83 protein-coding genes, 1 tRNA gene and 1 other RNA gene (1 of these 85 only partly in view) are annotated in these 93,700 nt (G+C 70.2%); 59 read left to right on the forward strand and 26 right to left on the reverse strand.

Annotation, left to right across the window (positions count from 1 at the left end; translation table 11 throughout):
* On the forward strand, window positions 1–122 hold the 3' portion of the coding sequence (locus tag HCA58_RS13550; protein WP_169598178.1) for an amidase family protein. It extends 1,288 nt beyond the left edge of the window; the window shows 122 of its 1,410 coding nt (coding positions 1,289–1,410); its start codon lies beyond the left edge, outside the window; the stop codon is at window positions 120–122.
* 13 nt (window positions 123–135) lie between these two features.
* Window positions 136–1,356 (forward strand): threonine ammonia-lyase, encoded by a 1,221-nt coding sequence (gene ilvA / locus HCA58_RS13555; protein WP_169598179.1) that lies wholly within the window; start codon window positions 136–138, stop codon window positions 1,354–1,356.
* A 48-nt stretch (window positions 1,357–1,404) separates the two neighbouring features.
* Here the strand turns inward: ilvA and greA are convergent, their stop codons facing one another.
* Together greA and HCA58_RS13565 are read right to left on the reverse strand one after the other, a co-directional pair.
* Window positions 1,405–1,902 (reverse strand): transcription elongation factor GreA, encoded by a 498-nt coding sequence (gene greA / locus HCA58_RS13560; protein ID WP_164446063.1) that lies wholly within the window; start codon window positions 1,900–1,902, stop codon window positions 1,405–1,407.
* Between the two features lie 150 nt (window positions 1,903–2,052).
* Window positions 2,053–2,484 (reverse strand): DUF4307 domain-containing protein, encoded by a 432-nt coding sequence (locus HCA58_RS13565; protein WP_169598180.1) that lies wholly within the window; start codon window positions 2,482–2,484, stop codon window positions 2,053–2,055.
* Window positions 2,485–2,722: 238 nt separating this feature from the next.
* On the opposite strand from HCA58_RS13565, the gene mca reads away from it, so the two are divergent.
* The 3 genes from mca to HCA58_RS13580 all read left to right on the forward strand — a co-directional run bounded on the left by mca (window position 2,723) and on the right by HCA58_RS13580 (window position 6,638).
* Window positions 2,723–3,583, forward strand: a complete 861-nt coding sequence (mca, locus tag HCA58_RS13570) for a mycothiol conjugate amidase Mca (protein WP_205808522.1) — start codon at window positions 2,723–2,725, stop codon at window positions 3,581–3,583.
* 48 nt (window positions 3,584–3,631) lie between these two features.
* Complete coding sequence (locus HCA58_RS13575; protein ID WP_169598182.1) at window positions 3,632–3,928, forward strand: hypothetical protein; 297 nt, start codon at window positions 3,632–3,634, stop codon at window positions 3,926–3,928.
* Window positions 3,929–4,157: 229 nt separating this feature from the next.
* On the forward strand, window positions 4,158–6,638 hold the full coding sequence (locus HCA58_RS13580) for a bifunctional diguanylate cyclase/phosphodiesterase (protein ID WP_346775986.1): 2,481 nt from the start codon (window positions 4,158–4,160) through the stop codon (window positions 6,636–6,638).
* 110 nt (window positions 6,639–6,748) lie between these two features.
* Here the strand turns inward: HCA58_RS13580 and HCA58_RS13585 are convergent, their stop codons facing one another.
* Complete coding sequence (locus HCA58_RS13585) at window positions 6,749–7,780, reverse strand: phosphatidylinositol-specific phospholipase C domain-containing protein (RefSeq protein ID WP_169598184.1); 1,032 nt, start codon at window positions 7,778–7,780, stop codon at window positions 6,749–6,751.
* 141 nt (window positions 7,781–7,921) lie between these two features.
* Here HCA58_RS13585 and HCA58_RS13590 point away from each other — a divergent pair, with 141 nt between their 5' ends.
* From HCA58_RS13590 to purE, 3 genes are read left to right on the forward strand one after another with little or no spacing between them, the layout of a single operon-like run.
* Entirely contained in the window at window positions 7,922–9,961 is a 2,040-nt protein-coding gene (locus tag HCA58_RS13590) for a thioredoxin domain-containing protein (RefSeq protein ID WP_169598185.1), read from the forward strand.
* A 51-nt stretch (window positions 9,962–10,012) separates the two neighbouring features.
* Window positions 10,013–11,200: a 5-(carboxyamino)imidazole ribonucleotide synthase gene (locus HCA58_RS13595; protein ID WP_169598186.1), complete on the forward strand. Its 1,188-nt coding sequence runs from the start codon at window positions 10,013–10,015 to the stop codon at window positions 11,198–11,200.
* A 5-nt stretch (window positions 11,201–11,205) separates the two neighbouring features.
* Entirely contained in the window at window positions 11,206–11,706 is a 501-nt protein-coding gene (gene purE, locus HCA58_RS13600) for a 5-(carboxyamino)imidazole ribonucleotide mutase (protein ID WP_169598187.1), read from the forward strand.
* 27 nt (window positions 11,707–11,733) lie between these two features.
* Here purE and HCA58_RS13605 read toward each other — a convergent pair whose 3' ends face one another.
* Window positions 11,734–16,653: a permease gene (locus HCA58_RS13605; RefSeq protein ID WP_169598188.1), complete on the reverse strand. Its 4,920-nt coding sequence runs from the start codon at window positions 16,651–16,653 to the stop codon at window positions 11,734–11,736.
* A 110-nt stretch (window positions 16,654–16,763) separates the two neighbouring features.
* Window positions 16,764–18,191 (reverse strand): UDP-glucose/GDP-mannose dehydrogenase family protein, encoded by a 1,428-nt coding sequence (locus HCA58_RS13610; protein WP_169598189.1) that lies wholly within the window; start codon window positions 18,189–18,191, stop codon window positions 16,764–16,766.
* A gap of 247 nt (window positions 18,192–18,438) precedes the next feature.
* On the opposite strand from HCA58_RS13610, the gene HCA58_RS13615 reads away from it, so the two are divergent.
* Window positions 18,439–19,602 carry an acyl-CoA dehydrogenase family protein gene (locus tag HCA58_RS13615; protein ID WP_169598190.1) on the forward strand — a complete coding sequence of 388 codons (1,164 nt, stop codon included), beginning with the start codon at window positions 18,439–18,441 and terminating at the stop codon, window positions 19,600–19,602.
* A 70-nt stretch (window positions 19,603–19,672) separates the two neighbouring features.
* Here the strand turns inward: HCA58_RS13615 and HCA58_RS13620 are convergent, their stop codons facing one another.
* Window positions 19,673–20,326 (reverse strand): hypothetical protein, encoded by a 654-nt coding sequence (locus tag HCA58_RS13620; protein WP_169598191.1) that lies wholly within the window; start codon window positions 20,324–20,326, stop codon window positions 19,673–19,675.
* Window positions 20,327–20,349: 23 nt separating this feature from the next.
* Here HCA58_RS13620 and HCA58_RS13625 point away from each other — a divergent pair, with 23 nt between their 5' ends.
* Window positions 20,350–20,871 (forward strand): acyl-CoA thioesterase, encoded by a 522-nt coding sequence (locus tag HCA58_RS13625; RefSeq protein WP_169598192.1) that lies wholly within the window; start codon window positions 20,350–20,352, stop codon window positions 20,869–20,871.
* A gap of 179 nt (window positions 20,872–21,050) precedes the next feature.
* A complete protein-coding gene (locus HCA58_RS13630; RefSeq protein ID WP_169598193.1) occupies window positions 21,051–23,033 on the forward strand; it encodes an acetoacetate--CoA ligase in 1,983 nt (660 codons plus the stop codon).
* Window positions 23,034–23,177: 144 nt separating this feature from the next.
* Here HCA58_RS13630 and HCA58_RS13635 read toward each other — a convergent pair whose 3' ends face one another.
* Window positions 23,178–23,888: a TIGR03089 family protein gene (locus tag HCA58_RS13635; protein WP_169598194.1), complete on the reverse strand. Its 711-nt coding sequence runs from the start codon at window positions 23,886–23,888 to the stop codon at window positions 23,178–23,180.
* Between the two features lie 149 nt (window positions 23,889–24,037).
* Between HCA58_RS13635 and HCA58_RS13640 the strand changes: the two genes are divergently transcribed.
* Together HCA58_RS13640 and HCA58_RS13645 are read left to right on the forward strand one after the other, a co-directional pair.
* Window positions 24,038–25,183 carry a glycosyltransferase family 1 protein gene (locus HCA58_RS13640; RefSeq protein WP_169598195.1) on the forward strand — a complete coding sequence of 382 codons (1,146 nt, stop codon included), beginning with the start codon at window positions 24,038–24,040 and terminating at the stop codon, window positions 25,181–25,183.
* A 49-nt stretch (window positions 25,184–25,232) separates the two neighbouring features.
* The gene (locus tag HCA58_RS13645; protein ID WP_169598196.1) at window positions 25,233–26,324 is read left to right on the forward strand and encodes a mannose-1-phosphate guanylyltransferase; all 1,092 of its coding nucleotides are present in this window, start codon (window positions 25,233–25,235) and stop codon (window positions 26,322–26,324) included.
* Here HCA58_RS13645 and HCA58_RS13650 read toward each other — a convergent pair.
* The 3 genes from HCA58_RS13650 to cofD all read right to left on the reverse strand — a co-directional run bounded on the left by HCA58_RS13650 (window position 26,293) and on the right by cofD (window position 29,187).
* Window positions 26,293–26,907 carry an NUDIX domain-containing protein gene (locus HCA58_RS13650; RefSeq protein WP_169598197.1) on the reverse strand — a complete coding sequence of 205 codons (615 nt, stop codon included), beginning with the start codon at window positions 26,905–26,907 and terminating at the stop codon, window positions 26,293–26,295. The genes HCA58_RS13645 and HCA58_RS13650 overlap by 32 nt on opposite strands.
* A 247-nt stretch (window positions 26,908–27,154) precedes the next feature.
* Window positions 27,155–28,243, reverse strand: coding sequence for a coenzyme F420-0:L-glutamate ligase (locus HCA58_RS13655; RefSeq protein WP_169598198.1), 1,089 nt, complete (start codon window positions 28,241–28,243; stop codon window positions 27,155–27,157).
* The gene (gene cofD / locus HCA58_RS13660; RefSeq protein WP_169598199.1) at window positions 28,240–29,187 is read right to left on the reverse strand and encodes a 2-phospho-L-lactate transferase; all 948 of its coding nucleotides are present in this window, start codon (window positions 29,185–29,187) and stop codon (window positions 28,240–28,242) included. The genes HCA58_RS13655 and cofD overlap by 4 nt, the downstream gene beginning before the upstream one ends.
* Before the next feature lie 97 nt (window positions 29,188–29,284).
* On the opposite strand from cofD, the gene HCA58_RS13665 reads away from it, so the two are divergent.
* The 6 genes from HCA58_RS13665 (at window position 29,285) to HCA58_RS13690 (ending at window position 36,230) form a co-directional block, all read left to right on the forward strand.
* Window positions 29,285–30,400 (forward strand): hypothetical protein, encoded by a 1,116-nt coding sequence (locus HCA58_RS13665; protein ID WP_169598200.1) that lies wholly within the window; start codon window positions 29,285–29,287, stop codon window positions 30,398–30,400.
* 99 nt (window positions 30,401–30,499) lie between these two features.
* Window positions 30,500–33,079: a bifunctional FO biosynthesis protein CofGH gene (locus HCA58_RS13670; RefSeq protein WP_169598201.1), complete on the forward strand. Its 2,580-nt coding sequence runs from the start codon at window positions 30,500–30,502 to the stop codon at window positions 33,077–33,079.
* A 158-nt stretch (window positions 33,080–33,237) separates the two neighbouring features.
* Window positions 33,238–33,522, forward strand: coding sequence for a hypothetical protein (locus HCA58_RS13675; protein WP_169598202.1), 285 nt, complete (start codon window positions 33,238–33,240; stop codon window positions 33,520–33,522).
* Between the two features lie 217 nt (window positions 33,523–33,739).
* Window positions 33,740–35,134, forward strand: coding sequence for a DUF4331 domain-containing protein (locus HCA58_RS13680; protein WP_169598203.1), 1,395 nt, complete (start codon window positions 33,740–33,742; stop codon window positions 35,132–35,134).
* Window positions 35,135–35,149: 15 nt separating this feature from the next.
* The gene (locus tag HCA58_RS13685) at window positions 35,150–35,500 is read left to right on the forward strand and encodes a phospholipase (RefSeq protein ID WP_169598204.1); all 351 of its coding nucleotides are present in this window, start codon (window positions 35,150–35,152) and stop codon (window positions 35,498–35,500) included.
* 472 nt (window positions 35,501–35,972) lie between these two features.
* A complete protein-coding gene (locus HCA58_RS13690) occupies window positions 35,973–36,230 on the forward strand; it encodes a WhiB family transcriptional regulator (protein WP_013731688.1) in 258 nt (85 codons plus the stop codon).
* A 43-nt stretch (window positions 36,231–36,273) separates the two neighbouring features.
* On the opposite strand, the gene HCA58_RS13695 is transcribed toward HCA58_RS13690, so the two are convergent.
* A complete protein-coding gene (locus HCA58_RS13695) occupies window positions 36,274–36,723 on the reverse strand; it encodes a metallopeptidase family protein (protein WP_169598205.1) in 450 nt (149 codons plus the stop codon).
* Window positions 36,724–36,875: 152 nt separating this feature from the next.
* Here HCA58_RS13695 and HCA58_RS13700 point away from each other — a divergent pair, with 152 nt between their 5' ends.
* Window positions 36,876–37,253: a DUF3499 domain-containing protein gene (locus tag HCA58_RS13700; RefSeq protein WP_169598206.1), complete on the forward strand. Its 378-nt coding sequence runs from the start codon at window positions 36,876–36,878 to the stop codon at window positions 37,251–37,253.
* Window positions 37,254–37,341: 88 nt separating this feature from the next.
* Here HCA58_RS13700 and HCA58_RS13705 read toward each other — a convergent pair whose 3' ends face one another.
* On the reverse strand, window positions 37,342–38,688 hold the full coding sequence (locus tag HCA58_RS13705; RefSeq protein ID WP_169598207.1) for an aspartate aminotransferase family protein: 1,347 nt from the start codon (window positions 38,686–38,688) through the stop codon (window positions 37,342–37,344).
* Between the two features lie 308 nt (window positions 38,689–38,996).
* Window positions 38,997–39,509 (reverse strand): Lrp/AsnC family transcriptional regulator, encoded by a 513-nt coding sequence (locus tag HCA58_RS13710; protein ID WP_169598208.1) that lies wholly within the window; start codon window positions 39,507–39,509, stop codon window positions 38,997–38,999.
* A 202-nt stretch (window positions 39,510–39,711) separates the two neighbouring features.
* Between HCA58_RS13710 and HCA58_RS13715 the strand changes: the two genes are divergently transcribed.
* The 8 genes from HCA58_RS13715 to HCA58_RS13750 all read left to right on the forward strand — a co-directional run bounded on the left by HCA58_RS13715 (window position 39,712) and on the right by HCA58_RS13750 (window position 47,592).
* Entirely contained in the window at window positions 39,712–40,896 is a 1,185-nt protein-coding gene (locus tag HCA58_RS13715) for a spermidine/putrescine ABC transporter substrate-binding protein (RefSeq protein ID WP_169598209.1), read from the forward strand.
* A gap of 1 nt (window position 40,897) precedes the next feature.
* Complete coding sequence (locus HCA58_RS13720; protein WP_169598210.1) at window positions 40,898–42,049, forward strand: ABC transporter ATP-binding protein; 1,152 nt, start codon at window positions 40,898–40,900, stop codon at window positions 42,047–42,049.
* A 22-nt stretch (window positions 42,050–42,071) separates the two neighbouring features.
* Window positions 42,072–42,986 carry an ABC transporter permease gene (locus tag HCA58_RS13725; protein ID WP_169598211.1) on the forward strand — a complete coding sequence of 305 codons (915 nt, stop codon included), beginning with the start codon at window positions 42,072–42,074 and terminating at the stop codon, window positions 42,984–42,986.
* Window positions 42,983–43,822 (forward strand): ABC transporter permease, encoded by an 840-nt coding sequence (locus tag HCA58_RS13730; protein ID WP_346775979.1) that lies wholly within the window; start codon window positions 42,983–42,985, stop codon window positions 43,820–43,822. Before HCA58_RS13725 ends, HCA58_RS13730 begins: the two co-directional genes overlap by 4 nt.
* A complete protein-coding gene (locus HCA58_RS13735; RefSeq protein WP_169598212.1) occupies window positions 43,819–45,222 on the forward strand; it encodes an FAD-dependent oxidoreductase in 1,404 nt (467 codons plus the stop codon). The genes HCA58_RS13730 and HCA58_RS13735 overlap by 4 nt, the downstream gene beginning before the upstream one ends.
* Complete coding sequence (locus tag HCA58_RS13740) at window positions 45,222–46,481, forward strand: saccharopine dehydrogenase C-terminal domain-containing protein (RefSeq protein ID WP_169598256.1); 1,260 nt, start codon at window positions 45,222–45,224, stop codon at window positions 46,479–46,481. Before HCA58_RS13735 ends, HCA58_RS13740 begins: the two co-directional genes overlap by 1 nt.
* An 8-nt stretch (window positions 46,482–46,489) precedes the next feature.
* A complete protein-coding gene (locus tag HCA58_RS13745) occupies window positions 46,490–46,777 on the forward strand; it encodes a G5 domain-containing protein (RefSeq protein ID WP_346775980.1) in 288 nt (95 codons plus the stop codon).
* Window positions 46,778–46,896: 119 nt separating this feature from the next.
* Window positions 46,897–47,592 (forward strand): hypothetical protein, encoded by a 696-nt coding sequence (locus HCA58_RS13750; RefSeq protein WP_169598213.1) that lies wholly within the window; start codon window positions 46,897–46,899, stop codon window positions 47,590–47,592.
* 147 nt (window positions 47,593–47,739) lie between these two features.
* Here the strand turns inward: HCA58_RS13750 and HCA58_RS13755 are convergent, their stop codons facing one another.
* Window positions 47,740–49,176, reverse strand: coding sequence for a gamma-aminobutyraldehyde dehydrogenase (locus tag HCA58_RS13755; RefSeq protein WP_169598214.1), 1,437 nt, complete (start codon window positions 49,174–49,176; stop codon window positions 47,740–47,742).
* A gap of 139 nt (window positions 49,177–49,315) precedes the next feature.
* Here HCA58_RS13755 and HCA58_RS13760 point away from each other — a divergent pair, with 139 nt between their 5' ends.
* The 8 genes from HCA58_RS13760 (at window position 49,316) to ahcY (ending at window position 58,159) form a co-directional block, all read left to right on the forward strand.
* Entirely contained in the window at window positions 49,316–50,755 is a 1,440-nt protein-coding gene (locus HCA58_RS13760; protein WP_169598215.1) for an aldehyde dehydrogenase family protein, read from the forward strand.
* A gap of 37 nt (window positions 50,756–50,792) precedes the next feature.
* On the forward strand, window positions 50,793–52,133 hold the full coding sequence (locus HCA58_RS13765; RefSeq protein ID WP_346775981.1) for a hypothetical protein: 1,341 nt from the start codon (window positions 50,793–50,795) through the stop codon (window positions 52,131–52,133).
* Window positions 52,134–52,236: 103 nt separating this feature from the next.
* Window positions 52,237–53,616 (forward strand): phosphomannomutase/phosphoglucomutase, encoded by a 1,380-nt coding sequence (locus HCA58_RS13770; protein WP_169598216.1) that lies wholly within the window; start codon window positions 52,237–52,239, stop codon window positions 53,614–53,616.
* A gap of 61 nt (window positions 53,617–53,677) precedes the next feature.
* The gene (locus HCA58_RS13775; protein WP_169598217.1) at window positions 53,678–53,860 is read left to right on the forward strand and encodes a Trm112 family protein; all 183 of its coding nucleotides are present in this window, start codon (window positions 53,678–53,680) and stop codon (window positions 53,858–53,860) included.
* Window positions 53,857–55,053, forward strand: coding sequence for an SIS domain-containing protein (locus HCA58_RS13780; protein ID WP_169598218.1), 1,197 nt, complete (start codon window positions 53,857–53,859; stop codon window positions 55,051–55,053). The genes HCA58_RS13775 and HCA58_RS13780 overlap by 4 nt, the downstream gene beginning before the upstream one ends.
* Complete coding sequence (locus HCA58_RS13785) at window positions 55,050–55,208, forward strand: hypothetical protein (RefSeq protein WP_169598219.1); 159 nt, start codon at window positions 55,050–55,052, stop codon at window positions 55,206–55,208. Before HCA58_RS13780 ends, HCA58_RS13785 begins: the two co-directional genes overlap by 4 nt.
* 3 nt (window positions 55,209–55,211) lie before the next feature.
* A complete protein-coding gene (gene manA / locus HCA58_RS13790) occupies window positions 55,212–56,369 on the forward strand; it encodes a mannose-6-phosphate isomerase, class I (RefSeq protein WP_169598220.1) in 1,158 nt (385 codons plus the stop codon).
* A gap of 290 nt (window positions 56,370–56,659) precedes the next feature.
* A complete protein-coding gene (gene ahcY / locus HCA58_RS13795; RefSeq protein ID WP_169598221.1) occupies window positions 56,660–58,159 on the forward strand; it encodes an adenosylhomocysteinase in 1,500 nt (499 codons plus the stop codon).
* 64 nt (window positions 58,160–58,223) lie between these two features.
* Here ahcY and HCA58_RS13800 read toward each other — a convergent pair whose 3' ends face one another.
* Together HCA58_RS13800 and HCA58_RS13805 are read right to left on the reverse strand one after the other, a co-directional pair.
* Window positions 58,224–58,379, reverse strand: a complete 156-nt coding sequence (locus tag HCA58_RS13800; RefSeq protein ID WP_169598222.1) for a hypothetical protein — start codon at window positions 58,377–58,379, stop codon at window positions 58,224–58,226.
* Window positions 58,376–59,269 (reverse strand): RDD family protein, encoded by an 894-nt coding sequence (locus tag HCA58_RS13805; RefSeq protein ID WP_346775982.1) that lies wholly within the window; start codon window positions 59,267–59,269, stop codon window positions 58,376–58,378. The genes HCA58_RS13800 and HCA58_RS13805 overlap by 4 nt, the downstream gene beginning before the upstream one ends.
* Window positions 59,270–59,310: 41 nt before the next feature.
* On the opposite strand from HCA58_RS13805, the gene HCA58_RS13810 reads away from it, so the two are divergent.
* Window positions 59,311–60,276 carry a stage II sporulation protein M gene (locus tag HCA58_RS13810; protein ID WP_169598223.1) on the forward strand — a complete coding sequence of 322 codons (966 nt, stop codon included), beginning with the start codon at window positions 59,311–59,313 and terminating at the stop codon, window positions 60,274–60,276.
* On the opposite strand, the gene HCA58_RS13815 is transcribed toward HCA58_RS13810, so the two are convergent.
* Genes HCA58_RS13815 through HCA58_RS13835 form a run of 5 tightly spaced genes read right to left on the reverse strand, consistent with a single transcriptional unit; the run spans window position 60,213 to window position 65,353 of the window.
* Complete coding sequence (locus HCA58_RS13815) at window positions 60,213–61,553, reverse strand: DUF58 domain-containing protein (RefSeq protein WP_169598224.1); 1,341 nt, start codon at window positions 61,551–61,553, stop codon at window positions 60,213–60,215. The genes HCA58_RS13810 and HCA58_RS13815 overlap by 64 nt on opposite strands.
* Window positions 61,550–62,521: a MoxR family ATPase gene (locus HCA58_RS13820; RefSeq protein ID WP_169598260.1), complete on the reverse strand. Its 972-nt coding sequence runs from the start codon at window positions 62,519–62,521 to the stop codon at window positions 61,550–61,552. Before HCA58_RS13820 ends, HCA58_RS13815 begins: the two co-directional genes overlap by 4 nt.
* A gap of 11 nt (window positions 62,522–62,532) precedes the next feature.
* On the reverse strand, window positions 62,533–63,942 hold the full coding sequence (locus tag HCA58_RS13825) for a DUF4350 domain-containing protein (RefSeq protein ID WP_205808526.1): 1,410 nt from the start codon (window positions 63,940–63,942) through the stop codon (window positions 62,533–62,535).
* On the reverse strand, window positions 63,939–64,514 hold the full coding sequence (locus HCA58_RS13830) for a DUF4129 domain-containing protein (protein WP_169598225.1): 576 nt from the start codon (window positions 64,512–64,514) through the stop codon (window positions 63,939–63,941). Before HCA58_RS13830 ends, HCA58_RS13825 begins: the two co-directional genes overlap by 4 nt.
* The gene (locus HCA58_RS13835; RefSeq protein WP_169598226.1) at window positions 64,511–65,353 is read right to left on the reverse strand and encodes a hypothetical protein; all 843 of its coding nucleotides are present in this window, start codon (window positions 65,351–65,353) and stop codon (window positions 64,511–64,513) included. Before HCA58_RS13835 ends, HCA58_RS13830 begins: the two co-directional genes overlap by 4 nt.
* Before the next feature lie 206 nt (window positions 65,354–65,559).
* On the opposite strand from HCA58_RS13835, the gene mtrA reads away from it, so the two are divergent.
* The 5 genes from mtrA to raiA all read left to right on the forward strand — a co-directional run bounded on the left by mtrA (window position 65,560) and on the right by raiA (window position 71,433).
* Window positions 65,560–66,249: an MtrAB system response regulator MtrA gene (gene mtrA / locus HCA58_RS13840; RefSeq protein ID WP_169598227.1), complete on the forward strand. Its 690-nt coding sequence runs from the start codon at window positions 65,560–65,562 to the stop codon at window positions 66,247–66,249.
* A 76-nt stretch (window positions 66,250–66,325) separates the two neighbouring features.
* Window positions 66,326–68,032 (forward strand): MtrAB system histidine kinase MtrB, encoded by a 1,707-nt coding sequence (gene mtrB / locus HCA58_RS13845; protein WP_205808616.1) that lies wholly within the window; start codon window positions 66,326–66,328, stop codon window positions 68,030–68,032.
* A complete protein-coding gene (locus HCA58_RS13850; protein WP_169598228.1) occupies window positions 68,029–69,828 on the forward strand; it encodes an LpqB family beta-propeller domain-containing protein in 1,800 nt (599 codons plus the stop codon). The genes mtrB and HCA58_RS13850 overlap by 4 nt, the downstream gene beginning before the upstream one ends.
* 6 nt (window positions 69,829–69,834) lie before the next feature.
* Entirely contained in the window at window positions 69,835–70,536 is a 702-nt protein-coding gene (locus HCA58_RS13855; RefSeq protein WP_169598229.1) for a phosphoribosyltransferase family protein, read from the forward strand.
* A gap of 246 nt (window positions 70,537–70,782) precedes the next feature.
* Entirely contained in the window at window positions 70,783–71,433 is a 651-nt protein-coding gene (gene raiA / locus HCA58_RS13860; protein WP_169598230.1) for a ribosome-associated translation inhibitor RaiA, read from the forward strand.
* Between the two features lie 141 nt (window positions 71,434–71,574).
* Here the strand turns inward: raiA and HCA58_RS13865 are convergent, their stop codons facing one another.
* Complete coding sequence (locus HCA58_RS13865) at window positions 71,575–72,729, reverse strand: GNAT family N-acetyltransferase (RefSeq protein WP_169598231.1); 1,155 nt, start codon at window positions 72,727–72,729, stop codon at window positions 71,575–71,577.
* A 169-nt stretch (window positions 72,730–72,898) separates the two neighbouring features.
* On the opposite strand from HCA58_RS13865, the gene secA reads away from it, so the two are divergent.
* Window positions 72,899–75,820 carry a preprotein translocase subunit SecA gene (gene secA, locus HCA58_RS13870; RefSeq protein ID WP_169598232.1) on the forward strand — a complete coding sequence of 974 codons (2,922 nt, stop codon included), beginning with the start codon at window positions 72,899–72,901 and terminating at the stop codon, window positions 75,818–75,820.
* A 150-nt stretch (window positions 75,821–75,970) separates the two neighbouring features.
* On the opposite strand, the gene HCA58_RS13875 is transcribed toward secA, so the two are convergent.
* Complete coding sequence (locus tag HCA58_RS13875) at window positions 75,971–76,654, reverse strand: Rv3235 family protein (protein ID WP_169598233.1); 684 nt, start codon at window positions 76,652–76,654, stop codon at window positions 75,971–75,973.
* 109 nt (window positions 76,655–76,763) lie between these two features.
* The gene (locus tag HCA58_RS13880; protein WP_169598234.1) at window positions 76,764–76,991 is read right to left on the reverse strand and encodes a helix-turn-helix domain-containing protein; all 228 of its coding nucleotides are present in this window, start codon (window positions 76,989–76,991) and stop codon (window positions 76,764–76,766) included.
* A 210-nt stretch (window positions 76,992–77,201) separates the two neighbouring features.
* Here HCA58_RS13880 and HCA58_RS13885 point away from each other — a divergent pair, with 210 nt between their 5' ends.
* The gene (locus tag HCA58_RS13885; RefSeq protein ID WP_169598235.1) at window positions 77,202–77,720 is read left to right on the forward strand and encodes a hypothetical protein; all 519 of its coding nucleotides are present in this window, start codon (window positions 77,202–77,204) and stop codon (window positions 77,718–77,720) included.
* A gap of 33 nt (window positions 77,721–77,753) precedes the next feature.
* Here the strand turns inward: HCA58_RS13885 and HCA58_RS13890 are convergent, their stop codons facing one another.
* Window positions 77,754–78,713 (reverse strand): hypothetical protein, encoded by a 960-nt coding sequence (locus HCA58_RS13890; RefSeq protein WP_169598236.1) that lies wholly within the window; start codon window positions 78,711–78,713, stop codon window positions 77,754–77,756.
* A 287-nt stretch (window positions 78,714–79,000) separates the two neighbouring features.
* On the opposite strand from HCA58_RS13890, the gene pruA reads away from it, so the two are divergent.
* The 8 genes from pruA to HCA58_RS13930 all read left to right on the forward strand — a co-directional run bounded on the left by pruA (window position 79,001) and on the right by HCA58_RS13930 (window position 86,644).
* The gene (pruA, locus tag HCA58_RS13895) at window positions 79,001–80,629 is read left to right on the forward strand and encodes an L-glutamate gamma-semialdehyde dehydrogenase (protein ID WP_169598237.1); all 1,629 of its coding nucleotides are present in this window, start codon (window positions 79,001–79,003) and stop codon (window positions 80,627–80,629) included.
* A gap of 214 nt (window positions 80,630–80,843) precedes the next feature.
* Window positions 80,844–81,359, forward strand: a complete 516-nt coding sequence (locus HCA58_RS13900; RefSeq protein ID WP_169598238.1) for a PadR family transcriptional regulator — start codon at window positions 80,844–80,846, stop codon at window positions 81,357–81,359.
* Between the two features lie 196 nt (window positions 81,360–81,555).
* The gene (gene prfB / locus HCA58_RS13905; protein ID WP_169598239.1) at window positions 81,556–82,677 is read left to right on the forward strand and encodes a peptide chain release factor 2; all 1,122 of its coding nucleotides are present in this window, start codon (window positions 81,556–81,558) and stop codon (window positions 82,675–82,677) included.
* 118 nt (window positions 82,678–82,795) lie between these two features.
* Window positions 82,796–83,476: a cell division ATP-binding protein FtsE gene (gene ftsE / locus HCA58_RS13910; RefSeq protein ID WP_117229384.1), complete on the forward strand. Its 681-nt coding sequence runs from the start codon at window positions 82,796–82,798 to the stop codon at window positions 83,474–83,476.
* 68 nt (window positions 83,477–83,544) lie between these two features.
* A complete protein-coding gene (ftsX, locus tag HCA58_RS13915; protein ID WP_169598240.1) occupies window positions 83,545–84,420 on the forward strand; it encodes a permease-like cell division protein FtsX in 876 nt (291 codons plus the stop codon).
* 186 nt (window positions 84,421–84,606) lie between these two features.
* The gene (smpB, locus tag HCA58_RS13920) at window positions 84,607–85,086 is read left to right on the forward strand and encodes an SsrA-binding protein SmpB (RefSeq protein ID WP_169598241.1); all 480 of its coding nucleotides are present in this window, start codon (window positions 84,607–84,609) and stop codon (window positions 85,084–85,086) included.
* Window positions 85,087–85,191: 105 nt separating this feature from the next.
* Window positions 85,192–85,567: a transfer-messenger RNA gene (gene ssrA / locus HCA58_RS13925) on the forward strand.
* A gap of 126 nt (window positions 85,568–85,693) precedes the next feature.
* A complete protein-coding gene (locus tag HCA58_RS13930) occupies window positions 85,694–86,644 on the forward strand; it encodes a hypothetical protein (RefSeq protein ID WP_169598242.1) in 951 nt (316 codons plus the stop codon).
* A 67-nt stretch (window positions 86,645–86,711) separates the two neighbouring features.
* On the opposite strand, the gene mdlC is transcribed toward HCA58_RS13930, so the two are convergent.
* Window positions 86,712–88,307 carry a benzoylformate decarboxylase gene (gene mdlC, locus HCA58_RS13935; protein ID WP_169598243.1) on the reverse strand — a complete coding sequence of 532 codons (1,596 nt, stop codon included), beginning with the start codon at window positions 88,305–88,307 and terminating at the stop codon, window positions 86,712–86,714.
* A 281-nt stretch (window positions 88,308–88,588) separates the two neighbouring features.
* On the opposite strand from mdlC, the gene HCA58_RS13940 reads away from it, so the two are divergent.
* The 7 genes from HCA58_RS13940 to HCA58_RS13970 all read left to right on the forward strand — a co-directional run bounded on the left by HCA58_RS13940 (window position 88,589) and on the right by HCA58_RS13970 (window position 93,528).
* Window positions 88,589–89,179 (forward strand): YqgE/AlgH family protein, encoded by a 591-nt coding sequence (locus HCA58_RS13940; RefSeq protein ID WP_169598244.1) that lies wholly within the window; start codon window positions 88,589–88,591, stop codon window positions 89,177–89,179.
* Between the two features lie 89 nt (window positions 89,180–89,268).
* Window positions 89,269–89,341, forward strand: a tRNA-Ala gene (locus HCA58_RS13945).
* 188 nt (window positions 89,342–89,529) lie between these two features.
* Window positions 89,530–91,419 carry a hypothetical protein gene (locus HCA58_RS13950; RefSeq protein ID WP_169598245.1) on the forward strand — a complete coding sequence of 630 codons (1,890 nt, stop codon included), beginning with the start codon at window positions 89,530–89,532 and terminating at the stop codon, window positions 91,417–91,419.
* Window positions 91,420–91,929: 510 nt separating this feature from the next.
* Window positions 91,930–92,544 carry a CGNR zinc finger domain-containing protein gene (locus HCA58_RS13955; protein WP_169598246.1) on the forward strand — a complete coding sequence of 205 codons (615 nt, stop codon included), beginning with the start codon at window positions 91,930–91,932 and terminating at the stop codon, window positions 92,542–92,544.
* Window positions 92,541–92,939: a RidA family protein gene (locus HCA58_RS13960; protein WP_169598247.1), complete on the forward strand. Its 399-nt coding sequence runs from the start codon at window positions 92,541–92,543 to the stop codon at window positions 92,937–92,939. Before HCA58_RS13955 ends, HCA58_RS13960 begins: the two co-directional genes overlap by 4 nt.
* Entirely contained in the window at window positions 92,936–93,172 is a 237-nt protein-coding gene (locus tag HCA58_RS13965) for a YdeI/OmpD-associated family protein (RefSeq protein WP_169598248.1), read from the forward strand. The genes HCA58_RS13960 and HCA58_RS13965 overlap by 4 nt, the downstream gene beginning before the upstream one ends.
* A 95-nt stretch (window positions 93,173–93,267) precedes the next feature.
* On the forward strand, window positions 93,268–93,528 hold the full coding sequence (locus tag HCA58_RS13970; protein WP_169598249.1) for a hypothetical protein: 261 nt from the start codon (window positions 93,268–93,270) through the stop codon (window positions 93,526–93,528).
* Window positions 93,529–93,700: the final 172 nt, after the last annotated feature.

Consider the following 93,700-nt stretch of genomic DNA (forward strand, 5'->3'; position numbering starts at 1 on the left):
GACCACCCGGTTCGGAACTGCTGCTGCTCAGCGTCGCCGGTCAGTTCGAGATGGCCAGCCCATGGTCTCGGCACGCACCCGGATACCCACACATCGGAACGGGCTGGCCAGCCAATGCTTGACGATCCGGATCGTATGACGGAACTGGTCAGCCTGGACGAGGTGCGTGCCGCACGGGAACTGCTCGACGGGGTGGTCCGCACCACGCCGCTGGAGCCGTCCCGCCCGCTCAGCGCCGCGCTCGGCGGGCCGGTCTGGTTCAAGTGCGAGAACCTTCAGCGGGCCGGGTCGTACAAGGTGCGCGGCGCGTACGTGCGGATATCGCGGTTGTCGGCGCAGGAGCGTGCCCGTGGCGTGGTCGCGGCCAGCGCCGGCAACCATGCGCAGGGGGTGGCGCTCGCCGCTGGCCTCGTCGGCACCCACGCCACAGTCTTCATGCCGGTGAACGCGCCGCTGCCGAAAGTGGCGGCCACCAAGGGATACGGTGCCCAGGTCGAACTGGTCGGTGCCACGGTCGACGAGTCGCTTGTCGCGGCGCAGACCTTCGCGGAGCGCACCGGGGCGGTGCTGATCCATCCGTTCGACCACCGGGACGTGATCGCCGGGCAGGGCACGGTGGCACTGGAGATCTTGGAGCAGTGCCCGCAGGTCACGACGATCGTCACCGGTGTCGGTGGGGGAGGACTGATCTCCGGGCTTGCGGTTGTCGCCAAGGCGCTCCGGCCGGACGTTCGAGTGATCGGGGTGCAGGCGTCGAGCGCGGCGGCGTTCCCGCCGTCACTGGTCGCGGGCGAGCCGGTGCGACTGCCGGCCTTCGCCACCATCGCAGACGGAATCGCGGTCGGCCGGCCGGGCGACGTCACCTTCACCCACGTCCGCAAACTGGTCGACGACATGGTCACCGTCTCCGAGGAGGACATCTCCCGGGCGCTGCTCATGCTGCTCGAACGCGGCAAGCAGGTGGTGGAGCCGGCCGGTGCGGTGGGCGTGGCCGCTCTGCTGGCCGGCGCCGTCGAGGTCACCGCACCAGCGGTGGTGGTGCTCTCCGGCGGCAACATCGACCCGCTGCTGATGCTGCGCGTGATCGAGCACGGGCTGGCGGCGGCGGGGCGGTATCTGCGGGTGACGGTGCGTTGCTCGGACCGGCCCGGCCAACTGGCCTCGCTGTTGAGCGAGATCGCCGAGCACCGGGCGAACGTGGTGGACGTGGTGCACCAGCGGGCGAACCCGCACCTGTGTCTCGGTGAGGTCGAGGTGGCACTGTCGGTGGAGACCCGCGGTGTCGAACACTCCGACATGCTGATCAGTGCTCTACGGGCCAGCGGCTACCAGGTGACGATCGCACCAGAGGCGTGACGCTGGGCGTCACGCCTCTGGTGGAACAGCGGCCGGGCCGGGGCGACGTCAGCCGGAGAAGGGCTCGAAGCTGACCACTGTCACTTTGATGTCGGCGCCGCTGGGCGCGGTGTAGGTGCAGGCCTGGCCTGCCTTGCCGCCCAGGATCGCCTGGCCGAGGGCCGACTCGGGGCTGTAGACCGTCAGGTCCGTGGTCGAGGCGATCTCACGTGAGCCGAGCAGGAACGTCTCTGTGTCGTCGGCATCGTCGTCGAAGTAGATCGTCACGACCATCCCGGGCGCCACGGCGTCGACGGTCGGCGCCTCGCCGACCTGGGCCGTGCGGAGCAGCTCCTTCAGGTAGAGGATGCGCCCCTCGGCCTTGCCCTGCTCCTCGCGGGCAGCGTGGTAGCCGCCGTTCTCGCGCAGGTCGCCTTCCTCACGCCTGGCGTTGATCTCGGCGGCGATGACCGGCCGGTTGGCGATCAACTCGTCGAGCTCGCCCTTCAGGCGGTCGTACGCGTCCTGGGACAGCCAGGTGGCGGGCGCCTCGTTGCCATTGGACACAGGCGGTCCTCCTTGGTTGTGCGTGCTGGCTGACAGGTGAACCTCCAAGTTACCAGTGCCCCACGACAAGGAGTGTTAGCGATCACGCCGACGGTATCGGCGGACCGCCCGGCGCCGGGCGGTCCGCCACCGGACGGCGACGTCGTCGCCTCAGCCTGCGGGTCGGCAGCGGACGACCTCACCGATGAACGGTCGCGCTGTGGTCGCGAGGCGGTGCCGGACGATGACGTACGGCTGCCCGGCGGCGGACACCGGCACCTGCTCACGGGCTACCTCGGCGCCGGCGTGGTCCCGGGCTCGCAGCACGCACAGCGCCGAGCCGCCGTCCGGCAGGTTCACCCGGAAGTCGACCACCACCTGGTCGTCCGTGATGTCGCCGTAACTGATCACCTGGGCGTCGTACGCCGGATCGCCGTACTGCCGGTAGAGCCGGACGGAGACGACGGTGAGTGTCGCGACCGCGACGACGGCCAGCAGTGCGGCCAGCGCCGGCCGGCGGCGCTGGGGCGCGCGGCGGCGACCGTACCGTCCAGGGGGGAAGACCGGCGCACCCGGTCCAGGTGTGGCGTGCGTCTCGGTCACCGGCGGGTATCTCCCTGGCGTTGTTGTCATCGGTATCGGCAAGAATGGCAGAGTCCGCCATTCCTGTTCGACTCGGTCGCCAGATCTGGCTCAGCGTCGCGTACGGCTGGGGTCAAATATGACAGGCCGGCGCGGTCCGATGCCGCTGCGGGGAGGAATTCGGCAGGTCAAGGGGCCCGGGGTGGGTCCCGGTGGGCAGAGACGAGGAGCGCCGACCTTGGCAGAGCAACTTCGACTCATGGCCGTTCACGCGCACCCCGACGACGAGTCGAGCAAGGGCGCCGCGACGACGGCGAAGTACGTCGCCGAGGGGGTGGACGTACTGGTCGTGACGTGTACGGGCGGTGAGCGGGGCAGCGTGCTCAACCCCAAGCTCGACCGGCCCGACGTCTGGGCGAACATCGCCGAGATCCGCCGCGCCGAGATGGACGCGGCGCGGGCCATCCTCGGCATCGAGCAGGCGTGGCTGGGTTTCGTCGACTCCGGCCTGCCCGAGGGCGATCCGCTGCCGCCACTACCCGAGGGCTGTTTCGCTCTTCAGGACGTGGACGTGGCCGCCGGTCCACTGGTGCGGTTGATGCGTGAGTTCCGTCCGCACGTGGTCACCACCTACGACGAGGAGGGTGGCTACCCGCACCCTGACCACATCATGTGCCACAAGATCAGCGTGGCGGCCTTCGACGCCGCAGGCGACGCCGAGCGCTACCCGGACCTGGGTACGCCGTGGCAGCCGCTCAAGCTCTACTACGACATCGGCTTCTCCAAGGGGAAGATCCTGGCGTTGCACGAGGCCGTGCTCGCGACCGGCACCGAATCGCCGTACGCGGAGTGGGTGACCCGCTGGGAGGGCCGGCCCGACAAGGGGCCCCGGATCACGACCCGGGTCCAGTGTGCCGAGTACTTCCCGGTCCGCGACGACGCGCTGCGGGCGCACGCCACTCAGGTCGACCCGGACGGCTTCTGGTTCCAGGTTCCGATGGAGCTGCAGAAGCGTGCCTGGCCGACGGAGGATTTCGAGTTGGTCCGCTCGTCGGTCGACAGCCCCCTGCCGGAGTCGGACCTGTTCGCTGGGGTACGAGGCACGGCTCATGCCCGCTGAGCGGGCCACAGGCTACCCTGGTCGCACACCGCGACCCGGAGGAATCCCATGCTGACCGCTGTCCAGGTGCTCGCCCAGAACAACTTCGGGGACACCCGTACGGGTGGCCTGGCCGGGCCGATGGGCCTGTTCCTCATCCTCGTCCTGAGCGCCGCGACCGTGCTGCTGATCCGGAACATGAACGCCCGGCTACGCCGGCTGCCGGACCGGTTTCCCGGGCAGGGGCCGACGGCCTCGGATGTGGAGTCGATGGACCGCGCGGTCGGTGATCCGACAGGTGGGATCGTGACGGAGGATTCATCCGCAGATGCGCCCAACCGGCACCAGCAGCGCCGCGACGGCTGATCGGCGCATGATTCACGTCGAACCGGATGGTCGGCCCCTGTTGCGACCATCCGGTTTGGCTTAGCCTTCCGCCGGGGGGACCAGAAGTCCCCAAGCTGCGCGGGAGGGGGGCGCCGATGACCACCGCAGTCGAACGCGCCCGCCGTATGTCCAGGTTCAGCTCGGCGGGAGGGGGTCGGTGACCTCCGGCAGGGCCGGTCAACCGCTCGACCGGCCCGCAGGCCGTGCTGTGCCGACGGGGTTGCACCTGCTCACCGCTGCGGTGGTGGCCACCGCGCTGGTCGCCGCGGTGGTCGGGCTGAGCCTGCCTGCGGGGCTGCCGTCAGACGAATCCTTCGGTGGGCCTGCCCGCTTCGGCTTCGCCGTCGCCCTCTTCACCCTGTCCCAGTTGGCCCGGCTCCGTTTCCGCGCCGCAGCCGGCGTGGTGAACGTCACCTGGGCAGAGGCCGCCCTGGTCGTCTGCCTCTACCTGGTGCCACCCGGCTGGCTTCCCGGGGCCGCACTGCTCGGTGTCACGCTGGCCTGGTCGGTGCTCGCGGTGGTGGACGACGGCCGTCCCACCTGGGACATCATCCGGGTCGCGGGTGTGCACACCGCCGCCACCGCGTTGGCGGTCGCGGTCACCACCGCGCTGCGGCAACCCATGCTCGCCGACCCGACGCCGGCACCCGCGCTCGCGGTGGCTGCCGGTGCTCTCACCTACCTGCTCACCAGTGCCTGGCTGGGCGGGGTGATGCTCGCGCTGCGGTACGGCATGCCGATCGGACGTCCCCTGGTCGACGCCCTGCGTGGCAAACTACTGATGTTCGTCGGCAACGTGGTGGTCGGCCTACTGGCGGTGGCGCTGATCGAGATCGACGAACGTTGGCTGCTGGTGCTGCCCGCTCCACTGTGGCTGCTGCAGCAGACCTACCGACAACGGTTGCGTGAGGACGGCGATCGGCGTGCGTGGCGTTCGCTCGCCGAGGCTACGAACTCACTGAACCAGCTCGACGAGCGGGGCGTGGCCACGGCGGGAGCCACCGGGGCACTGGCCCTGTTCGAAGCGGAACTGGTCGACGTGGACGTTGCCCGCGGCGACGGACGGTGGCGCCGCTACCGGGGTGACCCGGGCGGCCAGGTGGTCGATCGGGAGATCGCACCGCCTGGCGACGACAGGCCCGGAGCAGGGGAACTGATTCGGGACCTGTCGGTCGCCGGAACCCGCGTGGGTCGCCTGCGGGTGCGGTTGCCCGGTGCGGGGCCAGCCACCAGCCGGGAACGCGACGCCCACGCGATGTTCGCCGACGCCCTCGCCGCGGCGCTGCACGGTGCCGCCACCCACCGGGAGCTGCGCCTGATCACTGCCCGATCCTCGTACGAGGCGGTGCACGACCCGCTGACCGGCCTGGCCAACCGGGCGGCGATGCTCGGCAAGGGCGACCAGGCGTTGCGGCAGCTCGCCCATGACCAGCCGGTTGCCCTGCTGCTGCTTGACATCGACCAGTTCAAGGAGGTAAACGACACCCTTGGGCACGCCGCCGGCGATCAGCTGTTGCGGTTGACCGCCAACCGGCTGGGTGCCCTGGTCCGCTCCGGCGACCTGCTGGCCCGGCTCGGCGGCGACGAGTTCGCCCTGCTGCTGAGTTCGGTCCCGGTGGTCGGAGACCGCGCCGCACCCATGGCGTACGCGCTGCGTCAGGCCCGGGACATCGCCGAGCGGCTGGCGGCACCCACCGAGGTGGCCGGGGTGCGGATGTCCGTCGAGGTCTCCGTCGGTGTGGTGGTGGCTCCAGCCGGCACCGCCGACCTGACCGAACTGCTACGCCGGGCCGACATCGCGATGTACCAGGCCAAGTCGGGTGGCGTGAGCGTGGCCGCGTACGACACCTCACGGGACGCGGCCAGCACCGATCAGCTGGCCCTGCTCGCCGAGCTGCGGGAGGCGTTGCAGGTGGACGACCAGTTGGTGCTCGTGTTGCAGCCGGCGGTGGATCTGGTGACCGGGGCACCGACCGGTGTGGAGGCGCTCATCCGTTGGCGGCATCCCCGGCGGGGCTGGTTGGGGCCCGCCGACTTCGTCCGGCCGGTGGAGAACAGCGAACAGCTCGGCGCGTTCACCCGATACGTCCTCGACAAGGCGCTCGCCGTTGCCGCCGGCTGGGCCCGGGAGGGCCTGGACGTTCCTATTTCGGTGAACCTTTCCGCACGTAGCCTACTGGATCCGAGGTTGCCGGTGGAGATCGCCGAGGCGCTGCGTCGGCATCAGGTGCCGGCGGACCGGCTGGTCCTCGAAATCACCGAGACGGTGGTGATGAGCGACTTGGCGGTCATCGATCAGGTGCTCACCACCTTGCGGTCGATGGGCGTGCAGTTGGCGGTGGACGATTTCGGCACCGGCTTCTCGTCACTTGCGTTCCTCACCCGGATAGCTGTGGACGAGCTGAAGGTCGACAGGTCCTTCGTACTTCAGATGGCGGACTCACCGCAGGCGGCGGCCATCGTGCGCAGCACCGTCGGGCTGGCCCACCAACTGGGGCTGCGGGTCGTGGCTGAGGGGGTGGAGACGGCCGCGCAGCGATCCGCGTTGGCCGAGCTGGGCTGCACCGCCGCCCAGGGCTACCACTTCTTCAAGCCGATGCCCGCCGACAAGATCGCTGCCGTCCTCGGCGCACTACGCGACAGCGCCCCCACGAACGTGCTCCCCCTCCGCGCCGACGGCGCCTCCTGACCCGCCCACCCTGCCCAGCCGATGATCAAGAAGTTCGCGCCGGCGGGAAGCGCTTCCCGCCGACGTGACCCGCTCGGTCGACACGGGCAGGCGCGGGGACGGCGTCGAGGTCAGGCGCGGGGGAGGACTTCGGGGATCACCTGGGGGACCGTGGCCCAGTCGGCGGATGCGATGCTGGCGTGGCGGGCGGCCAGCTCGGCGATGCGGGCGCGGGCAGCGTCCGGGTCGGTGGTGCCGACGGCCGGCGGCACCTTGTGGGCATCGGTCATCACCAGCAGATAGTGGTTGGCGGAGTACCAGGCGGTGTCGATGCCGCCGGTGACGTAGGCGGTGGCGTCACCATCGAAGATGACGAACCACGGGCGCAGGTTGGTCTCGGCGAACTGGGTGCGCGGATCGCCGCTGCGTGCCCGGTGCACCGCCGGGAACGCCTTCGCGGCCCCGAGACCGCCGGCCGCGTCCAGGGCGACCAGGTGCCGGGCGTACTCGACGTCGGTCCGGAGCGTGTCGGTCGGGTTGCTGTACTCGACGGTTCCCGGAATCAGGTAGACGATCACCTTGCCGGCCAACTGCCGGCGGCTCGGCCAGGCGTCCGCGCGGGCGGCGGCATCCAGGCTGGCATGCCCGCCGCGTAGTTCAGCGGGGGTGAACAGCCGGTCGCCGAGTCGGGCGGACAGCACCGCGTCGAGCTGAGTCGGGCCCTGACCGGTACGAGCGCTGAACCCCGTCTTCAGCTCGATCTTGAGCAGTAGTGGTCCGGCGTCCGGGTGCGCGGTCAGCCAGAGCCGGATGTTGTCCAGGCAGTGTTCGAGGTTCCGGTTGCGTGTGCCGGTGTAGAGCTGGGCGGCGCTGGCGGCGGCCACGCAGTTGTTGTCGTTGCCGAGCGGGTTGGCGTGGCTCACCCGCCACTGCCGGGTGAGGATGTCCGGCCAGACGTCCAGCTCGATCAGGCCGGGTCGGGTGTCGAGGGACTGCGCCAGATAGGTGTAGGTGGCCTTCTCGTACGCGTTGTGGGTGCCGACGCCGGTGGTGGCCGAGACCGGCGTGTCCGGGTGCACGGCGGCGCTGGCCGGGGTCGGCGCCGCCAGGATGGCCGTCAGTAGACCGGTCGCCAGGACGGACAGGAACCGCAGTCTGCGCATGGGAACCTCCTCCTCACCGAGCCGGCGGGAAATCGCCGGCGGGTATGCACAGATTTAAATAGACTGACGTGAACGAAGGGCGGCGGACCGGCACACGGCATCCGACCGGCAACCGAGTGCCCGGCTGGATATGGTCGTCGGGTGAATCGACTCGCGGACGCCACCAGCCCGTACCTGCTCCAGCACGCCGACAACCCGGTGAACTGGTGGCCCTGGTGCGACGAGGCGTTCGCCGAGGCGGAACGACGCGACGTGCCGGTGCTGGTTTCGGTCGGCTACTCGGCCTGTCACTGGTGCCACGTCATGGCGCACGAGTCGTTCGAGGACGAGACGGTCGGGAAGCTGCTGAACGAGGGCTTCGTCTCGATCAAGGTGGACCGTGAGGAGCGGCCCGACGTCGACGCGGTCTACATGACCGCGACGCAGGCCATGACGGGTCAGGGCGGCTGGCCGATGACAGTGTTCGCCACGCCGGACGGCACCCCGTTCTTCTGCGGCACGTACTTCCCCCGCCCGAACTTCGTCCGGCTACTGGAATCGGTCGGCACCGCCTGGCGTGACCAGCGTGAGGCCGTGCTGCGCCAGGGAGCCGCGGTGGTGGAGGCGATCGGCGGGGCCCAGGCCGTCGGCGGACCCACCACCCCGCTCACCGCCGAGCTGCTCGACGACGCCGCCGACCAACTGGCCCGTGAGTACGACGAGGTCAACGGTGGTTTCGGCGGGGCACCGAAGTTCCCGCCGCACATGAACCTGCTCTTCCTGCTGCGTCACCACCAGCGCACCGGATCGGCACGGAGTCTGGAGATCGTCCGGCACACCGGTGAGGCGATGGCCCGAGGCGGCATCCACGACCAGCTCGCCGGCGGCTTCTCCCGGTACTCGGTGGACGGGCACTGGACCGTGCCGCACTTCGAGAAGATGCTCTACGACAACGCGCTGCTGCTGAGGGTCTACACCGAGCTGTGGCGACTCACCGGGGACGCGTTGGCGCTGCGGGTGGCCCGGGACACCGCCCGGTTCCTCGCCGACGAACTGCACCGACCCGGCCAAGGTTTCGCCTCCGCGCTGGACGCGGACACCGAGGGCGTCGAGGGTCTGAGTTACGTCTGGACGCCGACCCAACTCGTCGAGGTGCTGGGCGAGGAGGACGGCCGATGGGCCGCCGACCTGTTCGCGGTGACCGAGGCCGGCAGCTTCGAGAAGGGCACCAGCGTGCTGCGGCTGGCCCGCGACGTCGACGACGCGGATCCGGCGGTACGGGAACGCTGGCAGGTGGTTGTCCGCCGGCTGCTGGCCGCCCGGGACGCCCGTCCCCAGCCGGCGCGTGACGACAAGGTGGTGGCTGCCTGGAACGGGCTGGCGATCACCGCGCTGGCCGAGTTCGTCCGGCTGGTCGAGACCAGTGGCCGGATCGGTAGCGAAGGCGAGGCGAACCTGCTGGAGGGGGTCACCATCGTCGCCGACGGGGCGATGCGGGACGCCGCCGACTACCTCGCCCGGGTGCACGTCGTCGATGGCCGGTTGCGCCGGGCCTCCCGCGACGGCCGGGTCGGTGAGCCGGTCGGCGTCCTCGAGGACTACGGCTGCGTGGCTGAGGCGTTCTGCGCGATGCACCAGGTCACCGGCGAGGGGCGGTGGCTGGAACTCGCCGGTCAGCTGGTCGACGCCGCGTTGGCGCATTTCGCCGCGCCTGGTGGCGCGTTCCACGACACCGCCGACGACGCGGAGCAGTTGGTCGCCCGGCCCGCCGATCCGACCGACAACGCCACCCCGTCCGGGCGGTCCGCGCTGATCGCGGCCCTGGTCGCGTACGCGGCGCTGACCGGGGAGAGCCGCTACCGTGAGGCCGCCGAGACGGCCCTGTCGACCGTCACGCCGATCGTCGGGCGGCACGCCCGTTTCACTGGGTACGCGACGACCGTGGGTGAGGCGCTGCTCTCCGGGCCGTACGAGATCGCGGTGGCGACCGGCGATCCCGCTGGTGACCCGTTGGTGGCGGCAGCGTACCGGCACGCCCCACCCGGCGCGGTGATCGTGGCGGGGCATCCGGACCAGCCGGGGATTCCGCTGTTGGCGGGACGGCCGCTCGTCGACGGTAGGGCCGCCGCGTACGTCTGCCGGGGCTTCGTCTGCCAGCGGCCGGTCACCGGTGTCGAGGAACTGACGGGGCAGTTGCGGTGAGTCGGATCCGCCGGCTGCTGCGACGACCGGCCCGGCTAGGCTGACGCAGCTATGGATTCCCGTACCGGTCTGCCCGTCGTCGGCATGGTGGGCGGCGGCCAACTGGCCCGGATGACCCACCAGGCTGCCATCTCCCTGGGTCAGTCACTGCGTGTGCTGGCCCTCACCCCGGACGACGGTGCGGCTCTGGTCGCCACCGACGTCCAGTACGGCGACCACACCGACCTGGCCGCGCTGCGTACCTTCGCCAAGGGCTGCGATGTGGTCACCTTCGACCACGAGCACGTACCGACCGAACACATCCGCACCCTGACCGCCGAGGGGGTGAAGCTGTTCCCACCCGCGGACGCCCTGGTGCACGCTCAGGACAAGCAGGTGATGCGGGAACGGCTCGGTGCCCTCGGCGCGCCGAATCCGCGGTGGCGTCCGATCTCGTCCCCCGACGACCTGGTCATCTTCGGCGACGAGGTCGGCTGGCCGGTCGTGCTCAAGGCCGCCCGTGGTGGGTACGACGGTCGGGGGGTGTGGCCGGTCGCCGACCCGGCAGCCGCGGTCGAACTGGCGGAGACGCTGCTCGCCGGTGGCACGAGACTGATCGCCGAGGAACGGGTGGCGCTGCTTCGGGAACTGGCCGTGCAGGTGGCGCGTTCACCGTTCGGTCAGGTCGCGGTCTACCCGGTCGTGGAGACGGTGCAACGCGACGGCATCTGCGTGGAGGTGTTGTCCCCGGCACCCGGTCTGGCCGAGGAACTGGTGCTCACCGCGCAGCAGCTCGCCATCGACCTGGCCACCGCGCTCGCAGTGGTGGGCCTGCTCGCGGTGGAGCTGTTCGAGGTGGCCGATGCGACGGCACCCGACGGTGCTCGGCTCGTGGTGAACGAACTGGCCATGCGTCCGCACAACTCGGGGCACTGGACCATCGAGGGGGCCCGGACGTCGCAGTTCGAGCAGCACCTGCGGGCGGTGCTGGACTACCCGATGGGCGACACCTCGTTGACCGCCCCCGTGGTGGTGATGGCGAACGTGCTCGGTGGGCAGCCCGGCGGCATGTCGATCGACGAGCGGCTGCACCACCTTTTCGCCGCCGACCCCACCGCCCGGGTGCACCTGTACGGCAAGCAGGTGCGCCCCGGCCGCAAGATCGGGCACGTCACGGTGCTCGGTGACGATCTGAACGAAGTACGCGCCCGGGCTGCCCGGGCGTCTCGCTGGCTGCGGGACGGGACACCGGAGGAATGAGTGGCGTGAGCACGGTCGGTGTGATCATGGGGAGCGATTCGGACTGGCCGACGATGAAGGCCGCCGCGGAGGTGCTCGCCGAGTTCGAGGTGCCGTACGAGGTGGAGGTGGTGTCGGCGCACCGCACCCCGGTCAAAATGATCGACTACGGTCGGGCGGCCGCCGACCGGGGACTCAAGGTGATCATCGCCGGTGCCGGCGGGGCGGCGGCGCTGCCCGGCATGGTGGCCTCGGTGACCCCACTGCCGGTGATCGGCGTACCGGTGCCGTTGAAGCATCTCGACGGCATCGATTCGCTTTTGTCGATCGTGCAGATGCCGGCCGGTGTGCCGGTGGCAACCGTGTCGATCGGCAATGCCCGTAACGCCGGGCTGCTTGCGGTCCGTATCCTCGCCGCCGCCGACCGCACCCTGCTCGACCGGATGGCGGCGTACCAGGCAGACCTGGAGCAGTTGGTCGCGGAGAAGGACGCTGCGCTCCGTGCCTCGCTCACGTGCCACCATTAGGGGCCGCACCGAGACGAGACCGGGCACTCACCGCATGCCGCGTAGCGCCGTCTGCAGGCGTTCCTGGGCCCGGCGTCGGCGTTCGTTGCTGGCACCGAGAACAAGCAGCAGGAAGCCGACCGGGATCAGCGCCAGCCACGGTCCAAGGCTGAACAGCGCGTGCACAGCCGCGACTGCGGTGACCACGGCACCGACGATCACCGGTGCCTGCTGCTGGGTCGTCGATCCGAAGATCAGCACGGCGACCGCGCCGAGCAGCAGCAGGACCTGACGCAGGGTGCTGGAATCGGTGGACAGCACGATCGCCAAGGTCGGCAGGAAGGCGGCGAGCAGCGCCGGCCCGTACGCCACCCAGCTGCTCAGGTCGGTGCGCTGACGTAGCTCGAGCACCCCCACCAGTAGGGCCAGCGCGGCGAACGGCAGGGTGTATGCCTCCGGCAGGGCCACTTCGGCAACCCGCATGAGAATCCACCAGGCGGTGATCTCGCAGAGCACCACCGCCCAGAACAGAACCCGTCGCTGCGCCGGCCGACGGCCGGGCCGGGTCGCCGCCAGACCAAGGACCGCACCCCAGGCGGCGAGGAGCGCGGCGATGTGCCGGGGCGAGTCGAAGGCCAGCGCCAACGCGATGAGCGCGGCGGCGTGACCGCTCCACTCCACGGTCGCCGCCTCACGACGTGCCTCCGGTCGGCGGAGCCGGGGAAGCGTCGCGGAGAAGACCTGCAACGCTGCGCCGACCGCCAGGACACCGAACGCCGACCAGACCGGCGCGAGCCCGGCCACCAGGCCGGCGGTGAGCACGAACAGCTGCGCCATCAGCGAGGCGAACAGCCAACCGAGAAGGCGTGCCCGGGAGGTGAGGCCGTAAAGGGCGGCGACCAGCCCGACTCCGGCCGCGCCGCCGAGGGTGAACAGGGTCAATTCCGCACTGGCGAGGCTGCCGGCCAGGCCCGCCCCGCCAGCCGCGAGCCCGATCACGAAGATCAGCACCCGGGTAAGTCGCAGCGAGCGGGCCCGTTCCACAAGGGCCGGTGGGGGCGTCAGCGCCAGACCGAGTATCGAGATGATGAACACCGCCAGGGCCGACAGGGTGTTCGCCGGCCAGCCGCCGCCGAGCGCGATCGGGGCGATGAGCAGCGTGACGGCGGCGCCGGGTAGCACCACGGGCACAGCCCGGGAACGACGACCACCACTGAACCCGGTGGCCGCCAGGGCCGCCGTCGCGGTGAGTAGCAACGCGGTGAGCACATGGGTCGGGTCGACCGCTGCCGGCGGCGGGTCGAGCAGGGCCTCCGGTGGTCCCTGCCAGATCCTGCCCATGGTGCGGTGCGGGTCGACGAGGGCCGCGATCAGCGCCGGTGCGATGGAGACCAGGGCCAGGACCGTCGGCAGCGCGGCGGCGGCCAGCGCACCGGCGGCCGGGCTGACCCGCCACCGGCGCCGGTTGCCGTCGGGCAGGCGGCGTAGCGCCCCGTCGAGCAGAACAGTCCAGCGGCGAACCGGTTGGGCTGCGCCGACCGGCGGCTCGGTAGCCTCCCGAACGAGTTCGGCGAGCACACCGAGCAGCGCCGCCGCGGCGGCGTACACCCCGACCGGCGTGCCGATCGGCACGGCGGCCAGCGCGGTCACGCTCGCTCCGCCGACGACCCCGGCACTGGCCCAAGGAAGATACTGGGGAACATACCGACGAACCGTGGCCACCGCGGCCAGGCCAAGGCTGGAAGCGGCCAGGCCGGCGGTGAGCACCACCTGTGGAGTGTGGCCGAACTCGACGGCTAGGGCGGCGGTTGCCCCCGGCATCGCCAGCAGTGCCGCGCCCGCCCCGGCACCACCGACCTGCGCCAGGTGCGGCGGCATGCCCTCCGCCTCGATGTCCTCGACGAGTGGTCCGGCCATGTTGCGCGCCAGCGCGGCGACCACCGTGCCGATCAGCACGATGCTGCCGAGGGCCAGCGCGGTCGTCCACGGCCGTACCAGGCCGGCACCGGCCGCGTGAAGTGCAACCACACCGGCGACCGTTGTCCGGGACAGTGCCGCCCGAGGCTCGATCGAAGCGACTGCGGCCATCCCGAAAATGGTGGCGACCATGCCACCGATCAGGACCGGCGACCACCAGGGGAGCTCGAACGCGGCAGGAGCGCCGACGGTGGCGAGTACCACCCCCACACCGGCCACGTCGTAACGCCACGGTGGCGGTAGCAGTACCCCGGCCGCGGTCGCGAGCAACATCAGGGCGATCGGGCCCTGCCAGGTCGTACCGCCGGTCGGCGCGGCCGGCCAACCGCTGAGGTCACCGTCCCAGATCGGGCCGGGCGTGGCGAGCACGCCGACCCCGCCGCGTAACGCCATCCAGCCTGCCAGCAGCCCGATCAGTATCCCACCGACGGTGAGGCCGAGCACCGGACCGCGTCGCCACTGCTCGGGCATCGCCCGGGCTGCCACGGCGACCACCAGGACCAGCGCGGCGGCGACGGCGAGTTGCCCACTCGGCGCGAGCACCGTGCCGATCCGAAGCAGGGTGGCGACGAGCGTTGCGGTCACCGCGGCGGCCGCCAGGTCGGAACCGTCCAGGGCGCGATCGGAACGACGGCCGATGTCGATCGAGGGAGCCAGGAAGAGTAGTAGCGCGGAGACCAGCAGCAGCGCGCTCACCCAGGCGTCCGCCGCGGTGGCGCCCGCTGAGCCGAACCCGGCTGCGACGACCACCAATGCTCCCAGGAGGGTGCCGACCGACAGCGGTGCCGGGATCTGGCGTTGCGACACCTGCACGATCGCGGCGTAGCCCAGCGTGACGCAGCAGGCGAGGAAGCTGGCTGCGAGCACCGGTACGGCCGCCTCTCGTAGGCTCGCCGGGGTCGGTGTGGTGTCCACCGGCACGGTGGTCGCCATGAAGGCGGCCACTGCTCCGGGCAGGGCGAAGGCGGCGCCTCCAGCGGCCCAGGCCGAGACGGTGTCCGCGGCGGCCGAAGCGAGTCGGATCCGCGGCGCGGCGGCGATCAGCGCGCCAGCCACGACGAGAGTGAGCAGGACGGCGGCGGTCAACGCCGGCCGGGCGAGTGAGGTGCCGGCACCGGCCAGCCCGATCGTGGCGGCGGCCACCGCGTGTGCCAGCGCGGCGCGGGGGGTGCGGGCGGACAGGCCGGTCGCCCCGATGCCGATCGCGGCCAACACCATCGGCCACGGCGCCCACGTCCACGCCAGTCCGAAGGAGGCTGGTACGGCCAACGCGGTGAGCGCCGCGCCGGTCACCGCGAACTCGCGTCGGATCTCCGGCGGCAGGGCCAGCACCGCCGCCACGGTCAGCAGGAAGGCGCTCGCGGCGAGTTGCCAGGCGGTCGGGCCGACGGCGGCGGACAACTCGGCCAGGTACCGGTCGAGGTCTGCTGCCCAGGCCGGTAGCGCCGCCTGGACCGGGGCGATTCCGGCGCGTAGCGCGTTCCCGGCGACCAGCACCCCGGTGACCGTGAGTGCCACCGCGGCGGCAAGTTGCGGCCCCCTGCGGGCGGACTCGGGTACTGCCCGGACTGCGAGACCGGTGACCGTGATGACCACCGCGATCAACAGCAGGGCCCGGCCGGGCAGCGCCACCGAGGCGACCCGTCCCAGGGCGCCGATGACGGCGAGGGTGAACACGCCCGCGCCCAGATCGGGCAGGGGTGGGCGACCCAGCACCAGCGTTCCGGTCAGGCAGATGGCCGCGGCGAGGACAAGCACCAGGCCGGTGCCGATCGCCCCCGGCAGGGTGGCGGTCCGCAGCAGGGCGGTCACCGCGTACGCCAGCGCGAGGGCGACCGTCACGCCGTGCAACACCCAGGTCAGTTGCTGTAGCCCTGGCACCGGTCGGGTCGGTGTCGTCGTCGCGGTACCACCGGTGAGGTCCAGCACTTCGCCGCCCTCCTCCGGTGCTGCCTCCGGCCTGCCGTCGGCCGGACGATCCTGCGCCGACCGCTGTCGGGGCGCACGCGACCGGCCGGAGTCGGCCGCGTCGCCGGCGAGCGGCTGTTCCACGGTGACCGGGGAGCGGGCCAGCCACAGGTTGAGCAGCGCCATCACGGTCAGCACCAGCGCCCAGCCCACCGGACCGGTGACCCGGTCGTATGCCAGCAGCGGCACCACCGGCTGGGCGGCCAGTACGGCGGCGAACCGGGGCACGCGCAGCCTGGTCCACCCGGCGTAGCCGATCGAGACGGCTGCGGTGACCGCGAAGATCACTCCAGCGAAGACGGCACCGGAGGCGCCGCCGTCGCCGATCCGGTCGACGGCCCAGAGGGCGTACCCCGTCAGGGGCACCAGGAGTAGACCCACGGCGGCGATGGTCTCGGCCGTGGAAGTCAACCCCCGCCGGATCAGTACCGGTGGGGCGAGCAGCATCAGTACCGTCGCGAGCAGCAGGATGCCGAGGCGGGCGAACACGTCCATCGAGCTGGTGGCGACCACGGCGAAGACCACGGCGGCGACACCGAGCAGCAGGGCGCCGAGGCCGAGTGGGATGTTCTGGACCTCCCGGGAGGAAGCCTCAGGCGGATGCTCCGGGTCGTCAGCGTCCAGCCAGGAAGGTGGTGGCTCCTGGGTGCCGGCGGCGCCCTGCCGGGGTACCCGGGGCGGTGGTGCCGCACCGTCGCGGAGTGGTGAGGCGCCGTCGGACGTGGGGCGGCGCGGCGGCCGGCGACGCAGCACGCGACGGGGGCGGGTGGCCTGCCGGAGCCGTTCGTCTCCCTGATCGCCGGCGTGCGAGAGGATGTCCCGCTGAAAGAGCGCGGCTTGCATCTTCGCGGCGAGCTGCCGTTGTTCGCTGGCTATCGCGGCCTCGCGGGCCTTCATCTCCGCGATGGATCGTTCGATGTCCGCCAGATGTTCGGCCCATTGTGGCTGGTGTGCGCCGCAGTGAGGGCAGCGGACCGCTGCTTTGATCTCCCTGCCGCACGAAGGGCAATTGAAGTTCGCCACGACACCCCTCCAGCCGCACAGTGGATTCCCACTGTCGCAGCATGCCCAAAGCGGGCCGGGAATTCGACAGTTGTCGGCGGGTCAACCGACACCATCACCGGACGTCGCGATCAGGGGCGGCCCATACCCCGGTACTCCCAGCCGGCCTGGGTCCACAGCGCCGGGTCGAGGCAGTTGCGGGCGTCGACCACGCGGCGGCCCGCGACGAGGTCGCCGAGGAGACCGGGGTCGGCGTTGCGGAAGTCGGCCCATTCGGTGAGGACGCAGACCAGGTCGGCGCCGGTGACTGCCTCGGCCATGCCGGGTTGGTAGGTGAGTTCCGGCACCGCGCGGCGGGCGTTCTCCATGCCCTGGGGGTCGAAGACGTGGACGTCGGCACCAGCCTTGCGCAGCAGGGCGGCGACGGCCAGGGCGGGGGCGTCGCGTACGTCGTCGGTGTTGGGTTTGAAGGTGGCGCCGAGCACGGCGATGCGGGTGCCGGACAGGTCCGGGCCGGCGGGGCCGGAGCGGCGGCCCAGCAGGTCGGCAGCGAGTTGCAGGACGCGGCTACGGCGACGCAGGTTGATCAGGTCGACCTCGTGCAGGAAACGCAGGGCCTCACCGGCACCGAGTTCCTGGGCGCGGGCCTGGAAGGCGCGGATGTCCTTGGGCAGGCAGGCTCCGCCGAAGCCGAGGCCGGCCTGGAGGAAGCGGTTGCCGATGCGGGGGTCGTAGCCGATGGCCTTGGCGAGTTGGGTGACGTCGCCGCCCGATGCCTCGCACACCTCGGCCATGGCGTTGATGAAGGAGATCTTGGTGGCCAGGAAGGCGTTGGCGGCGACCTTGACCAGTTCGGCGGTGGCGAAGTCGGTGACGACCAGGGGCACCTCACGGTCCTCGGTGGCGGCGAGGTCGAACACGCCCTTGTGGGCGGCGTAGAGCATGCCGTTGGCCCATTCGCTCTTGACGCCCACCACGATCCGGTTGGGGCGTAGCACGTCGTCGACGGCGAAGCCCTCCTGGAGGAACTCGGGGCTCCAGGCCACCTCGACCCCGAGGTCGACGGGAGTGTGTTTGCCCACGAGTTGCTCCACCCAGTCGGCGGTACCGACCGGGACCGTGGACTTGCCGACGATCAGTGCCTTGCGGGTCAGGTGCTGCGCCAGGCCGGTGACCGATGCTTCGACGTACGACAGGTCGGCGCCCATTCCGTCGGCCCGCTGGGGGGTGCCGACGCAGATGAAGTGCACGTCACCGAAGGCAGCGGTCTCGGCGATGTCGGTGCTGAAGCGCAGCCGGCCAGCGGCGAGGTTCCGTCGGAGCAACTCGTCGAGGCCGGGCTCGTGGATCGGCACCTCACCGGCGTTCAGCTTGGCGATCTTGTCCGCGTCGACGTCGAAGCCGAGTACCTCGTAGCCGAGTTCGGCGTAACAGATGGCGTAGGTCGCGCCGAGGTAGCCGGTGCCCAGGAAGGTCACCCGAGGCCGGGGAGCGCCCGAGGGGGGCGTGACCGCCGCGATGGCGGGTACCGGCTGGGTGTTCGGGTACGGGATGGTCACGCCTGTCTCTCCGCTCGCACTGGCGCCGCGTGGCTGCGTCGCAATCCGCTGCGGCGCCAGGGCGGGGCGCCGGAGGGGTGGTCCGTCTGCTGTTCATCATCGCCGAGCGGCTTCGGGGCTCTGCCACGACCCAGCCTACGCACCGGTAACATCGCCTGAACGGTGGTAGTTATCCTTCAGTCTGCGTGGTGGGCGTCCAGGAGACGCTACAGACTGCGCATGATAGCGGTGAAGGGGAGGGGCCGACATGGCCGCAGAGCAGTCGTTCGACGCGTACCGCCTGTCAGAGGAACACGAGGCGATCCGGGAAGCGGTCCGTGAGGTTTGTACGGCGAAGGTGGCGCCGAACGCCACCGAGGCGGACGAGACAGGCGAGTTCCCGAAGGCGTCGTACGACGCACTGCGTGCCGCCGACTTCCACGCACCGCACGTCCCGGTCGAGTACGGCGGGGCCGGTGCGGACGCGCTCGCCACGGCGATCGTGATCGAGGAGGTAGCGCGGGCATGCGCCTCGTCCTCGTTGATCCCGGCGGTGAACAAGCTGGGCACGATGCCCCTGCTGCTGGCCGGTTCCGACGAACTCAAGCGCCGCTACCTGACTCCGGTCGCCAGCGGCGAGGTGATGTTCTCGTACTGTCTCTCCGAGCCGGAGGCGGGCAGCGACGCTGCCGCGATGACCACCAGGGCGGTACGTGACGGTGACCACTGGGTGCTCAACGGGGTGAAGCGTTGGATCACCAACGCCGGTGTTTCGGAGTTCTACACCGTCTTCGCGACGACCGACCCGACCGCCCGGTCCCGGGGCATCTCCGCCTTCGTGGTGGAGAAGTCCGATCCGGGGGTGAGCTTCGGCGCCCCGGAGAAGAAGCTGGGCATCAAGGGCTCGCCGACCCGCGAGGTCTACCTCGACAACGTGCGGATCCCGGCGGACCGGATGATCGGCGCCGAGGGCACCGGCTTCGGCACCGCGATGAGGACCCTGGACCACACCCGGGTCACCATCGCCGCCCAGGCGGTGGGCATCGCACAGGGTGCGCTCGACTACGCCAGGGGGTACGTCGCCGAGCGTCGGCAGTTCGGCAAGGCGATCGCCGAGTTCCAGGGCGTGCAGTTCATGCTCGCCGACATGGGCATGAAGCTGGAGGCGGCCCGGCAGTTGACGTACGCGGCAGCCGGTCGGTCCGAGCGTGGCGACGCCGATCTGACCTACTTCGGCGCGGCGGCCAAGTGTTTCGCCTCCGACGCCGCGATGGAGATCACCACCGATGCGGTGCAGTTGCTCGGCGGCTACGGCTACACCCGCGACTACCCCGTCGAACGGATGATGCGGGACGCCAAGATCACCCAGATCTACGAGGGCACGAACCAGGTGCAGCGGATCGTCATGGCCCGCCAGTTGCTCAAGGACTGACGTCGACGGAAACCACCGTCACCTCCGCCGGGCATGGTCGCCGGGCGGAGGTGACGATCCGTGGCGCCGGTCAGTTGGTGGTGTCGTCGTACCGGGGCAGGTTCCCGGGCGGCGCCGACCAGGGTGATCCGCCTCCGGTGCGCCGGGGCAGCGGCTCCGTCGGCGTCGGATCCGGGTCCGGGTAGCCCAGGCTCAGCGGTGCGGTGTCCCGTTCCGTCGACTGAACCGGTGACCAGTCGGTCAACGTCTGGTCCGGTTCCGGCGTCTCGGGTACCGCCGACGTCGGCTGCGCCACCGCGACGGGCCAACGCCGCCAGCGTTGCCCGCTGAACGCCGCGATCAACAGCAGCATGCCGATCAGGAAGAGCGTCCCGTTCTCCACTGGCAGCCTCAGCGGCAGTGGATCGCCGAGGAACGTCCAGCTGGACGGGATGAGCTCGCGTACCCGGAAGGGCGAGATGAACATCCCGACGTACGGGGTGACCATCAGCAGCCCGGCCACCAGTGGGCCGAGCGGTGAGATGCGCAGCGTGCCGAGCAACCCCAACACGATGCCGCCGACAGCGAGATACACGGCCGGTTCGATGAGGTTTGCTGTGTTCGAGGTGCCGATCTCCACCCACCGGTCGACGGTGCCGGCCGACCCGTCCTGACCGAGGGTGACCAGCACCCAGGTGACCGGCACCACCACCAGCCCTGCGAGGAAGCTCCACAGATGTCGCATCCGCGCACCGTACCGTTTCCCCCATGACCGAGCACCCCGCCACCACCCTGCCCGGCAAGCCGACCTCGTACTCCCGGGTAACCCTGAGTCGGATCATGACTGCGGTGGATGTGAACCTGTACGGGACGGTGCACGGCGGGGTGCTCATGAAGTTCATCGACGACGTGGCCGGTGCGGCGGCGGCGCGGCACAGCGGCGGTACGGCGGTGACCGCCGCGATCGACGAGATCGTCTTCTCCGAGGCGGTCCGGGTGGGTGACCTCGTGCACGCATACGCCCAGGTGAACTGGAGCGGGCAGACCTCGATGGAGGTCGGCGTACGGGTGACGGCCGAGCGCTGGGACTCGGCCGACGAGTTGCCGGCGCGGGTGGCCACCGCGTACCTCGTGTTCGTCGGGGTAGAGGTCGGCGGTGCGCCCCGGCCGGTACGTCAGGTCCTACCGGAGACGCCGGAGGACGGCCGGCGCTGGCGCGAGGCGGAGATTCGCCGCGCCCACCGGCTGGCCCGCAGGAAGGCCATCCAGGCGGCCCGCAGCGAACCCTGAAACCCGACGGTCTGCACGGCACCTTCCCGCCCGGACCACACTGGTCGGGCGCGGGGGGTGTGGGGCGGGCACATGCGCCTGCGAGGCCCCGGTGCGGAGAATGGCGCTTCTAGGTAGGGCAAGATGGCGCCACGGGCCCACCGCACAGCGTCGTGCCGGGCCAGGGGAGGAGTGGACCAGTGACGGACGTGCTGTGGACGCCGCCGGCGGACGTGCTCCAGCGGTCCCGGATCGGGGCGTACCTACGTTGGCTCGCCGAACACCGAGGGCTGACCTTCGCCGACTACGACGCGCTGTGGCGGTGGTCGGTCACCGACCTGGATGCCTTCTGGCGGTCGATCTGGGACCACTTCGGGGTGGTCGCCCAGACACCGTCGACCAGCACCCTGACCGACCGGGACATGCCGGGCACCCGGTGGTTCCCCGGCGCCACCCTGAACTACGCCGAGAACGTGTTGCGGATACCGGGCCGAACCGACGACGAGCCGGTGGTGGTGGCGCACGGGCAGACCCGGCCACCGGTCACCCTCACCGTCGGGCAGCTACGCGAGCAGGTGCGTCGGGTCGCGGCCGGGCTGCGGCGGCTCGGCGTCACCACCGGTGACCGGGTGGCGGCGTACGCGCCGAACATCCCCGAGACGTACGTGCTGATGCTCGCCACCGCCAGCCTCGGTGCCGTCTTCTCCTCCTGCGCGCCGGAGTTCGGCACCCGCAGCGTCACCGACCGGTGGCAGCAGATCGAGCCGAAGATTCTCGTCGCCGTGGACGGCTACCGGTACGGGGACAAACCGGTGGACCGGCGGGCCGAGGTGGCCGCGATCCGCGCCGCGTTGCCGTCGCTGGGGCACACCGTCTCGATCCCCTACCTTCACCCGGACGGTTCGCCGGCCGAGGGGACACTGGCCTGGGCGGAACTGGCAGCCCCCACCGACGGGCCGCTGGCCTTCACCGCGGTGCCGTTCGACCATCCGCTCTACGTGCTCTACTCATCCGGCACCACCGGGCTGCCCAAGCCGATCGTGCACGGACACGGCGGCATCCTCCTGGAGCATCTCAAGATGCTCGCCCTGCACCACGACCTCGGTCCGACAGACCGCTTCTTCTGGTACACCACCACCGGCTGGATGATGTGGAACTTCCTGGTCTCCGGGCCGGCGGTCGGCGCGGCGATCGTGCTGTACGACGGCAACCCCGGCCACCCCGACCTGGGTGCCCTGTGGCGGCTGGCCGAGCAGACCGGCACCACCTACTTCGGTACCTCTGCACCGTTCCTGCTGGCCTGCCGCAAGGCCGGGCTGGTGCCGCGCGACGTCGCCGATCTCGCCATGCTGCGCGGCCTCGGCTCCACCGGCGCGCCACTGCCCGCCGAGGGCTTCACCTGGGTGTACGACACGGTCGGCAGCGATCTTCAACTGCAGTCGCTGTCCGGCGGCACCGACGTGTGCACCGGCTTCGTCGGCGGTGTCCCGCTGCTACCGGTACACGCCGGCGAGATCACCTGCCGGGCCCTGGGCGCCAAGGTGGAGGCCCGATCGTCCGACGGCACAGCCGTCATCGGGGAACTGGGCGAGTTGGTGCTCACCGAGCCGATGCCGAGCATGCCGGTGGGGTTCTGGAACGACCCGGAGGGCGTGCGCTACCGGGAGGCGTACTTCGACGTGTATCCGGGGGTGTGGCGGCACGGAGACTGGATCACCATCAACTCCCGGGGCGGGTGCGTCATCACCGGCCGCTCCGACGCCACCCTCAACCGTGGCGGCGTACGACTCGGCACGGCCGAGTTTTACTCGGTGGTGGAGGGTCTGGACGAGGTCGCCGACTCGGTGGTGGTGCATCTGGAGGACGACGAGGGTGGTGCCGGTGAGCTGCTGCTGTTCGTGGTGCCCGCCGAGGGGGTGACGCTCGACGACGAGTTGCGCCAGACCATCTGCCGCGAACTGCGTACCGCGTTGTCCCCCCGGCACGTACCCGACGAGATCCACCAGGTCCGCGCGGTGCCACGCACCCTGTCGGCGAAGAAGCTCGAAGTTCCGGTCAAGAAGATCCTCACCGGAACCCCGGTGGACCGGGCCGCCGCCAAGGGCGCCCTGGCCAATCCCGAATCCCTGGCCGCCTTCGCCACCCTGGCCGAACACCGCACCCCGGACCGTCCCGCCACGTGATCGGCCACGTTCGGGCTCCTACCACCGGTCGCCGGCCCGCTTTGAGCGGGACGGATCGTCGCTCGGGCTGAGGGCGGTCGCCGTGGCTGCGGCCAGAGCCTGCCCAGCCCAGGTCGGCGCCAGGTCAGGTCGGGTGAGGCCAGGTCAGGTCAGGGCGTGGGTGACCCGCTCCGTCGATCGGCGGTCGGTCAGACGGGCGGGATCCGGGTGGGCGCACAGTACGAGGGTGGCACCCGCGCTCAGCGGAGCGAGCAGCCAGTCGAGCGGATCCGGGTACTGGTCGACGTCCACGAGGAGCCGGTCGCCGGCAGCGATGCCGAGTTCGGCGGCGCGGGTGGTGGCCCGGGTACGCAGCGAGGTGTGGTCGGGCCCGCCCGGTGGGTACGCGGTGAAGTGGTCACCGTGGGCGCGTACCTCGGTGACGTAGTCGGCGAAGCCCGCCGGCACGTCGCGCAGCGGCAGCGCGAAGGGGTGCAACGCGAGTGCGTACCGGTCGGCGGCCGACCAGGCGTCGGCGTCGGCCGCGCGCTCCACGGTGGCGAACAGCACGTCCACGCCACCGGAGGGCTCGGCGAGCGGCGATCCGGGCAGCTGGACCGTCAGCCCCGCCGCCCAGCAGCCGAGCAGCACGGCAGCGCTCTGCCAGTGCGGCGGCAGCAGCACCGCCGCAGCGCCGCCCGGCCCGAGGGCCAGTTCGTCGACGAGCAGGTTGGCCGTTTTGGCCACCCAGTTCGCCAGTGTCGCCCCGGAAAGCTCGGTGCGCTCGTCGGATGCGTCGTCGTACCAGGTCAGCAGCGGGCGGTTCGGGTCTGTCGCGATCGCGTCGGCGAACACCCGGGCAATGTTGTCGGCCATCGACGCGAACGATACGCCCCCGGTGTCCGTACTTGATGACAGCGACAAGTCGCATACCGTCGGGTCGCAGTCGACGTCCGCGCCCGGCTCGGGCGTAGGCTTGCCGGAGTGTCCTTCCCCACAGTCCCGCCACCGCAAGGAGTCGCCCCGTGACCGCCGGTCGCCCGCCCCGCGTGCTCATCGACGCCACGAGTGTCCCCGCCGATCGCGGCGGCGTCGGTAGATACGTCGATGGCCTGCTCGGCGCCCTCGGCAAGGTGTGCGGATCGGCGGTGGACCTGGTGGTGGTCAGCCTCCGCACCGACCTGGAGCGTTACCGCCGGATGCTGCCGGGCGCGGAGATCGTTCCCGCGCCGGCAGCGGTCGCGCACCGGCCGGCCCGGCTCGCCTGGGAACAGACCGGTCTGCCACTGCTCGCCCAACAGGTGAGCGCGGAGGTGCTGCACTCGCCCTTCTACACCTGCCCACTGCGGGCCGGCTGTCCGGTCACCGTGACGGTGCACGACGCGACGTTCTTCACCGAGCCGGAGCACTACGACAAGTCCCGCCGGACGTTCTTCCGCAGCGCGATAAAGACCTCGCTCCGGCGTGCGGACCGGGTGATCGTGCCCAGCAAAGCCACCCGTGACGAGCTGATCCGACTGTTGGACGCCGACCCGACCCGAATCGACGTGGCCTACCACGGTGTGGACCATGAGGCGTTCCACGCGCCCGGCGATGAGGAGAAGGCCCGGGTCCGTGCCCGCCTGGGGTTGGGTGACAGCAACTACGTCGCGTTCCTCGGTGCCAAGGAGCCCCGCAAGAACGTGCCGAACCTGATCCGTGGCTGGGCCCGGGCGGTCGCCGACCGGCAGGATCCGCCGGCCCTCGTGGTGGCCGGCGGGCAGGGACACGACGACGACATCGACCGCGCGGTGGCCGAGGTGCCCTCGCACCTGCGGCTGCTGCGTCCCGGCTATCTGCGCTACGGCGATCTGCCCGGTTTCCTCGGTGGGGCGTTGGTGGCCGCGTACCCCTCCTACGGCGAGGGGTTCGGGTTGCCCATCCTGGAGGCGATGGCGTGCGCCGCCCCGGTGCTCACCACCCCCCGGCTGTCGCTGCCCGAAGTCGGTGGCGACGCGGTGGCCTACACCAGCGAAGATCCGGACCAGATCGCCGTCGACCTGGCGGCGCTGCTCGACGACGAGCGACGCCGGTTGTCACTGGCCAAGGCCGGTTTCGACCGGGCGAAGGAGTTCACCTGGGGGTCCAGCGCCGAGGTGCACATCGCGGCATGGACCAGGGCACGGGCGTGAGGCCGGCAACCGGGGCGCCCGGTCCGGGCGGTTCGGGCATGATGTCCTGGTGATCTATGTCGTCATTCCGGCTGGTGGCAGCGGCACGAGGCTGTGGCCGCTGTCCCGCGCCGGGCATCCCAAGTTCCTCCACCCGTTCACCGGTACGTCCGCGTCGCTGCTCCAGGCGACCGTCGAGCGGCTGGGGCCGTTGACCACTCCCGAACGCACGATGGTGGTCACCGGAGTCGCGCACGCCGCGGCTGTGGCCCGTCAGCTGACCGGTCTGCCGGAGGAGAACATCCTGGTCGAACCGTCACCTCGGGACTCCTGCGCCGCCATCGCGCTGGCCGCCGCGGTCATCGCCGTACGCGACCCGGACGCCGTCATGGGATCGTTCGCCGCCGACCACCTGATCGGCGACCCACAGCGATGGGTGGACACCGTCCGGGAGGCGGTCCGGGGGGCGGAGCAGGGGCTGCTGATGACTGTCGGGATCACGCCGACCCGGCCGGAGACCGGCTACGGATATCTACGGACCGGCGAACCCGTCGGTGGCGGCCCGATGCGCCCGGTGGTCGAGTTCAAGGAGAAGCCGAGCGCGGAGGTGGCCGAGACGTACGTGCGTTCGGGCCACTACCTCTGGAACGCCGGCATGTTCGTCTGGCGGGTGTCGGCGTTCCTCGCCGAACTGGCACGTCAGCAGCCCGACCTGCACGACGGGGTCACCACGATCGCGGCGGCCTGGGACTCCGACGAACAAGACGCCGTGCTCGGTGCTGTCTGGCCCACGCTGACGAAGATCTCGGTGGACTACGCGGTGATGGAGGGCGCTGCCGCGGCTGGCCGGGTGGCGACCGTGCCCGGTGACTTCCGGTGGAACGACGTGGGTGACTTCCACACGCTCGGCGAGGTGCTGCCGGCGGACACCGCGGGGAACGTGGTACTCGCGGGTGACGCCAAGGCCGAGGTGATGCTGCGGGACAGCAGCGGGATGGTGGTGGCACCGCAGGCCGGCCGGCTGGTGGCCGCCGTCGGCGTACGGGACCTGATCGTGGTCGACACCGAGGACGCGTTGCTGGTCTGCCCGCGTGACCGTGCCCAGGACGTGAAGTCGATCGTGGACGAGCTCAGGAGACGGGGTGAGGACAGGCTCGTCTGAAGGCTGCCAGGCCCGGTGCGACGAGTCGGGCGGTCCCACCGGCCAGCGGGTGGGGCAGGCGTTCCGGTGGGAACCAGCCGAGCGCCTCGGACTCCGCGCTCACCCGTTCCGTCGCCCCGGCCGGCGCGAACACGGCGAAGCGCACGTCGTGGTGCAGCGATCCGCCCTGGCAGGTCACCTGGTGCACATCCACGTCGATGGGCGTCGGATCGATCCGCAGCCCGGCGATGCCCGACTCCTCGGTGGCTTCCCGCAGCGCCGTGTCGACAAGGGTCCGGTCGCCGGGCTCACAGTGCCCGCCCAACTGCACCCACTTGTGGAGCTTCCCGTGTAGGCAGAGCAGCACCCTGGTGCCGGTCGCGTCGAAGACCAGCGTGCTCGCGGTGACGTGGCCGACCCGATGTTCGCGGCCCATCGCCGTCGGCCCGGTCTCGAGCAGGCCAAGGGTACGGTCGCGGGACTTCGCCGCGTCCGGGCTGGTCGGCGTCCAGCCGGTGAGTACCGCCACCGCGTTCTCGTGCAACGCCGTCCAGTCCACCGCGTCGCCGGGTAGTGTTTCGTCCACCGTCCGGGGTGTCGACATCAGCCGCTCCTCTCGTCCGTGCCAGCGTAGAGGGCGCTGGTGGACACTCCGACGTCGTTGAAACACGATCTGACCCTGCTCGCCCCGGGCCTGCTGGTCAGTCACCGCGACCGCAACATTGTCCTGCACACCCTCACCCCTCGGCCGCGCCGTCCTCGACCCCCGGCCCCCCACCTTCGGTGCGTCCGCCACCCGCCCTCGGCGGGGCGGCGCGGGCAGCGAGCGGCGTGGGCGGGGTGGGGGTCTGTCAGAGGGCGAGGGCGGCGGCGGCGGTGGTGCCGTTGGGTGGGGGGAGGAGTCGGGTGGGGACGCCTGCTGCCGCGAGGGCGGTGCGCAGGCGTTGCACGTCGGTGCCGAAACGGACCAGCTGGACCGGGCCCACCGGGGTGGGTGGGGAGCAGAGCACCAGTCCGGTTGCGCGGGTCGGCCAGCCCGGCACGATGGGAACCAGAGCGGCGCGTGCGCTCTCGTCGGTGACCTGGGAGAAGACCGTGCCGGGGGCGATCACACCGGCGACTGAGGCGATCGCCTGGTCGACGGTCGCCGGGTCGGGTGGGGCTTCACCCAGACTGTCCGGCAGGACGGCGGCGGCTGCCAGCCCGGCTGCCTTCGCCTCGGCGGTGCCCAGCGAGAACAGGTCCATCGACGTGTCCCGGACCAGGACCCTGGCCCCCGCGCCGTCGCCGGCCAGCGGTGGCGTCAGATAGCCGCGGATCACCGCGACCGGCACCTGGTCGCACTTGCCCTTGATCAACTCTCCTGCCGCGGCCAGTTCGTCGATCACCGCCATCTGCGTCAACACCAGTTCGTTGCCGTACGGGTCGACTTCGCCCCGGTGGTCGCGGACGGCGTCCATCCCGGCGACTCCGAGGGCCACGTCAGTGAGTCCGTTGCGCCAGGGGCGCCCCATCGTGTCGCTCACGACAACCGCCACGTCCACGCCGTACCGGTCGCGCAGACCGGCGCGGAGGTTGCGGGCCGAAGCGTCCGGGTCCTCCGGGAGTAGGACCAGTCGGGTCTTGTCGACGTTCGAGGCGTCGATCCCGGCGGCGGCCATCACGAAGCCGTGTCGGGTCTGCACGATCCGGGTTTGGCCACGTGACGCCACCACCCGTACCGTCTCTGCCGCAAGTACGTCGTCCCGGGCGGCCTGCCGGTCGGGGCCGTCGGCGGGTACGTCGACCAGCCGGCCCTCGGACTTCGAGATGATCTTGCTGGTCACCACCAGCACATCCCCGTCGCGCAGCCAGGGCGCCGCACTCCCGATCAGTACCGCCAGGTCGTCACCCTCGGCCACGTGCCCGATGCCGGACACCGGCAGGATCTCCAGTCTCACGTCAACTCCACCGCAGCGCGGACCATTGCCGCCGTCGCCGCCTCGTCGGTCATCCGCAGCGGCAGGGCGCGGACCGTCACGTCCGGCACCACAGTTGCGGCATCCTCCTCGGCCACCAACCAGCCGTCGATCAGCCCTCCGGTGGCCCGGCCTCCGTACAGCCCACCGACACCGCCAGCGGAGCACTCCACGCCGACGACGGCCAGGCAGCGGTCGGCCATGCCGCGTACCGGCGCTCCGCCGATGATCGGCGAGACACCCACCACCGAGGCCGGGCCGTCCGTCACCGCCTCGCGCAGGCCCGGCACGGCGAGGATCGGTGCGATACTGACCACCGGGTTGCTCGGTGCCACGAGCAGCACGTCCGCTCCGGCGATCGCCTCTGCCACGCCGGGCGCCGGCTTCGCCGACTCCGCACCGACGAAGACGAAACGGTGGGTCGGAACCTGAGCCCGGTAGCGTACCCACCATTCCTGGAAGTGGATCGCCCGCTGCCCACCGTCGAGGTCGATGATCGCGTGCGTCTCCAGGCGGTCGTCGGTCGCCGGCAGCAGGCGTACGCCGGGCTGCCAGCGCGTCGCGAGTGCTTCGGTGACCTGGTGCAGCGGATAGCCGGCGTCGAGCATCGTGGTGCGGACCAGGTGGGTGGCGATGTCCCGGTCACCGAGGCCGAACCAGCCCGGCTCGGCACCGTAGGCGGCCATCTCGTCCTTGACCGTCCAGCTCTCGTCGGCGCGCCCCCAGCCCCGCGTCGGGTCGGCGCCACCGCCGAGGGTGTACAGCACGCTGTCCAGGTCCGGACAGATCCGGAGCCCGTGCAGCCGTAGGTCGTCGCCGACGTTGACCACTGCGGTCACCTCGGCACCAACCTCGCGGGCGTACGCCCGCACCCCGAGCAGGAACCGGGCACCGCCGATTCCGCCGGTCAGGACCACGATGCGCATTCGCCCATCCTCGCCTACGTGCCGCCTCCGGCAGCCAGGTGGCCCGGGAGACTAGGCTCACGTCGGCATCTGTCCGCTTTCGCCGCAGGGAGAGTTCGTGACCAGCCCAGCCGAGCCCCCGCCCACCGACCCGACCCCGGCCCGCCAGGTGACCGGACCGCTGCGTGAACTCGCTGCCTTCGTGCTCCTGGGCGCGAACGCCGTTTTCCTCTTCGTGGGGCTGATCCGGCTGCTGACCCCGCAGGGTGCCTACAGCACGGTGACCGGGCGTGCCGCCAGTTCGTTCTTCGCCCTCATCGGCGTGGAGGCGGTGGTCCTACCGGTGCTGGCGGTACTGCTGGCAACGCACTTCGCTCCGACCGTCGAACGGGCGAAACTCGTCACGCAGGTGGCGCTTGTCGAGTACGCGGTGAGTGCTGTGCTCGGTGGTCTGACCCTGCTCATCTGGGTGGTCGGGCGTCTGGCCGAGGCGCAGCTCTTCGACGCCATGACCGGCCTGCTCACCCGGGTCGCCTGGGTGGCGCTCTTCGCGGTGGCCGCGTACGTGGTGTGGAGCGTGTGGCAGCGGCTCTACCACGTGCCCCGGCCCAAGCCGGAGCCGGGCCTGTACGGCACGCCGCAGCCGCAGGGTTGGCCGCAGCCGGGAGGCCCGGGCCACTTCGGTGGCCAGCCTGCTCAGCAGGGCGGTGGTTGGGTTCCGCCCGGGCAGCCGGGCGGTTGGCCGGCAGCGGACCGGTCTGCGGGCTACCCGGGCACCGGTCACCTCAGCGGTCATCCTGGGACAGGGCAGCAGCATCAGGCCGGCTCCGGCCAGTTCGGCGGCTATCCGACGGGCGGCGCACCCAGTGACTATCCCGCCGACCAGGGCTACCCCGGCAGCCAGCCGGGCTGGCCGGTCGCCGGTCAGGCGCCCGCCGCCGGCCCGCCGGAGTCCCCGCACACCTGGCCGCCGCACGGTCAGCCGGCAGTGCCACCGCAGTCGGTGGCACCGTCCTCGCCAGCCGCACCACCGTTCGGGCAGCCGGCGTCGGCGGACCCGACCCAGAGCATCCCGCGCCAGGGTGACCCGGCCGGCGGTGCGCGCCCGGGTGTCGACCCGACCCAGGCGATCCCACGGCCGGCTGACGGCGACGTCGATCCGTCGGGTCCCCGACCGGGCGACGGGGCCGCCGACCGCACCCAACGGATCGACCCGGGCGACCAGCCCGGTTGAGCGATCTCCGGCAGCTGGCCGTACCGGTTCCGTCGTCGCGCACGTGCGGTTGCCCACGGGGTAGGGACCGGGCAGGGTGGCAGCGCATAGGCTGAACGGATGGTTGATCGGAGCGAGCGCGGGCCGGGTGACAGGGGCGTACGGCGGGCACTGCACCGCGCCGCCACCGGCCGGGCGCTCGACGTCGACGAGGCGTCTACCCTGCTGACCGCGCGGGGCGCGGCTCTGGAGGAACTCCTCGGTATCGCCGGCGCGATCCGCGACGCAGGGCTACGGGAGGCCGGCCGGCCGGGCGTCGTCACGTACTCGAAGAAGGTCTTCGTTCCGCTGACCCGGCTCTGCCGGGACCGCTGCCACTACTGCACGTTCGCCACGGTGCCGCACCGGCTGCCGGCGCCTTTCCTCGACCGCGACGAGGTGCTGGCCGTCGCCCGGGCCGGCGCGGCGCAGGGTTGCAAGGAAGCCCTTTTCACGCTCGGTGACCGGCCGGAGGAGCGGTGGCCGGCCGCCCGTCAGTGGCTCGACGAACGCGGCTACGGCTCCACCCTCGACTACCTGCGGGCCTGCGCCGTCGCGGTGCTTGAGGAGACCGGCCTGCTGCCGCACCTGAACCCGGGCGTGCTCTCCTGGGCGGAACTGCACCGGCTCAAGCCGGTGGCGCCGAGCATGGGCATGATGCTGGAGACCACGGCCACCCGGTTGTGGTCCGAACCCGGTGGCCCGCACTACGGCTCGCCGGACAAGGAACCGGCGGTGCGGTTGCGGGTGCTCGACGACGCCGGACGGGTCGGCGTGCCGTTCACCACCGGCATCCTGATCGGTATCGGCGAGACCCACGCCGAACGCGTCGACGCGATCTTCGCGATCCGGCGGGCCCAGCGGGAGTACGGCCATCTCCAGGAGGTGATCGTGCAGAACTTCCGGGCGAAGCCGGACACGGCGATGCGCGGGATGCCCGACGCCGAGCTACACGACCTTGCGGCGACCGTGGCGGTGGCCCGTCTGCTGTTGGGTCCGAAGGCACGCATCCAGGCACCTCCGAATCTGATCGCCGGCGAGTACGACCTGCTGCTGCGGGCCGGCATCGACGACTGGGGTGGGGTGTCACCGGTGACACCCGACCACGTCAACCCGGAGCGTCCCTGGCCGCAGCTCGACGAACTGGCGGCCCGAACCGCAGCTGCCGGCTTCACCCTGCGGGAACGGTTGACCGTCTACCCGGAGTACGTCCAGGCCGGTGAGCCGTGGCTGGATGCGCGTCTGCTGCCGCACGTGAGCGCGCTTGCCGACCCGGCGACCGGGTTGGCGGTAGCGGAGACCCGTCCGGTCGGCAGGCCGTGGCAGGAGCCCGACGAGACCTTCGGCGGACGGACCGACCTGCACACCACCATCGACACTGCGGGGCGTACGGACGACCGGCGGGGCGACTTCGACCACGTCTACGGTGACTGGGCCGAGGTGGCGGCGAAGGCGGCTGTGCCACCGGCGCGAGCGGGTGCCGACGATGGCCCGGGTAACGGGGTGGCAGGTCGCGCCGTAGCTGGCCGGCAGGCCACCGCGGGTTCCGGTGACGCCGACCTGCGGGCCGGGCTGCGGTTGGCCGCCGACGATCCGGCGGCCCTGCTGGAGCCCCGGCACACCGACGCCGCGCTGGCACTTTTCGGCGTCGACGGTCAGGCTCTCGACGAGTTGTGCCGCACCGCCGACGAGTTGCGCCGCCGTGCCGTCGGTGACGACGTGACCTATGTGGTCAACCGCAACATCAACTTCTCGAACGTCTGTTACGTGGGTTGCCGGTTCTGTGCCTTCGCCCAGCGGGAGCGCGACGCCGACGCCTACCGGCTCTCGGTGGATCAGGTCGCGGAGCGGGCCCGGGAGGCGTGGGAGGCCGGGGCCGGTGAGGTGTGCATCCAGGGTGGCATCGACCCGAAGCTGCCGGTGACGATCTACGCCGACCTGGTCCGGGCGATCAAGGCCCGGGTGCCGCGGATGCACGTGCACGCCTTCTCTCCGATGGAGATCGTCACCGCTGCCGCGAAGGCCGGTGTGCCGGTGCGGGAGTGGCTGGCCGGGCTGCGCGAGGCGGGACTGGACACCATTCCGGGCACCGCTGCGGAGATTCTCGACGACGAGGTGCGCTGGGTGCTCACCAAGGGCAAGTTGCCGACCGCCGCCTGGGTCGAGGTGGTGAGCACGGCCCACGAGCTCGGCATCCGGTCCAGCTCGACGATGATGTACGGCCACGTGGACCATCCCGGGCACTGGCTGGCGCATTTCCGGGTTCTCGCCGGTGTGCAGGATCGCACCGGCGGGTTCACCGAGTTCGTGGCGTTGCCGTTCGTGCACACGAACGCTCCGATCTATCTCGCCGGCATCGCGCGGCCCGGTCCGACGTGGCGGGAGAACCGGGTGGTGCACGCGATGGCGCGGGTGCTGTTGCACGGCCGGATCGACAACATCCAGTGCTCCTGGGTGAAACTGGGCGACGCGGGTACGGCGGAGTTGTTGCGCAGCGGCTGCAACGACCTGGGCGGCACGCTCATGGAGGAGACCATTTCCCGGATGGCCGGTTCCGGCAACGGGTCGGCGCGAACGGAGGAGCAGTTGCGGGCCATCGCGGAGGCGGCGGGTCGACCAGCGCGTAGGCGTACGACTGCATACGGTCACATATCGGCTTAGTTCGAACGTTCGCGTTCCGGCGGACGTACCTGTCGATGCCGGCGGCGGCACGGCGAGGACCGCCGCCGGTACCCCTCGCGGGGGCCGATGTGTTCTGTCGTGGCCCCCGTCCGTCAATGCGGGCGACGTGTGCGGCGCCGCCGCCGGAAAGGTTGGCCATGATCACTGAGAAGCGTAAGCGGCGTGGACTGAAACTGACCCGTCGGCAGACAATCACCGCCGCGGCGAGTGCCACGCTCGGCGCTGCCGCGCTCGCGGTGCCGGGGCTGTCGCTGGCCGGGGACGGCAACGACAAGGCCGCCGCCGGTGAGGCCGAGACGATCGTCGTGTTTCTGCGGGACGCGAAGTCCGGCACCCTGGACGTGTTCGTCGGTCAGTCCCGGATCGAGGTGCGTGACCGTGACCTGGCGGACAAGTTGCGTGGCGCCGCCGGTCGGCGCTGAGCCGTTGCCGACCCGCCGCTGCGGGGTGCCGGGGGTCTGCCCGGCTGCCGGCTCGGGCGTCGTCCCCATGTTCGTCGTCCTGCGCGTCGTGCCCTGCCGCCGACGCTGAGTGTCTCCGCCACCCGCCCCAGTGCGGCGGGTTCGGCGCGGTCGGTGGGCCCCGCGCCCCGACCGGCCAGTCCGAATTGATTTTTTCGCCCAGTGAGGTGGGTCCGTCATGTCTTCACACCGCGAGGCACCGGAGATCGCCAAGGATCCTGTCGCCGATTCCTCCGACCTGTACGCGTTCGTCACCCCCGATAATCCGGACACGGTGACGCTGATCGCCAACTACGTACCGTTGCAGTTGCCTTCCGGTGGGCCCAACTTCTTCGAGTTCGGCGACGACGTACGGTACGAAATCAACATCGACAACAATGGTGACGGGCAGCCGGACGTCGTCTATCGGTTCGAGTTCGTCACCGAGATCACCAATCCGAACAGTTTTCTCTACAACACCGGACCGATCGACGCACTCGACAGTGAGAACTGGAACCGTCGGCAGTTCTACAGCCTGACCCGGATCGTCGGCGGCGAGGAGGAGTTGCTGGCGCAGAAGTTGCCCTGCCCGCCCTGCAACGTCGGTCCACTGTCCACTCCGAACTACGCGGAACTGGTACGGCAGGCGACCTTCAAGCTCTCCACGGGCGAGAAGGTCTTCGCCGGGCAGCGTGCCGACGGGTTCTTCGTGGACCTGGGTGCGATCTTCGACCTGGGTACGCTGCGACCGTTCCAGCAGTTGCACGTCGCGGGAAAGCAGATCTTCCAGAACCCGGGTGAGCCGGTGAACGCCACCGACCGGCTGAACGTGCACAGCCTGGCGTTGCAGGTGCCGCTGAACCTGGTGCGTCGTAGTGCCGCCCGTTACCACTGGCAGGAGCCGGCCTCGGTGATCGGGGTGTGGACCTCGGCGTCCCGTCAGCAGGTGCGCATGCTGGGGGACCGCGTGGCGACCGACATCAACGCCGGGCCGTTCACGCAGGTGTCCCGGTTGGGCAACCCGCTGTTCAATGAGGTCATCGTGCCGATGGCGCAGAAGGACCTGTGGAACACCCTGTCCCCGGCGGAGGACAACCAGTTCGCTCAGTTCGTGGAGCGGCCGGAACTGGCCGCTCTGCTGCCGGTGCTCTATCCGCACGTCTTCCCGAACCTCGACGCGTTGAACCAGTCCGGGCAGGCCCGGGCCGACCTGGTGGCCATCCTGCTCACCGGTATCCCCGAGGGGCTGATCGACGGTTTCACCAACAGCACTGGTGATCTGCAGGCCGACATGCTGCGCCTGAACACCGCGATCCCACCGGCCGATCGGCCGAACGCGCTCGGTGTCCTCGGGGGCGACCTCGCGGGCTTCCCGAACGGTCGGCGGGTGACCGACGACGTGGTGACGATTTCGCTGCGGGCCATCGCCGGGCTGACCGTGCCACTGGTCGATCGCCACTTCCAGCCGGACGAGGCGGCGGCAGCGGTGACTCCGGGGTTGAGCGCCGAGGACGTGACCGCGCCGTTCCTGAACAAGTTTCCCTTCCTCGGTACGCCCTACGACGGGTTCAACAACCCGGCGGCGGGCTCCTGAGTGGAAGGGCGAAGGATGGGCGGACACGAGCACTCGCACACGTACGGTCCTTCGGGGACCGGAACCGTTGTCCTCGACCTCGGTGGTGACACCGGTGCCCTGATCATCTACACCGGACGTGAACTGCTCGGGCGGGAGATCGAGGTGAGCCGCGTCGACCGGGACGGCAACCCGCGTACCCACTCGGCGGTGCGTGAGCGTCGGGTTCGGGACGGTACGTTCCACGGTGCCGTCTACCCGGACCTGCCAGCGGGAGTCTATACCGTCTGGTGGGACGGTGACACACCCGTCGGGTCGGTCACCGTAACCGGTGGTGTTGTTGCCGAGTTCGCCTTGCCGACCAGCGTGTACTCGTCGTCTGACTGATCCGCCGGAGTCTGCGTCTACCGCGTCCCGTCCACAGTGTGGACGGGACGCGGTCGTCGTTGGACCACCCGGCGGGCGGGGTCGGCGCAGTCGGGATACCCTTGCCCATCAAGATCAACGGATCTTGCTGGCGGCTTCCTCCGCCTGGATGCGAAGGCCGGTCGCTTCGGCGGCGACCGGCGCGCCACAGGAGAAAACTCGGGCAACTCGCCGGGGAGGGCGTTACTCGGCCGGGGTCTGAATCGATAGGGCAGGGCGAGACCGGGTGGTACGGATGGCCGTCCGGGATGCGTGTCGGGAGGGCGACTCCATTATCAAGTTCGGCTTGACTGTGCACGTAATACACGCGTGTAATTTGAATGGGGTTGTTCGCACGGAACGCACGATAACCGGACCGGACGGACAAAAGCACGCCTTTCGCGTGGGGGGTTGCAGCGGCGACGACGCCGGTGCGCGACAAGGAGGCAACTGAATGGACGGCCAGCTGGAGGCGGCCGACCTGCTCGGAAACGCGCCGGAGTGGCAGGAGCGGGCCCTGTGCTCGCAGACCGACCCGGAGGCGTTCTTCCCCGAGAAGGGCGGCTCGACCCGCGAGGCGAAGCGCATCTGCTCGCGGTGCGAGGTCAAGACGGAGTGCCTCGAATACGCTCTCGGCCATGACGAGCGTTTCGGGATCTGGGGCGGGCTCTCCGAACGGGAGCGGCGCAAGCTGAAGCGCCGGGCGGCCTGAACGACGTGGGGCGGGGCGGCTGGGGGGCCGTCCCACCCGACGATCAGGCCAACTCGTCCGGGTCGACGCCGAGCAGGTTCGCCACCTGCTCGATGATCACGTCGTGGACCAGATCGGCGAGATCCTCACGGTCCATCGCCCGGAACTCCAACGGTCGCCGGTACAGCACGATCCGCGGCGGGACCTCCTGGCGGCCCGGCCGACCGGGCAGCAGCCGGGCCAGCGGCACCTCGCCGTCCTCCAGCACGTCGGAGTCGTAGACGTTCAGATCGGGCGGGACGTCCTCGACGGCGAACTCCACTCCGGCCAACTCCTTGGCGAACCGGCGCTCGAGCGTCTCGACGGTGTCCAGCACAAGGTCGTCGAAGATCTCCGCCTTGGTCCGGGCCAGCGGCACGGTGGCCGGTACCAGCCGCCCTCGCAGGCCACGTCCGTGCCGGTCGCGGTGCGCCCGACGGGTGGTGCCGGGACGGCGGCTCTCCGGGCTCGTCATGAGCCAAAGAGTAGCTTCCGGTCCGCTCCGGACCGCGTCGGCGCCAACCACCTGGCGCGTTGCGGCAGGCGACCGGAAATGTGATCACCAAGACGGGCGTGTCGTAACGCGAAGCGGTGCGCCGAAGCCGGTAATGGAGATACCCTGCGCCGGTGAGGTCACCACGGCGCTGCTCCCGCAACGGCTGCCCCCGGCAAGCGGTCGCCACACTGACCTATGTCTACAACGAGTCGACCGCGGTGGTGGGCCCGCTTGCCGCCTTCGCCGAGCCGCACACGTACGACCTCTGTGAGCCGCACGCCCGCAGCCTGACCGCCCCGCGCGGTTGGGAGGTGGTCCGGCACGAGGGCGAATTCGAGCCACCGCCGCCCACCACCGACGATCTGGTGGCCCTCGCCGAGGCGGTCCGCGAGGCCGCCCGTCCCGCCCCCCGCCCTCTTCAGGACGACCAGCACCACTCCACTGCGCCTCCCGCCCCGGCTCCAACCTCCCGCCGCGGTCACCTCCGTGTGATCCCTCCCGCCCACTGAACCCCACCCCCACTGCTGCGTCGATCATGAGGTCGGCGGCACTTGCGGATCTCGGTGGTGCCGCCAACCTCATGATCGACAGGGTGGGTCAGAGGCGGGACCAGGCTTCGGTGAGGACGGTACGGAGGATCTGCTCGATCTCGTCGAACTGCTGCTGGTCGGCGATCAGCGGTGGGGCGAGCTGTACCACGGGGTCGCCCCGGTCATCGGCGCGGCAGTAGAGCCCGGCATCGAAGAGGGCGCTGGAGAGGAATCCGCGCAGCAGTCGCTCCGACTCGGCCCCGTCGAACGTCTCCCGCGTGCTCTTGTCCTTGACCAACTCGATGCCGTAGAAGTAGCCGTCGCCCCGGACGTCACCGACGATCGGCAGATCGTGCAGCTTCTCCAGGGTGGCGCGGAACGCCCCCTCGTTGGCGCGTACGTGCCCGATCAGGTCCTCCCGGGCGAAGACCTCCAGGTTGGCCAGGGCCACCGCGCAGGAGACCGGGTGGCCGCCGAAGGTCACCCCATGGGCGAACATGCCGGTCTCGGTCAGGAACGGCTCCATCAGCCGGTCGCTGGCGATCATCGCGCCGAGCGGAGCATAACCAGAGGTGATCCCCTTGGCGGTGGTGATCATGTCGGGCTGGTAGCCGTAGCGCTGCGCGCCGAAGTACTCGCCGAGCCGTCCCCACGAGCAGATCACCTCGTCACTGACCAGCAGCACGTCGTACGCGTCGCAGATGTCGCGGACCCGCTCGAAGTAGCCGGGCGGCGGTGGGAAGCAGCCGCCGGAGTTCTGCACCGGCTCCAGGAAGACCGCCGCCACGGTTTCCGGCCCCTCCCGCTCGATGGCGCGGCCGATCTCCTCGGCCGCCCAACGACCGAACGCCTCCGGGTCGTCGCCGTGTTCGGGGGCCCGGTAGAAGTTGGTGTTCGGCACCTTGATTCCCCCGGGCACCAACGGCTCGAAATCCGTCTTGATGCCGGGCAGCCCGGTGATCGACAGAGCGCCCATCGACGTGCCGTGGTAGGCGATGTACCGGCTGACCACCTTGTGCTTGGTCGGCTTGCCGGTCCGCTTGAAGTACGCGCGGGCCAACTTCCAGGCCGCCTCGACGGCCTCCGAGCCGCCGGTGGTGAAGAAGACCCGGTTCAGGTCCCCCGGTGCGAGAGTGGCGATTCTCTCGGCCAGTTCGACCGCCTTCGGGTGGGCGTACGACCAGAGGGGGAAGTAAGCCAGCTCGCTGGCCTGTTTGGTGGCGGCCTCGGCAAGCTCCGCGCGCCCGTGGCCGGCGTTGACCACGAACAGCCCGGCCAGCCCGTCGAGGTAACGGCGGCCCTGGGCGTCCCAGACGTACGCACCCTCGCCGCGCACGATTGTCGGCACCTCTGTGGCGGAGTAGCTCGCCATCCGGGTGAAGTGCATCCAGAGGTGGTCGGTGGCGTCGGCCATGTCAGCCCCATCGTGTCTCGGGCCGGTAAGGGGTGACCGGCCGCTCGTGTCACGGTTATCCCATAGCTCGACACCTCAAAGCAAGTGCTATCGGTTGACAAGTGCCTGATGTGCAACGAATTCGGTGCTGCTTGGCGCGGTCCTACAACGGAATCCGTACTGCCTGCCGGTGGATCCGTCATTCCTGCCTCCGGCCGCCGGGATGCGCGGGTCGCGGGGTCCTGCGGGCTCCGGCGGTCGGGTCGGCACGGGTTGCGACATGTCGAGTGGGTCCAGCGAGTGATCGAGCGGACGGCGCGCCAGGTGGATCAGGCGGTACCCCAGCTGTAGGTCTGTTTGCGGAGCTTCAGGTAGACGAATGCCTCCGTCGAGAGCACCCCGTCGACCGCGCGCAACCGTTGCAGGATCTCCAGCAGGTGTTCGTCGTTGCGGCAGACCGCCTCGGCAAGGAGGTCGAACGAACCCGCGGTGATCACCACGTAGTCGACCTCGTCCAGCTCGGCGATGCGGTCGGCGACGCTCTCCAGGTCGCCGTCGGTCCGTAGGCCGATCATGGCCTGGCGCGGGAAACCCAGTTGAAGCGGGTCGGTGACCGCGACGATCTGCATCACCCCGGCGTCGAGCAGGCGTTGTACGCGCTGCCGTACCGCCGCCTCGGAGAGTCCCACCGCTTTGCCGATGGTGGCGTACGGGCGGCGGCCGTCCTCCTGGAGCTGTTCGATGATCTGCTTCGCCACGTCGTCGAGCAGGGCGTGACTGGCGCCTTCGCGCACACTCACCCGGCGCCCGCCGGTGCCGTTCTCCTGCTGCCGGTTCGTCATCGAACGCTCCCCCAGTTCGTCACCGGGGTGAGCCTAGCGCTACGAGTCACTCTGCCGTAATTCGTCGTCAGGCGCTATTGCGGCAACGGAATCCCTTGTGAGTGAGGGTTTCTCATGTCAGGATCAGTCGTCCATCGCCACTGACCCTCCAGCCGGCGCGTACCCCGTCCCGCCGCCGACGATCAGCCATAGGAGTCGTCACATGCGTAGTGCCTTCCGGCCCCTCACTCGGCGTGGCCTGCTCACCGGCACCCTCGGCTCGGCCGCGCTGCTCGCCGCCGGCGGCAGCCTGGCCGGCTGTGGCACGCCCGCCGCACAGCAGACCGAGGAGGGCTGCGTCAGCGAGGACCTGTCCGGCACCGAGAAGACGCTCGCCTTCTCCAACTGGCCGCAGTACATGGACGTCGACGAGGACGACGAATCGAAACGTCCCAGCCTGGACGAGTTCGTCAGCAGGACCGGCATCAAGGTGGCGTACTCCGAGGACGTCAACGACAACAACGAGTTCTTCGGCAAGGTGCAGAACCAGCTCGCAGCCTGCCAGAGCACCGGCCGCGACATCATGGTCCTCACCGACTGGATGGCCGCCCGGATGATCCGCCTCGGCTGGCTGCAGATGCTCGACGGGACGAAGATGCCCAACGTCGCGGCCAACATCCTGCCGTCACTGCGTAACCGTCCGTTCGATGTCGACAACCAGTACGCCGTGCCGTGGCAGTCCGGCCTCGCCGGTCTCGCCTACAACGGACGGGTCACCGGGGAGATCCGTACCGTCGACGAACTGTTGACCCGCCCCGACCTGAAGGGCAAGGTGACCGCGCTCAGCGAGATGCGGGACACCATGGGCCTGCTGCTGATGTCCAACGGGCACAACCCGGCGGACTTCACCGCCAACCAGTTCGACGACGCGCTCAACAAGCTCAAGCGGGCGGTGAACTCCGGGCAGATCCGACGCTTCACCGGCAACGACTACGCGCCGGACCTGGCCAAAGGGGATATCGCCGCGTGTGTCGGCTGGTCCGGGGACATCATCCAACTCGGCTTCGAGGACGAACAGATCAAGTTCGTGGTGCCCGACTCCGGGGTGATGCTCTGGTCGGACAACATGCTGGTGCCGAACCAGGCCAGCCACAAGACCAACGCCGAAGAGCTGATCAACTACTACTACGAGCCGGCGGTCGCCGCCCAACTCGCCGCGTACGTCAACTACATCTGCCCGGTGCAGGGCGCACAGGCGGAGATGGAAAAGATCGATCCGGAGCTGGCCGCCAACCCGCTGATCTTCCCGGACGAGGCCATGCTGTCCCGTTCCCGGGTCTTCATGGCTCTGGACGAGACGCAGGAACGCGAGTACGAAGCCAAGTTCCAGCAGGTCATCGGAGCGTGAGATGGCTCGGGACACTCCGGCCGGCGATCTGAGGCTGGCCAACCTCACCAAGACCTTCGGCGCCTTCACCGCTGTCGACAGCCTCAACCTGACGATTCCGCAGGGTTCGTTCTTCGCTCTGCTCGGTGCCTCCGGCTGCGGTAAGACCACCACCCTGCGGATGGTCGCCGGGCTGGAGCGACCCACAAGCGGGCAGGTGCTGCTCGGCGACCGGGACATCGCGCGACTGCGGCCCCACAAGCGGCCGGTGAACACGGTGTTCCAGAGCTACGCGCTCTTTCCCCACCTGGACATCTTCGAGAACGTCGCCTTCGGGCCGCGGCGACGCGGAATCCGCGCGGTCGACGAGCAGGTGCGGCAGATGCTGTCCCTGGTGCAGCTGGACGGGTACGGGCGGCGACGGCCCGCGCAACTCTCCGGCGGCCAGCAGCAGCGCGTCGCGCTGGCCCGGGCCCTCATCAACCAGCCTCAGGTGCTGCTTCTCGACGAACCGCTGGGCGCGCTCGACCTCAAACTGCGTCGCCAGATGCAGATCGAACTCAAACGCATCCAGACCGAGGTCGGCATCACCTTCGTACACGTCACCCACGACCAGGAGGAAGCCATGACGATGGCGGACACGGTCGCGGTGATGAACGCCGGCCGGATCGAGCAACTAGGTCCTCCCGCCGAGATCTACGAGTTCCCGGCGACCGCCTTCGTGGCCAACTTCCTCGGCCAGTCCAACCTGATAGCCGGCGACGTCTTCGGCCGCAGCGGCAGCGACCTGCTGGTGACCGCACACGGAGCGCGGTTCTCGGTGCCCGCCGGCCGCTCCCGCACCGACCACGGCCCGGTCTTCGTGGGAGTACGTCCGGAGAAGCTGCACCTGGCCGATACGGCGGTTCAGGTGCCCGCCGGCAGGCAGCACCTCGAAGGCACCGTGACCGACGCCTCCTACGTCGGGGTCAGCACGCAGTACCTGCTGCGTACCGGCTGGGGCAGCGAGCTGAGCGTGTTCGTCGCCAACAGCGGCGCCCAGCAGCGCTTCGCCGTCGGCGATCGGGCCGTGGCGTACTGGGATCCCCGGCACGCCTTCCTGCTCGGCCGCCGCGCCGACGAGGAGGACCGGACCATCCCGGTGCTCGACGAGCCGATCGGTGCGTCCTCATGAGCCACCGAAGTGAGGCCGTCCGGTGAGCGCGTTGGCTCACGCACCGACCGGCTCCGGGCAGCCGGCGTCGCCGCCGCCGGCTGCCCGATCGGGGCGTCACCGGCTGCTGCCGTACCTGCTGCTGCTGCCGGGCGCGGCCTGGCTGTTCCTCTTCTTCGTCGTGCCGTTGGTGCAACTCGCCGCCGCCAGCCTGTACGACCCCTCCGGTTCGCTCTCCACCGGGTACACGCTGACCTGGGCGGTCGGCAACTATCCGACGGCGTTGCAGGCGTACTGGCCGCAGTTCGGTCGGTCGTTCCTCTTCGCGGGTATCGCACTGGTCCTGGCGTTGCTGATGGGCTACCCGTTGGCCTACGCGATCGCCCAGAAGGCCGGCAGGTGGAAGAACCTGCTGCTGGTCTGCGTGATCGCGCCGATGTTCACCAGCTTCCTGGTGCGTACCCTGGCCTGGAAGACGATCCTGTCGGACAACGGTTGGCTGGTCGGGCTGCTGCGCGACGTGCACCTGCTCGGCCCGGACGGTCGACTACTGGCCACCCCGATCGCGGTGGTGCTCGGCCTGACGTACAACTTCCTGCCGTTCCTGGTGCTCCCGCTGTACGCGAGCCTGGAACGGCTCGACCACCGGCTGCTGGAAGCAGCGAGCGACCTGTACGCCAGTCCGCTGAGGACCTTCCGGCGGGTGACGTTGCCACTGTCGATGCCGGGGCTGATCGCCGGCACCTTGCTCTTCTTCATCCCGGCGACCGGCGACTACATCAACGCGGAGCTGCTCGGCACCCCGAACGAATACATGATCGGCAACGTGATCGACTCGGCGTTCCTGGTCCGGCTCGACTACCCGCAGGGCGCCGCACTGTCGTTCCTGCTGATGTCGGCGATCCTCGCGGTGGTCTTCGGCTACCTACGCCGCGCCGGCACTGAGGAGGTGCTGTGAGCGTGCGGATCTCACGGTGGTTGGCCGAACACTGGGTGCTCGGCGTGGCGTTGCTCGTCCTCGGCTACCTCTTCCTGCCGATCGGCGTGGTCGCCGGGCTGTCGTTCAACCGCCCGTCCAGCCGACTGTCGTACGACTTCAACGAGTTCACCCTCGACAACTGGCGTAACCCGTGCGCTACCTCCGACATGTGCGACGCGGTGCTGCGCAGTGTGCAGATCGGGTTCCTCGCCACCGTGGTGGCCACCGTGCTCGGCACACTCATGGCCTTCGCCCTGGCCCGGCACCGGTTCAGGGGTCGTTCCGGGTTGAACGTCCTGATCTTCCTGCCGATGGCGACGCCGGAGCTGGTGCTGGGTACCTCACTGCTCGCCCTGTTCGTCTCCGGCGGGGTACCACTCGGTTTCTGGACCATCGTCATCGCGCATGTCATGTTCTGCGTCTCGTTCGTGGTGGTGACCGTCAAGGCGCGACTGTCCGGTATGGACGGGCGGTTGGAAGAAGCCGCGATGGACCTGTACGCCAGCGAGTGGCAGACGTTCCGCCGGATCACCCTGCCGCTGGTGTTGCCCGGCATCGTGGCCGCCGCCCTGCTCGCGTTCTCACTGAGCTTCGACGACTTCATCGTCACGAACTTCAACTCCGGAACCACCGTCACGTTCCCCATGTACGTCTGGGGCGCCGCCCAGCGTGGCATCCCGCCGCAGGTGAACGTCATCGGTACGGCCATGTTCGCGGTCGCTCTGCTGCTGGTGCTGGCCACGTCGCTGCGCGGACGGCGGGCCCGCCGGGCGGCCATCGCCCCCGCTCCCCGCCAGGTGGGCGGCCGGCCGTGACCCGGGCCCTCGCCGACGCGCTACGGGTGCCGTACTGGCTGGACCGGCCGGAACGGCCCGATCCGTTGCCGCCGCTGACCGGCGCCACCGGCGCCGACCTGCTCGTCATCGGTGGCGGCTACAGCGGACTGTGGGCGGCGCTGTTGGCCCGGCAGGCCGACCCGGGGCGGGACGTGCTGCTCGTCGAGGCCGGCACCTGCGGGTGGGCGGCCTCCGGTCGCAACGGCGGTTTCTGTGCCGCCTCGCTCACCCACGGGCTGGCCAACGGGGCACGACGGTTCCCCGACGAAATCGGTGAACTGGAGCGGCTCGGTCGGGACAATCTCGACGCGATCGAGGTGGCGGTGGCGGAACACCGGATCGACTGCGACTTCGAGCGCACCGGCGAACTCTCCGTCGCCGTCGAGCCGTACCAGCTCGCCGGGCTGGCCGAGGAGGTCGAGCTGGCTGGCCGGTTCGGTCACCAGGTGACCCTGCTCGACGCCGACGAGGTGCGCGCCGAGGTGGATTCGCCGACCTACCTCGGCGGACTGTGGGACCGGGACCGGGTGGCGATGCTCGACCCGGCCCGACTGGCCTGGGGGTTGCGCCGTGCCTGCCTGGCGGCGGGCGTACGGATCCACGAACACACCCGGGTCGCCGGGTTGCGCAAGGACGGTGGTGCGCTGCTCGCGCGTACCGTCGGGCCCGACGGCGTGCCGGGGGCGGTGCGTGCCGGGCGGGTGGTGCTCGCCACGAACGCCTTCCCGCCGCTGCTGCGTCGGCTACGGGCCCGGATCGTGCCGGTGTACGACTACGCCCTGATGACCGAACCGCTGACCTCGGCGCAGCGGGACTCCGTAGGTTGGCGCAACCGGCAGGGGCTGGCGGACCTGGGCAACCAGTTCCACTACTACCGGATCACCGGCGACAACCGGATCCTGTTCGGCGGCTATGACGCCGTCTACCACTACGGCAACCGGATGACACCCACGCTGGAGCAGCGGGACGCCACCTTCACCGCCCTGGCCGCGCACTTCTTCACCACCTTTCCGCAGCTCCACGGGGTGCGGTTCAGTCACCGCTGGGGTGGCGTGATCGACACCTGCACCCGGTTCTTCCCGTTCTTCGGCACCGCCCACGACGGTCGGCTCGCCTACGCCACCGGCTACACCGGGCTCGGCGTCGGTGCGACCCGGTTCGGTGCCCGGGTGATGCTCGACCTGCTCGACGGCGCCGACACGCCACTGACCCGGCTCGGCCTGGTCCGCGTCCGGCCGCTGCCGTTCCCGCCCGAACCGGTCCGGGCGGTGGGCATCGGGCTCACCCGCTGGTCCCTGGCCCGCGCCGATGCTCGACAGGGGCGGCGCAACCTCTGGCTCCGTACGCTCGATCGATGTGGTTTGGGGTTCGACTCGTGATGCGTATCCTGCTCGTAGGTGCCGGCGGTGTCGGTTCCGCGGTGGTCGCCATCGCGGCCCGGCGGGAGTTCTTCGAGACCATCGTGGTCGCCGACCATGACGCCGGCCGTGCGGCACGGGCAGTCGCCGGCCGCGACGCCCGCTTCGTCGCCGCCGCAGTCGACGCCGCTTCCGCTGACGCGGTCGCCGCGCTCTGCCGGGAACATCGGATCACCCACGTGCTCAACGCGGTCGACCCCCGCTTCGTCATGCCGATCTTCGACGGTGCCCACGCAGCCGGTGCGGACTACCTCGACATGGCGATGTCACTGTCGCGGCCACACCCGGCCCGGCCCTACCAGGAGACCGGGGTGAAACTCGGCGACGAGCAGTTCGCGGTGGCCGACCGATGGGCGGAGTCGGGTCGGTTGGCGCTGTGCGGCATCGGGGTCGAGCCGGGCCTGTCCGACGTGTTCGCCCGCTACGCCGCCGACGAACTCTTCGCCGAGATCGACGAGATCGGGGTACGTGACGGGGCCAACCTGACCGTGGACGGGTACGACTTCGCGCCGTCGTTCTCGATCTGGACCACGATCGAGGAGTGCCTCAACCCGCCGGTCATCTGGGAGGCCGGGCGCGGCTGGTACACCACCGAGCCGTTCAGTGAGCCGGAGGTCTTCCACTTTCCGGCGGGCATCGGGCCGGTCGAGTGCGTCAACGTCGAACACGAGGAGGTGCTGCTGATCCCGCGGTGGGTGTCGGCCCGGCGGGTCACCTTCAAGTACGGGCTCGGCGACGAGTTCGTCGGAGTGCTCAAGACCCTGCACAAGCTGGGCCTGTCCGCGACCTCGCCGGTACGGGTGGGTGACGTGTCGGTGTCACCGCGGGACGTGGTGGCGGCCTGCCTACCCGATCCGGCCACCCTGGGCGACCGGATGCGCGGGAAGACCTGCGCCGGCACCTGGGTCCGGGGGACCGGTGTCGACGGCCGGCCGCGGGAGGTCTACCTCTACCACGTGGTCGACAACGAATGGTCGATGCGGGAGTACGGCCACCAGGCGGTGGTCTGGCAGACAGCCGTGAACCCGGTCGTCGCGCTGGAACTCTTGGCCGCTGGCACCTGGTCGGGTGTCGGGGTGCTCGGCCCGGAGGCGTTGCCGCCGGGACCCTTCCTCGACCTGCTGACCGGCTACGGCTCACCCTGGGGCCTCGAAGACTCCTCGCTCGCCGAAGGTAAGCGGATCGTCCGTACCGGCGGGTCGACGGCGTACGTACCCTGACGTACCGGGTGACCGTCGTCGACGGAGTTCAGACAGGTCGGAAACTGGTCAGCTCCGTGGTGACGAAAGAAGCGGTCACCGAGGTCGTCGCTGAGGGGACCAAGCCTGCTTCCCGGTGCGACCCGAACTACAGCCCGTGCGTGCCGATCGCCAGCGGCGTGGACTGCGCCGGCGGCAGCGGAAACGGGCCGCGCCACCCCACCCCGCCCCCCCGCCACCCTCACTGCGCTTCGTACCGGCACCGTTACCGAAAGTTGTCTACCGGAGCGTGGAGCATCCGCTACGGGCCGCTGTGAGCGATTCGAGCCGGTTTACTTCAGGGCTTGTTATCGACAGGTGTCCCGCCGGTGAACTGGGAAGCGCTCCCAGGCCGTACCAGATCTCGAAACACGAGGTGTGACGACGGGAGGAACAGGTGAAGCTGCGGCGGAAGCATGTCCTGGCGGCTGGGGTGGCGGCGGTCGCCGCGGCGACGGTGGCGGTGGGCACCGGGCTCGGGTTCGCACAGGGCGCACCGACCCGGCAGAGCGTCTGCTCGGGCTCGATCACGTTCTCTGCCGAGCCAGGCGCACCGGCTGCCACCAGCAACCAGTTTCCCGTCGGGACCCGCCTGCGGGTGACGAATCTCGACAACGACAGATCGGCGGAGGTGACCGTGGTCGGTCCCTCGGGCAGTTGTGTGCTGCTGAACACCGCCGCGATGGAACTCGTCCGCGAAACCGGCAAGAACGTGATCCGCCGCAACGTGGTCGAGCGGATCGGCGACGACACCACCCAGCCGGGTGTGGGGCAGCCGAGTGTGGGGCAGCCGGGCGTGGTCGGCGACCGGCCGGGCTCGGCCTCACCGCCGGCAGCCCGCCCCGTACCGGGCTCGGCCTGCCAGGGCGCGATCACCTTCTTCGAGGAGTCCGCCGAACCGGCTGCGACCAGCGACCGCTTTCCGGTCGGTACCCGGTTGCGGGTGACCAACCTGGACAACGGCAAGGCGACGACGGTCACCGTCACCGGCCCCTCCGGTAGTTGCGTGCTGTTGAACTCCGCCGCGATGGAGCAGATCCGCGAGCCGGGCAGGAGCCTGGTGCGCAACAACGCCGTCGAGGTGCTGCGCTGAGCCTCCGGTGTCAGGAAGGGCGCCTTCTGGTACGCGAGGCGTCAGGAAGGTGTCCTTCGTTGCCCGTCAGCGCAAGGGCGGTGTCGAGGATGTCGAGTCGTGCCCTGTCGCGGGGCTTGCCGGCCCGGCTCACTGGTCGTGCTCATGTCAGCCCTCGATGTGGTGCATGACGTGCTTGATCCGGGTGTAGTCCTCCAGGCTGTACACGGAGAGGTCCTTACCGTGCCCGGAGTGCTTGAAGCCGCCGTGCGGCATCTCGGAGATGAACGGGATGTGGGTGTTCACCCAGACGCAACCGAAGTCGAGCCGCCGGGTCATCCGCATCGCCCGGCCGTGGTCCCTGGTCCAGACCGAGGCGGACAGGCCGTAGTCGACGCCGTTGGCCCAGCGGACCGCCTCGTCCTCGTCGGAGAAGCGCTGCACGGTGATGACCGGTCCGAACACCTCGTCCTGGACGATCTCGTCGTCCTGCCGTACCCCGGAGACGACGGTGGGTGCGTAGAAGTAGCCACGTTCGCCCACCTGGGTACCTCCGGTCTGCACCGTCGCGTGGTCAGGCAGCCGGTCCACGAATCCGCGTACCCGGGCCAACTGGTTGGCGTTGTTGAGCGGGCCGTACAGGACGTCGGCGTCGTCCGGTGCGCCGGTCCTGGTGCCGCGGGCCTGTTCGGTGAGGGCGGCGACGAAGTCGGCGTGGACACCGGGTGCGGTGAGCACGCGAGTGGCCGCCGTGCAGTCCTGGCCGGCGTTGAAGTAGCCGCCGACCGCGATGGCCTCGGCCGCCGCGGCGATGTCCGCGTCATCGAAGATCACGACCGGCGCTTTTCCGCCCAGTTCCAGGTGGGTGCGTTTGAGGTCGGGGGCGGCGGCCGCCGCCACCTCCATGCCGGCCCGGGTCGAGCCGGTGATGGAGACCAGCTGTGGGGTGGGATGCGCGACCAGGGCTCGGCCGGTGTCCCGGTCGCCGCAGACCACGTTGAACACGCCCGGCGGTAGATGCTCGGCGGCGATCTCGGCCAGCAGCAGCGTCGACACCGGGGTGGTGTCCGAGGGTTTGAGCACCACGGTGTTGCCGGCCGCGAGCGCGGGAGCGATCTTCCAGACCGCCATCATCAGTGGATAGTTCCAGGGGGTGACCTGGGCGCAGACCCCGATCGGCTCGCGTCGGACGTAGGAGGTGTGCCCGGCCAGGTACTCGCCGGCCGAGCGTCCCTCCAGGAGCCGGGCGGCACCGGCGAAGAAGCGGAACTCGTCCACGGCCGGTGGCAGCTCCTCGTCGGCGGTGAGCTGGCGGGGCTTGCCGGTGTTGCGTACCTCCGCGTCGACCAGGTCGGCAGCCCGGGCCTCGACCGCGTCGGCGAGCTTGAGCAGTGCCCGCTGGCGCTCCGCCGGGGTGCTGTCCCGCCAGCCGTCGAAGGCGGTGGCGGCGGCGCGCATCGCCGCGTCCACGTCGGCGGCACCGGAGACCGGCGTGTGGGCGAAGACCTCGCCGGTGCACGGGTCGATCAGGTCGGCGTAGCCGCCGTCGACCGGATCGACGTACTCGCCGTCGACGAAGTTGCGCAGCCTCTGCTTGTCGCTCATGACTGGATCACTCCGAGGGGTTCGGGGTCTCGCTGCGGCGGTTCTCGCAATATTGCTGCCATCTTCGCTACTGAATTCGCGGCAGACAAGGGCTAGCGCGACTGTTTCCGTCGGCCGGCCCGTCGTTTACCCTGCTCACGTGGAGCCCACAGCGTTCTTCGTCGCCGGCCGCCCCGTCCACGGTGTCGACGAGGTGACCGTCTACCACCCCTACGACGGCCGCCCGGTCGGGCGTACCACCCTCGCCACCGCCGACCAGGTCGAGGCGGCCGTGTCGGCGGCGGCCGACGTGGCCGCGACCGCCGCAGCGCTGCCCGCGTACGTCCGGGCGGCGGCCCTGGACCACGTCTCGCGCCGCCTCGCCGAACGAGCCGAGGACATCGCCGAGCTGATCACCGCGGAGAACGGCAAACCGATCAGGTGGGCGCGGGCCGAGGTGGGCCGGGCCACCTCCACCTTCCGCTGGGCGGCCGAGGAGGCCCGTCGCTTCTCCGGCGAACTGCAACGGCTCGACACCGATCCGGCCGCCGCCGGGCGCATCGCCCTGGTACGCCGGGTACCGAAGGGGCCGGTGCTCGGCATCACACCGTTCAACTTCCCGCTGAACCTGGTGGCGCACAAGGTCGCCCCGGCGATCGCGGTCGGCGCGCCGATCGTCGTCAAGCCGGCCCCGGCCACCCCGCTGTCCGCGCTGCTGCTGGGCGAGCTTCTGGCCGAGACCGAGCTACCGGAGGGCATGTTCTCCGTACTGCCACTGCCCAACGAGCGTGCCGCCGAGCTGGTCAACGATCCCCGACTGCCGATCGTCTCGTTCACCGGCTCCGGACCGGTCGGCGCGATGATCCGTCGCTCGGTACCCGACAAGCACGTAACGCTCGAGCTGGGCGGCAACGCGGCGGTACTGCTCTGCCAGGACTGGGCCGGTGACGAGGAGCTGAGCTTCGCAGCCCAACGGATCGCCACCTTCTCCAACTACCAGGCCGGTCAGTCGTGCATCGCGGTACAGCGGGTCTACGTGCACGAGTGGCTCTACGACGGTTTCCTGCCCCGACTGGTCGCGGCGGTGCGGGAGCTGCGTACCGGCGACCCGGCCGACCCGCTCACCGATGTCGGTCCGCTCGTGTCGGAGGCGGCAGCCCGCCGGGTGGAGGAGTGGGTGGACGCGGCGGTGACGGCTGGCGCCACCATCGAGACCGGCGGTCGGCGCGACGGCGCGACCTACCCGCCCACCATTCTCAGCGCAGTGCCCCGGGACGCGAAGGTCCACGCCGAGGAGGTCTTCGGTCCGGTGCTCGTGGTGGACCGGGTGGCCGACGACGACGCCGGCTTCGCGGCGATCAACGACTCGGCGTACGGGTTGCAGGCTGGTGTCTTCACGCACCGCCTCGACGTGGCGTTCGCTGCGGCACGGACACTGGAGGTGGGCGGAGTGATCGTCGGTGACGTCCCGTCCTACCGCGCCGAGCAGATGCCGTACGGCGGCATGAAAGGCAGCGGTGTGGGCCGGGAGGGACTGCACAGCGCCATGGACGACTACACCGAACCGCGGGTCACCGTGTTGACCGGTGTGCGGCTCTGACCGTCGGCGGAGTTCGCTGCCCTGCCGACGACCGGCGGTGGCACCGACGACCATCCTCGCGTACCCGGGGTGGGGCGCGGCCGAGCAGCCGGGTGGCCGGCGCGGCACCAGCGAGCAGGGGCGTCGGGACGTGGTACGGCGCACATGCGGGGTGCTCGATGGCCAGCCGAGGTCGGGCCCCGGTAGTAGCCTGACCGGCGTTCCCCCGTCGGGGGAGGAACGGTGGTTGATCATGTCGGTACGTCGGCACACGGCGCGGCTCGTGGCGGTCTGCGTGTTCCTGGTCGCCCTGGTAGTGCTCGGTGGCGCCCCCGCACACGCCGACGAGGACCGGGTGCGGGTGCGTTCGGCAGGTAGCTTCACCGCGGGCCGGTCGGCCGAGGGGGTGACGGTGGAGGTGCGCAAGCGCACCGACGGCTGCGCGCGGGTGCGCACCGTCCTGGGCCTGAGCCTGCCCGACGTACGGGTCGACCAGGTGGCGGTGCAGGCCAACGTGGGGGGGCGTTGGGAGCCGGTCGGCATCGCCGGACAGGCAGGGCTGGTCACCACCGCGCCGGTCGCTCCGGACCGGGACGAGATCTGCCGGGGCAAGAGTGTCACGATGCGCTACCGCGTGGCCTTCGCCGCGGACGCCCCCGGTGGCCGCCTGGTGGTGACCGGTGAGGCGAGCACGGCGCAGGGCGCAGTGCTGGGGCGGGCCGCCGCGTCGTCGCGGGTGGACGGCGGTCGGACCCCGGCGACACCATCCGCGTCGCCCACGCCCACGCCGTCGCCGAGCGAGGAGGTGGCCGAGGAACCGGCAGTCGAGGCGACGCCCACGGTCGCGCTCGCTGCGGAGACGACGGACAGCCTCGCCCAGACCGAGGGCGGATCCTCCGGCGGGTCGCCGGTGATGTACTTCGGTGTCGCCATGGTCGCCGCCGGGGCGCTGCTCATCGGGCTGCTGATCCACCGCTCCCGCCGAGACCGTAGGCGCCCGGTCGACGGGTTCGAGATGCCACCACCCCGTGCCCAGGGCGGCACCACCTACCGGTCCGGCGGTGGCCAGGGTGCCGCCGTCACGCCGGCCCCGGCGGGGGCGCCGGCACCACCGCACGGCCCGGGGGGCAGGCCCACCACGACGCCCGGCCAGTCGTACGGTTCGGGGACCGGTCCGACGTACGGGACGAGCCGACCCGGCACGCCGCGGGTCTACGGCGGCACCCCGGCCCCCCGTCCGACCGGCGGTGTCTACGGTGCCCGACCCGCCGGGTCGAACGACAGCGCCGCACAGACCTCGGGGCCACCCGCCGCACCGTCGTCCGTGCCGCCGGCGGACCCAGGTCAGGAGGGCGCTCCGGGGCATCCGGACCGGTCACCCGGGCGCGGGGAGGGGTGACGAGCCGGAGCGTCGGCGCGGGCTCGACGGCTGAGCCGGGGTGGGCGCCGTCGCTCCGATACGCTCAGGTTCGTTGGCGACCCGCAGGCGAGGAGTGGAACCGGTGTCTGATCTGTCCCGGATCGTGAAGGCGTACGACGTCCGTGGAACGGTGCCGGACCAGTGGGACGAGCGTGTCGCCGGTGCGCTCGGCGTCGCCTTCGCCCAGATGCTCGACGTCGCCGGTGAGCCGGGGCAGGCGGTGCTGATCGGGCATGACATGCGGGCCTCCGGTCCCGGTCTGGCTGCCGCCTTCGCCACCGGGGTACGTGCCGAGGGACGGCCGGTCATCGAGATCGGGCTCGCCTCGACCGACATGGTCTACTACGCCTCTGGTGCGCTCGGGTTGCCCGGGGCGATGTTCACCGCGAGTCACAACCCGGCGCAGTACAACGGCATCAAGCTGTGCCACGCCGGTGCGCGTCCCGTCGGACAGGACAGCGGCCTGGCCGAGGTGCGTGACCGGGCCCAGGCCCTGCTCGACAAGGACGAACCCCTCGGTGAGCCGACCGCACCGACCCAGCGGCGCGATCTGCTGCCCGACTACGCGGCACACCTGCGCACACTGGTGGACCTTCGCGGCATCCGGCCGCTGACCGTGGTGGTCGACGCCGGCAACGGGATGGGTGGACACACCGTGCCGAGTGTGCTCGGCGACGTCGCCCTGGCGGCTCTGCCGCTGCGGATCGTGCCGTTGTACTTCGAACTGGACGGGACGTTCCCCAACCACGAGGCCAACCCGTTGGATCCGGCCAACCTGGTCGACCTGCAACGCGCGGTGGTGACGCACGGCGCGGACATCGGTCTGGCGTTCGACGGGGACGCCGACCGGTGCTTCGTGGTCGACGAGCGCGGTGAGCCGGTCTCGCCGTCGGCGATCACCGCGTTGGTGGCTGCTCGGGAGTTGGCCAAGCATCCCGGTTCGACGGTGATCCACAATCTGATCACCTCCAGCGCGGTGCCCGAGATCATCCGCGAGCACGGCGGTGAGCCGGTGGTGGCCCGGGTGGGCCACTCCTTCATCAAGGCCGAGATGGCGCGTACCAACGCGGTCTTCGGGGGGGAGCATTCGGCGCACTACTACTTCCGGGACTTCTGGTTCGCCGACACCGGGATGCTGGCGGCGATGCACACGCTGGCGGCGCTCGGTGAGCAGCCGCTGCCGCTGTCCACGCTGGCCGCCGAGTATGAGCGGTACGTCGCCTCCGGCGAGATCAACTCGACGGTGGCGGACCAGGCGGCGAAGGTTGCCGAGGTACGCGCCGCGTACCCGGACGCCGACGCCGACGAGATGGACGGGCTCACCCTGCGCTTTCCTGACGGGGCGTGGTTCAACCTGCGCGCTTCGAACACCGAGCCGCTGCTGCGGCTCAACGTCGAGGCACCGAGCGCCGGGCGGATGACCGCGCTGCGTGACGAGGTGCTGGACGTGGTTCGCCGATAAGATCGCCCGCGCCGGTCGGCACCCCCGACCGGTGAAGCCGCCCCGTGGAAGGAGCCGCGCAGTGGCCCTCGATCCGCAGTTGCTGGAAATCCTCGCCTGCCCGGACACACACCATGCCCCGCTCACCTACAGGGCGCCGGACCAGACGCTGACCTGCACCGAGTGTGGCCGGATCTTCGAGGTCCGCGACGACGTGCCGGTGCTGCTGCTGGACGAGGCGCGTGGCCCTGCGGAGGGATCGTGATCGAGGGGACGGCCGGCGTCAGCGGACACCGCAACGCCGACGAAAGACTGCTCGACGACCCGCAGGCCCTCGCCGAGCGCGATCCGGGTGGCATGTTGCGCCACACCGCGTCGGCAGGCGCACAGGTACGCGAGTCGGCGGCCCTGGCCGCCGAGGCGAATCTCTCCGTGCTCGCCGACGAGGGTCGTCCCCGGGCGGTGGTGATCGCCGGCATCGGCACCGCCGGACGTACCGGTGACGTGCTGGCAACGGTCGCCGGGCCGCGCTGCCCGGTTCCGGTCATCGCACACCGCAGCGCCGGTGTACCAGGCTGGGTCGGCGCGGCGGACGTGGTGATCGCGATCAGCGCTTCGGGCCGCAGCCCGGAGGCGTTGGGCGCGGCGGAGGCTGCCCACCGCCGGGGCGCCCGCCTGGTGGCGGTCGGCCCGGCGGACTCGCAACTTCACTCGGTCGCCGAGCGGGCCCGCGCCCCGTTCATCCCGGTGCCCCGGCGGGCACCTGCGCGGGCCAGTCTCTGGGGGCTGACCGTGCCGGTCCTGCTGGCCGCCCGGGCGCTCGGGCTGGTCAAGGTCAACGAGGCGGACCTGGCCGAGACGGCGGCCCGGCTGGACGCCGACGCGGATCGTAGTCGCCCGACGGCGGAGTCCTTCGTCAATCCGGCGAAGTCCCTGGCCCTCGGGCTGGCCGGGTCGGTTCCGATCGTGTGGGGCTCGTCGCCGTTGGCCTCGGTCGCCGCCCGTCGTTTCGGCGACACCTTGTCGGCGAACGCCCGGTATCCGGTGGTCACCGGCGCGCTCGGCGAGGCCGGTCGGGGCCGCGTCGGACTCCTCGACGGTGTTTTCGGTGGCCTCGCCGAGGGGGAGCGGGACATCTTCGCCGATCCCGACGAGTCGGAGGGCGAAGGTACCCGCCTGCGGCTGGTGCTGCTGCGTGACGGTGGCCTCAACGCCGATGACGACGCCGACGAGCCCTTGGCCGTCGAGGAGCGGCGCGCGGATGCGGTGCAGACTCTCGCCGAGCGGCGGGGCGTCCGGTGCGACGTGGTCACCGCCGAGGGTGGTTCGGCACTGGAGCGGCTCGCTTCGCTGGTGGCGGTGCCGGACTTCGCGTCGATCTACCTCGCGTTGGCGCACGGCCTGGATCCGATGGCGGTGCCGGCGATCACCGAGATGAAGGAACTGGCCAACCAGTGAGCACGCAGGGTGGCCCCGAGGTGATCACCGCCGCGTCGCTGGTCGGCGCCGGCATCGCCGGGACGGACGTGGTGTCTCCGCGGTCGGCGGGTCGGTCGTCGTCGAGGCTCATCGTGGTCGGGTCGGTCAGCATGTCCGGGCACGCTGGGCGCTGACCGGTGGAGGCACTGCACGGGCCGATCAGGAACTACGCGTGGGGTTCCCGGTCGGCGCTCGCCGAACTGCAGGGGCGGCCGGCACCGAGCGTGGCGCCCGAGGCGGAGCTGTGGTTGGGGGCGCATCCGTCCGCGCCGGCCGCCGTCGAGCGTGACGGTGAACGGGTCGCCCTCACCGAGGTACTCGCCGCCGAGCCCGTCCGGTGGCTCGGCCGGCCGGTACTCGACCGGTTCGGGCCCCGACTGCCGTTCCTGCTCAAGGTGCTGGCCGCGGCGGCCCCACTGAGCCTTCAGGCGCATCCGGACGCCGAGCAGGCGCGGACCGGCCACGCCGCCGAACAGCTCCGCTCCGGTGCACACCGCAACTACGTCGATCCCTTCCACAAGCCGGAGCTGCTGGTGGCGCTCGGGCCGATGGAGGCGCTTTGCGGGTTCCGGGAGCCTGGCGCCTCGGTGCGGGCGCTCGCCGCGTTGGGCGTACCGGAACTACGCCCGGTGATCGACGCGTTGGCCGGCGGGCCGGCGGGGCTCGCCGAGGCGGTACGTAGGCTGTTGGAATGGCCGACGGCGGAGCGTGCCGGCTTGGTGGCGGCGGCCCGGGGTGCTGACGGCCCGGACGCGGACCTGGTGGCGCTGCTGGCCGAGGCGTACCCGGCCGATCCTGGAGTGCTTGTCGCGTTGCTGCTCAACCGGGTGCGACTCAACCCCGGTGAGGCGATCTGGATGCCGGCGGGGAACCTGCACGCCTACCTGCGGGGCATCGGTGTGGAGGTGATGGCCGCCAGCGACAACGTGTTGCGGGGCGGGTTGACCCCGAAGCATGTGGACGTGGCCGAACTGCTGCGGGTGCTTCGTTTCGAGGTGCTCGACCGGCCGGTGGTCGCACCACGGGAGGTCGCTGGCGGGGTGGTGACCTGGGCGGTGCCGGTGGACGATTTCGCCCTGCACCGGGTGACCGTCGGAGACGGGCGACGCGAGGTGACGTTGGCGGTGGCGGGCCCGCGGGTGGTGCTGTGTACCGCGGGTCGGATCACCGTGACCGACGGTTCGGCGTCGGTGACCCTCGGGCCCGGCCGGGCCGGGGTCGGGCCGGCCGCAGCCGGTGCACTCACGGTCACCGGGGAGGGTGAGACGTATATCGCCTCGACTGGCTTGGCCTGAGACCGTTGCGAGTCGAATTCCGATCTTCGCCGACCGATGAGCCCGAATTTTCCGGAATGACTTGACTTGCAACTTGCTTAGTGTGACTCTATGGGTGCGTAGCGTTATCGCGACGATGGTCCGAGAACGCGCGGGGGAACCAAACCGGGGGGATGCGCGGGGCGGGCGGCGTTGGACGGCACACGTCCACACCGGCCGCCCCGTGCGCTGTCCGTGACTGGCCCGCCCGGCCACCGTCAACGCGCGTAAGGTGGGAGGTTGCGCAGCACCATCGTCCGACAGGAGCTTTCATGACCAGCACCCTCCCGGTGTCCGTAAGTGGTACGTCGTCCGAGGCCCGGCCGCGCACTCTCGCCGAGGGCGACTTCAAGGTGGCGGATCTGTCGCTCGCCGAGTTCGGGCGTAAGGAGATCCGCCTCGCCGAGCACGAAATGCCCGGCCTGATGGCGATCCGGCGTGAGTTCGCCGACGCGCAGCCGCTCGCCGGGGCGCGGGTCACAGGGTCGCTGCACATGACCATCCAGACCGCCGTGCTGATCGAGACCCTGGTCGCGCTCGGCGCGCAGGTCCGCTGGGCGTCGTGCAACATCTTCTCCACCCAGGACCATGCCGCCGCGGCGGTGGTGGTAGGCCCGGAGGGCACCGTCGAAGCTCCGTCAGGAGTCCCGGTGTACGCCTGGAAGGGCGAGACTCTCGAAGAGTACTGGTGGTGCACCGAGCAGGTGCTCGACTGGCCGGACGGGGACGGCCCGAACATGATCCTGGACGACGGTGGCGACGCCACGCTGCTCGTTCACAAGGGCGCCGAGTTCGAGAAGGCCGGGTCCGTGCCGCCGGTCGAGTCCGCCGACTCCGAGGAGTACGCGGTCATCCTCGACGTCCTGCACCGCTCGCTGGCTGCGGACGGCCAACGGTGGACGCGGATCGCCGCCGGCATCAAGGGGGTCACCGAGGAGACCACCACCGGGGTGCACCGGCTCTACGAGATGCACCGCTCCGGCACGCTGCTCTTCCCGGCGATCAACGTCAACGACTCGGTGACCAAGAGCAAGTTCGACAACAAGTACGGCTGCCGGCACTCGCTCATCGACGGCATCAACCGGGCCACCGACACCCTGATCGGCGGCAAGATGGCCGTGGTGATGGGCTACGGCGACGTGGGCAAGGGCTGCGCCGAGTCACTTCGCGGCCAGGGTGCCCGGGTCGTGGTGACCGAAGTAGATCCGATCTGCGCACTTCAGGCGGCGATGGACGGCTACCAGGTCGCCACCCTGGACGACGTCGTCGAGCAGGCCGACATCTTCATCACCGCGACCGGCTGCTACGACGTCATCACCAACGAGCACATGGCCCGGATGAAGCACCAGGCCATCGTCGGCAACATCGGCCACTTCGACAACGAGATCGACATGGCGGGTCTGGCGAAGCGTCCCGATGTCACCCGGGAGAACATCAAGCCCCAGGTCGACCTCTGGACGTTCGACGACGGTCACGCCATCATCGTGCTGTCCGAGGGCCGCCTGCTGAATCTCGGCAACGCCACCGGGCACCCCAGCTTCGTCATGTCCAACTCGTTCGCCAACCAGACGATCGCCCAGATCGAGCTGTACACCAAGACCGACGAGTACCCGACCGGCGTGTACGTGCTGCCCAAACACCTCGACGAGAAGGTCGCCCGGCTGCACCTCGACGCGCTCGGCGCGAAGCTGACGACGCTCAGCAAGGAGCAGGCCGCCTACCTTGGCGTCGCCGTGGAGGGCCCGTTCAAGCCGGACCACTACCGCTACTGAGCGGCGCCGTCACCTCCGGGGCCGACCGCGTAGCGGCCGGGCCCGGAGGTGATCGTGACGTGGGTCAGCGTGGACGGCGGTGGCGGGTGGGACGGATCCAGGTCCAGACACACCAGAGCAACCATGCCACCGACACCAGTGCCGCCAGGGTGCGCAGCCGCAGCGCGCTGAGCAGCAGCACCACCGCCAGCACCGTCAGCCACGGTCCGAGTCCCCTCATGTCGATCTCCCAGGTGGATCGTCGGGCGGCACGCTCCGAAGCTGCGGCCACAGCGCCTCGGTGAGCGTACGTTCACCGGCGAGCAGGCGGCGGGCCCGTCGATGCCGCTCGGTCATGACGGCGGTCAGGTACGTCACCTCCGGCTGCCCGTCCGGTGGCGGCGGGCAGGTCGCCGCGGCGACCTGCCGCCACAGCAGCCGGGCCAACTCGTCGCGCGCCGGCTGGCTGAAATCGTCGGCCCTGGCCAGGTACTGCCGGACGGCCAGCGCCAGCTCCCCGTCCAGCCGGCTCAGATCCAGCGAGGACGCCCAACCGGTCAGCTCCGGCGCGACCGCCGGGACCGGCCGCCACCTCGTCGCGGGGCGGGTGTGCACCACTAGGGTGCCCGCCGCCAGGTCACCGAGACGCCTGCCCCGGGTGTCGCTGAGCATCACGGTCAGTCCGACCGCCCAGGACAGTAGGGGCAACACCAGCCCCGGCCACTCCACGGCGACTCCGACGAGCGCCCGGGTCAGCGACTGCCGGAACCCGACTGGGGCGCCGTCGAGGCTCACCACCCGTAGCCCGACCGCCGCCTTGCCCGGTGTGCGCCCGTCGTTGAACTGTTCGCAGAGCACCGGATAGCCGACCAGCAGCAGCACCAGCCCGACGGTGAGCAGGGCTCGTTCCATCGCCGCGTCGAGGACCCCGTACGGCAGAGCTGCCAGGACCAGACCGGTGAGCGCGGCGAGGAGCAGCCCGGCCACCAGCTGCACCAGCACGTCGAGCAGGAGAGCGAGTGCGCGGGAGCCGATCCGGGCGGCACGGACATCCAACTCGACACCTTCGCCGCTGACCAGCCCGGCGTCACCCCAGTTCGGGGCAGCCCACGCTCGCGCCGCTGTGCTCACCCCGACAGTGAACACTATGATCGCGCGATCGGAGGTGGCTGGTGGATGTCGACGCGTACGTCGCGGAGCACGGCGGGCAGTGGCGCCGGCTGAAACAGCTCTCGGATCAGCGTCGGCTCGACCCGGCCGAGGTCGACGAGCTGGTCGCGCTCTACCAGCGGGCCACCACTCAACTGTCGGTGCTGCGTAGCCGCTCGCCGGACCCGGCGCTGGTGAGTGAGCTGTCCCAGACCGTGTTGCGGGGGCGGGCGCGGCTGACCGGTCGGCCCCGTCACTTCTGGCCGGACATACGACGATTCCTGCTGGTGGGCCTGCCCGGTGCGATCTGGCGGGCGGCACCGTGGTGGTGTGCGGTGGCGACCACTTTCACCCTGCTCACTTTCGCCCTGATGTGGTTCGTGGCGGACGATCCGGAGACGGCGGCGGCGTTCGTCGGCGACGACGAGGCCGCCAAGCTGGTCGAGTCCGGCTTCGCCGGCTACTACACGGAGTTCTCGGCACCGACGTTCGCCTTCCACCTGTGGACGCACAACGCGTGGCTGGCAGCGAAGTGTCTGGCGGCGGGGGTGCTGATCGTGCCCGTCGGCTACCTGCTCTGGCAGAACGCGATGAACATCGGTGTGGTCGGTGGAGTGATGGTCTCCTACGGCCGGGGCGACGTCTTCTTCGGCCTGATCACCCCGCACGGGCTGTTGGAGCTGACCGGGGTGTTCGTCGCGGCCGGAGTCGGGCTGCGTGTCGGGTGGGCGTGGATCGCACCGTCGGAGCAGTTGACCCGAGGGCAGGCGGTGACCCGGGCAGGACGCGACGGCGTTCTGGTAGCGGTGGGCCTGGTCGCCCTCTTCGCCGTCTCGGCGGCGATCGAGGCCTTCGTCACCCCCGCTCCGCTGCCGACCGCCCTACGCGTCGCCATAGGCGTCACCACCTGGCTGGCCTTCCTCGCCTACGTCCTTCTTCTCGGCCCCCACGGCCGGGGTGGGGTGGATGGGGATCTGAGAGTCAGGTAGGCGTCGGCCAGGGCCGGGGCCAGGTGGGTGGCGGGGGCGTCCACCACTGTGACGTCGTGGCGGGTGAGTGTCCGGGTGAGGCGGTCGCCGTCGGCCAACGTACGCCAGGCGGCTGCCGCGGCGTACGCGTCCGCCGGGTTCCGCGGGGCTACGGAGGTGAGGCTGGCCAGCACCGGATCCTGCGCCGCGGCCACCAACACCCGGTGTCGGGCGGCCAACCGTGGCAGAACCGGCAGCAGGCCCTCGCCGAGCGCACCGGGTTCCAGGGCGGTGAGCAGCACGACCAGGCTCCGCGGACGGTACGGTCGGAGCAGCTCGCCGGCGATCAGCCGGAAGTCGGTCTCCACCAGCGCGGGTTGCAGCGGGGCCAACGCGTGCGCCAGCCGGCTCCACTGGCCCGGTCGTTCGACACCACCGACCGAGGCCCGGGTGATCGCGTCCACCGCGAGCACGTCCACCCGGTCGCCGGCCCGCGTCGCCAGTGCGCCGAGCAACAGCGCCGCCTCGATGGAGGCGTCCAACCGTGGTTCGTCGCCGACCCGTACCGCCGAGGTACGCCCGGTGTCCAGTACGCAGATCAGCTGCCGGTCCCGCTCCGGACGCCAGGTGCGGACGAGTACCTCGGCCCGTCGGGCGCTGGCTCGCCAGTCGATGGAGCGTACGTCGTCGCCGGACACGTACTCCCGTAACGCGTCGAACTCGGCGCCCGGCCCTCGTCCCCGGCCCGGTTGGCTGCCGTCGATGACGCGCAGCCGCGACAGCCGCTCCGGCAGGTGTCGCCGAGAGTCGAAACGGGGTAGCACCCGTACGGTCCACGGTGGCGTGGCGGGCCGACCGTCCCGCTGCCGGAACGCCAGCCCGAGCGGCCCGAACGAGCGGACGGTCAGCGCCACTGCAGGTCGGTCTCCCCGCCGGGTGGGAGTGAGGTGGTTGGGTAGCGTGAGCACCGCACCGGGTGCGGCGCGCACCAGCCGGGTCGGCGGCACTTCGGGCCGGGCCCCGGCCGACGGCACCCAGGCGTCACGGACCACGGCCCGCAGTGGCCGGTGGGAACCGTTGTGCAGGTGGAGGTCGACGATGGCGGTGCCACCGAATCGTACGGTCCGTTCACCGGCGCGTTCGGCGGTCAGTGTTCTCAGCGGAGCGGCGAGCGTGACGTCGACGACGACCAGCAGCAGTACCACAGCGGCCATCACCACCACCCCGACGAAGGGTGCCGGCCACAGCGGCAGCGTCAACGCACCCACCGCGACCAGCGCCGCCACCCGCCAGGTCATCGTGGCGTCGGCACGGTGTTCAGCACCGTGTCGAGGATCGGATCGACACCGGCGCCCTCGAACTCGGCCTCGGGCCGTAGGCGTAGCCGGTGCCGCAGGGTGGGTCGCGCCATCGCCTTGACGTCGTCGGGCTCCACGTGATCGCGTCCGTTCAACCACGCCCACGCCTTTGCGGTGCCGAGCAGGGCTGTCGCACCGCGCGGCGAGGCGCCCAGTTCCAGTGCCGGGGTGGCGCGGGTGGCCCGGCACAGGTCGACCACGTAGCCGAGCAGCTGGTCGGCGACGTGCACCCGGCCCACCGCCGCCCGCGCGGCGGCGAGTTCGGCCGCGTCCGCTACCGGGCGTACGCCGGCAGCGGTCAGGTTCCTGGGATCGAAGCCGCCGTGGTGGGCTCGCAGCACGCCCAGCTCCTCGTCCCGGCTGGGCAACGGCACGGTGAGCTTGAGCAGGAACCGGTCCAGTTGGGCCTCCGGCAGCGGGTAGGTGCCCTCGTACTCCACCGGGTTCTGGGTGGCGGCGACGATGAACGGGTCGGGTAGCACGCGCTGCTCGCCCTCGACGGTGACCTGCCTTTCCTCCATCACCTCCAGCAGTGCGGACTGGGTTTTCGGTGGCGTCCGGTTGATCTCGTCGGCGAGCAGCAGGTTGGTGAAGACCGGCCCTTCGCGGAAGGTGAACGCGGCGGTTCGCGCGTCGAACACCATCGATCCGGTGACGTCGCCGGGCATCAGGTCCGGCGTGAACTGCACCCGGCGTGACGTCAGGTCCAGCGCGGCGGCCACGGTACGCACCAGCAGCGTCTTGGCGACCCCCGGCACCCCTTCCAGCAGCACGTGACCACGGCAGAGCAGGGCGACGATCAGCCCGGTGACCACGCCATCCTGACCTACGACCGCCTTGGCCACCTCGGCGCGTAGCCGATGCAACGCGGCCCGGGTCGGGTCGGCGGCCAGCGGGTCCACGGTCATCGTGGGTCGGGTCACCGGGGGTCTCCTTCGGATCGGGGTTTCGGCAGCCGGTGCGGGGTGGGCGGGTCGGCTGCGGACGGGGTGGACCTCGACTCACCGGCGAGCGCCGGCGGGTCGGACCGGCTCAGCGAACGCGTGACGCGGTCCAGGCCATCGGCCAGTTCCAGCAGGTGCCGGTCGGTTCGCGGCGTGTCGCCGTAGAGCAGCTCGTGGATGGTGGTGGGACGGTCACCGGTGTCGGCGGCCACCGTGGCGGCGAGGGCGGCCGGTGGTGTCTCGGCGGGCAGGTGCAGGCGTCGTGCCAGCCGGGCGAGCGTAGCGGTCCGGAGCACCCGGGCGGTGCTCTCCCTGGCCTGCGCCCGCTGGTAGAGCCGGCCTCGGCCGAGCACGGTCTCGGCGGCGGGCACGGACAGCGGCAACGGCTCCGGCGTGGGTGGGCCGAGTCGACGGGCCCGACCGATGGCCATCAGCAGTGCCGCAAAGCCGAGTTGCAGCAGCAACGCCCAGAACCAGGGCGGAAAAGCGGACCAGAGCGGGTTCGGTTCCCCGGCTGTGGCTCGTCCGCCGAGTCCGGGTTCCGGTCCGTCCGGACGGCCCTCCGGTGCCGTTGCGTCGTTGCCTTCGTGGTCCGGGTCCCCTTGACCGTCGGATCCGTCCAGGCCGTCGTCGCGGTCCGACTGGGGCCGGGTCGCGGCAGGGCTGCGTTCGGGTGGCGGGGGTGCGGGGCCGTCCAGATCCAGCCAGACCACCCGCCCGGAGGTGGCGAGCAGTCCGGCGGCGAAGGCGAGGTTGTTCCACTCGCCGATCCGGCCGTTGCGGAACGGGTCGCTGGCACCCACCACCACGCTCTCGGCAGCTCCGGGTAGGCGGGCCAGACCTCCGGCATAGCAGAGATCGACGCTGCCGGGGGCGCCGGTCGGTGCGTACCGCTGGCGGGCGACGGCGGCGGTGGCGTCCGGTGCGACCTCGGCCAGTGGGCAGGGCCGGTCGACGCCGTGCGGCGACACGACCTGGGTCGCCCACCGCCGGTCTGTCGGGCGCAACGGCAGTCCGGCGGCGGCCAGCACCCGCCGGGGCGGGTCGACCAACACCAGCCGGGTGCCTCCGGGCAACAGACCCAGGTAGCTGACGGTGCGTGGATGCAGCAACTCGGGTGCCGGGACGAACAGGGTGGCCGGGCCGGGTCGGGTCGCCAGCAACGCCCGGAGCGTGTCGGTCTCCCGCTGCACCAGCACCCCGCGTCCGCGCAGGCTCGCGGCGAGCCGACTGCCCCCGTGCTCGCCGGTCACCACGGGGGAGAGGAAGCCCCGGTCGGTCTGGTCCGACTGGTCGATCTCACGGGTGACAAGGGTGATGGCCAGCAGCACCATCCCCACCAGGACCGGAATCATGATCCGGTGGTGGCGCACGGGTGTGTTCACCGGTCGTCGCCCTGGCGTGGTGCGGTCGCCTCGAGCAGGTCCCCGAGCTGAAGTGCGTGGTCGCGCATCTGGTGATCGTGCTCGGTGGTGGCCGGGCGGCGGGCGTACCACACCTGCGAGAAGATGTCGGCTGCGGCGGTCAGCGGCGGCCCGGCCGGCGGATGGTTGACGGCGGCTTCGGCGACCACCTCGGCGACGGTCATGCCGGGTCGGACCTGCACCACGTGCCGGTCGGTGAGTTGGTGGAACATGACCCGTAGCCGCTCGCGGACCGCCTCGGCGTAGCGGCCCTCGGCGGCCAACCGGTCGGCCGCCGGGGCGGTGCCGACCGGACCGGCGGCCGGCGGTGGGATGTCGAGGGCCGACGGAGTGGTCTGCGCGGTATGTTCCCCGACCCTGGTGGCGCGGCGTCGGTGTGGGGAGGGACGTCGGCGGGGCAGCCAGGCAGGGAAGGTGTACCAGGCGGTCGCGGTGAGCGCGGTGGCCAGCACCAGCAGCAGTGCGGCCAGTGGCAGCGGCAGGTGGTCGCCGAGGGCGGCGATGGTCTCGGTCCACCATCGGCTGAAGCTCATCCGCCGGTCACCAGCAGTTCCGTGGTACGCGGTGCGCCGCAGGCGCGGGCGAGCCGGATGTCCAGGCCCTCGCTGCGGATGCGGGTCTCCAGGTGCGCGACCGCGTCGAGGCAGGCCAGCGCGGCGTAGGCGACCGCGTTGACGGCCGTCCAGACCAGCATCGCGGCGGCTGCGGCCCAGCTTTGGGGGATCAGGCCCAGTGCGGTCAGTCCGGTGAACGTCCCCCAGCTGAGCCCGACCCGGATGATCCACCAGATGAGGTAGGCGAGTGTCCGCAGCGCGGCGGCCCGTCCGCCGTGGCGCAACGCGAGCGCGACGGAGCGTTTGACCGCGCGTACCGGTGCGACCCGGTCGACCGCGAGGGTCGAGGCCACCGCGCCCGACAGCGCGAACCCGAGGAACCAGACCGGGCCCAGCAGGGACGCGAGCAGCATGATGGCGCCGACGGCGGCGCAGAGCAGGGCGGTGGCGCCCCAGCGGCCACCGGAGCCCCACGCGTCGGAGGCGGTGAAGCGGCGGCCGACGAGTGCGTGGGCGGCGGCGCGTCCGGCCGGGTTGCCGAGCAGCAGAATGATCATCGCTTCGGTTGCCGCGCCGAGGGCGAGCAGGAACCAGAAGATTTCAAGATCGCCGAAGTCGGACGCCCACCACAGCGGCCCGGTGGCCCCCACTGCAGTCCGTAGGGGCAGCAGCACGAGTTGTTCGGCGGCGGTCAGCACGGTGGCGAGCGGGAGCAGGATCGACGCCTGCCCGCGCAGCAGCAGGACCGCGGAGTCGAACAGCTCCCCGACGGTGAGCGGGCGACCGGGGAGTACGACGGTCGGGCCTGTTCCGGGCACGCGTACTCCTGGTGAGGCGGTGGTGGTGGCGCGCTGCGACGCGTCCGGGGATCATGTTGACACGTGCCGTCGTCCAGGGTGCGGACCCGCCCCGGGTGGCACGTGTGGGCGGTACGACCGCGCGGTGCTGGGCACGGCCCACCTGACGGCAGTAGCGTGCGGGTGACGCGAGCCCACCGAACTGACGGGATGGAACCATTAACCCCATGAGAGCCCGGGTACTGGTGGTCGACGACGACCCTGCGCTCGCCGAGATGCTCGGCATCGTGCTGCGCAGTGAAGGATTCATGCCCTCGTTCGTGGCGGACGGAGAACGGGCGTTGGCCGCGTTCCGTGACAATCGGCCCGACATCGTCCTGCTTGACCTGATGTTGCCCGGAATGAGCGGCATAGACGTGGCGCGGGCGATCCGGGGCGAGTCCGGAGTGCCGATCGTGATGCTGACCGCCAAGAGCGACACGGTCGATGTCGTGCTCGGTCTGGAGTCGGGCGCCGACGACTACGTGGTCAAGCCGTTCAAGCCGAAGGAGCTGGTGGCGCGGATGCGGGCTCGGCTGCGCCGCGGTGAGGACGCCGCGCCGGAGCTGCTCACCATCGGCCCGCCCGGCAACCAGATCACCATCGACGTGCCGGCGCACACGGTCAGCCGCAACGGTGAGGAGGTGAAGCTGACGCCGCTGGAGTTCGACCTGCTCGTAGCGCTCGCCCGCAAACCGCGTCAGGTGTTCACCCGGGAGGTGCTGTTGGAGCAGGTCTGGGGATACCGGCACGCGGCGGACACCCGGCTGGTTAACGTGCACGTACAGCGGCTGCGCGCCAAGATCGAACCAGATCCGGAGCGGCCCGAAGTCATCCTCACCGTTCGCGGCGTGGGCTACAAGGCGGGTACCGGCTAGCCTTGGCCGCACTGTGACCACCTCCCCGATCCCCGATCTTGACCCGACCTCCCGCCGCGACGGCGCCGGGCGGAACCTGTGGCGTGGGGTGACGGGCCGGCTGGCCCGATCAGTGACGAGGCTGCACCAGACCTGGCGTCGGTCGTTGCAGGTACGGGTGGTGACCATCACGTTGGTGACGTCTAGCCTGCTGGTCGGGGGCTTCGCCTACCTGGTCGCGGACAAGATCACGAGCATCTTGCTCGAAAACGCCAAGACCGATGTCCAGTTGCGGCTGCTCAACGGTGCGGAGTACGCAGCCAAACAGTTCAGCCTCTACAGCCAGCCCCAGGAGGCCCAGCTCCAGGAGACGATCGACGGCACGGTCAACTACCTCGCCGGCGGTGACCCCCAGCAGAACAGCGGGGTGGTGGTGGCCCTCACGGCGGACAACTGGCCGGGGGTGATCGAGGCCCGCACCTCACCGTCGGTGAACGTCCGGCCCCTGATCAGCCCAGAGCTGCGCGCTGCGGTCGCCGACGGCAACGTGGCCAACCAGATCCGCACCGGCCGGCTCACCGGGGACGCCGAGACGAAATACCTCGTCTACGGCTCGCCGGTGCCGACCCGGTTCGGTCAGGTGGAGCTCTACTATTTCGTGCCGCTGACCCTGCAGGACACCACTGCCGCGCAGGCACGGGCCACCGTGGTGGCCACCGGGGTCGCCCTGGTGCTGTTGCTGGGCCTGCTCGCCGCGTTGGTGACCCGGCTGGTGGTGCTCCCGGTACGGGTGGCTGCCCGGACCGCCCAACGGCTCTCGGCCGGCCTGCTCGACCAGCGGATGGTCGTCAACGGCGAGGACGACCTGGCGCTGCTCGCGGCATCGTTCAACCAGATGGCCACCAACCTGCAGCGACAGATTCTGCGGCTGGAGGAGATGTCCCGGTTGCAGCGCCGGTTCACCTCCGACGTGTCGCACGAACTGCGGACCCCGCTGACCACGGTACGGATGGCCGCTGACCTGATCTTCGCTGAACGCGACGAGTTCGATCCGGCGGTGGCGCGCAGCGCTGAGCTGCTCCAGGCCGAACTGGACCGCTTCGAGGAACTGCTGACCGACCTGCTGGAGATCAGCCGGTTCGACGCGGGTTTCGCCGTGCTCGACGCCGAGCCGACCGACCTGGTACCGGTGGTCCACCGGGTCGCTGACCGGCTCACCGGCCTTGCCGAGCGGGTAGGTGTGACCATCGAGCTGGATGTCCCGGCGGCCCCGGTGATCGCCGAGATCGACCCGCGACGGGTGGAACGGGTGCTGCGAAACCTGGTCGGCAACGCCGTCGAGCACGGTGAGGGCCAGCCGGTACGGATCACGCTGGGGGTGGACGAGACCGCGGTCGCGCTGACCGTCCGCGACCACGGAGTCGGGCTGAAGCCGGGCGAGGAGAAGCTGGTCTTCAATCGGTTCTGGCGGGCGGACCCGTCGCGGGCGCGACAGACCGGCGGTACCGGGTTGGGGCTGTCGATCAGCCTGGAGGACGCCCGACTGCATGGTGGCTGGCTCGAGGCGTGGGGCGCGCCGGGGCAGGGCGCGCAGTTCCGGCTGACCCTTCCGGCACGTGCCGGGGACCGGCTGACCACTTCGCCGCTGCGGCTGGTACCGGCTGACGTCGCGCTGCCGTTCGGCGGCGTGCCAGCCGGGGGGCTGCTGGCCATCGGCCCGGGCCCGGCCGGCACGCTCGCCGTCGGTCCGGCCCCGGACGCGGTGCAGCCGACCGAACAGCGGCGCGCGGAGGTGGGCTCGTGACGCGGCGGCTGCTGACCGGAGTCCTCGCCGGGGTGCTGGTCCTGGGCGTCGCCGTCGGCTGCGGAATTCCCGACCGCAGCGAGGTGCACATCGAGCAGCGTGGGCCGGCTGCGGAGACGAACTGGTCGCTGGGGCGCGGCACCGAGCCTCCGACCCGGGAGGCCAGCGGCGGCGACGCCGAGGCGTTCGTGCGCAACTTCCTGGCTGCTGCGGCTGGCGAGCCGGACCGGGCGTACGAGCGGGTCAAACGGTTCGTCGCGACCGCGGAACGCGACGTGCTGCCGGACAAGCAGGGCAGCGAGGTGGCGCTGTCGGTGGTGCGGCTCGCCGACGACCCGGTGATCGAACCGGACGTGGACAGCATGAAGGTGACCATCAGCGTGCAGCAGGTTGGCCTGCTGCGCGCCAACGGGATGCTGGTGCCGCCGGTGGCTACCGAGTCGACGTACGAGTTCCGGTTGATCAGTGCCGGTCCGGTGGGTGAGGACGACGCCGGCTACTACGTCAGTGACCCGCCGAACGTGTTACTGCTCAGTGACGACGCGCTGCGCCGGTACTACCAGGCCGAGGCCATCTACTTCTGGAACTCCGACCGCACCCGACTCGTCCCCGACCAGCGCTATCTTTCCTCGGCCGTACCGCCCGAGCGGCGGGTCAGCGAGGTTATCCGCTGGCTGACCGCCGGCCCGTCGGACTGGCTGCGTTTCGGTGTCTCCGGCCTTCCCGACCGTACCGAAATGATCAACAATGCCACCGGCTCGGATGGCCGGTGGGAGGTCAACCTCGACATGCCGGGCGCCGACGAGCGGCGGCTGGAGCAGTTCGGCACCCAGGTGGCATGGTCCCTGAGGGAACTGCACGGCACCGTGGAGGTGAAGATCCTCAACCAGTCCCGCAAGGTGATCGACCTCGCGGAGCAACGCAGAGTGAATCCGCTGGACCTGGTCGAGGTCAGCGCGCGTCGGTACTGCGTCTACGAGGGGGCCATCCATGCGCTCACCGTGGCCGGCGAGGCCGCCGGCTCGGTGCCGCTGGCACCTGAGGTGAATCACGACATCCTCTCCGCCGGGCTGCGCCGAGTCGGCACCGACGTCCTGGTCGCGGTTGTGGTGGCTGGTGAGGACGGACGGCAGCGGCTGGCAGTCGGGCGCAGTGGTGGTGAGGTGCAGACCCTCACCACCGATACCAACAGGTACGCCGCGATGAGCCGCCCGGTCTGGATCCGCAGCGACGGGGCCGGCCCGGCCGGGCTGGTGGTTGCCGACGGCCGGTTGTACCGTTTCGACGGTCAGGCGGTGACGCGCCAGGTACAGCTTGGCCTGCCGGGCCAGGTCACCGCGGTGGCGGCGGCCCTGGACGGGCACCGGCTCGCGCTCATCGTCGACGGTGCGCTGCATGTCGCCGCGATCAACTGGGAGGGTGGGGTACCCACCGTCGGCCCGGCCCGGCGGTTGGTCAGCTCGCTGCGCGACGCCACCGCGGTGGACTGGTCGGCGGCGAACCGCCTGCTGGTGGCCGGCGCGGCCGGCCGACCGGCGATCTACGACGTGAGCGTGGACGGTGCCTTGGAGACTCCGTTGCGGGAGGACACGGGCAGTCAGGTCGACCACCTTGCCGCGTACCCGGCCGTTGCTGAGCGCTCCCCGCTGGCCGGCTCGTTCATGTACGAAGCCAACGGGGTCGCCTACCGCAGCAACCCGTTCGACCGTATCAACCGGGACCAGGTCCAGGACGTGACGCCGCCGCCGACGGGGGTACGGCCAGGCAACCCCACCGCGCCCGTCTTCCTCTACTGAACAGCCATGACGGGCGGGCTTTGGGCGGACCTGGCAGACCTGGTGCTGCCCACCGAGTGTGCCGGATGCCGGTTACGTCGCCAGGGGCTGCGGCACGGTGTCTGCCCGGGCTGCGTCCGCGCGCTCCGGGCGCTGCGTCCCGGCCCGGTGCGGCCGGTCCCGGCTCCGCCGGGTCTGCCGCAGTGTCACGCCCTGGGCGGTTATGACGGGCCGCTTCGGGAGGCCCTGCTGGCGTACAAGGACCACGGCCGGCACGGTCTGGCGCGGCCGCTCGGTGCGTTGCTCGCCGAGGTCGTCGCCGCGGCGGTCGGCCCGGTGGGGCCGGTGGCGCTGGTGCCGGTGCCGGACACCCCGGCGGCGGCCCGGGCCCGCTACGGCGACCATCTGGGCCGGTTGGCCCGGCACTGTGCCCGTCGGTTGCGCGATGCGGGCTGGCGGGTGCAAGTGCACCACGCGGTACGCGCTCTGCCACGGCCGGATTCGGTCACGCTCGACAGCGCTGGCCGGGCCGCGGCGGCTGCGGCCGGCTTCCGGGCCCGATCGGGTCGGGTCGGGGTTGTCGAGGGGGCTCGGGTGGTGTTGCTCGATGACATCGTCACCACCGGTGCCACCCTGGCGGCGATCAGTCGGGTGCTGAGTGAGCGGGGGCTGTCGCCGCACGGCGCCGCAGTGCTGGCTGCGACGACACGGAAAAGGCAACAACAGTAACCGATCGTGTTTCCGTTTCGCCCTTTCGTGTACGAGGTGTGGAAATTTTCCGGGCAGTCCCGGCAACCAGGGGTGACTGTCGGGCCAACAGGAGTTAGCGTTTGGCTGTCTGGGGTAGGAAGGCCAGCCATCCACCCCTGGCGGTGAGAGGAGGCGTAGCCGCACTGACCGGTCGACGCCGAACGGGGCCGTCCCCGGGCGCGACCGGATTTCCGGATCGAAGACCGTCCGAAAGAGGGAGGTCACATGGACATCGTGGTCAAGGGCCGTAACGTCGAAGTGCCGGACCATTACCGGGTGCACGTAGCTGACAAGCTTGCGAAGATCGAACGCTACGACCACAAGCTCATTCGTGTCGATGTCGAACTGTTCCACGAGCGCAACCCGCGCCAGGCCGATCACTGTCAGCGGGTGGAGATCACCTGCTGTTCCCGTGGCCCGGTGATCCGGGCCGAGGCCTGCACCAGCGACTTCTACAGCGCGCTGGACTCGGCGATCGCCAAGCTCGACTCCCGCCTGCGGCGCGCGGCAGACCGGCGCCGGGTGCACCGTGGCCGGCATGCGCCGCTGTCGGTCGCCGCCGCGACCGCCGGCCTGCCGGTGACCGACCTGCCCGCGCTATCCGCCCCCGCGCAGACCAGCAGCGCCGCCGCGCAGACCAGCAGCGCCACCGCGTTGGCCGAGCGCCCCGACGAGGAGTACGCCGACGACCAGCCGTGGCACATCGCCCGGGAGAAGGTGCACCCGGCCGAGCCGATGACCATCGACGACGCGCTGTTCCAGATGGAACTGGTGGGCCACGACTTCTATCTCTTCCAGGACAAGGAATCCGGCCGTCCGAGTGTCGTCTACCGGCGGCACGCCTACGACTACGGCATCATCTCGCTGGACATCTGACCGTGACGGCGGGCTCGGGGGCGGCGTCTGACCGACCCCGAGCCGCCGATGCCGACGGACCGACGAGGCCAGGTGTCAACCGGGTGGGTCCGTCGGCGGCAGGCCGTGGACCGTCGAGTCGGCCCGGCCACCGGCCCCAGGTCACACCAGATCCTCCGCGAGTAGTGCGCCCACCCAGGCGTCGACCCGGTCGCCACGGTGGTTGAGGGCCCGCCTGGCAGTCCCCTCCAGCACGAAGCCGGCCTTCTCGGCAGCCCGTCGGGAGGCGACGTTGCCGACGTTCGCCCGCCACTCCACCCGCGCCAGCCCGAGGGCGGCGAAGCCCCAGGTGCAGAGGGCCGCCAGTGCCGCGGGTTGGTAACCCCGGCCCCGCGCGTGTGGTGCGGTCATGAAACCCACGTCGGCGAGCAGTGGGTCGGTGTCCGACAACCGCAGATCGATGGAGCCGGCATAGCGGTCCGACGGGTCGGCGATCACGAAGCTGGCGGACGTCGCTCCCGCCCAACCCGCAGTGCAGAACGTCAGGAACGACTCGGCGTCCGCAAGCCCGTAGTCCTTCGGTACGTTCGTCCAGCGCAGCGTGTCCGGATCCCGGCAGGTGTCCACGACCGCGTCGAGGTCGTGCTCGTCCATGGGCCGCAACCGAATTTCGTGCTTCGCGGCGTTGGTGAAGAGGGTGGGCTGCGGCCGGCCGAAAACCGCGGCCCGTAGGGCGGGGAGCGTGCCCGGCCCGGCCGGGCCGTCGGCACCCGGACCGGCAAGCTCCTCGGGCAGCAGCGAGCCGATCCATCCCGGTCGCCAGCCTGGCGCGGCCCGGTGGGCCGACCGTAGTCGACCCTCGACTCGGAAGCCGGCGCGCAGGGCGACCAGGCGCGAGGCGTGGTTGCCGAGTTCGGCCCGCCAGAGCAGGTGGCGTAGCGCCAACGTGTCGAAGGCCCATCGGGCTGTCGCCCGGGTGGCGCGGACGGCGACGCCGCGTCCCCGAGCCCAGGGAGCGGTCCAGTAGCCGACCTCGCCACTGCGCCGGGCCTGGTCGATCGAGATGAGGCCGCAGGAGCCGAGCAGTTCCCCGGACGCGGCGTCGCAGACCGCGAACGGCGCGCCCGAGCCGGTGGCCCACACCGTCGGGGCGTACGAGCCGACGAAGTTCTGGGCGTCTTCGACCCGGTACGGGCTCGGTACCGCCGTCCAGCGCTGGATGGCCGGATCCTGGCAGGCGCGGTACACGGTGTCCGCGTCGGATGCTCGCCACGGCCGTAGCAGCAGACCGTCCTCGGTGATCTCCACGGGCTCCACCGGGCCATCGTGCCGGATCGTTCGCCCATGGCGTAACCAGATAACCCGGACGCGAACGAAAGCCGGAGGTGTTATGTCGGTTTCGCGGGTGTCGACCACCGCCACCAGTGACCATCCGCCCGATGGAACGCCTACGATGGTTCGAGACTGTCTAGGGGAGCGTTGATCCGTGTCGATTCTGGAAAAGGTCCTCCGTGCGGGCGAGGGGCGTATGGTGCGCCGCCTCAAGGCGATAGCCGCCGCCGTCAACTCGATCGAGGACGACTACGTCAACCTCACCGACGACGAGTTGCGCGACATGACCGAACAGTTCAAGGAGCGCCTCGCCGACGGCGAGACCCTTGACGACCTGCTTCCCGAGGCGTTCGCGGTCTGCCGGGAGGCAGCAGCCCGGGTGCTCGGTCAGCGGCCGTACGACGTGCAGGTGATGGGTGGCGCGGCGCTGCACTTCGGCAATATCGCCGAGATGAAGACCGGTGAGGGCAAGACCCTCACCTCGGTGATGCCTGTCTATCTCAATGCGTTATCCGGCGCGGGCGTACACGTCGTCACGGTCAACGACTACCTGGCCCAGCGGGACGCCGCCTGGATGGGCCGGGTACACGAGTTCCTCGGCCTGACCGTCGGGGTGGTGCTGCCCAACCGGCCGGCGGCCGAGCACCGCACGGCCTACGAGTGCGACATCACCTACGGCACGAACAACGAGTTCGGTTTCGACTACCTGCGCGACAACATGGCCTGGTCGAAGGACGATCTGGTCCAGCGTGGCCACAACTTCGCCGTGGTCGACGAGGTCGACTCCATCCTGATCGACGAGGCCCGGACCCCGCTGATCATCTCCGGCCCGGCCGAGCACTCCGCCCGCTGGTACGGCGAGTTCGCCGCTGTGGTGGCCCGTCTCCAGTCGGGCAAGGACGGCGCGGGTGACTATGAGGTCGACTACGCCAAGCGCACCATCGCGGTCACCGAGCGGGGCGTGGCCAAGGTCGAGGACCGGCTCGGCATCGACAACCTGTACGAGTCGGTGAACACCCCGCTTGTCGGCTACCTGAACAACGCGATCAAGGCCAAGGAGCTGTACAAGCGCGACAAGGACTACATCGTCAGCGACGGCGAGGTCCTGATCGTCGACGAGTTCACCGGCCGCATCCTGCATGGCCGTCGGTACAACGAGGGCATGCACCAGGCGATCGAGGCCAAGGAGGGGGTGGAGATCAAGCAGGAGAACCAGACCCTGGCCACCATCACCCTGCAGAACTATTTCCGCCTCTACGACAAGCTCGCCGGCATGACCGGTACGGCGCAGACCGAGGCTGGCGAGTTCAACAAGGTCTACAAGGTCGGGGTGGTGACCATCCCGACCCACCGGCCGATGGTCCGCGAGGACCGGGCCGACGTCATCTACAAGACCGAGAAGGCCAAGTTCAACGCGGTGATCGAGGACATCGCCGAGCGGCACCAGGCAGGTCAGCCGGTGCTTGTCGGCACGGTCTCCGTGGAGAATTCCGAGATCCTGTCCCAGTTGCTGCGGCGTCGGGGCATCCCGCACTCGGTGCTGAACGCGAAGTTCCACGCCCGGGAGGCGGAGATCGTCGCCCAGGCCGGGCGCAGGGGCGCGGTCACGGTGGCCACCAACATGGCGGGCCGGGGCACCGACATCCTGCTCGGCGGCAACCCCGAGTTTCTCGCGGCCAACGAGCTGCGCCAGCGCGGTCTGGACCCGCTGGAGAACCCGGAGGAGTACGACAAGGCCCTGGAAGAGGTGCTACCAAACTGGAAGCAGGCCTGCGACGCCGAGGCCGATGAGGTCGCTGCCGCCGGTGGGCTCTACGTGCTGGGCACCGAGCGGCACGAGTCCCGACGGATCGACAACCAGCTGCGCGGCCGGTCCGGTCGGCAGGGCGACCCGGGTGAGTCGCGGTTCTACCTGTCGTTGCAGGACGAGTTGATGAAACGCTTCCGTTCGGGTGCGGTGGAGGCGGTCATGGACCGCTTCAACATCCCGGAGGATGTGCCCATCGAGTCGAAGATGGTCACCCGCCAGATCAAGAGCGCCCAGGCCCAGATCGAGGGGCAGAACGCCGAGATCCGCAAGAACGTCCTGAAGTACGACGAGGTCATGAACAAGCAGCGCCAGGTGATCTATGCCGAGCGGCTGCGCGTACTCAACGGTGAGGACCTCTCCGAGCAGGTACGCAACATGATCGACGACACGATCGAGGCGTACGTACGGGGGGCCACCTCGGACGGCTACGCCGAGGACTGGGATTTCGAACAGTTGTGGTCGAGCCTGAAGCAGCTCTATCCGGTGGGCATCACCATCGAGGGGCTGGAGGAGGAGGCTGGCGGATCCCGGGCCAGCATCGACGCCGACTTCCTGCTCGCCCGGCTCAAGGAGGACGCGAACGCCGCGTACGACAGGCGTGAGGAGCAGCTCGGCGAGGAGGGCACCCGACAGTTGGAGCGGATGGTGTTGCTCCAGGTCATCGACCGTAAGTGGCGTGAGCACCTCTACGAGATGGATTACCTCCAGGAGGGCATCACGCTGCGGGCCTACGCCCAGCGCGACCCGGTGGTGGAATACCAGCGCGAGGGCTTCGACATGTTCGCCACCATGATGGACGGCATCAAGGAGGAGACTGTCGGTTTCCTCTACAACCTTGAGGTGCAGGTAAACGAGCCGGAGCAGGAGGCCGAGGAGGTCAAGCTGCTGGACAAGCCGGTGGAGATCCGCGCCAAGGGCCTGGGTCGTGCACCGCAGCAGCAGGGGCTCCAGTATTCCGCGCCGACCATCGACGGTGAGGCCGGTGCCGTCGCCGTGCAGCGGGAGGAGCAGCGGGCTCCGGCGCTCGGTATCGGCCGGCCGGACCAGTCCACCCCGGCGACGCCGGGACGCACGGCGCCGACCGCGCCGCAGCGCCCGGCTGGCGGTCTACGCGGTCCGGCGGTCCCGGTCGGCAACGCCCGGCAGCCGGCGCCGGGGCAGGCGAGTGCCAGCAACGGCCCTTCCCGTAACGCACCGTGCCCGTGTGGCTCGGGGCGCAAGTACAAGCGCTGCCATGGCGCGCCCGGCGGCACTTCGGCCGACTAGGATCCGTCCGGCTTCGAAACCGCGCCCGATCGCCGGGCAGTGGCCACGTCTGCGGTTCGTGGCCACTGGCCCTGGATCGGGCGTGGTCTCGTCCGGCTTGTTTCGGTGGCGGCGAGTCGGGCGAGGTGCGCACCGCAGCCGGCGGTGCGGTCAGAGGATCCGCAGGTCGGTGCAGAGCCAGTTGCCGCGTCGTTGCTCCAGCCGCAGCGCCATCGCCCAGCTACGACCACCTGCGCCGGTGAGGACGGCGGCGGCCTCGATGGCGGCGGGGCGGGGCTCGCAGACGCGCAGCCGACGTAGCCGCACCCCGGGCCGTGCCGATCGTCGCCGAACCGGTGCCCCGCGGTGGGTGGCGCGGGCCAGTTCGGGCAGCAGGACGGCGATCCGGGCCGGATCGAGTTGATGCCGTAGCTGCACAGGTGGTCGGAATCCGTTGAGAACCTCCAGGCAGGTGGCAACGAAGCGATGGGCGACCCGGGTGGCGGCGGGGGTGGCGGTGGCCAGGGCGTCAGGCGGTAGCTGCCGGGCCGGCCCGGCGCCGTCGTGTGCCGCTGGGCCGGGCCCGGTGGGCTGGTTGGCCCCGTCTGTGGGCGGCACGCCCGGCGTGGCCGGTCGGTTGCCTGCCCGTGAGGCGCCCCAGGGCGATGGTGGCCGGTCCGGGCCGCGACCGCTGGGCCACTGGCGTCCGGTGGCGAAGAGATCGAGGGCGAGCTGACCGTCGGTTGGGCGGGGCCAACCGGCGGTGTCCTCGTCGACGGGGGGCGGCTCGAAGGTGGGTGCGGGCCGCAGCCGCACGGGTGGGCGGGCTGGCCCGGGTCGCCGGAGGTCGGTCATCGCGCTGCCCCCTACCGCAGAAGCTTTCGTTTGCTTTCGTTTGCCTTCGACAAGCTCGATTCTCAGGCACGGTAGAGTAGGCGGTCAATGCTCTGGCGACGTTCTACCGCTAGTCGGGATCGCGTTCCGCCAAGGGGTTGCCGCGCACCCACTCGGCGGTTTCGGCGTACTTGTGCTGGATGTACTCCTCCAGACGGGCCCGCTCCACCCGCCACTGCCCCCGGCCGCCGATCTTGATGGCGGGCAGCTCGCCACTGCGTACCATGTGGTAGACCTGCGAATCCGACACGTTCAGCTCGGTGGCCACGTCGGACAGGAGCAGAAACCTCGGCTCCACCCAAACTCCCCGGGTTGACGTCGTTCGCCTCAGTTTGCCACCGGCAGCGGCCCGCGACCAATCTGGTCCCCGGCCTGCTGGACACACCAGCACGTAGCCGGAACTTCCACGAAGCCGACGCGAGGTGTATGACGGTCAGGGCGGACGGGCAGAGCCGTACGCCGGCCCGGCGGTGTCGCCGCCGGAGCGAGTAGAGCGGGGGAGACCACGGTGACCGACGAGCTTGTCCGGGTTTACGTGCCGGCGACCGTACCGATGCTGGTCAGACTGCCCGAACAGGGCCTGGCTGCGACACAGGCGCACGCGGTGACCCCGACGCTGCGCGAGTGGTACGCGGAAGGCGACGAGGAGGAGTTGGAGTACGTGGCCTTCACCCGGGCCGCTCAGGACGCGCTGCAACTGATCCGGCACGACCCGGCTGCGCCGCGTCGACGGGTGGTCGTCTCGGCGGACCTACCTGTGACGGCTGTCGGTCGGGGCGACGGGCAGCTGGGTTCGAGCGTGGTGGAGCTGCTGACCACGGTTGCGGTCACGGCCGTCGCGGCCGTGCACGTGGACGGGGTGGACGCCGCGACCGATGTCGCCGCCGCCGTCGAGGTGGTACTTGAGGCGTTGACCGGTGACCCCGACGCACAGTTCACCGTCGACGGTGTCGAGGACCACGAACTGGAGTGGTACGACCCCAGCGAACTGGAGACCCTGCTGCGCGCCGCCGCTACGGAGAAGTGACCGCATTGCGTCCCGGCGCGCACCGGCCGCCGACTACTCCTCGTCGTCGGCCGGCGGGCCGAGTGTCCGGCCGAAGCTGACCATGGCGGTCAGTGCGCCGACGAACAGCACCCAGATGGCGTTGTCCACCCGCGAGGTACCGAGTGAGGTCTGCGCCACCGCGTCCGCCTCACTGAGCGCGGCGGCCAGGTCGATGAGCGAACGCCCACCCACCCGGATGATCACCTCGGCGAGCAGGAGCAGCAGTCCCGGTCCCGCGCCTGCCACCAGGTACACCGGCCAGCGCGGTCCCGCCCCGTCGCCGTCACGACGGGCTCGGCGCCGCGCCCAGGTGAGGTAACCGAAGGCCAGGCCCCCGGCGACGAACCCGGCCAGCAGGGACTCGGTCCGGGAGACCCAACTGGCCGCGGTGACGAGCGACTGCTGACTGTCGCCGGCGCCGTAGAGGCGGAACAGCGGATCCCGGGCCACGCTGAAGGCCACCACGAAGACCAGGGTGCTCAACGCGGCGGCAGCCACCGCTCCCACCACGGCACCGTTGCGGGCCCCAGCGAGCGCGCCCCCGATGACGGCTGCGGCTGCCGTGGTGCCGGCGATCGTGCGGGTTGTGACGTCACCGGCGTAGGTGAGGTCGATCGCGAGCGCGGCGAGTAGCCCGACAAGTAGGCCGGCGCCGATCGCCACTGCGAAGCGCAACGTGACCCGCTCGGTCCGGCGGGCCACCGGTTCGCCGGCGGCCAGCCCGACGGCGGCCCCGGCCACCAGCGCGGCCGAGATCACGCCGGGCAGCGCGAAGGCGGAGAGACTGACCGCCGTGACCCCGGCAGTCGCCGAACTGACCGCCTCCCGGGTCGACCAGAGCATCGCAGCCAGCCAACCGGTTGCCAGCAGCGCCAGCGCCGTCGTCGCCGGGGCGGGTCCCGGGCGACCGGCGTCGAGACCGTCGGTGGCGTCGGGCTGAGCGGCGGTCGGCCCACCGGGCTCGTTGCTCAATCGTCTTCCCTTCGCCGCCGGGCCAGACCGGGCCGGAACATCAACCGGCAACCCAGCGTACGCGGCCGGAACCGACCTCCACCCGAAGCCCGCATGGCGCTCATTCCGTCGGCCGAATCCGCCTTCAGGGTACGAATCTTTCCCGGTTCAGGTGTGTCGCCTCGTGATCGTTGGTCCACGAATAGCCGGGGTGTGATCGAGCGATGCTGGGCGTGGGAGGATCGGCGCAGGTTCCGCCACCGCGGAGCCGGTTTCGCCAACGCCGCCGAGATCACCCAGGAGCCCTGATGGACGCTGTGTTCTCCGTACCTGAGCCACGTAACGAGCCGGTGCGCAGCTACGAGCCGGGCAGCACCGACCGGGAACGTCTCCAACGGCGGCTCACCGAGCTGGCCGCCGAGCGCATCGACCTGCCGATGACCATCGCCGGGGACCAGCGGATGGCCGGTGGCGAATCGATCCAGGTGGTGCAGCCGCACCGGCACGCGCATGTGCTCGGAGTCACCGGACACGCCACCCACGACGACGCGCGGGCGGCGGTCGAAGCCGCCAAGGACGCCGCACCAGGATGGCGCACACTGCCCTACGAGGAACGGGCCGCGATCTTCCTGCGCGCCGCCGAGCTGCTCTCCGGCCCCTGGCGGGACACCCTGAACGCGGCCACCATGCTCGGCCAGTCGAAGACCGCCGTGCAGGCCGAAATCGACTCGGCCTGCGAGTTCATCGACTTCCTGCGGTTCAACGTGCACTTCGCCCGCAAGCTCTTGGCCGAGCAGCCGATGTCGTCGCCCGGGGTGTGGAACCGCTTCGACCACCGGCCACTCGAAGGCTTCGTCTACGCGGTCACCCCGTTCAACTTCACCGCCATCGCCGGCAACCTCCCCTCGGCCCCAGCCCTGCTCGGAAACACCGTCGTCTGGAAGCCGGGTCCCACCCAACAGTTCGCCGCGCACTTCACCATGCGGCTGTTCGAGGCGGCCGGCCTGCCACCCGGTGTGATCAACATGGTGACCGGTCGGGGCGAGGAGGTCTCCGACGTGGTGCTGGCCGATCCCGACCTGGCCGGTATCCACTTCACCGGCTCGACCAGGGTCTTCCAGCACCTGTGGCGCACCGTCGGGGAAAACATCGCCGGCTACCGGGGCTACCCCAGGCTGGTCGGCGAGACCGGGGGCAAGGACTTCGTGGTCGCTCACCCCAGCGCTGACGTCGATGCGCTGCACACTGCACTGATCAGGGGCGCCTTCGAGTACCAGGGGCAGAAGTGCTCGGCGGCCTCCCGCGCGTACGTCCCGCGCTCGCTGTGGGAGAGCGGCCTACGGGACCGGCTGGCCGCGACCGCCGACGGGCTGGCCTACGGCGACGTCACCGACTTCCGCAACTTCGGCGGTGCGGTGATCGACGACAGGGCGTACGCCCGACACACCGCGGCGCTGGAGCTGATCTCCGCCGACGGCAGCTGCCGGATCATCGCCGGTGGCACCGCCGACGACTCGGTCGGCTGGTTCGTCCGCCCGACGATCTTCGAGTGCGACGACCTGGCACACGAGACCTTCACCACCGAGTACTTCGGTCCCATCCTCGGCGTACACGTCTTCGACGATGCCCGCTTCGACGAGGTGGTGACCCAGGCCGAAGCCGTCGCCCCGTACGCCCTCACCGGGTCGATCTTCGCCACCGACCGGCGGGTGGTCGACGCGGTGGCCGAGAAGATGCGGTACGCGGCCGGTAACTTCTACGTCAACGACAAGCCGACCGGCGCCGTGGTCGGGCAGCAGCCGTTCGGCGGCGCCCGGGCCAGCGGCACCAACGACAAGGCGGGCTCCTGGCACAACCTGGTCCGCTGGATGTCCCCTCGGACGATCAAGGAAACCTTCGTCCCCCCGACCGACCACACCTACCCGCACATGGGCTGACAAAGCGGCGAAAAGGCCCTTCTCCCCGCCCCGAGGCGGGGAGAAGGACCCACCCCGCGTCAGGTCAGCTGCCCGGTCGGCAACGACCAGAACAGGGCAGGTGAGGCCACTTTGGCGGACCGTCGCGCGCCGACAGTGCACATAGGAAACCCCAAACGGTGGTGAAAAGGGGAAATCCTGGACGCTGGCCCGGCAAAGTGGCAGCGTAAGGGGCATGGCGGAATCCGGAGTGAACCCCACGGCGGCGGCCCTGCTCGGGCTGCTCCATGAGGGCCCCATGACAGGTGGCCAGTTGATGGCCGCCGCCGAGCGTCGCCTGGCGCCATACTGGTCGATGACCCGCAGCCAGGTCTACCGGGAGTTGCCGGTGCTGGCTGAGCGAGGTTTCGTCCGATTGGGTAAGCCCGGACCGCGGATGAGTCAACCGTACGCCATCACGGCAGCCGGAAAACGGACATTCTCCCGCTGGTTGGCCGAGGATCCGGGACGGGACACCATCCGCAACCCGATCGCGCTACGTATCGCTTTCGGCAACCTGCACTCCCCGAACCAGCTGAAGAACCTTCAGGTCGCAGCCAACGAGTACCACACGGACGCGCTGGCCCGAGTCCGTGAGCAGGTCAAGAACGCCAAGAAGGAAGGCGACACGTACGACGCGAGCGCACTGGAGTTCGCCGTGGCGTACCACCGCGCCGCCCTGTCCTGGCTCAAGAGCGCCGCCACCGGCTGACCCGAACACACTCCTCGTCCGAGCGGGGTTGTTTGGCTCGGTCTGCGGGGCTCGCAAGCTCACTCCTCGTCCGAGCGGGGTTGTTTGGCTCGGTCTGCGGGGCTCGCAAGCTCACTCCTCGTCCGAGCGGGGTTGTTTGGCTCGGTCTGCGGGGCTCGCAAGCTCACTCCTCGTCCGAGCAGTACCCTTGTCTGTCGTGACCGCTGCCGACTTCGCCGAACAGCTCAAGGAACTCGACGCCACGCTGCGCAACATCGAGGCGGTGCTCGACCTCGACCGTCTCCGCGCCGACAAGGCCCGCCTGGAGCAGGAGGCGTCCGCCCCGGACCTCTGGGACGACCAGGCCCGCGCCCAACAGGTGACCTCGCAGCTGTCGTACGTCAACGGCGAGATCGACAAGCTGGGCAGTCTGCGGTCCCGGCTGGACGACGCGTACGTGCTGCTGGAGCTGGCGGAGGCAGAATCCGACTCGGGCGTGCTCACCGAGGTCGAGACCGAGATCGCCGGGCTGACCAAGGCCATCCAGGAAATGGAGGTCCGCACGCTGCTCTCCGGCGAGTACGACTCACGGGAGGCGCTCGTCGCCATCCGGGCGGGTGCCGGCGGCGTGGACGCGGCGGACTTCGCCGAAATGCTCCTGCGGATGTACCTGCGCTGGGCCGAACGGCACGGCTACCCGACCGAGGTCTACGAGACCTCGTACGCCGAAGAAGCCGGCCTCAAGTCGGCCACCTTCACGGTCAAGGTCCCGTACGCCTACGGCACGCTCAGCGTGGAATCCGGCACCCATCGGCTGGTGCGGATCAGTCCGTTCGACAACCAGGGACGGCGGCAGACCAGCTTCGCCGGGGTCGAGGTTCTGCCGGTGGTCGAGCAGACCGACCACATCGACATCCCCGAGAACGAGATGCGCGTCGACGTCTACCGCTCCTCGGGCCCGGGCGGACAGAGCGTCAACACCACCGACTCGGCCGTACGGATCACCCACATCCCGACCGGCATCGTGGTGACCTGTCAGAACGAGAAGTCGCAGCTGCAGAACAAGGCATCCGCGCTGCGGGTGCTCCAGGCGAGGCTGCTGGAGCGCAAGCGTCAGGAAGAGCAGGCCAAGCTTCAGGGGCTCAAGACCGACGCCGCCGGGTCCTGGGGTGACCAGATGCGTTCGTACGTGCTGCACCCGTACCAGATGGTGAAGGATCTGCGGACCGAGCAGGAAACCGGCAATCCTGGTTCGGTGTTCGACGGTGACCTCGACTCCTTCATCGAGGCGGGGATCCGGTGGCGGAAGCAGCAGCAACTAGCCGGCGACCGTGCGTGATCGATCGTGGGCGGAGCGCGCCACCGATCTTCCCCTGACGTGCTGATTTGATGAGTTGCTCCGCAACCGCGGGGCGTGGGACTTGGCACGCCAGTTACACGGCGTAGACTCACCACCCGTGATTCAGCTTGAGCAAGTGACGAAGACGTACCCGAAGGCGTCGCGGCCTTCGCTCGACAACGTGTCCGTGTCGATCGACAAGGGCGAGTTCGTCTTCTTCATCGGCCCATCCGGCTCCGGCAAGTCCACGATCATCAAAATGCTGCTGCACGAGGTGGCCCCCAACAAGGGACGGGTCGTCGTCAACGGCAAGGACGTCACGTCGATGCGGTCCTGGAAGCGCCCGCACTTCCGCCGCTCGATCGGTTGTGTCTTCCAGGACTTCCGGCTGCTGCCCAACCGCACCGCGTACGAGAACGTCGCGTTCGCGTTGGAGGTGATCGGCAAGACCAAGGCGGTGGCCCGTCGGGTCGTGCCGGAGGTGCTGGAACTGGTCGGGCTCGGAGGCAAGGAGCACCGCTACCCACACGAGCTCTCCGGTGGTGAGCAGCAGCGCGTGGCGGTGGCCCGGGCGTTCGTGAACCGTCCGCTGATCCTGCTGGCGGACGAGCCGACCGGTAACCTGGACCCGGACACATCCATCGAGATCATGCGCCTGCTGGACCGGATCAACCGCACCGGCACCACCGTCGTGATGGTCACGCACGACTCGAACATTGTGAACCAGATGCGCCGCCGCGTCATCGAAATCGAGAGCGGCCGTATCGTTCGCGACCAGGCCCGCGGCGTCTACGGGTGACGGCTCCTACCCACCGCACCCCGATCTGACGACGAACACCTCACGCCGGAGAGCCGGAGGAAATCCCGATGCGGATGAAATACGTCATGTCCGAGGTACTGGTCGGACTGTGGCGCAACGTGACCATGACCATCGCGATGATCATCACGATGGCGGTCTCGCTGACCATGCTCGGCGCCAGCGGCTTGATCTACACCAAGGTCGCGGACATGAAGCAGCTGTACTTCGAGAACATCGAGGTCTCGATCTTCCTCAACGCCGACGTGACGGACGAACAGCGCAGCGCGATCTCCGCGCAGCTGGAGTCCGACCCGCTGATCTCGCAGGCCACGTACGTCAACAAGGACGAGGCTTTCCAGCGTTTCCAGGAGATGTTCCGGGACTCACCGGACCTGCTCAGCGCGGTCAGGGCGGAGCAGCTACCGGAGTCGTACCGGCTCAAGCTGGTCAACCCGGAAGAATACAAGGTCATCTCCGACCAGTACACCGCGATCGAGGGTGTCGACCAGGTCGTCGACCAGAGCCAGGTACTCGACAAGATCTTCAACCTGTTCACCGCCGGGCAGAACATCGCGCTCGTCGCCGCGATCGCGATGGCCGTCGCCGCGCTGCTGCTCGTCGCCAACACCATCCAGGTCGCCGCGTACAGCAAGCGTCGTGAGGTGGCGGTCATGAAGCTGGTCGGCGCGTCCAACTGGTTCATCCAGGCACCGTTCGTGCTGGAGGCAGTGGTCGCCGGTCTCATCGGCTCGGTGCTGGGTCTCGGCGCCCTGGCCGCGCTGAAGGTGTTCCTCTTCGACGGCGCCCTCAGCGCGCTACAAGGGCTCTTCGCGCCGGTGAGTTGGGGTGAGGTGTTCCTGACCTTCCCGGTGATGGCTGGTGTCGGCGGCCTGATCAGCGCGGTCACCGCCTGGGTCACGCTCCGCTTCTACCTGCGGGTCTAGCTCCTCCGCGTGGACCGCAGGGCACACCGGACCACCCCCACCAGTGCGGCGAAGGCCCTTCCACGCCGGAACAATCGGCGCGGAAGGGCCCTTGCCGTTCGGGTAGCATGATCTCCGCCCGCCGGCCGGCAGGATCGGTCACGGCAGGATCGGTCACGGCAGGAACGGAAGGGAGGTGGCGCGGCGATGCCACGGGAAAAGGGGCGCAAAGTCGTCGCCTCCAACAAGAAGGCGCGTCACGACTACGCCATCCTCGACACGTACGAGGCAGGCATGGCGCTCACCGGCACCGAAGTGAAGTCGTTGCGAGCCGGGCGCGCCTCACTTGTCGACGCGTTCGCTCAGGAACGGGACGGCGAGCTCTATCTGCACAGCATGCACATCCCCGAGTACGTGCAGGGCACCTGGACCAACCACGAGCCCCGACGTACCCGCAAGCTGCTGCTGAAGCGGCTGGAGATCGATCGGCTGATCGGCAAGCTCCGGGAGAGCGGACTGACCCTGGTGCCGTTGCAGGTCTACTTTTCCGACGGCTGGGCCAAGGTGGAGATCGGTCTGGCCAAGGGCAAGAAGGCTTACGACAAGCGGCAGGACCTCGCCAAACGGGACGCTGACCGGGAGATCCAGCGGGCGGTGGGTCGGCGAGGCAAGGGAATGCACGACTGATCTGTCCGGAATGTCGAGCGCGGCGCGTTGCCCCGGGCTCGGGATGAATCAGGTTGCGGCAGGCGTTACGCTTGTCGGAGCCGCCGAAACCCGGCGGCCTGTCGAGGGGGTGACTGGTTTCGACTTCGTACGTTGCGGCAGGGGAAGCGAGCCGAGGAAGCCGACGTCGTCTCGAGAATCGTTCGTCGGAAACCAATAAGCGCCAAGAACAATCGCGCTGACTTCGCTCTCGCCGCCTGAGGCGAGTAGCAAGTCTGTCGGCCTGGGAGCGCCTTCGACCCAGCTAGCCGGCATCAGCTAGAAGGCTGGCCAACCGGACCCGGTCGCGGGGTCCGTGCGGCGAGATCAATCAGCGACTGGGCCCGTCACACCGACTCGCTCGCGTGATCGGAGGGGCCGAGTAGAGGCACAGCGAGCTGCGCTCGGAGAAGCCCTGACAAGGCGGCGAAGGACCCGGGTTCGATTCCCGGCACCTCCACCACCTCGCCACGCGCCCCGGTCACCTGACCGGGGCGCGTAGTCGTCTCTGCCCCGGTCGAGGCCACGAACGGAACGCAACCATCACGGATCGCGGGAACCAGCCACAGGGATGCACCGTCAAACCGGTATGCGCCGCATCCTCGCCCTACTGGGTCCACCACTGCTGCTGATGGCCGCCGGTTGCGCCCCGGCCCACACCGGGTCGTCCGGGCCGGGCATCCCGGCCAACGGGCACGAGGAATTCGAGCAGCGAGCCACAACGATCGCGCAGGCGTGGCGCCCCGATGAAGAGTGGACCAGTGGCTACGTACCGCTGCAAGACCCCACCGTGCTCCTCGGCGACCCGGATTTCACCGAGGAAACCAAGCTCGCCTTCAACGCCGGGTGGTACCGGGAGCAGGTGCCGATGCCGTCCGGGCAACCAGACGACGGCACCATCCGCTTCCCGGACGACGAGATGCCGGTGCCTTTGATCACCGCAGCCGAGGCGTACCGGCAGCTCGACCAGGGGGACCCCCCACCCTGCCCCGGTCGACCAAAGGACCCTGGTACGCCGCCGCCAGCCGAACCGCCCGGCGGACCCGACGCGCCAGTGAGCAGCGGGCCGCAGGCCGACTGCATTCCGCTCACCGTCACCAACGTCGAACTGGGCTCCGCGCCGGTGCACACCAGTCAGGGCGAGGCACAGGTACCGGCCTGGCTGTTCACCGTCGAGGAAATCGATGCAGTGGTCGCCCGGATCGCGGTCGCACCCGACGCCGTCGGTGCCCTGCCCGACCCCGTGACGCCGTCGGCGCCCACCCCGCAGGACCTCGTCAGCGCGCAGGACATCGAATCCGCCGACGACACGACGCTGATCTTCCGGCTCGGCGTCGGAAGCTGCGACAGTGGAATCACTCCGCTGGTGCAGGAACACGACCAGGTGGTCGTGGTCGGCGGCACGGTGGTGCGGAGCACCGGCGTCTGCGACGACATGCTCCGGTTGGAACCGGTCACGGTGACGCTACGGTCACCTCTGGGAGCCCGACCGGTCCTCGACGTGGTCAGCGCATCACCGCTGCGTTTCGCTGCGGGCTGACCGCCCGGCCGACGCCGCCCGGTCCCGGGGCGGCGTCGGCCGGTGCCCCTGTCACGCCTACTGCCGCTCACAGAATCGGCGGAACGTCGGTACGGATCGGCACCGGCAACACCGTCGGACCACCAGCCCGCAACGCCGTCGTCAGCGCCTCCCCGAGCTGATCGGGATCGTCGGCGACGGTGGTGGCGCAGCCGTAGCCCCGGGCGATCGCCGTGACGTCGATGCCCGGCAGGTCCAGTCCGGGTACGCCCGGCGTCTGCTTGAGTTCAGCGAACGCCTTGAGGATCGCGTACTGCTGATTGACCGGCACGACGACGACGAGCGGCAACCGCAACCGGGCGGCGGTCCAGAGGGCCTGGACCGAATAGTGAAAAGAGCCGTCGCCGATCACCGCTACCACCGGTCGATGACGGCCAGTGTCACGCTGCGCGAGTGCGATACCGACCGCCGCCGGCAGGCCGTAGCCGAGACCACCGCTGGCCATCGTGAAGTACGACCCGGGAGTGTCGAACCGCAGCCGACGACGCAGCGCCGACAGGTTGGACGGGGACTCCTGCACCAGCACCCCGTCCTCGGGCCAGTGCCGCGCCAGCGCGGCGAACAGCCCGTCAGCACTGAGCGGAACCGAATCCGTCACCGGCGCCGGCACCCGGCGGGCGACCGGTGGTGGCCGGTCCGCCGGTGGCATCAGATCGGCCAGCGCGGCGAGGGTGAGGCCAGCATCGCCAAGGAGGCTGTCACCGACAGGCGCCCGGGCCGCCTCCTCAGGATCGTCGGTGACGTGCAGCAGCCGGGCACCATCCGGCAACGTCTCACCCGGCACATGCGGGTAGTACCGGAACACCGGTGCGCCGACCACCAGCACGGTGTCGTGGCCCCGAAGCTGGTCGGCCAACGGGCCGATCGCGAAGGGCAACACTCCCCGAAAATGGGGATGGCTCTCAGGAAAAGCGGTGCGTTCCGGCGCGGGCGCCGACCAGACCGGCGCGACCAGCCGCTCCGCCAGAGCGACCGCGGCCTCCCAGGCACCGGCCCGGTCCACGGCCGCCCCGAACACCAACGCCGGTGACCGGCACGTCGCCAGTGCGGCGGCGAAATGACGCAGCCGCTCCGGGTCAGGGGCGAACCGGGTGGCCACCGTGCGGACCTGTGGCGGTGGGCCGGCGGGCTGTGCCCAGTCGTCAAGCGGCAGCGAGAGAAAGACGGGTCCGGACGGCGGCTGGATCGCGGTCGCGTACGCCCGCATGAGCGCCGCAGGGACGTCCTGGGCCCGGGTCGGTTCGTGGGCCCACTTGACGTAGGGCTGAGGTAGCTCGGTGGGATGGCGGGCGGTGAGGCGGGGTTCGAGCAGCAGCATCTCCCGGGTCTGCTGGCCGGCGGTGACAATCAGCGGGGTCCGGTTGTGCCAGGCGGTGACGATGTTGCCCATGGCGTTGCCGGTGCCCGGTGCCGTATGCAGGTTGACATGCACCGGCGCCCCCGTGACCTGCGCGTATCCGTCGGCCATACCCACCGCCGATGCCTCGTGCAGCGCGAGCACATAGTGGAAGTCGTCGGGGAAGGCGTGCAGGAACGGCTCCTCGGTGGACCCGGGGTTGCCGAAGACAGTGGTCATGCCCAAGGCCCGGAGCAGGTCGTAGGTGGTGTCGCGGACCGTAGCCATCGTCTCCGAATGTATCGGGGCGACTCGGGTGCCCAGGCCGTTTCGCCACTGCCCGGACATGTCGCTCCTACCGGCCGGTCAGCGATCGGCCGGTAGGAGCCCTTCGACAACCCCGTCCGACCGCGTCTGTCGATCACCCGACCGCCAGATCTTCGCCTGGATCGGGGACGCAGGCTATGGTGCCAGGCATGACGATGAGAGCGCGGAAGTCACCGGTTGGGCTCACCGTCGACGAGTGTGGCCGGTTCTGCCTCCCTGTGCGCGATTGACGGGTAGGTGTGATGCAGGGAGAGGGGCAGGCGATCGGCGGGCGGACGACGGAGTCGATGATCGGGAAGCTGCTGGTGGCGACACCGGCACTGAAAGACCCGAACTTCGACCGTACCGTCGTGTTGCTTGTCGCGCACGAGCCCGGCGGCGCGCTCGGTGTGGTGCTCAACCGGGCCACCGAAGTGCCGGTCGCAGACGTGCTGCGCGACTGGGGCGACCTGGCTCGTCACCCGGCCGTGTTGTTCGAGGGCGGCCCCGTACAGCCCGAATCGGCGATCTGCCTGGCCCGTATGCGGACACCGGTACGCCGCCTCAAAGGCTTCCATCAGGTCTCCGGCGCGGTCGGCACACTCGACCTGTCGGTCGACCCGCAGCGGTTACGGGAGAACGTACAGGGCATCCGGGTTTTCGCCGGGTACGCGGGCTGGAGCACCGGCCAGCTGGAGCAGGAGATCGAGGACGGCTCCTGGTTCGTGCTCGACGCCCTCCCCGGCGACGCGTTCGTCGACCGCCCCGACGACCTGTGGCCCATGGTGCTGCGCCGCCAAGGCGGCATGATGGCCGCCGTCGCGCACTTCCCACCGGACGTGGCGCTGAACTGACCGGCTCGGCGGGCACCCCCGCGAGATGACCATGCTGACGGGCGTGTGTATAGTTCTCCCAGTGCCCGGGAGACCGGGTGCGACAACAAGGGGCCGTGGCGCAGCTGGTAGCGCACCACACTGGCAGTGTGGGGGTCAGGGGTTCGAGTCCCCTCGGCTCCACCCTTGTTTCCGCAGGTCAATCGGCATTGGTCATCGACCAGTGCCGATTTTCTGATCATCGTGCTCACAGGTGTGCTCACACGACCGCCCCACACTGCTGCTCGATGATGGGCGGCAGGTCGGGCCTGGCACCGCTCCTTAGCAGGCATTTTTGCTGTGATCTTGGCGGTTGGCGTGATCGAGGTGAAGTGTGGGGCGTCCGAAACGGCGGGTACGCGATCTGGAACGCCACCGACACCCTCGGCCTGACCGGCGGCGTGGTGCAAGTCCGGGCCCGTATCTACACCCCCAGCGGCACCACCCCGGCGTACACGATTCCGTGGGTGCAGGTGAGCGTCGACTCCAGCGGCGCTGGCGCCGCCGCCGACGAGGTCGGGCCGGGTTCGGTGAACCTGCTCACCGGCGACTACGCGATGTCCTCCACCGACGCCGACGAACTGGGCCTGTCGGTGTCGCGGACGTCGTCGTCGCGTAACCGCAGCGACGGCTACCAGGCAATGGCCGAACGGCTCACGCCGAACCAGAAGCAGATTTCCACGAACCTGACCGGCTTCACCGTGCCGACCACCTCGTCGGCGGCCCGCTCCACCGCCCGCGGTCAGGGCGAGACCACCCCTGTCGACTCGCTGGAGATCACCCCGGTCACCACGACGAGCAACGACACCTACGTGGCGGTCGGCGGGGACAACGGCGGGCTGCGGTTGGGCATGACCGCCGGCAAGACGTACCGGATGACCGGCTGGATCTACGTGCCCGCCGCCACCGGCCTCGTACCGGAGAACACCCAGCGTGGGCTGCGCATCGTCGGCATCCACCGCGTGGGCGGCACCTACAGCGAAGTCGTCTCGCCGATGGCCGCCTACACCGACGGCTGGCAGGAACTGTCGGTCGACATGACCGTCCCCGCCGGCGCGACCGAGGCGTTCTTCCGGCTTTACAACGGTGCTCAGGGTGGTTCGGGTCGCCGGGTCTACTGGGACAACCTGTCGATGACCGAGATCGTCGCCCCCTTCGGACCCGCCTGGTCCGGCGGCGCGACCGGTGGGGCGGCGGACGTCGACTACACCACCCTCACCCTGCCGGAGCCGTCCATGGCGGTGGTCAACACCATCGGCGGCGACTGGACCACCTTCGCCAAGAACACCGACGGCACCTCTTTCACCCCCGAACCCGGCGCGGAGGGAATGACCCTGACCAGGGTGGGCAGCACCGCCTACCGCCTGTCCGAACTCGACGGCACGGTCACCGAGTTCACCCAGCAGGGCGGAGCATGGGCCGCCACCAGCTCCTGGACGGCCGAAGCCCACACCGCCACCCGCTACACCTACGACACCAGCGGCGACAGCGACAGGAAACGCGAGCGCACCGTGCGCCTGCCCGCCGCCTACGTTACCGAGCACACCCACCTGGCTTACGCCTCGACCGCCTACAGGGTGCAGGGCATCACCGTACCGGCATCGCACACGATCCTCACCGACGCCATGAGTGGCGCGGCCGTCTATGTCGGCATGACCCGTGGCACCGACGAGAACGTGCTGCATGTCATCGCCGAGAATCCGGCCGAGGCCCGGCAGCAGTTCATCGACGCGGTAAAGCGCGACCGCGCCGACCGAGGACTCACCGACGCCACTCAGCAAGCGGCAGAAGCGGTGCGGGGGTTGGTCGACGACGGCCCCGTGCAGATCGTCACCACCGAGATAGCCGCGCTCACCCAGCAGGCCGAGCACGCCGAACAGCGCGCGGCCCTGTGGCGGCAGGCCGCCGAAGCGCTGACGGAGTTGTATGCGCGGCAGCGCGAGGAACGCGACCAAGCAACACGGACCGCAGACAGCGCAGCCCGGCAGTTGGAGCGGGTGCGGGGCGAGGTCGCCGCCCCGCTCACCGAGCAGGCATCGGCGGCGCTGGCCGAGTGGAGCGATGCCGACACCGCACGGCGTGCCGCCCGCGACCGGCTAGGCACCGGTCGGCAGGTTCGGCAAGCGTCGCGCCACCGCCGAACTCGACACCGCGCAGACCCTCGCCCACCACGCGGAGAATCGGCTGACGAGAACGTGGGGCAAGCCGCCGCTGCGTGGTGAGAGTCGGGCCGTGTGGGTCGAGCGCGTAACGCGCCCTCGGATCGACACCGACCCGCGCGTGATCGAGGCGACCGAGCAGCACGAGGCCGCAGCGAGAGCCGTGCGCAAGGCGCTGGAACCCGACCCGTGGCCGCGCCTGCGCATCTACGCCCGCATCTCGGGTGCCGAGGCCGTGGCGAAGCACCAGGCCGCCTACCTCGACGCCCGCCCCCCACACCACCGCCGTGAACCAGGCCCGCGCCGCGCAGCACGCCTGCGCCGAAGTCGAGGCGCTCCGCGCCCTCACCCCGGCCGAGGCAGTCGAGCGGATCGAGCAGACCCGTGCCACGGAGCAGGCGCAGCACGAGGCGGGCGGCCGTGCCATGAAAGAGCGCCAACGACAGCTCGATCCGTCTCACTCTCATACGCACGACCGCACTCCACACTATGGCGGGCCGTCTCTGGGTCGGTAGCCGACACCGTCAGGTCTACAGTTGACTGATCCGGAACGTAACCGAGTATCATGGTTACATGAATCTGGACCCACCGACCGGCCAGTGGTTCGTCGCAGGCGACGGGCAGCGTTGGTGGTTCGACTCCGGCTCTATCGCATTCGACTTCGCCTACACGGGTGGCTTTCCCGGCCCGCCTGAGTGGGAGTACTGGCGCGAGCCGCAGGATGTCGCCAAGTGGTGGCGCGAACGATTCGGAGTCGATGTGCCGGTGAGCGCGGCGGACTACGCGCAAGCGCGTGAACTGCGGAAGATGATCGCCCAGGCGGTGATTGCGGCAGCCTATGACCGACTGGTTCCAGACGAGTCTGCGGCCACCATTGATGAGTGGGCGGCGCGTCCTGACGTGCCGCCCCAACTGCGCGCCGAGCCGCCGGTCAGCTCCGATCGGCTCCTGGCAACCATCGCAAGGTCTGCCGTCGCTGCGCTCCGTCAGGCAGAGCGAGTACGCGTCTGCGGTGCCGATGACTGTGCGGTCATGTATCTGGACACCTCGCATTCGAGAAATCGCGCCTGGTGCTCGATGCAGCGGTGCGGCAACCGGCACAAAGTACGGGCGCTGCGCGCACGCCGCGCCGCATCCGGCACGACAAACGATCCACAACAGCAACCACGACAGGAGAACAACTCATGACCCTCACGCACATCAACCCCGCAGCTCTGCACAAGAACCCCGCATTCTCTCAGGGTGTGCTGGCGACAGGTGGCTCGCTGCTCGTCGTCGGCGGACAACACGGCACCGATGAGCAGGGACAGCTTGTTTCCACCGATCTCGGTGAACAGACGAAGCAAGCCCTCCGGAACGTACTCACGGTGCTCGCCGACGTAGGGGCAGACGCGAGCCACGTCGCCCGACTCGGCGTCTATCTAGCTGCCGGGGCCGACGCTGGTGCCGGGTACGCATCGGCGTTCGAGGTCTGGGGCGCAAATCCCGCTGCGGTCACGGTAGTCATCGTTCATTCCTTCGCGCGACCCGGCGTTCTGGTGGAAATCGAAGCACTGGCCGTCGTGCCGGAGAGCGCATCATGACCCTGCAAAGGCCAGCACAGCAGATGCCAGACGATATCGCGGAAGTGCTCGCCGAGCACCGGTTGCGCAACGCCTACAACGACAGACCGGCCTACCAGCGCAACGATTACCTTGCATGGATCGGTCGCGCGAAGCGACCCAAGACGCGAGGCACGCGGATCAATCAGATGCTCGACGAACTGGAAGAAGGCGGCACCTACATGGGGATGCAACACCGTCCATCCCAACGATGAACGATCACCGCGTCTTCGCCCAGACCGTGCGCCGGTGACCGCATCTCACGGAATGCCGACACCACGCCGATGGTCACGGCGTACGAGACGGAGCCATGAGTACACCTTTTGCAGCGATCAGAGCAGGAACGCTGACCTCGCGCCGCCGAGTGCAGGCCAGTGCATTCGACTGCGTGCGCTTCGTTGTGATCCGTGATGGTTCGTTGCTCATCGACTACACGAACCGGGTCGAGCCGGTCAGCATAGGCGACGTTGTGATGGTGGCTCCCCACACGGCCATTGGGTACGAGCCAGAGGGCAAGACCACTGTCCTCGGTCTTTCACTTGAGCATGGATTCATAGCTTGTTTTCGATGAAGTTGATTCGCGCTGGTTTTGCCGCTTTGTTGGCATGCTGAGGGCCCGGCACTGGGCCGGGTTCCTCCGTGTTGCGGGTTGGAGCGTGAGCCTCGACGTCAGCCGGTGGGCCGGGGTAGTGCGGCGAGCTTGTTGAATGCGCTGGTCAGGGCGTTGGCCCAGGGCCAGTTGG

The organism is Micromonospora sp. HNM0581, assembly GCF_012726175.1.
Taxonomy (GTDB): Bacteria; Actinomycetota; Actinomycetes; order Mycobacteriales; family Micromonosporaceae; genus Micromonospora.

Coding starts and splice junctions, on each gene's coding strand:
- ahcY (WP_169598221.1), top strand. CDS start 56,660: ATGACCAGCACCCTCCCGGTGTCCGTAAGTGGTACGTCGTCCGAGGCC.
- HCA58_RS13575 (WP_169598182.1), top strand. CDS start 3,632: ATGCTGACCGCTGTCCAGGTGCTCGCCCAGAACAACTTCGGGGACACC.
- mdlC (WP_169598243.1), bottom strand. CDS start 88,307: ATGGCTACGGTCCGCGACACCACCTACGACCTGCTCCGGGCCTTGGGC.
- smpB (WP_169598241.1), top strand. CDS start 84,607: ATGCCACGGGAAAAGGGGCGCAAAGTCGTCGCCTCCAACAAGAAGGCG.
- HCA58_RS13715 (WP_169598209.1), top strand. CDS start 39,712: ATGCGTAGTGCCTTCCGGCCCCTCACTCGGCGTGGCCTGCTCACCGGC.
- HCA58_RS13695 (WP_169598205.1), bottom strand. CDS start 36,723: ATGACGAGCCCGGAGAGCCGCCGTCCCGGCACCACCCGTCGGGCGCAC.
- HCA58_RS13670 (WP_169598201.1), top strand. CDS start 30,500: ATGGTTGATCGGAGCGAGCGCGGGCCGGGTGACAGGGGCGTACGGCGG.
- HCA58_RS13595 (WP_169598186.1), top strand. CDS start 10,013: ATGGATTCCCGTACCGGTCTGCCCGTCGTCGGCATGGTGGGCGGCGGC.
- HCA58_RS13820 (WP_169598260.1), bottom strand. CDS start 62,521: ATGACCGTGGACCCGCTGGCCGCCGACCCGACCCGGGCCGCGTTGCAT.
- HCA58_RS13740 (WP_169598256.1), top strand. CDS start 45,222: ATGCGTATCCTGCTCGTAGGTGCCGGCGGTGTCGGTTCCGCGGTGGTC.
- HCA58_RS13585 (WP_169598184.1), bottom strand. CDS start 7,780: ATGCGCAGACTGCGGTTCCTGTCCGTCCTGGCGACCGGTCTACTGACG.
- mtrA (WP_169598227.1), top strand. CDS start 65,560: ATGAGAGCCCGGGTACTGGTGGTCGACGACGACCCTGCGCTCGCCGAG.
- mca (WP_205808522.1), top strand. CDS start 2,723: ATGGCCGTTCACGCGCACCCCGACGACGAGTCGAGCAAGGGCGCCGCG.
- HCA58_RS13650 (WP_169598197.1), bottom strand. CDS start 26,907: ATGTCGACACCCCGGACGGTGGACGAAACACTACCCGGCGACGCGGTG.
- HCA58_RS13685 (WP_169598204.1), top strand. CDS start 35,150: ATGGGCGGACACGAGCACTCGCACACGTACGGTCCTTCGGGGACCGGA.
- cofD (WP_169598199.1), bottom strand. CDS start 29,187: ATGCGCATCGTGGTCCTGACCGGCGGAATCGGCGGTGCCCGGTTCCTG.
- HCA58_RS13675 (WP_169598202.1), top strand. CDS start 33,238: ATGATCACTGAGAAGCGTAAGCGGCGTGGACTGAAACTGACCCGTCGG.
- HCA58_RS13615 (WP_169598190.1), top strand. CDS start 18,439: ATGGCCGCAGAGCAGTCGTTCGACGCGTACCGCCTGTCAGAGGAACAC.
- HCA58_RS13635 (WP_169598194.1), bottom strand. CDS start 23,888: ATGGCCGACAACATTGCCCGGGTGTTCGCCGACGCGATCGCGACAGAC.
- HCA58_RS13955 (WP_169598246.1), top strand. CDS start 91,930: ATGAATCTGGACCCACCGACCGGCCAGTGGTTCGTCGCAGGCGACGGG.
- HCA58_RS13970 (WP_169598249.1), top strand. CDS start 93,268: ATGAGTACACCTTTTGCAGCGATCAGAGCAGGAACGCTGACCTCGCGC.
- HCA58_RS13710 (WP_169598208.1), bottom strand. CDS start 39,509: ATGACGAACCGGCAGCAGGAGAACGGCACCGGCGGGCGCCGGGTGAGT.
- HCA58_RS13940 (WP_169598244.1), top strand. CDS start 88,589: ATGCAGGGAGAGGGGCAGGCGATCGGCGGGCGGACGACGGAGTCGATG.
- HCA58_RS13690 (WP_013731688.1), top strand. CDS start 35,973: ATGGACGGCCAGCTGGAGGCGGCCGACCTGCTCGGAAACGCGCCGGAG.
- HCA58_RS13855 (WP_169598229.1), top strand. CDS start 69,835: ATGACGGGCGGGCTTTGGGCGGACCTGGCAGACCTGGTGCTGCCCACC.
- ilvA (WP_169598179.1), top strand. CDS start 136: ATGACGGAACTGGTCAGCCTGGACGAGGTGCGTGCCGCACGGGAACTG.
- HCA58_RS13900 (WP_169598238.1), top strand. CDS start 80,844: ATGGCGGAATCCGGAGTGAACCCCACGGCGGCGGCCCTGCTCGGGCTG.
- HCA58_RS13930 (WP_169598242.1), top strand. CDS start 85,694: ATGCGCCGCATCCTCGCCCTACTGGGTCCACCACTGCTGCTGATGGCC.
- HCA58_RS13720 (WP_169598210.1), top strand. CDS start 40,898: ATGGCTCGGGACACTCCGGCCGGCGATCTGAGGCTGGCCAACCTCACC.
- HCA58_RS13625 (WP_169598192.1), top strand. CDS start 20,350: ATGACCGAGCACCCCGCCACCACCCTGCCCGGCAAGCCGACCTCGTAC.
- ftsX (WP_169598240.1), top strand. CDS start 83,545: ATGCGGATGAAATACGTCATGTCCGAGGTACTGGTCGGACTGTGGCGC.
- HCA58_RS13960 (WP_169598247.1), top strand. CDS start 92,541: ATGACCCTCACGCACATCAACCCCGCAGCTCTGCACAAGAACCCCGCA.
- pruA (WP_169598237.1), top strand. CDS start 79,001: ATGGACGCTGTGTTCTCCGTACCTGAGCCACGTAACGAGCCGGTGCGC.
- HCA58_RS13755 (WP_169598214.1), bottom strand. CDS start 49,176: ATGAGCGACAAGCAGAGGCTGCGCAACTTCGTCGACGGCGAGTACGTC.
- HCA58_RS13815 (WP_169598224.1), bottom strand. CDS start 61,553: ATGACCTGGCGGGTGGCGGCGCTGGTCGCGGTGGGTGCGTTGACGCTG.
- HCA58_RS13830 (WP_169598225.1), bottom strand. CDS start 64,514: ATGAGCTTCAGCCGATGGTGGACCGAGACCATCGCCGCCCTCGGCGAC.
- HCA58_RS13705 (WP_169598207.1), bottom strand. CDS start 38,688: ATGGCCGACGCCACCGACCACCTCTGGATGCACTTCACCCGGATGGCG.
- raiA (WP_169598230.1), top strand. CDS start 70,783: ATGGACATCGTGGTCAAGGGCCGTAACGTCGAAGTGCCGGACCATTAC.
- HCA58_RS13680 (WP_169598203.1), top strand. CDS start 33,740: ATGTCTTCACACCGCGAGGCACCGGAGATCGCCAAGGATCCTGTCGCC.
- HCA58_RS13800 (WP_169598222.1), bottom strand. CDS start 58,379: ATGAGGGGACTCGGACCGTGGCTGACGGTGCTGGCGGTGGTGCTGCTG.
- HCA58_RS13965 (WP_169598248.1), top strand. CDS start 92,936: ATGACCCTGCAAAGGCCAGCACAGCAGATGCCAGACGATATCGCGGAA.
- HCA58_RS13620 (WP_169598191.1), bottom strand. CDS start 20,326: ATGCGACATCTGTGGAGCTTCCTCGCAGGGCTGGTGGTGGTGCCGGTC.
- HCA58_RS13875 (WP_169598233.1), bottom strand. CDS start 76,654: ATGACCGACCTCCGGCGACCCGGGCCAGCCCGCCCACCCGTGCGGCTG.